Here is a 114,695-nt window from a genome sequence, read left to right as displayed (position 1 = left end):
ATCCAGCCGAGTCTTCCAGGGCCGGGTCAAGCCGGCGCAGCGTCGCGACAGCCGGCAGATAGACCAGTGGGGAGTACGACAGAACGGCGATCAGCAGTCCGCCGCTGAGCCCGCCGATCGAGGGGATGAGACTCACCCAGGCGTAGCTGCTGACGAATGCCGGAACAGCGAGAGGGGCAGCGAACAGAATCGCCCAGACACGTCGGCCAGGCAGATTCGTGCGTTCCACCAGCCAGGCCTCGCCGACGCCGAGCGCGACGCAGAGCGGAACACCGATGACGACAAGCAGAACCGTGTTCGCGAGCAGCTCGCCGACCTTCGGGCGAAAGATCAACGGGGCGAGCACATCCCACCCGGTCTGCAGCATTGTGACGACCACGAAACCGACCGGAACCAGCGTGACCACAGCGATCGCAACGGTCACGACAACGAGAAGTGCGGAGGGGCGGGAGCCAGCGCCCACACCCCTCCGCGTGTTCAGCACGGTCACCGAGGCGACCGATACTGAGCTGGGAGAACGATCATCGAGATGAGTCCATTAGATGAGGCCGGCCGCCGTCATCAGCGTGGTGACCTCTGTGCTGTTCAGCTTCGACGGGTCGATCACGGGTGCTTCGAGGGTGTCGAGCGCCGGCAAAGCCGGGTTGGCTGCGACGCCGCTGCCCACCGGGTACTCAAAGCTCGTGCCCGTCTGCAGGATGCCCTGGCCGGCCTTGCCGGTGATGAACTTGAGGAACGCCTGCCCTGCGGCCGCGTTCTTGCTCGTCTTGAGCACGCCACCGCCTGACACGCTGACAAATGCGCCCGGGTCTTCGTTCTTGAAGTAGTACAGCTTCGTGTTGTTGCTGTTCTCGCCGGTTCCTGCCTGGTCACCGAACCAGTAGTAGTGGTAGATGACGCCGGCCGCAACTTCACCGGCGTTGACCGCCTTCATCACGGTGCTGTTGCCCTTGTACTCCGAGAAATTGGCCTTCATGCCCGCGAGCCAGGTTTCGGTCGCGGCGGTGCCCTTCTGCTCGAGCAGTGCGGAGACGATGGCCTGAAAGTCGGCGCCACTTGGTGAGGCGGCCCACTTGCCCTTCCACTCCGACTTCTCGAGGTCGAGCAATGAGGCCGGCAGCTCGGCTTCGGGCAGCAGGCTCGGGTTGTAGACCAAGACGGTTGAGCGCGCGGCGATCCCGGTCCAGGTTCCGCTCGACGGCTTGTACGCGTTCGGCACCTGGGCCAGCGTGTCGGTGTCGACGAGGGCGAACAGCTTGGCGTTGTCCACGAGCGACATGGCCGGGGAGTTCTCGGTCAGAAAAACATCGGCGGGCGACGCAGCGCCCTCCTGAATGATCTGGTTGCCGAGCTCAGAATCTGAGCCGTTGCGAATGGTGACCGTGACGCCGCTTTCCTTCTCGAAGGCATCCGCCCAGGCCTGGGTGAGTTCCTCGTGCTGCGCGTTGTAGACGGTGATCGAGGTACCGGCGAGTGATTCCGGTGAAGCGGATGACTCGCCTGAGGGAGCTGCTGATGGCGATGAGCATCCGGTCAGGGCGAGTGTTGCAACGGCGACGGTGACAAGTGCGGGGCGAAGTAGGCGGTTCATTGGATCCCTTGGTGAGGTGCAGTGCGAAGGCAAGCCTACCCTTAGTCACTGCACCGATGCTTCCACGCCAGAGAAAACTCTCAGACAGCGCGGATGCGTGTCACTGCAGCTCCGTCGCTCGGAGTGTTGTGTGTTCCCGTGCAATCCGCCTAGTCCGATTTGCTGGGCTTGTCCGGCGTGCCGGCCGGAGGAGCCGGAGGCGCGACGGCCGCCGGCCCCAGGCTCACAAAGATCTCAATCGTCGCCCCGTGCGGCGCCGACCCTGACGGGTTGGATCCGGCGACCAGTCCGGCGGCAACGTCGGAGTTTCGCGGGGCACCCTCGACGACAGTGAAGCTGGCTCTCTCCAGGATGCTGCGAGCTTCAGCAGGAGACCTGCCGCTGACATCCGGGATGTCGGTTTCAATCACGCGGAACGCTGACGAATCAGGCTCTGCAAACGCGTCGCCGCCCCAGGTATTGTCAGCCACCGTCATGATGCGCGGCCAGATGCGGTGCCGGGCAGTGGCGGCTGCACCGCTCTCAAAGTCCAGGTTGCGGAGGTTGGTCTCGCCGACGACGTTGCCGACCCAGACCGCCGTCGCCGCCTTCGTGCTGGCGCCGATCATCCAGGTGTCCTTGGCGCCATCCGTCGTTCCGGTCTTGCCGATGTGCGGCACGCCGGTTCCGGTGTTGGAGGCGACAGCGGTTCCGCCGCCCGCAAAGGTCTGCTGCATGGCATAGGCCATGGCTGCGGCGACGTTAGCCGGCACCGACTGCGTGCATTCGGATTTCGGCGGTGCGATCTCGGCGCCGTTTCGGTCAACGATGCGATCAATCGCAATCGGCGAACAGGTCACCCCGTTGTTTGCAATGCCGCCGAAGGCGCTGGCCATCGTCAAGGGAGCCACCTCTTGGGAGCCCAGCACGTCGGACGGGTTCATCTCGAGCGGGTCGCCGTTCGCTCGATGTACACCGAAACGCTCAGCCAGCTGTTTGATCTTGCAGAGATCCAACTGATGCGCCATCGCCATGAAGCTCGAGTTCACCGACCACTTCGTCGCGTCGACGGCGTTGTTGGCGATTCGACCATCGTCATTGCGCGGATTGAAGGGCGCCCCACTCCAGCCCCCGATGCAACTGTCGGTGAACTGCGAAAATCCCTGTCTCCGGCCGTCGAAGCTCTCCCTCAGCGAGTGGCCGGCATTGACCCACTCCCCCAGCGTGAAGACCTTATAGGTGGAGCCGGGCTGAAAGCCGCTCGATCCGCCGTAATCGATGTCGGTGTTGTAGTTCATGGATGTCCAGCTCGGCCCGTTGGCTTCGAGCACTTCGGGGTCGTTGCTGAATGTCTTGTTCTGCGCCATCGCCAGGATGCGTCCGGTCGCGGGTTGCACGGTCACCGCCGTCGAACCCACGTCGAAACGGGGATCGACACTCGGAACGTTCTCGTTGACCGCTGCTTCCGAAGCGACTTGCAGCCCGAGATCCAACGTGGTGTAAATGTCGAGTCCACCGCGGCGCAGCCGCTCGACGCGCTCTTCCACCGTTGCGCCCAACGCGTCTCCATTGCGGATCGCCCAATAGACGTAGTCGCAGAAGTACCCGGAACCGCCGGCAGTCTTGCATCCGGAGGTCGGCGGCGTGATCACCGGGGCGACCGGCGCAGCCACCGCTGCCGTGTGCTGTTCAGGCGTGATCTTCTTGTAGCGCAGCATCTGATCGAGGATGTAGTCGCGACGGTCCAGGTTTCTCGCGTAGCCGTTGGCCGCCCCGTTCGTTTCGCTGTCAGGCTGGTCCAGACGAAAGTCCTCCGGATAGTTGACGATCGCAATCAGGCTCGCCGCCTGCTCCAGAGTGAGATCCTTCGCGCTGACCCCACCGAAGTAGTACTTGCTGGCCGCCTCGATGCCGTAGACCGTTCCGCCGAAGAAGGCGATATTGAGGTAGCCCGCCAAGATCTCATTCTTCGAGTACTTCTTCTCCAGCCCAATGGCCAGGCGCATCTCCTTGAGCTTGCGCGACGGCTCTTCAAGGGTGGCGGAGTCGATGGCCGCAGCTCGTTCCTCCTCCGTCGTGGCGCTCATCACCGCATTCTGCACCAACACGTTTTTCACGTATTGCTGGGTGAGCGACGAACCACCACCGCCGTTCTGCTTGAGCATGAGCTTGATCGTCGCCCGCGCGGTTCCCTGCATGTCGACGCCGCCATGACTGAAGAACCTCGGGTCCTCCCCCGCCACCGCCGCATCCTTCACAAACTGGGAGATGTTCTCCAGCGCCACCTCCTCGCGATTCTGCTCGTAGAAGGTGGCAAGTTTAATCAACGAACCGTCGGCTGCCGTCGCGTAGATGTTGGAGCCTTCGGCCAGCTCACCGATGTTGAGATAGTTCGGCAGATTCTCAAAAAGGCCAATTGTCTTGGTGGCCGCAATGCTCGAAACCGTCAGAGTCGGCGTCACCGCAACGGTGACCAAGAGGCCGGCAACAGCACTCATCCCAATCAATCCCAGAAACGCTCCGAACCCACCCGCGACGCTTCGTTTTCCATTCCCCATCGTGCGAGGCTACGGGGTCAAAGTCGTTTGCACACCCTACCTAGGGCTGATCTTTCCCGGTTGGGGGGCATCCCGGTGGTCGAGCCTGTCAGATCCCGCACGCCGACCTCGAACCCGGCCATCCCTCGCCCCCTCCCCAGCATCCGCTCAGGGTTTTGCATACCCCCCAGGGTATGGTGATCTCACACGCCGATCCCGACCAACAATCCTGAAAGAGAACCTGATGTGCCGTGCTGTGACCTGCAAGACCTGCAACAAGACCACCTGGGCGGGCTGCGGTCAGCACGTCGACGACGTGCTGCGCAACGTGAAGAAGTCCGACCGCTGCGCGGGCCACGAGAATGAGACCCCCGCCCGCGCCGGATTCCTCACCCGACTGTTCTCTGGCGCAAAATGACGCGCGAACTGATGCCCGAGCTCACGCCCGCGTTGACCACCGCGTCCGCCCAGAAGAAGATCGTCATCGTGGGCGGCGTCGCCGGCGGAATGTCCGCCGCGACACGGTTGCGCCGTCTCGACGAGGCGGCAGAGATCATCGTCTTCGAGCGGGGCGCGCACGTGTCGTTCGCGAACTGCGGTCTGCCGTACTACGTCGGCGGAGCGATCGAGAAGCGCGACAGCCTGCTGTTGCAGACGCCGCAGTCACTCTTCGAGCGGTTCCGTCTCGATGTGCGGGTGAAGCACGAAGTGATCGCCATCGATCGCGAGCACCGACGCGTCGTCGTTCGCGACCTGCTGACCGGCCAGACACACAGCGAGCACTACGACTCCCTGATTCTGGCCGGCGGAGCGCAGGCCCGTGAGGGTGTCGCCGGCGGCGAGATCCCGGTGCGCACGCTGCGCACGGTCGAAGACGTCGACTTCATCACCGCCGAGCTGACGGATGCGGGGCCCTCGGCACGCGCCGTCGTCATCGGCGGCGGTTTCATCGGCTTGGAGGCCGTCGAAAACCTGGTGCGTCGCGGGCTGAACGTCACGCTCGTGCATCGGGGTGCTCATCCGCTCTCCCCCCTCGACGCAGAGATGGCGAGCCCGGTTCTCGACGCGCTCACCCTGCACGGTGTCGACGTGCGTCTGGGAACCTCGGTGACGAACCTCACGTCGGACGGGGTGCAACTCAGCGACGGCAGCACCATTGAAGCGACGCTCGTGATCGAGGCGAGCGGCGTGACCCCCGATACCGGGCTGGCGGCCGACGCCGGTCTGACCATTGGGGCCGCGGGCGGCATCGCCGTCGACGCCTTCCAGCGCACGAACGATCCCTCTATCTATGCAGTCGGCGACGGTGTCGAGAAGATCGATGCCATCAGCAACACAGCAACCCTCGTGACCATGGCCGGTCTGGCCAACCGTCACGGACGCAGTGCCGCCGACGCGATCTGCGGGTTGGCCGAGCCGAGCACGCCGGCGCTCGGAACCGCGATCGTCGGTGTCTTCGATCTCACGATCGCGCTCGTCGGGTGGAATGAGCGGCGCCTGCGGGCCGCTGGCCGACCGCACCGCGTCGTGCACACGCATCCGCTCTCCCACGCCGGCTATTACCCGGGTGCCGAGCAGATGGCGCTGAAGCTGCTGATCGACAGCGAAACCGACCTCATTCTCGGGGCACAAATCGTCGGTCGTGACGGCGTCGACAAGCGTATCGACGTGATCGCCACCGGCATGGCGGGCGGCCTGACCGCCTCGGCGCTGTCTCGTCTGGAGCTCGCCTATGCTCCTCAGTTCGGTTCGGCGAAGGATGCCGTGAACCTCGCCGGCTATGTCGCCGACAATCTGCGCACGGGCGCGACCCGCAGCATTCAGTGGCACGAACTCGACGCAGCTCGGGCCAACGGTGCGATTCTTGTCGACGTGCGCTCGGCCGGCGAGTTCGACCGTGGCAGCATCCCCGGCGCGATCAACCTGCCGTTGGACGAGATCCGCGATCGAATGGGAGCATTGCCGGATGCCCCGCTCATCGTTCACTGCCAGGTCGGTCAGCGTGGACACACGGCGGCCCGCCTGCTTACTCAGCTGGGCGCCGACGTGCGCAACCTTGACGGCGGATTCAAGACCTGGGAGGCCGGATTGCTCTCGACCCGGCCTACCAACCTCATGAAGGAGAAGGAACATGACCGTGCAATCCAGTGATGCGATAGCTCAGCCAGCGCCCCGTATCGGCGCAGGAGCGATGGATGCCGAGCAGCAGCGCAAGGTGTTGAACCGACTCAAACGTGCCCAAGGTCAGCTGGCCGGTGTCATCGCCGCCGTTGACTCGGGCGCCGAGTGCCGCGATGTCGTGCTGCAACTCGCTGCCGTCTCGAAGGCCCTCGACCGGGCCGGATTCACGATCGTCTCCTCGGCGATGCGGCATTGCCTGGCGGCGCCAGTCGACGGGACTGCAGAATCCGCAGATCCCGCGGATTCCGCTGACGGCTCAACCCCGTTGACGGTCGACGAACTGGAGAAGCTCTTTCTCGCGCTCGCCTGACCCAGACGGGAAGCATCACAGGTCGAGAGATCTTCAGCCCTGGTCGGCTCCCGCCCGACGCGTCAGCACGTGACCAATGCGAGTATGTGACCAATGCGAGTACGTGATCGCCGCGGTCATCCTGCTCTTCACTGGGCTCTATCCCCGTCCCCTGTTCGATCTGGTGATCGGGCTCAACCGCTGGATCTTCCGGGTCGTCGCCTACATGGCCTTGATGACCGATGCGTATCCGCCGTTCCGGCTCGACCAGGGTCCGCGAACCCGACAATGCACCAGAAGTCGGGCCGCCCGCTCAGCCACCGCTCCACGCTCGGCCGCCGACCGCCGCGAGTTAACGCACAAGGCCCCCGATTTCTCGGGGGCCTTTCGTGTGAGTCTGGTTGGCTCCAGCTCATTTTCATTCGCGTGCGCGAGGGGGGACTTGAACCCCCACACCCTTACGGGCACTGGCACCTGAAGCCAGCGCGTCTGCCAATTCCGCCACTCGCGCGAACTTCAAAATGCTAGCACTTTCGCCTGCCTCTTCGCCATTCGAGAAGTCGCCCTGGTGTGTCGCCACTCACTCGCCGGGTCTGCTGCAGGCCATTTCGTGGCAGGTTCCGGCCGACGGATGCCGCCACGCGGGTCGAGTGCCGCCGCGCCCGTCGGCCCCAACGCGCGGCGCGGCGCCCGACCAGCGCTGCGCGAAACTCCCCCTATAGAGAGGAATGCGGCACCACCAGCACGTAGCGCGATCCCCGGCGGTCAGCATCGCGATGAGATACCCCCGTAGGATGACTTTCCGTGTGCTCGCCGCCCTACCGGCGAGTTAACACCCGAGACAAGTAACATGCTCATTAGCCAAACGGACCGGATCGGGAGACCTGTGGGCATACTGGATAACTTTGAAAAAGGCTTGGAGCGCGCCGTCAACGGCGCTTTCGCCAAGACCTTTAAGTCGGGCTTGCAGCCGGTGGAGATCACCTCAGCGCTGCGACGCGAGCTCGACACCAAAGCTGCGGTCGTTTCGCGCGACCGCATCCTCGCACCCAACCGCTTCACCGTACGCATGGCATCGGCCGACTTTCAACGGATGACCGGACTCGGTCCGGCACTGGTCGACGAACTGACGCAGTTGGTGCAGCAGCACGCCGCCTCCCAGCGCTATCAATTCGCCGGCGGCCTCTCCATCTCTCTGGCCGAAGACCGCACTCTCACCGAGGGAATGGTGCAGGTCGATTCCAGCACCGTGCAGGGCGGCGTCTCCTGGACCCCCGTGCTCGACATCAACGGCAAGCGTTATCCGTTGGTCAAATCCCGCACTGTGATCGGCCGCGGAAGCGACGCCGACATCACCGTCGACGATTCGGGCACCTCCCGCCGCCACGTCGAGATCCTCTGGGATGGCAGTCGCGCCCAGGTGCGCGACCTCGGCTCCACCAATGGCTCCCAGCTGAACGGCTCCCCCGTCAAGCAGGCAATCCTCGAACCCGAATCGACCGTCACGATCGGACGCACCAGCATCGTCTTCCGCGTGCTCGCACAGGCCTCATCCGTCGATCAGTTCTCCGATCGTCGTGTCGAGGACCCCACCGAACGCCACGACATGGGCGGATTCTGGGGGCCCGCCACATGAGTGTGAGCGAACTCACCCTTCTCGTCTTGCGCCTGGGCTTTCTGCTGCTGCTCTGGCTGTTCATCTTCGGCATCGTCTATGCGCTGCGCAGTGACCTGTTCGGTCGCCGGGTGCGCAAGATGAACCCGGATGCCGCCGCCGCTCCCGTGGCCTCCCCCGAACCGCTCTACTCGGCAGCTCCGGCGCCCTCTGCTCCGCTGCCCCCCTTCGTCGCCCCGACACCCGCCGGCGCCGCTCTCACCGAACCCGTTGGCGCCCATTCACCGCGTTCGGCTTCACCGAGCCCCGCGTCCTCCGGCCACTCGGTCAAAGCCACGACCCAGAACGCGAGCCGCCTCGTCATCACGTCAGGCCCGAAGGTCGGCACCGAGTTTCCGCTCACCGCCGAATCGATCACCATCGGCCGCTCCACTGACTCGAGCCTCGTGATTCGCGACGACTACACCTCGACCCACCATGCGCGCCTGATGCTGTGGAACGGGGAATGGATGATCCAGGACCTCGACTCCACCAACGGCACTTTCCTCTCCGGCGCCCGGGTCGTCGTTCCCACGCCCGTTCCGCTGAACGCTCCTGTCAAAATCGGCGCGACCACGTTCGAGCTTCGGCGGTAGGTGCATGGCGACAGTGAGTCAGAGTGCCGCCGTCTCTCATGTTGGCAAGGTTCGTTCCAACAACCAGGACTCCGGGTACGCCGGCCATTCCCTCTTCGTGGTTGCCGACGGCATGGGCGGTCACGCCGGGGGCGATGTCGCCTCGGCGATTGCCACGAAGCGTGTCATGCAGGCCGACATCGGGTACACGACGGCTCAGGATGCCGAGTTCGCGCTTCAGGCCGCGCTGATAGCCGCCAATTCACAGCTCGCCGAGACTGTTTTTGAGCACGCAGAGCTCACTGGCATGGGCACCACCGTCAGCGCCATGATCGTGCTGGAAGATCAGGTCGCGATTGCGCACATCGGCGACTCGCGCATCTACCTGCTGCGTGACGGTGAACTGAGTCAGATCACCGTCGACCACACCTTCGTTCAGCGCCTCGTCGACAGCGGTCGCATCACAGAGCAAGAAGCGATGGTGCACCCGCGCCGTTCGGTGCTGATGCGCGTGCTCGGCGATGTCGAAGCCTCACCAGAGGTCGACACCTCGATTCTCACCACCCTGGCCGGCGACCGGTGGCTGATCTGTTCCGATGGCTTGAGTGGCGTGGTCTCCCCTGCCGCGATCGCCAACGCCCTGCTCAGCGGCGCGAGCCCCCTGTCCGTCGCCACCCGGTTGGTCAAAGAGAGCCTGGATGCCGGCGCTCCCGACAACGTCACCATCGTCGTCGTCGACATCGGTGACGGCCCGCTGCGCGAGGCAGAGCCCGTTGTCGTCGGTTCGGCCGCCGCCCCCCTCGCCTTCGGCGAGGAACCCATCCGCAACCGTCCCCTCCGCTTGCCTGGCCTGCGCCTGCACCCGGTGCGTGAGTCCCACTTCGAGCCTGACTCGCAGGACTATCTGTCGGAGCTCATCGAAGAAGACGCCCGCCGTGCCCGCCGACGCCGCTTCACCTGGCTGACCGGCGTCATCCTGCTCGTTCTCGCGATTAGTGCCGCAGCGGTCCTGGGCTACCAGTGGACGCAGACTCGGTTCTTCATCGGTGTGGAAGGCAGCAACGTGGCGATCTTCCAAGGCGTGCAGCAAGACCTCGGCCCGATCAAGCTCTCCCACGTCTACGAAGAAACTGACCTTCCCGTGTCCAGCCTGCGCATGTATGACAGGCAACAGGTCGAGCAGACCATCAGCGCCCCCTCGTTGGAGGACGCGCAACTCATCGTCGAACGGCTTCACAATGCCAACATCCCCTAAGCAACCGATCGTCATGGAGTCGTCGCCGCGGGCGACGGCTCCGAAAACCGGCGCCATCAAACGCCTGCACCTGCCTCAGAAACTGCGCAATCTTGAGCTGTTCCTGCTGCTCATCGCCTGCGCGATCAACGCATCCACCATCGTGCTCGTTCAGCTCGGCGCCCTCGGCCACATCGACACCCAGCTGGTGTTGCTCGGCGCAGGTCTGTCGGTGCTGGTGCTGGCCCTGCACGTTGTCATGCGGTTCACGGCTCGAGATGCCGACCCCTTCATTTTGCCGATCGTCACGGTTCTGAATGGCCTCGGTATCGCGATGATTTACCGCATCGACATCGCGAACAGTGAAGAGGGCTGGGCAAGCGCCTCTGTACGCCAGATTGCCTGGAGCGCCCTCGCCATTCTCTGCGCGATTGCCGTGATGCTGGTGATCCGCAACCACCGGGTGTTGTTCCGGTACACCTACATCGCCGGGTTCGTCGCCGTGGTGCTCCTCCTGTTGCCCCTGATCCCCGGTCTCGGCCACGAGGTCAACGGAGCCCGCGTCTGGATCGGCATCGGCGACTTCGCCACCTTCCAGCCCGGTGAGATCGCCAAGATCGCGCTGGCCGTGTTCTTCGCCGGCTACCTGGTGCAGAACCGTGACAGCCTCGCCATGGTCGGCAAGCGGTTCCTCGGCCTGCAATTCCCGCGCCTGCGCGACCTCGGGCCCATCCTCGTCGTGTGGGCACTGTCGATGTCTGTCATCGTCTTTCAGCGTGACCTCGGCACCGCCTTGCTGTACTTCGGCCTGTTCCTGGTCATGTTGTACGTGGCCACCGGGCGCCTGAGTTGGGTCGTGCTCGGCCTCACCCTGTTCATTGGCGGCGCCCTCATCGCCAGCCAGACCCTCGACTACGTCAACGGCCGGTTCACCAATTGGCTCGACGCATTCAATCCAGAGGTCTACGCGGCAAACGGCGGCAGCTACCAGCTGGTGCAGGGCATCTTCGGCCTCGCCAACGGAGGCCTGATCGGCACTGGCCTCGGCCAGGGCCGCCCCGATATCACGCCCGTTCCGCAGAGCGACTACATCATCGCCAGTCTCGGCGAGGAACTCGGTTTGGCCGGAATCTTCGCAATTCTCGTGCTCTACATGCTCTTCGTTGCCCGCGGCTTTCGCATCGGCTTCGCCGGTCAAGACGATTTCGGCAAGCTGCTCGGCGTCGGTCTCGCCTTCGTCGTTGCCCTGCAGTGCTTCATCGTGATCGGTGGCGTCACCCGCGTCATCCCGCTGACCGGTCTCACGACACCCTTTCTCGCGGCTGGCGGCTCCTCGCTGGTCGCCAACTGGATCATCGCCGCACTGCTGCTGCGTCTCTCCGACACGGTACGTAATCAACCCAAGCTGGTGGTTTAGATGAATCGCGAACTCAAGAGAGTCAGCATCGTCGTGCTGCTGATGTTTCTCACCCTTCTCACCTCGACGACGATCATTCAGGCGGTGCAAGCCGACAACCTGGCAGCGGATGCTCGCAACACCCGCACCCTTCTGAACAGTTATTCGGTTGAACGGGGACCGATTCTCGTCGCCGGAGAGCCGATCGCGCAGTCGATGCCGGTTGACGACGATTTCAAGTTCCAGCGCACCTATAGCAACGGTCCGCTCTACGCACCTGTCACCGGTTTCTTCCCGGTGAACGGCGCACCGACCGGACTGGAAGCTGCGCTCAACCGTGAGTTGAGCGGCACCTCGAACTCGCAGTTCTTCGACCAGCTCAGCGCGATCGTCACCGGAGCGACGCCGAAGGGCGCCGCCGTCGAGACCACCATCGACCCGGTGGCTCAGCAGGCGGCCTGGGATGCCCTGGGCGACTACACCGGCGCGGTGATCGTGACAGAGCCGAAGACCGGCAAGGTACTGGCCATGGTCTCCAAGCCCAGCTTCGACCCGAACGAGTTGGCCGTTCACGACACGAAACTCGTCAACGAACGCTACGACGCACTGGTCAACGATCCGACAGATCCGCTGATCGACCGCACCATCAACGAGCTGAACCCACCCGGCTCGGTCTTCAAACTCGTTGTCGTCGCAGCGGCCCTGGAGTCAGGCAAGTTCACCCCCGACACCATGTTCCCGAACCCGGGTGAGTTCCAGCTTCCCGGCTCCAGCTCGATCGTCATCAACTCGGGCGGCGGCACCTGCGGCCCGGGCGACCAGGTCAGCATCGCCACCGCGTTGAAGCTGTCGTGCAACATCCCGATGGCGGAACTCGGCCTGCAGCTCGGCAACGACGCCATCCGCGAGATGGCCGAGAAGTTCGGCTTCAACACCGACTACGAGATTCCCCTCGACGTAACGCAGAGCGTGTACCCGCGCGGGCTCGACGATGCCCAGACCGCACTGTCGGCGTTCGGCCAGTACACGGTGCGGGCCACGCCACTTCAGATGGCCATGGTCTCGGCAACAATCGCCAACGGCGGGGAGCTTCTCGCACCCAATATGGTTGACGAAATTCTTGCCCCAGACCTGAGCACCCGTCAGAGTTTCGAGCCGAAGGTGGTGCGACAGGTGATCAGCCCAGAAAACGCCGCAACAATGACGCAGATGATGGTCAACGGCGTCAATGACGGCGCGGCAAGCAATGCAAGAATAGACGGGGTTGAAGTGGCGGGAAAGACCGGCACAGCAGAGAACGGTGACACCGATCCGTACACGCTGTGGTTTACCGGATTTGCCCCTGCAAACGACCCAAAGTATGCGATCACCGTTCTCGTTGAGAACGGTGGAGGGCTCGGCCAAACGGGGTACGGCAATCTTATTGCCGCGCCAATTGCACAGAAGGTACTAGAGGCGGTGCTGAATAAATGAGACCGACAACAGGGCTCACCTTCGGGGGGCGTTACGAGCTGGCGTCACGGATTGCCATCGGCGGCATGGGTGAAGTATGGAAGGCCACTGACCTCGTCATCGGCCGCTCAGTCGCCATCAAGATCCTGAAGGACGAATATCTCGGCGACCCCGGATTCCTCGAGCGCTTTCGCGCCGAGGCCCGCCATGCTGCCTTGGTCAACCACGAGGGCATCGCCAATGTCTTCGACTACGGAGAAGAAGACGGCAGCGCCTTCTTGGTGATGGAGCTCGTGCCCGGCGAGGCGCTCTCCACTGTGCTCGAGCGCGAACATGTGTTGCCCACCGACAAGGTGCTCGACATCGTCGCCCAGACCGCCGCCGCGCTCCACGCTGCCCACGCCGCAGGTCTCGTGCACCGCGATATCAAGCCCGGAAACCTCTTGATCACGCCGGATGGCCGCGTCAAGATCACCGACTTCGGCATCGCCCGCATCGCCGACCAGGTTCCGCTCACGGCAACCGGTCAGGTGATGGGCACCGTGCAGTACCTCTCGCCAGAGCAGGCGAGCGGCCGCCCGGCCTCACCGACGACCGACATTTACTCGCTCGGCATCGTCGCCTACGAATCTCTGGCCGGGCGTCGCCCGTTCACCGGCGAATCGCAGGTTGCCATTGCCATGGCCCAGATCAATGAGACGGCTCCCGACCTGCCCGTCACCGTGTCAGAGCCCGTTCGCAACCTGGTCTTCGCGTGCCTCGCGAAGGACCCAGCCGAACGTCCGGCCTCTGCCGCGCACCTGGCGCGCGCCGCAACGGCGCTTCGCCGTGGAGACGTCGCGGCCGCTGCGGCATCCGTGCCTGCAGTGCTCGGCGGAAACACTCCCACTGCCGCGACCATGCTGATGCCGGGCGTCGGAGGCAACGACGACGCGACGACGGTTCTTCCGCTCTCCATTCCGGGCACCCAGGAGTCGGCCGCAGCTGCGGCAGCGGCCGAAGAAGAAAAGAAGAAGAAGCGCAGCCCGTGGACCTGGCCGTTGATCGTGCTGATCGCTTTGCTGGTGCTGGTACTCGGCGGAATCGTCTTCGCTTTGACGACCCAGAACACCCCGCAGGCGCCGGCCACGACCTCGACTCCGGCCACACCGCCGAAAACACCATCACAGGCTCCGTCGCCGACGGCATCGACTCCGCCTCCTCCGACGACGGTTCAGGTGACACTGGCCGAGTTCTCCGGACTGACGAGCGCAGAGGCCCGCGCGAAACTTGAGGGCATGGATCTCGTCGCCAACATCCAGACCGGAAAAGCTGCAGAAAGCGAAGACCAGGTTGATCACGTCTACGACGTGAACCCGACCGGTCCTGTCGCGTTCAAGCAGACGATCACTGTCACGGTCTACGGCGCTGTCGCGACACCTGATACCCCGAGCTCAGGGCCGTCCGCGACGCCCAGTTCGGTCGCGAGCGGCGACAGCGTTGAGGTCTCCTGGCCGGCAGCAACCTGCCCGGCCGGTCAGACACTCTCCGGATATGAGGCACAGGTTGACGGAGGGGCGACGATCACGTCGGCGAACCCGACAGGGGCCGATGTCACGAACGTCACGATCGAGGCGGGAAGCACTGATTTCAACGTGAGCTACCGCTACTTCTGCGGCCCCGTTGCATCAGAATTCTCGCCGGCCACGACGGTCACGGTCACCGAGGATTCGGTACCGACGGCCGTCCCCACCCCTAAGAAGCCATAGGAGTAGGGCGCCCATGTCCACAGTTGCCACCGAGCGGGGAGTTGCGTCTTGATTGAGGAAGGCCGTCTTCTGGCGGGTCGATACCGGGTCGGCGCACTCATCGGTCGTGGCGGGATGTCCGATGTGCACATCGGCACCGACTCTCGTCTCGGGCGTGCCGTCGCGATCAAACTGCTCAAGCCCTCGCTCGCCGTCGACCCCGCATTCCGCACCCGGTTTCGGCAGGAGGCACAGGCTGCAGCACGCATGGCCCACCCGACGATCGTGCGGGTCTTCGATGCCGGCGAAGAGACCGTCACCGAGGAAAACGGCCACGAGACCCAGCTGCCGTTCATCATCATGGAGTTCGTCGACGGGCGACTGCTTAAAGACATCATCAGCGAAGGTCCGCTCGACAGCGCAGAGGCCGTGCGCATCATCGATGGTGTTCTGACTGCCCTCGAGTACTCCCACCGCGCCGGCGTCGTTCACCGCGACATCAAGCCTGGCAACATCATGATCACCCGCACCGGTCAGGTGAAGGTGATGGACTTCGGCATTGCCCGTGCCATCTCTGATTCGTCGACAACCGTCGCCCAAACCACCGCGATTCTCGGCACCGCCTCCTATTTCTCTCCTGAGCAAGCCAAAGGCGAGTCAGTCGACGCGCGCACCGACCTTTACTCCGCCGGCGTGGTGCTCTTCGAGATGCTCGCCGGCCGGCCGCCGTTTCGCGGCGATACCCCGGTGGCGGTGGCTTACCAGCACGTCAGTGAAACTCCGGTCAAGCCGAGCTCGATCAACCCCAAGGTGTCTCCGGCCCTCGACACCGTGGTCTTGCATGCCCTCGCCAAAGATCGATTCTCCCGGTACCAAAGTGCGGTGGAGTTTCGCAACGACGTCGAGACCGCCGGTTCCGGCCAGATTCCGGTTCACCGCCCGGTCGATGACTCGGCCGCCGGTTTGTTCGGCACACCGACCGGCGCTGTGTCGAGTTCCGAACTCGCTCTGAAGCAGCTGTCCGAGGATCAGACCATGGTGCGCACGCAGCGGCGTCCACCGGTGATCTGGATCTGGGCGGGAATCGTCAGCGTCATCGTCATCGTCATCGCCGTGATGTTCTGGGTGTTCAGCTTGTCACCGTCGACCGAGATCCCCGATAACTCCCGCAAGGTTCCGAGCCTGACCGGGCAGAGCTACGAAGAAGCGCAAAGCGCACTGCTCGACTTGGACCTGACCGCTCTGAAGACCGAAGAGTCGAGCGCAACGGTGCCCGCTGATCAGGTCATCCGCACCGACCCGCCGTCGGGCACCATTGTTGTGCCCCAGGAAGTCATCACCGTGTACGTTTCGACCGGGGCGGAGATGGCCGCGGTTCCGGATGTCAGCAATCAGCCCATTGACGCGGCACAGGCCGCAATCACCGCCGCCGGGTTCACCCCCGGATCGGTGACGAAAGAAGATTCCCCGACCGTCGCAGCTGACCTCGTGTTGCGCACCGATCCGGTCGCCGGTGAGCACGAAGTCGGGTCGACGATCAACTTCTTCGTCTCCAACGGCATGGTCACCCTGGGCGATCTGCGCGGCCAGTCTCTGAGCGCCGCGACAGATCTGTTGCTCGGCACCACACTGCAGTTGGTTCCGGTTCCTGAGCCTGACTACGACTGCTCGGAGAAACCAGGCTCTCCGGTTACCACGCAGTCGCTGCCGCCCGGCCAGGTGCCCCAGAAGTCTGAGGTCACGCTCACCTACTGCGCCGGCTAGCGTCGCCGAGCCCACCGAGCTTGACCGTTGCGGTCGAGATTCCCCGTTGCGCCGGTCAAACTCGACCGGAACGGTCAAGCTCGACGAGCAGTCGTTGGTCGAGGAGCGAGCGCCAGCGAGCGTCTCGAGACCTCGCGAGCCGATGTTCACACGCAACCCACGTTCAAGGATTGGCTTGCGGGATCTCGAGACGCGGCCTCCTTCGTCGGCTGCTCCTCGATCAACGACCTCAGCCGAGCCGCAACAGCGGGTTCAAGCCCTTCGCGGTCTCGCGCGCTTCGGGCAGGCCTGTCAGCGCCAGCCAGTTGCCGAGCATCAGATAGCCGCCCTCTGTCAGCACGGACTCGGGGTGAAACTGCACGCCGAGAATTGGTGCGGTGGCATGGCGCAAGCCCATGATCACTCCGCCCTGTGTGCGCGACGTGACCACGAGCTCGTCAGGAACCGTCGAATCGACGACGGCAAGCGAGTGATAGCGCGTGGCGGTGAAGGGCTGCGGCACCCCGTCGTAGAAGGGGCTGTCATCGTGGGTGATCAGCGACGTCTTGCCGTGCATGAGTTCATCGGCGTTGGTAACCGTTGCCCCGAACGCTTCGGCGATCGCCTGGTGGCCCAAGCACACGCCGAACAGCGGCAGGCCTGAGGCGTAGGCCGCCTTGACCGCGGCGATCGACATCCCGGCGTCTGCGGGCTTGCCCGGACCGGGAGACACGAGCACACCGTCGTACTCGGCGATGCGTACCGGCACCTCGGAATCCGGAAAGTCGTCGTTGCGCACAACATCGGTCTCGGCGCCCAGCTCCATCAGGTAGCCGTTGAGGGTATACACAAAGCTGTCGTAGTTGTCGATGACCAGGATGCGTGTCATGAGGCACCTACCGTCGCTTCCTGATTCGTCGTAATCGATTCCACCCACGGGAACACCCAGGTAGCCAGTGCAAAGAGTGCGGCACCGATCAAGATCAGCACGAACAGGATGCGCAGCCACACGGGTCCCGGGAGAATCCGCCAGATTGTTGCGTACACGTGGAGCCTCCTAGCCCTGAGCCTGCGCGGCGATGATCGGAGCAAGTTCGGCCGGCGGACCGGCGGTCAACGGCTGCCACGACTCGTAGACGCCGTAGGCGATGATGCGTTCGGCCGTTGAGAGCAGCGGGTTGCAACTTGTCATGGTGATGATCCGGTCGACCGGAGCCACCTCGGGGTGACCAGGAACGCCGGCGATCACCGTGGCCGCCGTCGGGGGAACGTATTCGAGGTCACGGAACCGGTACGTGAAGTAGCCGTCGGCGGTCTGCACGTAGATCGCGTCGCCAAGCTGGAGCTCGTTGATCAAGTGCATGCCGCCGCCGTTCGCGCTGCGATGCGCGGCAATCGCGAAGTTTCCGACCTCACCCGGCATCTGGGTGCCGGGGTAATGCCCGATGCCGGTGCGCGGGCTGTTCAGCACATTCGTTCCGACGCCTCCGGCGATCGTGCGGTGGTAGTCGGCGCCGAAACGCGGCACGTAGAGCACCGCGAACGCTTCAGTCTCTGCTGGCTGGGCCGCAACGACCGGTTCGCCGAAGTCGGCGGGCAGAGGAGTGGCCTCCTCAGGGGGCGGGGTGGCCTTCGTGGCCTGCTCGATCCACTCCCGACTGATGTCCGTCGACGCCTGCGTCTGCGAGTTGGCCATCATCATGTCGTTCCACCACAGCTGCCAACCGAGAAAGAGGAGCACGACGGCGCCGGCAGTGATGAGAAGCTCACCGAGCACACCAATCACCGTGACGGGGCGGCGTATTCGCTTCTTTCGACCTCGATGACGGGCGTCGGGTGAGCGCGGTTCTCCGCGAAACTCGGCGTCATCGGTCATGCTGACAATCCTAATCGGGGCCAGCCTGCGCTTTCGCCCCGAGCCTGCACCGAGTTCGGCCGGTCGATGACGGTAGAATCTCTCGCATGGCACGTACGAATCCCCGCACCAAGCCCGCACGCGACGAGGCAACCCGCTCCGGCGAGCAAGCACCGAACCCGGTGTGGTTCAAGCCGGTGATGTTCGGCTTCATGCTTCTCGGCCTGGTCTGGATCATCGTCTTCTACGTCAGCCAGGGCCAGTTGCCGATTCCGGCACTGGCCTCCTGGAACATCCTGGTCGGCTTCGGGATCGCCTTCATCGGCTTCCTGATGACAACGCGCTGGCGTTAATTCCCCGGTCACAGGCCTTCTGCCGGGAAGTTACAACGGTGTAATTATCCCCATGTGGAAACTCCTGTGGATAACTTACTTGGCCGGTTAGAGCGCGACCTCCTGCAGGAGCGCTCCCTCAGACGAGGAACTTGCTGAAGCTCAGCAGAATCATCACTGCGGCCAATGCGATGAGCAGCGCAATCTGCAGCGTCTGCTGGCTGCGCTTGCGCGTCTGCACGAAGATGAGCCCGAGCAGCGCGCCGCCGATCAGGCCACCGAGGTGCGCTTGCCAGGAGATTCCGAATCCAGGAATGAACCCGATCACCAGGTTGATGGCGACCAGCACGACCAGCTGAGTCATGTTGGCGCCGAGGCGCTGGTGAATGACGAGGAACGCACTGATCACGCCGAAGATCGCTCCGGATGCGCCGACCACGGCGACGTTCGGAGCCGCGAGAAACAGCACGCCGAGCGAACCAGCCAGCCCGCTCAGCAGGTAGACGACCAGAAAGCGCCAGCGGCCGAGCATCCGCTCAAGCAGCGAACCGAAGATCCACAGCGTGTACATGTTCAGCAAGATGTGGAACGGGAACCCGCCGGTGCTGTGCACGAAGACGCTGGTCAGCATGCGCCACGGCTCAAAGAACTGCGGGTACGAATAGGCGCCGGCATACAACAGGGCTTCGGTAACCCCCAAGGCTGGAATCAGCTGCAGGAGATAAACGAAGACCGACACCGCGATGATCGAATAGGTCACAACCGGGGTGCCGTCGCCGGTCATCCGGTTCAGCCGCGTCAACAGTGCCGGCTTCGTGCGCGGCGCAGTGGCGCGCTGTTCGCGCATGCACTCCGGGCAGATCACGCCGACGGCGGCTTGGGTCTGGCATTCGCCACAGATGGTGCGCCCGCAGCGTTGGCAGAGCACAAAACTCTGCCTGTCGGGGTGCCGATAGCAGTAATTTGCAGCCGCTTGCGGCATCCCCGACATGAAGAAGTGTGCCTAGACCTGCTCGACGGTGATGCTCTCGATGACAACGTCTTCGAGGGGGCGGTCACGGCCGTCGGTGGCAACGGTAGCGAGCTTGTCGACGATGGCGCGCGACGCCTCGTCTTCGACGGCGCCGAAGATCGAGTGCTTGCCCTGCAGCCAGGTCGTCGGAACAACGGTGATGAAGAACTGCGAGCCGTTGGTGCCACGGCCACCCTGGATGCCGGCGTTCGCCATGGCGAGCACGTACGGCTGGGTGAAGTCGAGGTCGGGGCTGATCTCGTCGTCGAACTGGTAGCCGGGGCCACCGATGCCCTGGCCCAGCGGGTCGCCGGCCTGGATCATGAAGTCTTTGATGATGCGGTGGAAGATAGTGCCGTCGTAGAGCGGCGTCTTCGAGGTCTCGCCCGTGCCCGGGTGCTTCCATTCGATCTCACCGGTGGCGAGGCCTACGAAGTTCTTCACAGTCTTCGGGGCGTGGTTTCCGTAGAGGTTGACCTTGATCGGTCCGAGTGACGTGTTGAGAGTGGCGACAGCAGTGTGCTTAGACATAGCGATAATTCTTGCACAGCACCTCTGAACGGAGTCGATCGCAGAATGCGGCCGTTACAGATGCACTGCAGATACTCAGAGTGCATCCAGCCGATTCAGTGGCAAGATGGTGTGTGTTCGCCCGATGACAACGATGGAGGGTCCAGATGAGCCTGTCACGCAAGCGCCGCAAGGAACTCACTCGCCTGCGCAAGAGCGCCGACGAACTGTGGAGCCACCAGCAAGAGGTGATGGACCACGCCAATGCCGTGGCCAGGGAGGCCGGCCGCCAGGCCGGTGTGCTCACCCGTGAAGAAGTCGTTCCTCGCGTTCGCGAAGGATACGAGCAGTACGTGCAGCCTGGCGTGCACGCCACCCAGCACATCGCCGGCGACGTTCGCCGCCGGGTCACGAACGACGTGATCCCCGGAATCGGCAACGTGATCGGCAATACCATCGGCGGTGTCATGTCGGTCGGCGACATCGCTCGGGATGCCCGGGTGCGCGCCGCGCTCGGACGTCTGAGCTTTCAGAAGCCCGTCGTGGTCGAGCAGAAAAAGGGTCCGGGTGCCGGCACGTATATTGCACTCGGGATCGGCATCGCGGCTGCTGTCGGCGTCGCGTACGCCGTCTGGCAGACTTTCCGGGCCGATGACGAGCTCTGGGTCGCCGATGATGAGTTTGAGGCGCTGAAGGGGAATGCTGAGGCGTAGAGCGCCTTTTCGTGCCTCATGAAAGGCCCACATCGAAAGATGTGGGCCTTTTTTGTGGGCATGGGGGCCTCATCGCAGCTCGACCGGCCGAGCTCGCTTCGCTCACCGGCCTCGATGTGACCGTTGGTCGAGGAGCGCCCGACGAAGGAGGACGCGTCTCGAGACCCCGTGAGCCGATTTCTGGGACGCGATGAGGGATCGGGGTGCCGGAACCACGAAACCGGCTGAGACGCCTTGTCAGAGCCTCCGAGCTCGCTTCGCTCGCCGGAGCCACGGGGGCTAGAGTCTCTCGCCGGTGGACGGGGAGCCCCTACGCTCGCTCCTTCGTCGCTCGCTCCGCGTTCGATTCGCAGTGCAAACTTAAATAAGAAAGACCCCCACCCCAAAAGCGGGGGTGGGGGTCTTTCTTATTTGTGGAGCCACGGGGAATCGAACCCCGGACCTCCTGCTTGCAAAGCAGGCGCTCTACCAATTGAGCTATGGCCCCGAATGATCACCCGGAAGTGACCATTTGTGGGGATACCAGGACTTGAACCTGGGACCTCTTCGTTATCAGCGAAGCGCTCTAACCGCCTGAGCTATATCCCCCAATCGGGCAGATTCGAGACTATCGGAATCTGCGCGATTATCCCAATCGAGCTAGTTGTTGGTGAATCCCACGAGCAATCCACCAGTGATCTTGACGCTCAGATTGTACAAAACGGCGAAAATCGCACCGAGTGCGGTGATCACAACGGTGTTCAGAATTGCGACGATGACGGCAAAACCCATCACGTTGCCAATCGACAAGAAGCTCTTCAGATCGGCCGAGCTGCCGGCGATATCTGTGTACAAGGCATTCGCCTTGTCGAACAGACCGGTCTGGTTCAACACAGTGAAGATCAAGAAGGTGGCGACGATTGTCACCACAGCCAGGCAGATTGCGACCAGGAATGACAACTTCACACTCGACCAGAAGTCGATGTAAACCAGCTTCAGGCGAACCTGCTTGGTTGGTTTCGAACGAGTCGACTTCTTGGCAAGTTTCTCTGCGACGCTACTCATCTACGGTCTCAACTTTCTCCGAATCGCCCTCGGCTGCCTCGTCAACTTCTTCGGGCACCAGATTACGTTCGGTGTTTTTTGCGATGGCGATGATCCTGTCAGTTTCCGCGAACTTCGCGAAGACCACGCCCATAGTGTCGCGGCCCTTGGCAGGCACTTCAGCGACGTCAGAGCGTACCACCTTGCCGCTGGCAAGAACCACTAGGACTTCGTCCTCTTCGTCGACAATCAGCGAGCCCACCAGGTCGCCACGGTCCTCGTTCAATTTGGCCACCTTGATGCCCAAACCACCGCGGTTCTGCAGGCGGTACTGGTCGGCTGCGGTGCGCTTGGCGTAGCCGCCCTCTGTCACCACGAAGACGAATCCGTCTTCAGAAACGACGGAGGCGTCGAGCAGATTGTCGTCGCCACGGAAGTGCATGCCGATGACACCAGACGTCGAACGTCCCATCGGCCGCAGTGCTTCATCTGACGCGGTGAACCGAATCGACATGCCCTTGCGAGAGACCAACAACAGGTCGGAATCCTGTTCGACCAGCAACGCCGAGACGAGCTCGTCACCCTCGCGCAGCTTGATCGCGATGATGCCGCCGGAACGGTTCGTGTCGTACTCGCTCAGCGCAGTCTTCTTGATCAGGCCTTCACGCGTGGCCAGCGTGAGGTACTGGGCCACTTCGTAGTCACGGATGTCGAGAATCTGTGCGATCTCTTCACCCGGCTGCAGCGCGAGCAGATTGGCGACGTGCTGACCCTTGGCATCGCGGCCGGCCTCCTGCACTTCGTACGCCTTGGCCCGGTAGACCCGGCCGGTGTTCGTGAAGAAGAGCAGCCAGTGGTGGGTGGTCGTCACGAAGAAGTGCTCGACCACGTCGTCGGCGCGCAGCTGCGCGCCCTTGACGCCCTTACCGCCACGGTGCTGGTTTCGGTAGTTGTCGCTGCGCGTGCGCTTGATGTAGCCGCCGCGCGTGACGGTGACCACCATTTCCTCTTCAGGAATGAGGTCTTCGATCGACATGTCGCCATCGAACCCGAACATGATCTCGGTGCGACGGTCATCGCCGAACTTGTCGGTGATCTCGGTGAGTTCTTCTCTGACGATCGTGCGCTGGCGCTCGGGACTCGCGAGGATCGCCTTGAATTCGGCGATCTGACGCTCGAGCTCTGCCGCCTGGTCGATGATCTTCTGACGCTCGAGAGCGGCCAGACGACGCAGCTGCATCGCGAGAATCGCATCGGCCTGCAGCTTGTCGACATCCAGCAGAGCCATCAGGCCCTCGCGGGCATCGTCGACCGTCGCGGATCGACGAATCAGGGCGATGACCTCGTCGAGGGCATCGAGTGCCTTGAGGTAACCGCGCAGGATGTGAGCATCCGCTTCAGCCTTGTTCAGTCGGAACTGGGTGCGCCGAACGATGACCTCGATCTGGTGCGTCACCCAGTGGCTGATGAACCCATCGAGGGGCAGCGTGCGCGGGATCCCATCGACGATGGCCAGCATGTTTGCGCCGAAGTTGTCCTGCAGCTGCGTGTGCTTGTAGAGATTGTTCAGCACGACCTTGGCCACCGCATCGCGCTTGAGCACGATGACGAGGCGCTGACCGGTGCGACCTGAGGTCTCATCACGGATGTCTGCGATGCCGGCGACCTTGCCATCCTTGACCAAATCGGCGATCTTGATCGCCAGGTTGTCAGGGTTGACCTGGTACGGCAGCTCGGTGATCACGAGGCAGGTGCGACCCTGCAGCTCTTCGATGCTGACCACGGCACGCATCGTGATGGAGCCACGGCCGGTGCGGTAGGCATCGTGGATGCCCTTGGTGCCGAGAATCTGGGCACCGGTCGGAAAGTCGGGGCCCTTGATGCGCAGCATCAGGGCTTCGAGAAGCTCCTCACGGTTCGCTTCGGGGTTCTCGAGGAACCACAGCGCTCCGGAGGCGACTTCACGCAAGTTGTGCGGCGGGATGTTGGTGGCCATACCGACGGCGATACCGACTGAACCGTTGACCAACAGGTTCGGGAAGCGCGCGGGCAGCACGGTCGGCTCGAGTGTGCGGCCGTCATAGTTGTCTTGAAAGTCGACGGTGTCTTCGTCGATGTCGCGCACCATCTCGAGGGCCAGCGGGGCCATCTTCGTTTCGGTGTATCGCGGGGCAGCGGCGCCGTCGTTTCCGGGAGAACCGAAGTTTCCCTGGCCGAGCGCGAGCGGGTAACGCAGGCTCCACGGCTGCACCAAGCGCACGAGGGCGTCATAGATCGAGGAGTCACCGTGCGGGTGGAACTGCCCCATCACGTCGCCGACGACACGGGCACACTTGGAGAAGGCCTTGTCTGGGCGGTAGCCGCCGTCGAACATGGCGTAGATCACGCGGCGGTGAACGGGCTTCAGACCGTCACGAACGTCGGGCAGGGCTCGTCCGACGATGACGCTCATGGCGTAGTCGAGGTAGGAGCGCTGCATTTCGAGCTGCAGATCGACCTGGTCGATCTTGCCGTGCTGCACGAGGTGAGCGGCGGCCGCGGCGTCGCTGGCAGCGGTTTCTGCCGCGTTTGTGGTGCCCGTTTCGCCCGAGTTTTCGGTGGGCGTCTCGTTAGATGTCAAGGAAGCGCACGTCCTTCGCGTTCTTTTGGATGAAGTTTCGGCGAGACTCTACGTCTTCGCCCATCAGGGTCGAGAAGATCTCGTCGGCTGCGGCAGCGTCGTCGAGTGTGACCTGCAGCAGGGTGCGGCTTTCGGGAGCCATCGTGGTTTCCCACAGCTCCTTGTAGTCCATCTCGCCGAGACCCTTGTAGCGCTGGATGCCGTTGTCTTTCGGGATGCGCTTGCCGGCGACAGCGCCATCGGCGAGCATCGCGTCGCGCTCCTTGTCGGAGTACACATACTGGTGCGCGGCATTCGACCACTTCAACCGGTACAGCGGGGGCTGAGCCAGATAGACGTAGCCGAGGTCGATCAGGGGGCGCATGTAGCGGAACAGCAACGTGAGCAGCAGCGTGGTGATGTGCTGGCCGTCGACGTCAGCATCGGCCATCAAAACGATCTTGTGGTACCGAACCTTTTCGGGGTTGAAGTCTTCCCCGATTCCGGCACCGAACGCGGTGATCATCGCCTGCACTTCGGCATTGCCGAGTGCACGGTCAAGACGCGCCTTCTCAACGTTCAGGATCTTGCCGCGCAACGGCAGAATCGCCTGAGTCTCGGGGTTGCGACCCTGCACGGCGGAACCGCCGGCCGAGTCACCCTCGACGATGAAGATTTCAGAGACCGACGGGTCTTTGCTCTGGCAGTCCTTGAGCTTGCCCGGCATCCCGCCACCCTCAAGCAGCCCCTTACGACGCGCAGTCTCGCGCGCCTTGCGGGCGGCCATGCGAGCGGTGGCAGCCTGGAGCGCCTTGCGGATGATCTCCTTGGCGGCGACCGGGTTGCGGCCGAACCAGTCGGCGAGCTGATCGCCGGCGACACGCTGAACGAACGCCTTCGCTTCGGTGTTGCCGAGCTTGGTCTTCGTCTGCCCCTCGAACTGCGGCTCGGCGAGTTTGATCGACACGACAGCTGTCAGACCTTCACGCACATCGTCACCAGAGAGGTTGTCATCCTTTTCTTTCAGGATGCCCTTTTCGCGGGCGTACTTATTCACCAGTGTGGTGAGCGCGGCACGGAAACCCTCTTCGTGGGTTCCGCCCTCATGGGTGTTGATGGTGTTGGCGTAGGTGTGAACGCTCTCCGTGTATGCAGTCGTCCACTGCATGGCGACCTCGAGTGCGATCTTGCGCTCGGTGTCTTCCATCTCGAACGAGATGATCTCTTCGTTGACGAGGTCTGACTTGCGGGCACGGTTGAGGTACTCGACGTAGTCGACGAGGCCCTGCTCGTACATGAACGAGTTGGTGAGCGGCTTTCCTTCGACATCGAGCTGGTCGATGCGCTCGTCGGTGAGCGTGAGGCGCAGTCCCTTGTTCAAGAACGCCATCTGCTGAAAACGCGCACGCAGCGTCTCGTAGTCAAAGTCGATGGTTTCAAACGTGTCGGCACTGGGCCAGAACGTGATCGTCGTGCCGGTCTCATCTGATTCTTCGCCCATTTCGAGCGGAGCGTTCGGTACACCGTGGGTAAAACTCTGGCGCCAGACGTGGCCCTGACGACGCACCTCGACCTCGAGACGGCTCGAGAGAGCGTTCACGACCGAGCTACCGACACCGTGAAGTCCACCGGAGACCGCATAGCCGCCGCCGCCGAACTTACCGCCGGCGTGAAGCACCGTGAGAACAACTTCGACCGTCGAACGGCCTTCTGACTTGTGAATGTCGACGGGGATGCCGCGGCCGTTGTCGGCCACGCGCACTGCGCCATCCGCTTGGATCCGGATGTCGATGGTGTCGCAATACCCGGCCAGCGCCTCATCGACAGAGTTGTCGACGATCTCGTAAACCAGGTGGTGGAGCCCGCGGGGACCGGTAGAACCGATGTACATTCCGGGTCGTTTGCGTACGGCTTCAAGTCCTTCGAGAACCTGAATTTCGTCTGCGCCGTATTCGTGTGCCGGCTCGGTCTGAGGTTCTACTGTCATCTGAAGATGGACTCCGCTCTGTCGCTCTGGCGACTCTTCAGTCTACCAAACCGGGCGAGTCCACCGGGCCGAATCGCTGATCTAACGCGTTTTGTTGGCGAGGTTGACCGAATTTGTTTAGCTACCCGTAGGTATCGCGCGGACCCCGCCCTGGAATTGATCTGGGACCCTTTTTCCAGGAAGGGGCGTTGGGTCCCTGAAAGCGGATCGACGCAATGCCGGCATCTGGGTATCTCGTCGCGATGTGAGTCATGATTTCAACCCGCATCAACCGCAGCTGAGTCGCCCACGCAGTCGACTCACAATGCACGGTCAGAATTCCCTCGTCGATTCCAGCGGGGCGTGAGTGCTTGGCCGTCTCTTCTCCGGCCAGCTCCGCCCACGACTCCAGCAACTCGGATTGAGCCAGCGAAGAGTTCCAGCCCAGTTGAATCGTCAGGGAATTGATCGTGTCGCCCAGACCCCGCGGGTCACGGCCGACGCCGAAGGGAACGCTCGACCCCGCTTGATCCTGCGGCCTCTTTCGACCTTTCGAGCGGCGGGCATACGGGTCGCCGAAGACGTCTTTGAACCGCGAATAGACGCGGGATGCCTCGCTCGGCTCAGCCATCGATGACCGTCCCCGCTTCGATGTGCACCGTGTGCGCGGCCAACGATTCCGGCACATCTTCGAGCACTGCCGCGGTGATCAACACCTGTTCGAACCCGGCAACAGCTTCGGCCAACCGACGACGACGTGACTGGTCGAGCTCGGCGAAAACGTCGTCGAGAATCAGCACGGGGTCGCCGCTGGCTGAATCCCGGCGCAACAGTTCGGCCGACGCGAGCTTCAACGCCAGTGCGAATGACCAGGATTCGCCGTGACTGGCGTACCCCTTCGCCGGCAGCGCATTGAGCATGAAAACCAGGTCGTCCCTGTGTGGGCCGGCCAAGGTCAATCCACGTTCGAGCTCTTTGCGGCGGAGGCCCTCCAACGCCGTCCGAAACACATCGGCGGTGCTTCCGGTGGTCGAGCCTGTCGAGACCCGAGAGTCACCAGCGTCAGCGTCATCATCCGTCGCACCCAAAATGCTCAGCGATGAGATCAATGCCGGCCCATGGTCTTCACCGGCGACCGCGTGATAGGCCGCTTTCAGCGGAGGGCCGAGCAACCGCACCAACTCGGCACGCTCATCGATGATCTCGGCGCCGAGCGCGACGAGGCGTTCGTCCCAGATATCGAGGGTATTCAGTTGCGTGCCCCGCGCTCCCGACGCGCGCGCCGACTTCAACAGGGTGTTTCGCTGCTTGAGAACACGGTCGTAGTCAGCCAAAACACCGGCAAGTCGCGGCGTGCGCAAGATCAAGAGCTGGTCGAGAAAACGGCGACGCACCGACGGATCGCCCCGCACGAGAGCGAGATCTTCCGGCGCGAACAGCACGCTCGAAAAGTAACGAGGGAGGTCACGCATCCGAATCACCGACCGGTTCACCTGGCCACGATTCTGCCCGGTGCGATTCAGCTGAACCTCGGCCAGAATCTCGCGGCCGTTGTACTCGAGCTTCGCGCGGATGATCGCGGCGTCGAGGCCTGCTCTGATCATCGCCTTGTCGTTGGACACCCGGTGCGAACCCAGCGTGCTCAAGTAGCCGAGGGCTTCAACAAGATTGGTTTTTCCCTGACCGTTGCGCCCGACAATGAGGTTCGAGCCCGGCGAGAATGGCACATCGGCTTGTTGGTAGTTGCGAAAGTCTGTCAGCGACAGGTGGGTGACACGCACTCCTGGTCAGTCTGCCTTTTTCACAGCGTGGCCACCGAACTGGTTGCGCAGGGCCGCGACGGCCTTCATCGCCGGAGAGTCTTCCTGGCGCGAGACGAAGCGGGCAAAAATCGAGGCACTGATCGTCGGAACCGGAACGGCGTTCGCGAGGGCTTCCTCGATCGTCCAGCGGCCTTCACCCGAATCCTCGACGAAACCTTCGATGTCTTCGAATTCCGGGTCTTCTTCGAGAGCACGAACGAGCAGCTCGAGCAACCAGGAGCGCACGACGGTGCCGCGCTGCCACGCCTTGAAGATTCCCGGAACATCGGTGACGAGATCGCTGCGCTTGTCGAGCAGCTCGTAGCCCTCGGCATAGGCCTGCATCAGTGCATATTCGATGCCGTTGTGCACCATTTTTGCGTAGTGGCCCGCGCCAATTTCGCCGGCGTGCACGAAGCCTTCGTCACGCGGACCCTCGGGACGCAGCGCATCGAATACCGGCATCGCCCGCTCGATCTGATCGGCTTTTCCGCCCACCATCAGGCCATAGCCATTGGCCAGTCCCCATACACCGCCCGAGACACCGGCATCAACAAAGTTGATGCCCTTTGTCTCGAGCAGCGCGCCATGCTTGAAGTCCTCGGTAAACCGAGAGTTGCCCCCATCGATGACGAGGTCGCCGGCTTCAAGCTTCTGCGAGAGATCTTCGATCACCGAGTCGGTAATCGCACCTGACGGAACCATCACCCAGACCAGGCGCGGAGCCGGCAGCGCCGCAATCAGATCGGCAGTCGTTGCCACATCGGTGAGGTCGGGATTCTGGTCGAAACCAGTGACCGTGATTCCGGCGTTCCGCAGACGCTCCCGCATGTTCGCGCCCATTTTTCCGAGACCAATGATTCCGATGTGCATGTGGAGATCCTTTCGGCTTGAAACTGGGCGGGAAACAGAGCGTGAGATTTCTAGCGCAACAGCAGGTTGGGCTGCAAAAGGTACTTGTAGCTGTCTGCTCCAGGCTCTTCACGCGATGTCTGGCTCGTGATCAGCACCGGGCCCGGCTTGTTCGGGTTCTCGGTCTTGGTGAACGAGATGCGCACATACTCGGAGTGCACAGCACCCAAACCATCGAGCAAGAACTGCGGCTTGAGTGAGACAACCGTGTCGGTTCCGGTCAGGATGGCGTCGATCGCTTCGGAGGCCTGGGCTTGTTCCGATCCGATGGCCTCGAGCGTCAGGCCTTCAGACGTGAAGGTGAACCGGAGGGCAGCCTCACGTTCCAGTACGAGCTGCACCCGCCGGGTGGCTTCGATCAGGTCGGCGGTGTTCATCACCGCGTAGTTGTCGACCGTCTCGGGGAACAACCGACGAACGGGCGGAAAATTGCCCTTGATCAGCAAAGAAGTGACCGTCTTCTTGTCGGCGGTGAAGGCGATGAGCTCACGGTCGTCGGTGTTCGTGATGGCGACCGAGATCGTTCCGCTGTGGCCGAATGTCTTGCCGACTTCTTGCAATGTGCGGGCAGGAACCAACGCAGTGATGGTTTCGGCGTTGCTGTTGCTGCCTGAATCCCAGTTAATCTCACGCACGGCGACTCGGTAGCGGTCGGTGGCGACAAGGCCGAGACTGTTTTCAGAAACCTCGAGCTGCACTCCGGTGATCACCGGAGTGACATCATCGCGAGATGCCGCGACGGCGACCTGGGCGATGGCTGCAGCGAACTCTTCGGCCGGAACCAAACCAGATTCGGTGTTCACCTGCGGGATGCTCGGGTATTCCTCGACGGGCATCGACAACAGGGTAAAGCTTGCTGAACCACACTTGACGGTGATTCGGGACTCGTCAGTGGAGAAACGCACCGGTGCATTCGGCATCCGACTGGCGATTTCGGCCAGGAGCCGGCCTGAAACGAGAACTCTGCCGGTCTCTTCAACATCGGCAGCAATCTCAGTCTGAGCTGAAACTTCGTAGTCGAATGACGACAAGATCAAGCCGTTTTCGGTCGCCTCAATCAGCACACCGCTCAGGATGGGCAGGGTCGTGCGTTGAGGGAGGAGCTTGACAGCGAAAGACACAGCTTCGCTGAAGACATCCCGATTGGCTTGAAATCTCACGAATTCACTCCTGTCGATGGGAGGCGGTTGATGCTGGCCTCAATGCTAGTCGTCTTCGAGTTCTGCCCGGCGACCCGGCCCGCTGGCCGGTCAAGGTTGTCGAATGACAGAAATCTTAAATTAATTGTTAATGGTCTTAACCGGTGTGGAAACTGTGGATAACTTGTCATTCGTCAATCAGCCATTGGGAACTACAACCATGTGACTTGTGGGGAGCCTGTGGGATTTTGTGTAACTCACTATCGATGTCGAATGACAAGAATTGTGAGTTTCCCCATGTCGCATCCGAGTTTCAACAGGTAGTGCCCAGTTGTTCATTAACTTTCCACAGAGTTATCCACAGGTGTGTAAAGAAAAAAATTTTCCTTAACCCGGGAGGTTTCTCTACTTGTAGCGGTGGTTCTGCTTGATCCGGTTGGTGAGTTCGGTCACCTGGTTGTAGATCGAGCGCCGTTCTTTCATCAGTTCACTGATCTTCTTGTTGGCGTACATCACCGTTGTGTGATCGCGGTTTCCGAAGAGCTGCCCAATTTTCGGCAGCGACAGGTTCGTCAGCTCTCTGCAGAGGTACATGGCGATCTGCCTGGCGGTCGCGACGGCCTGTGACCGAGACGACCCGTAGAGGTCGTCGACGGTCAGTTTGAAGTAATCGGCGGTGTTCGTGATGATGTCGACCGGCGCGATGACGTTGTCCTCATCGAGCGTGATGAGGTCCTTCAGCACGGTCTGCACGAGGTCCATGTCGACGACGGTGCGGTTGAGGCTGGCGAAGGCGGTTACCCGGATCAGGGTTCCCTCGAGCTCCCGGATATTCGAGGAGACCTTCGTGGCCATGTATTCCAGGATGTCGTGAGGCACCTGCAGCTTCTCGCTCTGCGCCTTCTTGCGCAGGATGGCGATGCGGGTTTCGAGGTCGGGAGCCTGGACATCCGTGATGAGGCCCCACTCGAACCGTGAACGCATACGGTCTTCGAAACCTGTCAGTGCCTTCGGCGGCAGGTCGCTGGTGATGACCACCTGCTTGTTGTGGTCGTGCAGGGTGTTGAAGGTGTGGAAGAACGCTTCCTGCGTCTCAGCCTTGCCCTGCAAGAACTGGATGTCGTCAATCATCAGGATGTCGATGTTGCGGTATCGAGACTGGAACAGCGAGCCTCGGTTATTGGCGATCGAGTTGATGAAGTCGTTGGTGAACTCTTCGGAACTGACGTACCGAACCCGGATTCCCGGGTACATGGTCATCGCGTAGTGGCCGATGGCGTGCAAGAGGTGAGTCTTGCCCAGCCCAGACGACCCGTAGATGAACAGTGGGTTGTACGCCTTGGCCGGAGCTTCGGCGACAGCGACGGCCGCAGCATGCGCAAACCGGTTCGATTGCCCGATGACGAAGTTGTCGAAACTGTACTTAGCGTTCAACCGGGTGTCGTGGGGACGTTCCTGCGGCGTGGTTTCAAAAACTGACTGCGGGGTGGCCGGCGTTTCGACGTCGGGAATCGGAATCTCTTCGTGAATCGGACGCAGGGATTCCTGCTCCAGCTCCGGGTTGACGACCACATAGAACGTAGAAACGGCGGTGGTTTCGTCAAGCTGCCCCATCGCAGCGAGAAGAGGAACACGCATCCGTTGATTGAGCATGCTTGCCGTGAATTCGTTGGGAACCTCCAGGTAGAAGGTTCCGGCGGCGATTCCCTTGGGCTCGACGAGGTTCAAGAAGCCGTACAACATCGGGGTGATGGTGTCGTCGGACTCCAAAGTGGTCAGGACTGCCTGCCACGTATCCGCGATCGGTTGTTCCCCGTCTGCCATGGTTCTCCACAATCTGTATTTTTTTCTGCCGCCCGTGAGCGCGGGTCGTGCCCGTTTTGCCGAATTTGGCCGCTCTGCTGAGGGTCAGTCAAAGTATTCACAAAGTTATCCACTGCCTGTGGGTAAATCCGGTACAACTCACAGGTTCCGTACAAAAACCTGTGGATAACTCGTGATCACGGTAGTCAATTCCGGGGTTCAGGATCAAGCTCACCTTAGTTTTCTCGGCGTGTCACTGCGAGGGTTGGCGCGATTATTGTGGAGAATTCCGCGTTTGGACCTACCGGGTTTGACCATTACTACGCAAGGCCGTAGTTTTAATCAGTTGACCTCAGCCCATGGGCTGCCCAATTTTCTTTCCCGGCCTGTGTTTGGCATGCGGAAATTCAAGACGTGGAGAACGAATTATGAGCAAGAGAACTTTCCAGCCGAACAACCGCCGCCGCGCCAAGGTGCACGGCTTCCGCCTGCGCATGCGTACCCGCGCCGGCCGTGCAATCCTCGGTGCTCGCCGTCGCAAGGGTCGCACCGAACTCTCCGCTTAAGCACTCCGGTGCTCGCGCAGACCAATCGGATCACGAGTGGGAGCGACTACAAAGCAGTCGTTCGCCGGGGTTCACGCGTTGTTGGTCCCCATTTGGTGACCTATCTCCGCACGAACTCTGACGCCACTCCCCCGCGGTTTGGCTTCATCGTCGCGAAGAATGTGGGTAATGCAGTGAATCGCAACCTCATTCGTCGGCGCTTGAAAGCGGCGAGCTACGAATTGTTGTCGACGGTGCGCCCGGGAACGGATGTCGTCATCCGGGCGCTGCCGTCGGCGAACGCGGCGACGTGGTCCGCATTGCGCACCGAACTTTCGGCGGCATTGCACAAGGGCAATTCTCGGTAAGTGGTGACGCACGAGAGATGAACAGAATCCTGTCGACGCTCTGGCTCCTCCCCCGCAATGCGGGAGTGGTGCTTCTTCGCGTCTACCGAGCTGTGATCTCTCCGCTTTACGGCGATGTCTGCCGGTACTACCCATCGTGTTCGGCCTACGCCTTGGGCGCAGTGCAGGAACACGGGCTGGTGGTCGGGTCGGCGTTGGCTGCTCGTCGGCTGGCCCGGTGCCATCCGTGGGCGGAAGGCGGAATCGATGACGTTCCGTTGAAACGCACGCGTCGCTATGAAGTGACGCGATTTGGTTTTGTCGTCGCACTAAGCCATGGAAAGGGCTGACCCGAAGTATGGACATCATTGGAACGATTCTCTGGCCGCTGAAGTGGGCGGTTGAGCTTCTCCTCGTTGCCTTCCATTGGCTGTTCGCCGCCATTGGCATGGACCCCGCTGCAGGTATCACCTGGGTGCTGTCCATCGTCGGCCTGGTCCTCGTTGTTCGTGCGGCCCTCATTCCCATCTTCGTTCGGCAGATCAGAAGCCAGCGCAAGATGCTCGAGGTTGCCCCGCAGCTGAAGAAGATCCAAGACAAGTACAAGGGTAAGAAAGACCAGTTCTCTCGCGAGGCCATGTCCCGAGAGACCATGGAGTTGTACAAGCGCACGGGAACCAACCCGCTGAGTTCGTGCCTCCCCCTGCTTTTGCAGATGCCGATCTTCTTCGCCCTGTTCTCGGTGTTGAACGATGCCCAGCACGGCAAGGGCGGCGTCGGGCCGTTGGACGTGGACCTGTCGGCCAGTTTCGCCAACGCCGAGCTCTTCGGGGCTCCGTTGAAGGATTCCTTCGCTTCGCAGTGGACGTTGATGACCGCCGGTCAGCCGTTCAACGCCGAGGTCATGTGGATCGCCGCCACGATGGTCATTCTGATGACCGCCTCGCAGTTCATCACCCAGCTGCAGATCGTCTCCAAGAACATGTCGCCGGAGACCAAGGCCAGCCCGATGTTCAAGCAGCAGCGCATCATGCTCTACTTGCTCCCGCTGGTCTTCGCCTTCTCCGGTGTCGCATTCCCGCTGGGCGTCATGTTCTACTGGCTCACCTCCAACATTTGGACGATGGCACAGCAGTTCTTGGTCATCCGCAACATGCCCACCCCGGGCAGTGAAGCAGCAAAGGCCCGCGAGGAACGTCTCGCTCGCAAGGGCAAACTCATCGCCAAAGACGGCGATGTGATCGTGGTCGAGGAGCCCAAGAAGCCGGCACAGCGTCAGCAGCCGGTGGGTAAGAATCGCGCGAAGAAGCAAACCGGGCCGAAAAAGTAGAAGGCGAAGATCACAGTGACTGACAACCTTGACCTGATTGACCCGGATGCCGCCGCTGTAGAAACGGCGCCGGCCCCCACCGATGCTGCCGACGCGACGAGCAGTGAAGCGCCCACACTCGACCAGCTCGAGCGTGAGGGCGACATTGCCGCCGACTACATCGAAGAGTTTCTCGACATCTGCGACCTCGACGGTGACATCGACATCGATGCCCGCAATGGACGCGCTTACCTGTCGGTGAATGCCACAGAGGCTGCCAACCTGCGTCTGCTCTCCAAGCCGGAGACCGTCACCGCGCTGCAGGAGCTCACGCGCCTCGCCGTGCAGAACAAGACTGGGTCGTTCTCTCGCCTGATCCTCGACATCGGCGGTTCGCGCGATGCACGTGAGGCCGAGCTGCAGGGTCTCGTCACCCGGGCGATCGAGCGCATCGAAGAAGGCGCTTCAGAGGCTGACCTGCCCGCGATGTCGTCCTACGATCGCAAGCTGGTTCACGACATTGTCTCAGCGCGTGGCTACGTTTCCGAGTCGCAGGGCGAAGGCCGCGACCGTCACACCGTCATCACCGCTTCATAGTTTCACGTGAAACGATGACCGATCTTCTTGAGGCTGAACCCGCCGCTGCCGCCGAGCTTTTCGGCGAGCAGTTGCCGGTGGCGCGCGCGTTCACCCAGAATCTCGCCGATCAGGGCGAGGAACTCGGTCTGATCGGACCCCTGGAACTCCCCCGGCTCTGGAGCCGACACATCCTGAACTGTGCGATTGTGGCGCCGCTGCTTCGCCCCGGCCTGGTTGGCGACGTCGGATCGGGTGCTGGTTTGCCCGGCCTTGTTCTGGCGATTGCACGCCCCGATGTATCGTTCGTGTTGATCGAGCCGATGGAACGCCGGTGCGCCTGGCTGAACGATCAAGTTGCGGCTCTCGGCCTCACCAACGTGAAGGTTAATCGCGCCCGTGCCGAAGACGTGCGTTTGACGCAGCCATTCGACCAGGTGACGGCTCGCGCTGTGAGTGCATTTCGCACGCTGATTCCGCTGACCGCTCCGCTGCTTCGCCCGGGTGGTGAGCTCGTGTTGATGAAGGGTGCCGGTGCGCAGGGCGAAGTTGATGCGGCAGCCAAGGCGATTCGCAAGTATCGGTTGACCGACGTCGAGGTGATTACTCTCGGCGAGGGTGTGCTGCAGGACGTCACGCGAGTCATTAGGGCTACAGTAGATTAGTCCCCGGATTCCTCCGCCTGCCCCGGCTGGAGTGCCATCCGAATGCTTTTTCGGGTGGCCAATCGACCGTCACAACGCAAAGGTTTCACGTGAAACATCCTGGTGAAGACCAGCACAGCAGCAACAGCGCTTCGGTATTTGATGGGGCCACTCCCCTGGCTCGTGAGATTGCCGACCTGACGCGTCGCCGCCAGGCCATCGCATCCGAACGGCTGCCCAAGCCCGAAAAGACGCGGGTGATGACGATCTCGAACCAGAAGGGCGGCGTGGGTAAGACGACGACGGCCGTCAACATCGCAGCCGCACTTGCCCGTCAGGGCGCCCGTGTGCTCGTCATCGACCTGGACCCGCAGGGCAACGCCTCCACTGCGTTGGGTGTTGACCACCGCGCCGATACGGCGAGTGTCTATGACGTCATCGTCAACGACCTTCCACTCGGTGATGCGGTGCAGAAGAGCCCAGAGTTCGGTGCGCTCTACTGCGTGCCGGCCACGATCCACCTCGCCGGCGCCGAGATTGAGCTTGTCTCTCTCGTTGCCAGGGAGCAGCGCCTCCGTCGCGCACTCGACCTCTATATGCAGGGGCTCGAAGAGCCGTTCGACTACGTTTTCATTGATTGCCCGCCGTCACTGGGCCTGCTCACGATCAACGCGTTCGTAGCTGCCCGCGAGGTACTTATCCCGATTCAGTGCGAGTACTACGCGCTTGAAGGGCTGAGCCAACTGCTCAAGAACATCGAGCTCATCGAGAAGCATTTGAACCCTGACCTGTCGGTCTCGACGATTCTGCTCACGATGTACGACAGCCGCACCAATTTGGCGAACCAGGTGGCGCAGGATGTGCGCGATCACTTCCCGAAACAGGTTCTCAAGACCCTGATTCCGCGTTCTGTGCGCGTTTCTGAGGCGCCGAGCTATGGTCAGAGCGTCATCAGCTACGATTTGAACTCAGCAGGGTCGCTCTCCTACCTCGAAGCAGCGGCAGAAATCGCCCATCGGGGCGCACCACAGACAGGATCACAGCGCTAATGGCGAAACGGACTGGCCTCGGCCGTGGAATCGGCGCACTGATCCCGATGCAAGATGAGACCAAACCGGCCCGTCCGGTCGATGTCTTCTTTCCGCAATCAGGCCCGGCGGATGCCCCGCGCACGAAGAAGCGTGAGGTCGAGTACCCCGACGAATTGTTGGCCGTGCCCGGTGCGCGCCTGGCTCACCTGAATCCCGCCGACATCATCCCGAACGCGCAGCAGCCGCGCACCGTGTTCAACGAGGCTGACCTCGCTGAACTGGTGCACAGCATCCGTGAAATCGGCGTGCTGCAGCCGATCGTCGTGCGCCCGCACCCCGATCGGGTCGGAAAGTACGAACTTGTCATGGGTGAGCGTCGTTTGCGCGCTACCCGCGAGGTCGGACTCGACAGCATTCCCGCGGTCGTACGCGACACCGCCGATGTCGACATGCTGCGCGACGCTCTGCTTGAGAACCTGCACCGCGCTCAGCTCAACCCACTGGAAGAGGCGTCGGCCTACCAACAGCTTCTCTCGGACTTTGGAATCACCCAAGACCAGCTTGCTTCGAAAATTGGCCGGTCACGGCCGCAAATCACCAATACGCTGCGCCTGCTGAAGCTCCCGGAATCAGTGCAGCTGCGCGTTGCCGCCGGTGTACTGAGTGCGGGTCACGCCCGCGCGATCCTCTCGGTTTCGGACCGTGAGGGCATGCTCAAGCTGGCCGACAAGATCGTGAATGAAGACCTCTCGGTGCGTGCGGCCGAGGCCGCTGCCGCGATGTCGACTCCGCAGGAGCCGGTCGCGCCGAAGCCGACGCCCGGTGGGCGTCAGGGGCAGCTCAACGAGATCGCAGACCGTCTCGGAGACCGACTCGACACTCGGGTGAAGATCAAATTGAGTGCTCGTAAGGGCCAGGTGACCGTCGATTTCGCCACAATCGGTGACCTGAATCGTATCCTGGGCATTCTGGGCGAGCCGGGTTTCGGCTCCAACTAGCCACTCCCCCGCACACACACACACACACTTCGGGCGCATGTTTCACGTGAAACATGCGCCCCTTTTTGTTTGCCGGTTCGGATAGATCGTTTGATCGAGCCGGTTGGGATCTGCGTTGGGTGAGCCTGCTCCCTGCCCCCGTTGCTGACTCGGCTAGCGCCCCCGTCACTGTCGACGGGGTCGACCTTCGGACCCCCTCGTTCGATCGAGTTGACCTCCACCGTGTCGACCTCCACCGTGTCGACCTCCACCGTGTCGACCTCCACCGTGTCGACCTCCACTGTGTCGACCTCCACCGTGTCGACCTCCACTGTGTCGACCTCCACTGTTTCGACCTCGCCGAGTTTGACGTCTTCGATCGCCACTCCCCACTTGCCGGTCGTTTTCGAGCGGATGATCTAGTTCGGTGGCTATGTCGGCCGACTCGATTTCGCAATTGCCTCCGTGAAGTTGAAATCGAAGTCGCGCTTTTCCCCGTTGCGCTGATGGGTCGGGCGGATATTCTCAATTTCGCTTCACCAGGACGGATTCTGCCGAGATTTCGGCCTCCCGTGATCGCGACAGATGTCAAAACTGATTTTTGGAACGGTTCTGACCGTATTGCCTGATCAGGCGAGGTTTCTCACGAACTGAGCAGTGTTTCACGTGAAACATTGCGCGATCCGTCTGGCATGCGTTTGGTCATGTGGGGAATCGGTCCGCGCGTGAAATTTGTGTCATTGCCCACACAAAAGAGCCATCGTGTGATGGTCAGTGCGAACCAATGAAGGATACGTACTCTATGGACACAAACACACGATGGCTCCTCATGAGAGTGCCTCCATCTGGTGGATCTGGCAACCCCTCGATGGTTTAGGTGGGGTGGGCGTCTGAAGCCGGTGGTGGCTCTAGGCGAGTTGGTGGCGCTACTTTTTTGACGGTTGCCGACGCGCCCGGTTCGGCGCATGACATTGACGCGGGAGTCGGTGGGCTCTGGTCTACGTGCGAAGTGTCCGGTCTCGTCGGTTGTGTTTCGACAACCAACCGCACCCGGCGGTTCCGTGCGTGCGCTCAAATTGTCGCGTCTTGGACCACGCGGGCGACGATTCGGGCGCACGCACGGAGGGTGGGCCGGTGGTCGATCCTGTCGCGAGCCTGGCGCAGAACTTGGTCATTTCGTTGGCCGAGGAGCACGCGACGGAGACGGACGCGTCTATGAGGTATATGACCTTTTCGTTGATCGAGGAGCGCGCGAGCTTGCGAGCACGCGTCTCGAGATCTCGCGAGCCAATCCTTGAACTCGGGTTGCGTTCAAACGTCGGCTCACGGGGTCTCGACCCGATCGCGGGCGGCCTCCTCGACCAACGAAATGGTCAAATTCGTCCACCACAATGCCGCACAGCGGCCCCGAAGCTCGAGATCTCGCGAGCCGACCCTTGAACTTGGGTTGCGTGTGAACATCGGCTCGCCCGCGGCCGTCCCGACCCTTCTCTGGGTGATGTCAAGTCGCGTGGGCGTCGAGTTTCCTAAAAAGTTGACCGTGCGATGTAGCCGGTTGAGGCAGCGAACCTCTGTCAGACAGACCGCATCCGCTTCTCGGGTCCGGTGCCGCAACGCGGGTCCGGTGCCGCCACGCGGGTCGGCGCCAATGCGCGCAGCGGCGCCCAACGCGCGCAATTTGCAGTCCGCCCATCAGCGTCCCTGCGTACATGCGCCACGCGGGCCGAATGCCGCCACGCGGGTCCGACGCCGAGCCCGATTGCACCACGCGGGTCGGACGCCGGGCCCGATTGCACCACGCGGGTTGAAAACCTCCACGCCTAGTGAGCTCATCGGGCGTCACGGTTTTCGACCGGCGCAACGGCGTTCCGGTGGTCGACAAGAACGGTCAGAGACCTCGGGAGTCACCTTCCACTTGTGCATGTGCACCAGCCTGCCAGCTGTCAACCAGACCAGCTAGCGATCGATACAGAGACCCCGTCGCCAATCCGTCCGGAGGCACCGTGCGTGCGCTCATATTGTCGCGTCACGGACCACGCGGGCGACGATTCGGGCGCACGCTCGGAGGGTAGCGGGTGGTAAAGCCTGTCGCGACCGCTCGAGCCTGGCACTGAACCTGGCCATCTCGTTGACCGAGGAGCGCGCGGCGAAGGGAGCGCGCGTCTATTGGGTCGATGGGCCATTTCGTTGATCGAGGAGCAGCCGACGCAGGAGGCCGCGTCTCGAGATCTCGCGAGCCGATCCTTGAACTCGGGTTGCTTGTGAACATCGGCTCGCGAGGTCTCGAGACGCTCGCTGGCGCTCGCTCCTCGACCACCGAAATGGTGATGTTCGTCCACCAAGCCAATCCCTCAGCCTGGGGTGCGTGTGAGGATTGGCCGGAGTGGGTCTCGACCCGATCGCGGGCGGCCTCCTCGATCAGCGAGAGGGCATATCCCCTCCCCCGATGGCGAAGCGGCTCAGGGCCTCGACAGGATCGACCAACGAGCGGATCCGAGCGACCCGAGCGACACGAGCGACACGAGCGAGACATCCGGAAACAATGAAGGCACATGTTTCACGTGAAACATGTGCCTTCATTGAGGTGCGAGCGCGAGGCTAATTGCCCGCGATTGCCGCCCGTGCCAGTGCCACATAGACCTCGCCGAGCGACCGGCCGGAGGCCTCAATCGACTGAGGAACCAAAGAGGTTTCAGTCAAGCCGGGAAGAACGTTCGCCTCCAGGAACCAGGCGGTTCCCTCGGCGTCGACGATGAGGTCGACCCGCGAGATGTGGCGCAAACCGAGCAGCGAGTGAATCGCCACGGCAGTCTCACTGACCAGCGCGGCAGTCGCCTCGCTGATGCGAGCGGGAGTGTAGAACAGGGTCTCCCCCGCGTTGTAGCGAGCCTCGAAGCTGTAGACACCGCTGCGCGGAACGATCTCCACCGCGGGAAGAGCCGTTGGGCCATCTCCCGTGTCGATGACCGTGACGGCCAACTCGACGCCGCTGATCTTCGCTTCGACGAGCGCGGCATCCGCATAGGTGTACGCATTGACCATCGCGCGAGGCAATGCGCCTGCGTCGTCGACAATCGTGACGCCCTGCGCCGACCCACCGACAGCCGGCTTCACGACGAGCGGCGTGCCCAGTGCGCCGAGGAGGTGGTCGAGAACACTGCCGGCGCCGAGGTCACGGAAGGTCTCGGTCGAGAGTGCGATCCCGTGCGGAGTCGCAAAGCCCGCACGGCGCACGAGCTCCTTCGCCGTCGGCTTGGACCAGGCGAGACCGGCCGCAGCACCGCGCGAGCCGACGGTGGGAATGCCGGTGGTTCCGAGGAGTGACAACAGCGCGCCGTCCTCCCCTGTGGCCCCGTGCAGGGCCGGCCAGATGACGTCGGGGCGGTTCGCTTCGAGCCCCGCCAGCAGACCGGCGTCTGGATCGAGTACGCGCACGGTGTGGCCGAGGTGGGTCAGGGCATCCGCGACGCGACGACCGGACCGCAGTGAGACATCGCGCTCGTGGGAGATGCCGCCGGCGAGAACAACAATGTCGAGGACGGCTTTGTCGGAAACAGCGCTGTCGAGTGACGCGCTGTCGAGAGGGGTGGAGTCAGTCATGATCAGGGTTCCCTTGCTCTGTTCTGGGCAGATTCTGTCTGGGCAGATTCGCGAATTAGGAGATGTTGGGCGGCGGGGCGCTGAACCGGCGGTTGTCCCGCGCGGCATCCAAAGAGCCGGTGCCGGCAAAGGTGTCCAGCAGATCGAGCTCGCCACGGATCACGGTGGCCAGGCGACGGATGCCGACACGGATGTTCGCAGGCGTGGGATAACAGAACGAGAGACGCATGTTCTGGTGACCGTCGCCATCCGCGAAGAAGGCGGTGCCGGGCGTGTACGCGACAAGCTCCTTGACCGCGCGCGGCAGCATCGCTTTCGAGTCGAGGCGCTCGGGCAGAGTCACCCAGACGTAGAACCCGCCGTTGGGGTTCGTCCAGCTCAGCTCGGGCAGGTACTCCTCGAGTGACGAGATCATGGCATTCTTGCGCTCGTGATAGACGCCGCGGAAGGTGTTGATCTGACCCTTCCAATCGGCGGTCTTGAGGTACTCCGAGATGACCAGCTGGCTGAACGAACTCGGCGACAGCACCGCCGCCTCGTTGGCCAGCACGAGCTTCTCGCGGATGGCGTGGGGTGCGAGCGCCCAGCCGACCCGGAATCCGGGCGCGAGGGTCTTGGAGAACGTGCCGAGATAGACCACGCCGTCCTGTTCGATCGAACGCATCGCATCCGGTGCCGGGCGATCGAAATAGAGCAGACCGTATGGATTGTCCTCGAGCACGAGGATGTCGTTCTCTTTGGCGATCTGCAGAATCTCGACGCGACGCTCCCAGCTCAGCGTGACGCCGGCGGGGTTGTGAAAGCTCGGAATTGTGTAGAGAAACTTGATGGTCTTGCCTGCGGCCTTGACCCGCTTGATGTGCTCGCGCAGGGCTTCGGGGATGAGCCCGTTCTCGTCCATCGGCACGTGTTCGACCTCGGCCTGGTACGACTTGAAGATCACCATCGCTGTGACGTAGCTGGGGCCCTCAGAAAGCACCACGTCACCCGGGTCCAGGAAAAGCTTGCTGACGAGCTCCAGGGCGTGCTGAGAGCCTGTGGTGACCACCACGTCGTCGGCGTTGGCGCTGATTCCCTCCAGCGCCATGACCTCGAGGATCTGTTCGCGCAGTTCGGGAACGCCCTGGCCGGATCCGTACTGCAGTGCGACGGCTCCCTGCTCGCGCATGACGCGATCCATGGCGCCGATCACCAGCTCCTGCGGGAGGGCTGCCACGAATGGCATTCCCCCGGCGAGTGAGACGACCTCTGGCCGGGATGCCACGGCGAAGAGAGCGCGCACCTCGGAGGCGCGCAGGCCCCCGGCTCGCTCGGCGTAGTGGGAGTACCACGGGTCGAGGTTGTTACCGGCCTGGAGGGAGCCTTGTTCTGTCACGTCACTTCCGTTCTGGTGAGGGTTCAATCGTATGGTGTGATCTCGGCAGGCGCCGTCACGGCACGTGCCGCGCAGCAGCCCTATGCCCTGTGGTGCGTATGCCCTGTGGTGCGTCAGCTCCGTGGTGCATCAGCTCCGCGGAGCATCCGTCATGCAGATACAAAAAACCCCGCCCGGCGTGAGCCGGGCGGGGTCGTTGAATCGACGGCGACGGCTACGCGAGGTAGGCGGCCAGGTCGGCTTCGAGGGCAGGCTTCGGCTTGGCGCCGATAACGGTCTTGACGACCTCGCCCTTCTGGAACACCTTCATCGCCGGGATGGAGGTGATCTGGTACTTCGCGGCCAGCGCCGGGTTGTCGTCGACGTTGAGCTTGACGATGTCGAGCTTGTCGGAGTGCTCCAGGGCGATCTGGTCGAGGATCGGGCTGACAGCGCGGCAGGGGCCACACCACTCGGCCCAGAAGTCGACAAGAACTGTCTTCTCGTTGTTGATGACTTCCTGTTCGAAAGTCGCGTCGGTGACGGCGCGTGCGCTCATGTGGGGCTCCTTAGTTGGTTACGGTTGCGAGTTCGGATTCGCTGGCGCGAGCCAGCAGGTCTTCGGGGAGTGACGCGAGGTAGTGCTCCGCGTCGAGTGCGGCGACAGTTCCGGATGCTGCGGCGGTGACGGCCTGACGGTAGGTCGGGTCGATCACGTCGCCGGCTGCAAAAACACCGGTCTGGCTGGTCTTGGACGACCGTCCGGCCACGGCGATCGTGCCTTCACCGGTCAGGTCCAGCTGGCCGTGCACGAGGTGCGTGCGCGGGTCATTGCCGATCGCCACGAAGAGACCGCCGACCGGGAGTGCACTTTCGACGCCGGTGACGGTGTCGCGCAGAACCAGGCCGTCGACGGCATCCGCACCGGTGATACCGGCAACTTCCGAGTTCCAGATGAACTCGATCTTGTCGTTGGCGAATGCACGCTCCTGCATGATCTTGGAGGCGCGCAGGGTGTCCTTGCGGTGGATGACGTACACCTTGCTGGCGAAACGCGTGAGGAAGGTTGCCTCTTCCATCGCCGAGTCTCCCCCGCCGACAACGGCAATGACCTTCTCCTTGAAGAAGAAGCCGTCGCAGGTGGCACACCAGGAGACGCCGTGACCCGAGAGTCGCTCTTCGTCGGGCAGGCCGAGCTTGCGGTAGGCGGAGCCGGTGGCGAAGATCACGGCGAGGGCTTCGTGCTTCTCGCCGGAACCGAGCGTGATGCTCTTGATCGGGCCGGTCAGGTCGAGCTCGGTGACGTCGTCGTAGACGACCTCGGTGCCGAAACGCTCGGCCTGCTCCTGCATTTTCATCATGAGCTCTGGGCCCTGGATGCCCTCGGCAAAGCCGGGAAAGTTCTCGACGTCTGTCGTGTTCATCAGTTCGCCGCCGGCCTCAACCGAGCTGGCGATGAGAAGCGGTTTCAAATTGGCACGAGCAGCATAGATCGCGGCGGTGTATCCGGCTGGGCCGGAGCCGATGATGATGATCTGGCGCACGCGCACACTCCTTGGGTTTTCGGGGACGAGGCCAGCGGAATCTGCCTCGTTGACCGGTACAACACATCCTAATCGGATGCTATTCCGACCCTCTGGTTCCTCCTTCGAGGTACACAGGAGGTTCGGAGCCGCCGCAGCGCGGGTTTGGTCAGCGCTTCAAGCGCGCGAGAACTGGCTCGAGGAATACCCGAAGCTCCTGGGTGCGCATGAGCAGCAGAATCCCGAAGTACGACGCAGACATGACTAGCCCGATCACGATCATCGAAATGATCGCCGAAGCGATCCCCGACACGGCGAAGCCGCCCTCCTGCGTTCCACCGAGCAGAACCAGAAGCAGCACACCCAGGATGACCGGGATGATCACCGCGACGAGATACTTCGTCAGACTGCGCACGATGCGGCGGCCGTCGATGCCGCCGATCTTGCGTCGCAACAAGTACGCGGCGAGGAATGTCTGCAGGATTCCGGAGACGGTCACGACCAGGGCAATTCCCGCAGCGATCCACTCCTTCGGCAGGAACGAGCAACCGACCACACCGATGACCACGAGCACGACCTGAAACAGGGTGAAGTAGAACGGGGTGCGCGTGTCGCTCAAGGCATAGAAGGTGCGCTGAAGCACGAACAACACGCAGAAGGCGATCAGGCCCAGTATGTAGGCGATGATCACGTTTCCGATGCCCTGCGCCTGCTCGAAGCTCGCCGACACGAAGATCGCCCCGAACGGGTAAGCGCACACGGCGATCACCGCGGTGGCCAGCACGATGATCAGAGACGTGCCGCGAATCGCCGACGACGCGTCTTCCTTCACCAGGGAGACCTTATCGAGTGAGGCATGCTCGCTCATTCGGGTGAAATACGCCGTCGCAACTGAAACCGTGATCACCGAATGCGGCAGCATGAAAATGAGCCAGGCGGTGGCCAACACGGCGGCCGACGCGTCGCTGCCGGAGGCATCCGTCGCCACCCGCGTCTCGATGATTCCGGCGATTGTCGTCAGCAGGATCATGCCGAATGTCCAGGACGCCATTTTGCCCGAGGCGGCGAGACCGACTCCCCGCCAGCGGAAGTCCGGGCGGTAGCGCAGGCCGATCCGGTTCCAGAAGTAGAACAGGGAGACGGCCTGGACGATGACGCCGAGGGTCGCGCTTCCGGCCAGCACCGCGATCATCAGCGGGGTGATCGAGGATGCGCTCCGTGTGCCGATGGGGTCGGTGCCGAACATCAACATGAACGCGATGATGCCGGCGATGGCGATGACGTTGTTCAACACCGGAACCCAAGTGATCGGGCCGAATGACTTGCGGGCATTCAGCACCTCCCCCAGCACCGTGTAGAGCCCATAGAAGAACATTTGGGGAATGCACCAGTAGGCGAAGGAGACGGCCAGCGCGAGTTGCTGCTCGTTGAATCCCGGCGCCACCAGCTCGGTGAGGAACGGGGCAAGGATCGTCGCAAGGATGGTCGCAGCGCCGATGATGACGAGGGCGACCGTCACAAGTTTGTTGATGTAGCGAGTACCGCCGTCGTCGTGCAGAGCCGACCTGACGATCTGGGGCACGAGTACCGCAGTCAAGACACCGCCGGCGACGATCACGTAGACGGTGTTCGGCAGCTGGTTTGCCACGGTGAAGGCGTCAGCGACGCTGAGCACACCGATCGCCCTGGCCAGCACGATGACCTTTACGAAACCCAGCACACGGGAGACGATCGTGCCGGAAGCGAGCAGTGCGCTCGCCCGGCCAATTCCGGCGTTACTCACGCGTGTCATCCCCTGGCTCCGTAACTGTCTTGGGTGGTTCGACCTCGCCGGTGTCGCCGGCGCCCGCAGCATCTTCTGTCGCGTCACTATCCGTCGCGACACCATCCGTCGCCGTCCCATCCGTCTCGGCGGCCGGCGCGGTGCGCGCCTTGCGGCGGCGCGCGATGTTGCGCCAGACCCCGAAGCCGAAGAACAGCACGACGAGCAGGGCGAAGATGGCGGTTCCGAGACTCTCCCAATCGGCGCGCACGTTGATGGCGATCATGCCGGGTTCGCCGATGGGAGCCCCCGTCGGCGAGAACAACGTCACACGCAGCGTCACCTCGCCGTTACCGACGGCGGCCGAAACGGGAACTTTCACTGCTCGAGCCGAGTTCGCTTCGATCGTCGTCTCTTCGTCGCTGCCGACAACGAGACGCCCGTTTGACGGAACGACATTGACGCGCACGGTGACGGCCTGGTCGAGTGCGTTTGTGAGGGTCACAGGAATGTCGACCTTGCTGCCGACGACGTTGATCGGGCCCTTCGTCGTCACGACGACGGAGTCCAGAATCTTCAGCGATGACGCGAGACTCGCATTGACTGCGCTCAGCCAGGCTTCCGGCTGCGTCTCCCAGTCGACAGACAACAGAGTGAGCACCTCGAGGCGTTGTGTGCCGGTGACTTCAAGCGGTGACGTCAGAGCGGTCGAAAACGCAGTGAGCTCGGCCTCGCGGGTCAGGAGGACCGCCGAATTGTCAACGCGACTGTCGGGTTCAGACTGCGAGGCGAAGGCGACGCCGGCCGTCGGCGCCGCGGAGCGGGCCGCCTGCAGCGTGCCGGGCTTCTGCCACGGGGCCGACTCCAACGCTTCCAGCGTCTGGCTGAGAAACGGCATGGGTTCGGTCGTTGCTCGGTTGAAGGTGGTCAGCAGGGTGCGCGCCGCCGTCGGCTGCTCTGCGGCGACAACGGCGAGTAGAGCGGATGCCTCGGCCATCGCCCCCCGCCAGGCATCGAAGCTCACAGCGGAGGCTGCGCTGCGAAGTGCACTCTGCAGGGCGTCATCAGTGGTCAGCCCGACGGTGTGCTCGAGATCGAGTACGGAATTGGGGACAACACTCTGATCTGAGTTTGTGACGTTCGCGCCAGACAGGATCGTTGAGCCCAGGCCGCTCGCGGCGAAAACCTCGAGGTCTGCGGAACTGACCACGCCAGCGCTCGGCCAGCCGACATCCGTCATCGTGTAGTCGAAATCGAGCAGCTCAGCGGTCGTGGGCGGGATTACCGCGCCAGATGACGGGGTCGGCGTCGGTGACGCGGACGACGGCTCGACGGTTGAGGGGGGAGTCAGCGGTGTGGTCGACTCGTCGCCGGTCGCCGGCGGAGTGGTGAAGAGGGAAGGGTCAATGTCTTGCTCGAACGACAGCGGCTCCAGGAGCGCCGGGGCGCCCGCCTGCGCCTGCAGAGCAATGTCGGCGTCTGCATAGCTGAGCGGAAAAGAGTCGTTGGTGGCCTGGGTGAGTCGGTCGAGCCAATCGACCGCGTCGGCAGGGGCCGAGTTGCCCAGGATGCGGATCGACGCGAGGATCATCGGGTCGATCGCGAGCGTGATCGGGCGATTCTCGACGGCCGCAAGTTCACGACTGAGCTGGCCGCTGGGGCCGGTCAGACTCGCCAAGGTGTCAGCTGAAATCAAGCCGGACGCGTCGGCGGAATCGGCCGGAACCGTCAGCGGAAAGACGGTCGCCAGGGTGATCGGGGTGATCGGCTCCCCCGAATACCAGATGATGGTGCTCCGACCGTCGGCGATAGCATCCGCATCCGTTGTGACGGTGGCCGCGATCCCGCGGGCTCCCCACGCATTGCCTGTGGTGAGCCCAACGTTGGCCGCCGGGATGGTGAGGTCGACGCTCGTGCTGTGCCCGGGCTGAAGCTCAGCAGTCAGCGGATGGCTCAGCAGCAGATCACCGGGGGTTCCGGTGGTCGATTCGGGATGCAACCAGTCGTCAATGGCCGTGCGGCTGGTGAGCGCGCGCTCGGCGAGATACACATTGATCGTGCTGACGGGGATCGTGTCGGCCGTGTGGTTGGACACGGTGGCGGTGACTCGCAGGTCCTCGCCCGGGTGAAGCACGACGGATGCCGTGGGAGAAAGTTGCACGTTCACCGAGTCATCCGCTGTCTCAGTCTTCACCGACGTCGCGGCCTGAGCGCGGTGCGCAGTCGTCTGCCCGGCAGATGACAGTGCGGCGGACGACGGAGCGGCAGCCTGTGCAGACGACGGAATCAGCACAGCGGATGCGGCGGTCACGATGCCGACCAGCACGACGGCAAACGCAGTGCGCGTTCGCACAAATCGCGTGACTGAAGAAGTGGGGAGCACAGGCCGACGCTCGGGAATTGACTCGGCCACCATGTAGGGGATTCTACGGCGTTGATGCCGGGAGAACCCTGCGCTGGAGAGTCGGAGGGTGCATCTGCAACTACTATTGGGGGCATGCAGAGCGTCGCGGCAGCCCTCGCGCGACTGGGCGACCTGGCTGCCTCCCCCACGGTGTCCCGACTGGCGAACGCATTTGCGGCAGCCGGTCACGAGCTCGCTCTCGTCGGAGGTCCGGTGCGCGACGCCTTTCTGGGGCGCGAGATCAACGATCTCGATTTCACCACCGACGCGACGCCCGACCAGATCCTGGCGATCGTCAAGCCCATTGCCGAGGGGCACTGGGACATCGGGCGTGCGTTCGGCACAATCGGCGCGAAAATCTCCGGCGAGACCGTTGAAATCACCACCTACCGAGCCGACAGCTACGACGGTGAGACCCGCAAGCCCGATGTCGTGTTCGGGTCGAGCATCGAAGACGACCTCATGCGCCGCGACTTCACCGTCAACGCGATGGCCTTGCGCCTCCCCCAACTGACCCTTGTCGACCCGGCCGGCGGCATTGACGACCTCATGGCCCAGACGCTGCGTACTCCGGCGGCCCCTGAGATCTCGTTCGGTGACGATCCCCTGCGCATGATGCGGGCCGTGCGTTTTGTGGCCGCTCTCGGTTTCACGCTGGAACTCGATACCGCTGCCGCTCTCGAGGAGATGTCGGATCGCATCCAGAACATCTCGGCGGAGCGCGTCTGCGAAGAGCTGTCGAAGCTGTTGCGCTCGAATACGCCGCGCGCCGGTCTTGAACTGCTGGTCGACTCGGGCCTGGCCGCGATTGTGCTGCCGGAGCTGCCGGCGCTGCGCCTCGAGATCGACGAGCACCACCATCACAAAGACGTTTACCAGCACACCCTCACCGTTCTCGATCAGGCGATTGAGTATGAGGTCGCGCGTCAAAACCTCGAGAGCCCCGATCTGATCGTGCGGCTGGCTGCGCTGTTTCACGACATCGGAAAGCCGGCGACGCGTCGGCTGGAGCCGGGCGGAGTGGTGAGCTTCTACCACCACGATGTGGTCGGTGCGAAGCTGGCCAAGAAGCGGCTGCGTGCGCTGCGGTTCGACAATGACACCATCAATGCGGTGGCATTGCTGATCGAGTTGCACCTGCGTTTCTTCGGCTACACCGAGGGGGCGTGGACCGATTCGGCCGTGCGTCGCTACGTCCGGGATGCCGGTGACCAGCTTGAGCGGTTACACATTCTGACCCGTGCCGACGTGACGACCCGCAACCGCCGCAAGGCCGATCGCCTGGGTTTCGCTTACGACGACCTGGAGCACCGCATCTCGGTGCTCGCCGAGCAGGAGGAGATGGCCGCGGTGCGGCCCGATCTCGACGGCGAGGCAATCATGCGCATTCTCGACATCCGCCCGGGACGTGAGGTGGGCGAGGCCTACCGCTACCTGCTCGAGCAGCGCCTGGACGACGGCCCCCTCGGCGAAGAAGAGGCGACCCGCCGGTTGCAGGCGTGGTGGGCTGGGCGTGAGGTCTAACGCGCCCCCGCGCCTGACACCACCTGACCGGGTTACAACCTGCTGGCGTGGCTGGCATCATTCGTGTCGGAGCTGACTCCACGAGCTCATCCCGCCGAGTTTGACACTTGCGGTCGACTTTCCCCGGCACACCAGGGTGCCTCGACCGCAACGGTCAAACTCGGCGAGGGATGCCCGTTCATGTGACCCTTCCCTCGCGCCGTCCTTCACAGGATGGCGGTGTGGAAGTTATGCACGCGGGTCGCGGTGGGCCTGTGTGCGGCAGAGCGGCTGCCGCATCATCGAGTGATGATCAACCTCCAACCGCCATATCCCACCCTCGTGCTCGCCCGTGATCTCGACCTTGTGGGGAACGACGGGCGTGCGCTGCGTCGAGGTCGGGTCGCCGGCGAGCAGGCTCGGCTCCTGCGCGGGGTCTATGTTTCTGCCGAGGTGTGGAACGCCGCAGATGACGACGCCCGCTATCTCCTGCGCATCACAGCAGCGGTGCTCACTCGAAAATCCTCTGCAGTGGTGTCGCATCTCTCGGCGGCCAGAATCTGGGGTCTCCCGATCTTCGGTCGGTGGCCCCGCGACGTGCACTTGACTGCGCTGGGTGGCCGCACGCGGGAGTCGAAGAACGGCATCCGCTGGCATCATGAGGTGTTGCGCGCGGGCGATGTCGTCGAGATCGACGGGATGCTCGTGACAAGTCGCTTGCGTACCATGGTCGACCTGGCCCGAACGACCTCTTTCGCATCAGCCGTGGCCAGCCTCGACGCCGGGCTGCGCCAGAAGTTCACGTCGAAAAACGGGATGCCCGATTCCGATATCTCGAAGGACGAGCTCGGCGACGCGATTCGTCGGCTCGGCTCGCGGCGCGGATGCCGTCCGGCGAAGGTCGCGGGCGACTTTGCCGATGGCGACTCGGACTCGGCGGGTGAATCGGTCAGCCGCGCACACATCTTTCTCAGTGGGATGCCTGCACCTGAGCTGCAAGTGGTTTACCCGCGTGCGGACGGTGGGAAGGACATCGTCGACTTCACCTGGGACAAGAAGCATCACCTGCGCAACCTCCCCTTGCTCGGCGAGTTCGACGGAAAGGTCAAGTACACCCGAGATCAGTATCTGCAGGGGCGCACCATGGACGAGGTGGTGTGGGAGGAGAAGGTGAGGCAAGACCGCCTGTGCACGCCGGGCCGTTTGATGGTGCGCTGGCTCTGGGGTGACGCAGCCAGTCCGGCGCGGTTGCGAGCGAAACTCCTGGAGGCCGGACTCCGGCCCGAGCGATGAGCCAGCACTCCCCAGCCGTCGAGCTTGACACTTCCGGTCGAGTTTCCCTGGCGCAACAGAGTGGTTTGACCGCAACGGTCAAACTCGGCGACAGAGATCAACTGGAGGCGCAGGCGGAGGCACGAAACGCAGGCACGAAACGCAGCGACGAAACGCAGGCACGGCGTGCGCGCGCAGGCACCAGATCAGGGGCGTGGAGGGCGCTCGGCCAACCGGTAGTTTCCCAGGCTCAAATCGGGTACGCTTGGCAGGTTGTCTGTGTGCCGGATTCCCGGCCTCCACGTTCAACACATGCACAACCCTCCTGTTGCAGAAAGTCTGCAGCCGTTTTAGTCCGAAGGAGGTGGGTTAGTCATGCATCAGTACGAGTTGATGGTTATCCTCGATCCCGAGATCGATGAGCGCACCGTAGCTCCCAGCCTTGACAAGTTCCTGAACGTTGTTCGCAACGCCGGTGGAACCATTGACAAGGTTGACGTTTGGGGTCGCCGCCGTCTCGCATACGAGATCAACAAGAAGACCGAAGGCATCTACGCCGTCGTTGACTTCACCGCAAGCTCCGACGCGACGGTCGAACTCGACCGCCAGCTGTCACTGTCCGAAGCCGTTATGCGCACCAAGGTTCTCCGCGCAGAAGAAGGCATCGCTCAGGTAGTCGAGGCCAAGAAGCTCGCTGACGAGAAGGCCGCCCGCAAGGCTGCCAACCCGAAGGCTGCTCCGGTCAAGACCGACGTGAAGCCCGACGCCAAGGTTGCCGCTCCGGCCGCCAAGGTCGCCGCTGCCGCTAAGCCTGCTGCCGCTGCAGCCGAAGCCCAGGCCCCGGCCGAAGCTACGGAAGCCGTTGCTGAGGTTGCCGCCGACAAGGCAAGCGACAAGTAGCTCATGGCCGGCGAGACCGTAATCACCGTGGTGGGCAACCTGACCGGCGACCCCGAACTGCGTTACACGCAGAACGGGCTGGCGGTTGCCAACTTCACCATCGCATCCACTCCGCGCAATTTCGATCGCGCAGCTAACGAGTGGAAAGATGGCGACGCATTGTTCCTGCGCGCGAGCGTTTGGCGTGAATTCGCCGAACACGTCGCAGGTTCATTGACCAAGGGTTCCCGTGTCATCGCTACCGGGCGTCTCAAGCAGCGTTCGTATGAGACGAAGGAAGGTGAGAAGCGCACCAGCATGGAGCTCGAGATCGATGAGATCGGCCCCAGCCTGCGCTACGCCACCGCTTCGCTCACGCGCGCGCAGTCCTCAGGCCGTGGCGGCGCACCCGCCGGCGGCGGAGGAAACGAAGAACCTTGGGCACCCAGTGCTCCTGCTGCTGCGGCTCCTGTCGCATCCGGTGGAGACGTCTGGAACAGCCCGGGCAACTTCAGCGACGAGACCCCCTTCTAGGCCGAGCCTCACGGCTACTGCCTGAAACGCACACTTAAGAAAGCAAAGGAAATCATGGCTGGAAAGAGCAGCGGCGACCGCCGCAAGCCACTCCGCGGAGCCAAGGGTGGCAAGAACGCCGCCCCCGCGAAGTCCATTCGCGTTGGCGTCATCGACTACAAAGATGTCGCAACCCTCCGCAAGTTCATCTCAGAGCGTGGAAAGATCCGCGCCCGCCGCATCACCGGCGTGTCCGTCCAGGAGCAGCGCCTCATCGCGCGCGCCGTCAAGAACGCCCGCGAAATGGCCTTGCTGCCCTACGCCGGCTCAGGCCGGTAAGGAGCCCTCACATGTCGAAACTCATTCTGACGCACGAGGTTTCCGGCCTCGGTGCACCTGGCGACGTCGTTGACGTCAAGAACGGCTACGCCCGCAACTTCCTGGTTCCCCAGGGCTTTGCTGTGACGTGGACCCGTGGTGGCGAAAAGCAGATCGAACAGATCAAGGCCGCTCGCGCGGCTCGCGAACACGCCACTCTCGAAGAGGCGCAGGCTCTCAAGGCTGCCCTCGAAGCCAACAAGGTCAAGCTGGTCGTCAAGACCGGCACCGGCGGACGCCTCTTCGGCTCCGTCAAGACCTCCGACGTTGCTGACGCTGTGGCCGCTGCCGGCCTGGGCGCCATCGACAAGCGCAAGATCGAGCTCAGCCCGATCAAGCTGACCGGCGAGCACACGGCGACTGTTCGCCTGCGCGACGAGCTCAGCGCCACGATCACCCTTCTGGTGGTCGCTGCCAAGTAAGGCAGAGCTTTTCTGTAGCGGCGGATCCCTCACGGGGTTCGCCGCTACACCCCGTTAAGGGCTCAAATTCGCACGTCGTCGCGCGCACTATCCCCGACTTTGTCCACCCCTTTGTGCACAGGTGGGAGTGAAATTCATCAACCTTCAAGGTGTACTTGAAGCAGCTTTCTCCACACAGCTGTGGAATGTTTAAATACCTGCTCAGGCTACATTTCTATTGCAAAGAAATTAAGTTATCCACATGTCAGTGCACAGGTAGTGCACATGCCAGGCGGCGTTTCGCCCAGATTCTCCACAGAGTTATCCACAGGGGTGTTTGGAGGGGTGGAAAGTCCTCCTTAGGGTGGGGCATACGCCGGTACCCGAGGCGTGCGCGCGCGTCAGACCGTAACTGTCAGTGGCTGCGGCTAGACAAGAAACACAAAAGAAAGTTGAGGCGCGACGTGTCACTCGCTCACCTAGGTTTATCCGAGCAGGCAAGCGACCGACGCGCGACAGAGACGCGGCACGAACGCGTTCCCCCGCACGACTTGCTCGCCGAGCAGAGCGCTCTCGGCGGCATGATGCTCAGCAAGGATGCCGTCGCCGACGTCGTTGAGACCGTGCGCGGAACCGATTTCTACATTCCCAAGCACGAGATCATCTTCGACGCGATCCTCTCGCTTTACTCTCACGGCGAACCGACCGATGTCATTGCGGTCACCGACGAGCTCACCAAGATCGGCGAGCTCTCGCGGGCCGGTGGCGCCGAGTACCTGCACACCCTGACCAGCCTGGTGCCGACGGCCGCCAATGCCGGCTTCTACTCCTCGATCGTCGCCGAACGTGCCCTGCTGCGCCGCCTCGTCGAAGCCGGCACGCGCGTCGTGCAGATGGCGTACGCCGGTGAAGGCGAAGTGCTCGACATCGTCAACACCGCGCAGGCCGAGATCTATTCGGTGACCGCGAACAGCGAGACCGAAGACTATGTTCCACTGTCCGAAGCCGTGGGCGTGGCCATCGATGAGATTGAGGCCGCGAAGCTCAAAGACGGTGGAATGTCGGGAGTCCCGACCGGATTCGCCGAACTCGACGAGCTCACCAACGGGTTCCACCCCGGTCAGCTCATCATCGTCGCCGCCCGGCCCGCCCTCGGAAAGTCGACCTTGGCCCTCGACTTCTGTCGCGCAGCATCGATCAAGAGTGACAAGCCCAGCGTCTTCTTCTCGCTCGAAATGGGTCGCAGCGAGATCGCCATGCGTCTGCTCGCCGCCGAGGCGTCAGTGCCGCTGCAGAGCATGCGCAAGGGAACCGTCGAGGCGCGCGACTGGACGACGATCGCCCAGACTCGCGGCCGCATCAACGACGCCCCGTTCTACATTGACGACAGCCCGAACATGACCCTGGTCGAGATCCGCGCGAAGTGCCGACGCCTCAAGCAGCGGGTCGGCCTTGAGCTTGTCGTGATCGACTACCTGCAGCTGATGACCTCTGGCAAGCGCGTCGAGTCTCGCCAGCAAGAAGTCAGCGAGTTCTCGCGTGCACTCAAGCTGCTGGCCAAGGAGCTCCAGGTTCCGGTCATCGCGCTGTCGCAGCTGAACCGTGGACCCGAGCAGCGCGCCGACAAGATGCCCGCGATCTCCGACCTTCGTGAATCAGGTTCGCTGGAGCAGGACGCCGACATGGTCATCCTGCTGCACCGTGAGAGCGCCTACGAAAAAGACAACCCGCGTGCCGGCGAGGCCGACCTCATCGTCGCCAAGCACCGTAACGGCCCGACCCGTACGGTGACCGTGGCATTCCACGGCCACTACTCGCGTTTCGCCGACATGGTGGCTGGCGCGTAGCTGAGAACTGACTCTGGCCCACGTCACGTGTCCCTGCATGTTCGGAGCGACTGTGCGGCATCTGGGCCACCGGAAAACTACCGCTCGCCGCCTGTGTAAAGCGGATGCAGGCCGAGATGACCGCCGAATCGAGCCGTCCGCGTTCAGCTAGCCCAGGGCAGCGCGGCGCGTGGTGTGCCTGGTTGGCACTGCTGACCAGGGGTCTTCAGGCCATGGATGCTTCGGGTAGCGGCCACGCATCTGCGCGCGCACCTGTGAGTACGGTCCTGCCCAGAATGATGCGAGGTCATCGGTCACGGCAAGTGGGTGCCCGGCGGGGGAAAGCAAGTGGAACAACACCGGCACTCGTCCTGCGACGAGACGCGGAGTCTCTGCCCACCCGAAGCATTCCTGTAGTTTCACGGCTACAACGGGGCGGGCGGCGGAATCATCGACAGGTGGGTAGCTGAGTCGCACATGCGAGCCGCTGGGCACCTCGAGGCGCTCCGGAACCAGCGCGTCGAAGTCGACCGCGGCGGGCCACGGCAGGATGCGCCGGAGAGCCGGGGCCAGATCGATGCGCGCGGCCGGCGTGCCGCCGGCGAGGTCTGACAGCTCGGGGCCGAGCCAGGAATCGAGGGTGCTGAGCAGGGCGGCGTCTGAGACATCCGGCCAGGGGGAACCGAGCTCGCGATGCAGCACGGCGAGCCGACGCCGCAGGGCGTCGGCGGCCTCTGACCAGACGAAAACCCCGAGTCCTTGTTCTGTGACCGCGCGTCGGACGGCATCGCGTCCCCCATCATCCGCTTGAACTCGTAGCGGGACTGACGCGCGAATGATCGCACCGAGTCGACGTTCACGGCGCGCAACGACACGCCCGTTCACGAACTCCGCCTCGACCCTGTCGGTGCAGAGATGGGACGCGACCTGCTCTGCCTGGTCCTCAGAGATGATGGCGGCAGAGCGGATGATGGCTCCTGTTCCTGCGGCCGCTCGCCCCTGGGCCCTGGTGACGTCCGCGACCGCCAACCATTCGGCGTTCGCGAGCGGACCGGTGATCCCTGCGCGGGTGCCGGAGGCGAGAAGAAAGGTGGCGCCGTGCGGTGAACGATCAACGCGGCGGGCGATCCACTCTGGGAATGCGAGCGCGATGACAAGTCCGGTCTGGTCAGCGCTGCCTCGCGCTGGGCCGGTCGCCCCGCTGAACCGCTCGAGACGCCGGACCTCCTGCTCCCATCGGCGGGCATCCGGGCTGCGTCCATTGCGCAGTAGGGTGAGCGCGGCCTGGGCATCGCCGTCCGCGACGCGGAGATCACCGCTGAGCAGCGCGACGACCTCGGCCGCTGTGCGCCCGCCGACCAGGGCACTCCCGGTGCGCAGCGCGCGGGCGAGGCGAGGGTCAGCCGGGATACGAGCGAGCTGTCGCCCTTCGTCGGTGGCGCGGCCATCGGCATCGATCGCGCCGAGACCCTGCAGCACGGCGATGGCAGTGTTCAGGCTGCCTGCGGGAAGCGGATCTACCAGCCGCAGGCCCGCGCCACCGGGTGCTCCCCAGCAGGCGAGGAGCAGGGCTGCGTCGGTGAGATCTGCCGCCTGGATCTCAGGGGCAGCGTGCGACGGTGCGGTGGCGAAGGTTCGCTCGTCAACGCATCGGACCACGATGCCTGGCCCCTGCCGGGTGGCGCGCCCCGAGCGCTGGATGGCGGATGCCTTGGGCGTTGGGCCGGTGACGAGACCGCTCATGCCGCGTGCTGCATCCCGCTGCGGAGCGCGAGACAGGCAGGTATCGACGACCAGGCGCACACCGGGGACGGTCAGAGAAGATTCGGCAAGTGACGTCGTCACGATGATCCGTGCAGGAGCGTCTGCGCTGCGCCCGCTGATGACCGCATCCTGCTCTGCGGCGGGGATCTGGCCGTGCAGTTCGCGCACGTCGAACTCTGCGGCGAGGCCACGGATGCGTCCGGCGATCTCCGAGACCTCACGCGCACCCGGCGCGAAGACGAGAGAATCGGCGTTCGGATTGGTACGCACGAGGGTGCGGTGAGCGGCAACCGCGGTGCTCGCGACGTGGTCCAGGAAGGCCCAGGTCACCCCGCGTTCATCCAGCCGAGGGGTGGCAGACGGTGCCCAGCGCACCTCAAGCGGATGCGCGGGCACCGTCTGGGTCACGATCGGGGAGGGCGCCGCAGCTGTTCCCAGTACTGTCGCGAATCGGCCGGCGTCGAGTGTCGCGGACATCGCGATGAGGACGAGGTCGTCGCGGAGCTCGCGGACCTCACCGAGCAGCCCGATCAGTAGATCCGTCTCCAAAGCACGCTCGTGCACTTCGTCGATGATGACGGCGCCGACGCCCTCGAGACCTGGGTCGTCGAGCAGGCGGCGCAGCAGCACGCCGGCGGTGACGAACTCGATCCGGGTCGACGAGCTCACGTGGCGTTCGCCCCTGACGGTGAATCCAACGCGGGAGCCGATGGGTGATCCGTCCAACTGCGCGAGTCGTCTGGCAGCAGCGCGGGCGGCGACCCGGCGGGGTTGCGTGACGATCACCCGACCCGGAACACGATCTGCGACGAGCGGCGGGACAAGCGTGGTCTTGCCCGTGCCCGGCGGCGCGCTGACGACGACGGACGGGCTCCGATCGAGCGCAGCACTCAGGTCATCGATCGCCGACGCAAACGCGAGCCCGCGACCGATCCGGGGCGGGTCGAACGGCGTACTGGTCACTCCCCCAGTCTCTCGCGTTCAGACGGTGTGCGTTCACCCGGAAGACCTCGGTCCAGGCTGAGCCGGTGCGACTTCTCAGGCAGGTGATCGAGGGCCAGCCTGCTGCGGCAATCACGATTCCGACGGAACTGGTCAGACGAGGCTTTGCGTAACAGCTGAGTGGGTGGCGCTCAAGAAAATCCCACACGGTGAGAGAGCGGACCGCTACGCTACGAACACCAGTGCGCGACGCCGCGCCGGCCTCAGACTCTGCGAGTCGCCGACGGCGCTGTGCAGAGCGGGAGGCGCCCATGAAGGTCGGCATTGAACGAGAGAGACGCGCGGGTGAACGCCGCGTCGCGGCCACTGCTGAGACGGTGGCCCAACTGGTGGCCCTCGGGCTCCAGATCGAGATCGAGGCCGGCGCTGGCACCGAGTCGGGCATCGCCGACGTCGCCTATGCGGATGCCGGTGCGCGCGTCGTTCCGCAGCTGCAGCTGAGTGAGCTGGACGTCTACCTCCACGTACGGCCGCTCACTCCGGAGGTGGCCGCCACGCTGGCTCCCGGCTCGATCAGCATCGGACTGGGCTCCCCCGCCACCGAGCTGCCGACCGTCGCCGCTCTGGCGGACGCCCAGGTCACCGCATTCGCGCTCGAACTCGTGCCACGCATCTCCCGCGCCCAGTCGATGGATGCATTGAGCTCGCAGGCTCTCGTTGCCGGCTACCGCACGGTGATCGAGGCCGCCACCCGCTATCCCCGGTTCTTTCCGCTCTATATGACCGCCGCCGGCACCATTCCGCCGGCGCGCGTGCTCGTCCTCGGCGCCGGCGTGGCCGGACTGCAGGCGATCGGCACGGCCAAACGCCTCGGCGCCCGCGTGTTCGCCAACGATGTGCGGCCGGCCTCCGCCGATGAGGTGCGGTCGCTGGGAGGCACCTTCATCGACCTCGATCTGGATGCCGCGGCGGCCGAGGGTACCGGCGGGTATGCCCGCGCGCTGAGCGAAGACCGCGCGGTGCGCCAACGTGAGCTGCTTGCCCCGCACGTGGCGGCATCCGATGTGCTGATCACCACGGCGGCCATTCCCGGCCGGGCCGCCCCGCTGCTCGTGACACGCGAGATGATCGCCGGGATGCGCGCCGGTTCGGTCGTGATCGACCTGGCCGCGGAATCGGGCGGCAACGTCGAAGGCGTCGTGTCCGGGCAGGATCTGTTGGTGCCCACCGCGGCGGGCGACGGCCACGTCACGCTCGTCGGTCTGAAGGATGCGGCCTCGACGATGCCGAGCGACGCCTCGCGCCTCTACGCCAAGAATGTGGCAAACCTGTTGGCCCTGATGACGGTCGACGGCCAGGTCGCCCCCGACTTCGACGACGAGGTGATCGCCGGCGCCTGCCTGACCCGCGCGGGCGCGGTACTGCACGAACCCACCGCCGTGGCCCTGGGCAGGCCGCCGGAGCGAGCACAGCTCCCGGAAGGAGACATCTGATGGATCCGATCACCCTGCTCACCGTCGTGGTGCTGTCCGTCTTCGTCGGCTTCGAGGTTGTCTCGAAGGTCACGAGCATCCTGCACACCCCACTGATGTCGGGCGCCAACGCGATTCACGGCATCATTCTGATCGGCGCAATCATCGTGGCCGGCCAGGCCGACGACCCGTGGGTGCTCGGCATCGGCCTGCTGGCCGTGGTGCTCGCGACGGCCAACCTGGTCGGCGGCTTCGTCGTCACCGACCGGATGCTTCAGATGTTCCGTGGTCGGGGCAGCGCGGCTGCTGCAGCGAAGGAGAGCACGAAGTGAGCCTGCTCTCCCCCGAATGGACGGCACTGCTCTACCTGGTGTCTGCGGTCTGCTTCATCCTCGCCCTCAAGGGGCTCAGCTCCCCCAAATCCGCCCGCCGCGGCAACCTGATCGGGGCCGGCGGTGCGCTGCTCGCCGTCGTGACGGTGTTCCTCTCGGCGAAGCTCGACAACATTCCCTACATCCTCATTGCCATCGCCGTCGGAACCGCGATCGCGGCGCCGATTGCCCGTCGCGTGCAGATGACCCAGATGCCGCAGCTCGTCGCGCTGTTCAACGGCGTCGGCGGTGGCGCAGCGGCCCTCGTCGCGGTGCTGGAACTCAGCCACAACGCCGACCCCTGGGTGCGCCTCGCCATCGTGTTCACGATGCTCGTCGGGGCTGTCTCGTTCGGCGGCTCCGCGGTGACGGTGGCGAAGCTGCAGGAGCTGATCAGTACCCGCCCGCTGGTGTTCCCCGGGATGCGCTGGGTCAGCATCCTGGTTGTCGTTGCCGCGTTCACGGCCGGCGGTTTCGTGATCGCCACCGGGTCGATCGGGTGGGCTGCAGTCCTCCTCATCCTGGGCTTGGTCGCCGGCCTGCTGCTGGTGCTTCCGGTCGGCGGTGCCGACGTGCCCATCGTCATCTCCCTGCTCAACGCCTTCACCGGGCTGGCCGTTGCGGCGTCGGGGGTCGTGCTCAGCAATGTGTTGCTCGTGGTCGCCGGCACCCTCGTCGGCGCCAGTGGAACCATCCTGACCCGCGCGATGGCCTCGGCCATGGGGCGCGGGGTGAGCGGCATCATGTTCGGTGCGTTCCGGGGCGGATCGACCGCCGGTTCGACAGTGCAGAGCGAGCGACCGGTGCGCTCGATGGGGCCAGACGATGTCGCAGTGCTGCTCGGCTACGCGCAGCGCGTCGTGATCGTGCCGGGTTACGGCCTCGCCGTCGCTCAGGGCCAGCACGCCATCGCCGAGCTGGCCACAGCGCTCGAAGCACGCGGCACCGAGGTGGTGTTCGCGATTCACCCGGTCGCCGGCCGGATGCCCGGTCACATGAACGTGCTGCTGGCCGAGGCGAACGTGCCATACGAATCGCTCAAGGAGATGGCCGAAGTCAATCCGGAGTTCAAGAACACGGATGTCGCCCTCGTCGTCGGTGCAAACGATGTCGTGAATCCGGCGGCCAAGTCCTCCCCCGGTTCCCCCATTTTCGGAATGCCGATCCTCGAGGTGGGCGACGCCGGCCAGGTCGTCTTCTTGAAACGGTCGATGCGCCCCGGATTCGCCGGAATCGAAAACGAGTTGCTCTACGACCCGAAGACGTCGCTGCTCTTCGGTGATGCCAAAGACTCCCTGACGAAAGTGCTGAGCGCGGTCAAGGCCCTCTGAGCCGTCCCTGCAAAACTGTGCACGGCTCGGGGCTGCCCGCGGAGCACTGCCATCTCGGTGCGCGCGTAGACTGAGGGGGTTAGAACCCGCAAGTGAAAGAGGTCCCCGCGTGGTGAACGCCCCGGCTGCAACCGCTGCTGAACGACGATACTGGACTGTTCCGATTGGCCGCGCTGTTCTCGCGCTGATCCCCGCAGCAGTCATCACGTTCAACTCAGACCACTCGCCCGAACTTGGACTCGTCGTCTTCGGCGCCTTCGCCGTGTTGAGCGGGCTCTTCGTAGGCGCCGTGAGCTGGCGCACCCTGGGTGATCCGCGGGCGCGCACCTTGTTTCTCGTGCAGGGCCTTGTCGGAGTCGTGCTCGGTGCACTTGCCCTCGTCTTTCACGACGGCGGCCTCGGCTTCTATCTCTACCTGGTCAGTGTCTGGGCCGCAGTCACGGGCTTTCTCGAGCTCTACAGCGGCACGCGGGCACGCGGCAAGTCGGCATCCGCCAAAGACTGGATGTCGATTGGCGCGCTGACCGCGATCCTCGCGCTGGTCTTTCTCATTCTTCCGCCGCATGCCGTCGTGTCGGTCGGCTTGATGGGCGCTTACTTCGTGATTCTAGGTGTCTACCTCGTCATCGGTGGGTTGTCCCTCAAATGGGCGACGAACCCAGCCGCAGCCACCCCCGCAGCTAAAGATTCGGACATCTCGTGACCTCGAACCCTCCCCAGAAGCCCAGCCGGTCTGATCGGTTGAAGCCCGTCGAACTCGTCGGATTGTCCGGCGTGATGGCGCTGTTCGTGGGGCTCACCATTTTGCTGACGACGCGGGAGCTGCTGCTCTCGGTGATCGCGCTCGGCATTACGTTCATCGTCGTGCTCGTCGTCATCGCCATGTTCGCGCTGAACATCAAGCCAGACGAGGCTGAGCGCAACGACCTCGACGAGCAGGACAAGAAGCACTAGGCGGACACTCGGTTCTTCGCCACTCCCGTTGGTCGAGGAGCGAGCGAGCGTAGCGAGCCCGTGTCTCGAGACCGCGCAAGCCGACGTTCATACGCGACCCAAGATCTGAAGGTCGGCTCGCGAGATCTCGAGACGCGGCCTCCTGCGTCGGCTGCTCCTCGATCAACGAGTTGGCCACGACCACGAAGGGCCCGGCCACCGAATCGGTGGCCGGGCCTGTTGGCGTTGCGGGCGGTCGTGTGCGCAGCGATGTCCACGAATCCCTCACCCATTCGACGGAGATTTCTTCACAATCGTGCGAAATCTGCCCTGTGCGGGCCGATTTCGGAGAAATCTCCGTCGAATGGGCGGGTGCTAGTCGAGGCGATCGACCAGCGAGTCAGCCAGACCGACATAGCCGGCCGGCGTGAGAGTGAGCAGGCGGGCCTTCGCCTCGTCGCCGATCTCCAGAGCCGAGACGAAGGCAACCAGGTCAGCCTGACCGATGCGCTTGCCGCGGGTGAGCTCCTTGAGCAGGGCGTACGGGTCTTCGATCGAGGAGCGTCCGGCGGTGACCTCCGCGCGAATCACGGTCTGGATCGCCTCGCCGAGGATCTCCCAATTCGAGTCGAGATCTGCCGCGAGCAGGGTGCGGTCGACGTCGATCTCGCCGAGCCCGCGCAGAATGTTGTCGAGTGCGAGCAGCGAGTGGCCGAAACCGACACCGATGTTGCGCTGTGTCGTCGAGTCGGTCAGGTCGCGCTGCAGGCGCGAGGTGACGAGGGTCGCCGCGAGCGAGTCAAGGATCGCGCTGGAGAGCTCGAGGTTGGCCTCAGCGTTTTCGAACCGGATCGGGTTGATCTTGTGCGGCATGGTCGACGAGCCGGTGGCGCCGGCCTGCGGAATCTGGCGGAAGTAGCCCATCGAGATGTAGGTCCAGATATCGGTGGCCAGGTTGTGCAGCACCCGGTTGGCGTGAGACACCCGCGTGTAGAGCTCGGCCTGCCAGTCGTGCGACTCGATCTGAGTGGTGAGTGGGTTCCAGTCGAGGCCGAGGCTCTCGACGAACTCACGCGAGATCGTGGGCCAGTCGGCTGAGGGCTCAGCGGCAACGTGGGCCGCGAAGGTGCCGGTCGCGCCGCTGAACTTGCCGAGGTAGTCGTTGCCTTCGATCTGCTTCTGGATGCGCTCCAGGCGGTAAACGAAGACGGCGAGCTCTTTGCCCAGGGTCGTCGGTGTCGCGGGCTGACCGTGCGTGCGTGCCAGCATCGCATCCGCCCGGAATTCCTCGGCGCGGGCGCGGAGTTTGTCGATCACAAGCTGAAGCTTCGGCAGCCAGACCTCGCGCACTGCGGCGCTGACGGTGAGGGCGTATGACAGGTTGTTGATGTCTTCGCTGGTGGCGGCGAAGTGGGTCAGCTCGGCGATGTGGTCGAGGCCCAGGGTGCCGAGGCGTCGGCGCACGAGGTATTCGACAGCCTTGACGTCGTGGCGGGTGGTCGCCTCAAGCTCGGCGAGTTCGTCGATCTCGGCCTGACCGAAGTCGGTGACCAGCTGGCGCAGCGCGGCCTTCTGGGCATCCGTCAGCGCGGCGGAGCCGAACAGACCGCGGTCGGTGAGCGCGATCAGCCATTCGACCTCAACCTGCACGCGAGCCCGGTTGAGACCCGCCTCGGAGAGGTACTCGCCCAGATTGGTGACGGCGGCGCGGTAACGGCCATCGAGTGGGCTGAGGACCTGGGGGGGTAGTTGACTCATCGGACTCCCTGTCTGATTGCGGGTGCGAGCTGTGTGAAGAGCGCGTGGTTTGCTCTCTCAATCATGCCTAATACCGCGTCAAACAACGCATCGTCGGAATAGTACGGGTCTGGCACATCGCGCAGGGTCGCCTGATCTCGGTCGAAACTGAGCAGCAGACGCACCTTGGTGCGGTCGTACTCGGTCGGCGCCCAGTTGCGCATCACGCGCTCCTGAGCGTGGTCGAGCACCACGACGAGATCGAGGTCGGCGAACCAGGAGGCGTCGAACTGGCGGGCGCGATGATGGCTGCCGTCGTAACCGCGTTTGGCCAGCGCCGAGATCGTGCGTTTGTCGGCTTGCTCCCCCACATGCCAGTCCTCTGTTCCGGCGGAGCTCGTGGCGATCAGCCGACCCAGCCCCGACCGAGTCGCCAAGTCCCGCAGCATCACCTCGGCCATCGGGGAGCGGCAGATGTTTCCGGTGCAGACGAAAATGATTCGAAAAGGCGTCGCTTCGTCAGGACTGAGCGCCGCAGAATTCATGCCTTCATTCTGGTGCACGCGCATGTCATCCACACGTGAACATCCAGATGAGTATTCACCGATCTGCTGGCACGGGGGGTTCGCTGCCGACACGGGTGCCACACTCGCCACATCTGAAACAGGGAGGCCGGGTGGATGCTGATGAGCTCGCGCTCTTCACGGGCGTCACGGATGCCGAACGGCTCGCGTCACTCCGCGAACAACTGTGGCTGTTGGCTCGTGTGCGCGAGGACGTTCAGGTGCACGGACAGATCCTCCGAACGCTCGTAACCGACAACCCCGGTTACCAGTGGCGCTCCGCCGCGGAACGCGGCTATGCCGCGCAGGTGGCGGAGCTCGGCAGCGACCTCGAGCTCGCCGGGCGTGACCTTGAAGCGGCCTGCGACGCCGCGCGCGAAGAGCTCGCGCGATCGAACAGAGTCGAGTAGGTGGGCCGGGAGATGGCCGGGGAGGATGGCGGTTGGGGCCCTGAGGGGAGTGCGGGTGCACGCCTCACCGTTTCGGGTGGAGGGTCGACCCTCGTCGGCACTGACACGCTCCTCGCCCAGGAGGCGGCGATGCGGATGCTGCACGCGGCGGCACTGGACTGGCAGGCGACGCTGGTGCGCATTCGCAGTCTCAACTCCGTGCCGGCCCCGGCGTGGTCGCCCCGCGACCCCGGCCTCGGCGTGCTGGCCGCAACCATCGCGATCGACTCGGTCGAGGCGCAGAGTCGTCGGCTGGCCGACACGTTGAACACCGCCTCAGACGGTTACGCGCGCGCCGAACGGCAAGCCGAGGAGGCGGCGCGGGTCACCGGCGCGAGTCTCGGCTGGATGATGGGCAGGTTTCCGCAGCTCGTTGCCCTCGCCGCGCTGTCGGCATTGCCGGCGCTGACAACGGGGGTCGTGATCTGGTTGCTCAGGCAGGCACTCACTCAGAGCGCGAGGCCGGGCGGTGGGGTGTGGCGGCGTCCACCGGTCACCCCACTGCTAACCAGCGTAGACAGTTTCAACCGGGATCCGGCGGCGCTCCGCTCGGCCGGCGCGGGGAGTGCGGCCCGGCGATCACGCCCTGGAGACGCCCCCGCCGGGACCGCAACGACCCAGAGGGCCGAACGCGACGAGGGTTCGCTCGTGGATCCGCGCCTTCTCACCAGCCCGCTCGCCGCTGCTCTCGTGCGGGTAGCCGTGTCGTCGCTCGACGATATGGCCGTCGGAGCGTTCGGCCTCCCTCTGCCGCTGGCACGGGCGCTCGGCGACGACGGGGCCGGGGTGCTCGGCGTCACGACCTCGGCGGCTGGGCTGCTGGCGATCGCCCGCCCGGGCGGGCTCTTGCGCGAGACGCCCGTGACGGTGGCTCCGGTGGGCCCGGTGGGCCCGGTGAACCTGGCCAACGCTTCTGCTCTGGCCAACGCTTCTGCTCTGGCCAACGCTTCTACTCGGGGAGTGCCGTCGATTTCCGGCGATCGCGCGGCGCAGCAGGGTGCGGTGCGAGCACCCGATGTGGTGTCTGCATCACCGCCGGCCGGCCTCGCCGACCTGGCTGTGCGCATCCCCACCCTGAGCGAGGATGGCGGCCAGGTGCGCGTCGAACGATACGGAGACGACAGTGCTGCGGCCTGGGTCGTCTACATCGGTGGGACGGTCGACTGGAGCCCGGTCGCTGCAACCGAACCGTGGGACCTCACCTCAAATATTGCGGCGGTGGCCGAGGAGGAGGCCGGGTCGTATCGCGCTGTCGTGCACGCAATGCGGGAGGCCGGAATCCAACCGGGCGAGCCGGTGATCGAGGTCGGCCACTCCCAGGGCGGATTGATCGCGGCGCAGGTGGCGGCATCCGGTGAATTCACCAGCGTCGCCACGGTGACTTTTGGCGCGCCGAGCGGAGGCGTGCCCATCCCCTCCGGCGTCGACACTGTGGCCGTCGAGCACACCGATGACATCGTGCCGGGCATGGGTGGCGCGTCTGACGAGGCAGCGGCACGCCTGCTCGTGCGCAGAGAGGTCTATGCGTCAGATCCGATCCCTGGCGACGTTGCCCTCCCGGCGCACAGCATGGCCAACTACCTCGAGACGGCTCGTCTGATCGATTCGTCGCCGGAGCCGCGGCTGCGCGCCTTTCGAGCGCAGCTGGCGAGCGTGGTCGGCGGCTCCGACGGAGTCGCCGGATTCTGGCGGGGCACCCGTTCGTCGGGCGACTAGCGTCGTTCCGTGGAAAAGCGCTGCTCAGGCTGCCGTGGGGTCGCTCGAACGCGCCTCGTGCCGCCAGGCGCTCGGCGTCATGCCGTGCGCGCGCCGGAACGCGCGCGTGAACGTGGTCGCGTCGCTGAATCCCGACTCGAACGCGACCTGCTCGACCGTGCGGTTTGACGTGCCCCGCAGCAGCCGCTCGGCGATCGCGAGGCGCTCGGTTCGCAACACCGTGGAGGGCGACAAGCCCCGCACCTCGAACACCTGGTAGAGCCGGCGACGCGAGATGTAGTGCAGACGGGCCACCGCATCCATGTCGAACCCCGGCACGGTCGCGTTCGTACGCAGGTACTCGAGCACCGCGTGGCGCAGACCGTGCGACGTGCGCGGCACACCACTGCCCTCGCCGAACGAGGAGCGGATCATGACGGCCGCGAGGTCGCGTACGGTGTCGCCGACCTCGGCTGACTCGCCGTCAGGCAACAGGTCGACATAGGAGAACAACGTGCGCGCGGCGGGCGAGAGCCAACCGTTCGGCAGTGTCAGCCTGTGCATCGTGCTCTCGAGCATCTCCTTGGGGAGGCCGAGCGACTCGCGCGAGACCTGCACGATCAACTGCTGCTGGCCGGTCGGCGAGTAGTCGAGGTGGTACGGGCGGTCGGTGGCATAGATCGAGACAGCGCCCGGCCGTACGGCAACCGAGGTGCCGCTCGCGATCACGCGGCCGCTCGCTGAGCGCTGTAGCGACAGGTGCAGGTCGTCGCGGTGCGAGCGACCCGCGAGGCTCTCGGTGCGGTCGGCGCTCGTGCCGCTCGTGGTGACCAGCGAGACGGAGACCGCAGAGTCGAGGCTGGCGTGCGCCATCTGCCCCTTGAACTGGGGCTCGAAACCGACGCAGCGCAGGGGCACGAAGCAACCGCTGACGATGGTCTCCCACTCGTCGGCACTCTCCACGTCGAGAACCTGCAACTCTACCTCCTCGTGCTCTGCATTCTAGCGGGGGCCCTGTCAGGCCACGGCTGCTCGGTGAGGCCGTGCACAAAACGCCGATCAGCGTGACGCCCGGACGCCTGCCGTGCACAAAACGCCTGCGCCGGTGCACAGAGAGCCGTGAAAACGACCGGCCCGCTCACGCAGTCTGTAACCAACACGCCTACGAAAGAGAATGATGACGTTCTTCACCCAAGTGCATTGGAACGGCCGCGGCTACCTCGACGGCTGGGCCCACCTCGACCAGACCACAACCGTGACCTCACCGTCGACCGGTGAGCAGCTCGCCGAAATCGGCATCGGCAGCCCGGCAGACATGACTGCGGCCATTGAGCGAGCGGATGCCGCCCAACGCGATTGGGGATCGCTGCGGGCCGAGGAGCGCGCGGCCGTCATGCGCCGCGCAGCCGTGCTGTTCGAGCAGCACCGCGACGTGCTCAGCACCTGGCTGACGACGGAGGCCGGCTCCTCGCAAGGCAAGGCTGCCTTCGAATCGGGCCTCGTGGCCGACGAGTGCAATCTCGCCGCCGGTACTGCGCTCATGCCCTACGGCGAGCTGCTCACGTCGTCGCAGCCGCGTCTGAGTCTCGCGCGCCGCCGCCCCGTCGGCGTCGTTGGGGTCATCTCGCCCTTCAACTTCCCGGCCATTCTCTCGGCGCGCTCGGTGATCCCCGCGCTTGCGCTCGGCAATGCCGTGGTGCTCAAGCCTGACACTCGCACCGCGATCTCAGGAGGCCTCTTCCTGGCGGCGATCCTCGAGGAGGCAGGGCTGCCCACGGGTGTGTTCGCGGTGATCCCCGGAGGCATCGACGCCGCGACGGTGCTGATCGACCACCCCGCGGTGCCCGTAATCTCCTTCACCGGTTCGACGCAGGCTGGACGCGCGATCGGCGAGCGCGCCGGCCGCAATCTCAAGCGCGCGCACCTCGAGCTCGGCGGCAACAACGCGATGATCGTGCTGCCCGATGTCAATGTCGAGGCCGCGGCTTCTGCTGGCGCCTGGGGCTCTTTCCTGCACCAGGGCCAGATCTGCATGGCCACCGGCCGTCACCTCGTGCACACCGACATCTACGATGAGTACGCCGAGCGGCTGGCCGGCAAGGCCAAGGCGCTGAAGGCTGCCGACCCGTCGACCGGCGCACCGCTCGGCCCCATCATCGACGCCGGTCAGCGCGACCGCATCCACGAGCTGGTTACCGCCACCACGCAGGCGGGCGCCACGCTCCTCGCCGGCGGCGAGTACACCGACCTCTTCTACCAGCCGACCGTGCTCGGCGACGTGCAAACGCACCACCCTGCGTTCGCGCAGGAGGTATTCGGGCCGGTCGCGCCGCTGATGCGCTTCGAGGAGCTCGACGAGGCGATCGACCTCGTGAACGCAAGCGAGTACGGCCTGTCGGTCGCGCTGCTCGCCGGCGACGCGCTCAAGGCGTACGAGCTGGCCGACCGCATCGACACCGGAATCCTGCACATCAATGACCAGACGGTCGACGATGAGTCCCAGGCTCCGTTCGGCGGCACCGGTGCTTCCGGCACCGGCGCCCGCTTCGGCGGTCATGCGGCCAACATCGAGGCATTCACTCACTCGCAGTGGGTGACGATGCAGTCGCGCATCCGGCCGTACCCGTTCTGATCCACGCACCCAAGCCACCACTGATGAAAGGACGTGCAAGGATGCACACCCCCACCCCCACCCGCATGCGTGCCGCAGCGATCGTTGCAGCCGGCGCCCTGCTGCTCACCGCGTGCTCGAGCGCGGGCGCACCCGCCGAGACATCCGCCGCCTCGGAGGGAACGAGTGAAGCCGTCGAGGCCGCGAATGCCTTCCTCGCCCCCTGGACGGGCGGCGCGAAGGCCGGTCTCCTGATCGACGAGCCGCTCTCGCAGCCGATCGCCGAAGGCACGCGCGTCGTCTACCTCGACGTGGGCACGCCGGTCAGCGCCGTCATGTGGGAGAACCTGCAGGCGCCGGCCGAACTGCTCGGGCTCAAACTTGAGCGGGTGCAGACGGGCCGCGACGCCCAGAGCATCAACACCGCAATGAACACTGTCGTGGAGCTCGCGCCCGACGGCGTTATCAACATCACGCTCGACCCGGTCTTCTTCGAGTCGCAGATCAAGCAGCTAGATGCCGCTGGCATCCCGATCGCGAGCGGCTCGGTCATGAACACGACCGAGTTCGGCCTGCCAGAGGCCTTCAACGGCCCCGACTGGATGAAACTCAACGGCGAGGCCCTCGGCGCGGCAGCCGTCGCCCGATCCGGAGGCGCGACTGAGCTCGTGTTCTACAACGTGCCAGAGTTCCCCTTCTCGGAGTACGAGCTCGCGGGTGCGCAGGAGCGCATCGCCGCGCTCTCCCCCGAGGCCACCGTGCGCATCGTCGACATCCCGATCGCCGAGCTGGGCTCGACCGCAGCCGACCGGATCGTCAGCGATCTGCAGGCGAACCCCGACACCGGCTACTTCATGGCCTCGGTCGACGAGGTGCAGATCGGTCTGCCGCAGAAGCTGGAGCTCGCTGGCATCGATGTCGACGGCATCGCCATGTGGACGGCACCGCCGAACTACGAGCAGATCAGCACTGGCCAGCAGGACGCAACACTCGGCGTCGACCTCAGCCTGATGATGTGGACGGTGCTCGACCAGCTGCTGCGCGAGATCAACGGCCAGGAGTACACCTGGCCCGACGTCGAGACGCGTGCCGCGGCCCTCACACAGATCATCGACAGCGAGAACGTGCCGGCTGACCCGGTCGCCGGGTACCGCGCGATCGAGGGCTACCAGGAGCAGTTCGCTGAGAACTGGCTCGTCAACTGATCGATTGATCGACTGATCACCGGTCGGGGAGGCGCTTGGCGCCTCCCCGACTCCCCACTTGCGCATCAAAGGAGACCCGTGCTCGAGGATCGAACGCAGCCGCTGCTGCGAGTCTCTGCCCTGCTGAAGACATTTCCCGGACTCACCGCGCTTGACCATCTCGACCTCGAGGTGCGCTCCGGTGAGATCCTCGCGCTCGTCGGCCACAACGGCTCGGGCAAGTCGACGCTGATGAAGATCCTCGCTGGTGTCTACACCGCCGACGGCGGCGCGTTCGAGACCGCGCCAGGCACCGAGCTGCACTTCATCCACCAGGATCTCGCGCTCATCGAGCAGCTGTCGGCGGCCGAGAACCTCGCGCTCCGCAGCGACGAGGGTGCCGCCGGGCTCTCGCCCTACCGCGAGCGCCGCATTCGCGAGCATGCGCGTGAGCTCATCACCCGCTTCGGGCCCGAGTTCGACGTGACCTGCCCGCTGCATCAGCTTTCGCCCGCCCAGCGCGCCGTCGTCGCCATCAGCCGCGCCATGGACGGCTGGACGCACTCCCGCAACGTATTGTTTCTCGACGAGCCGACGGAGTCGCTGCACCGCAGCGAGGTCGAGGTGCTCTTCCAAGCGGTGCGTCGTCTTGCTGCCGAGGGCGCTGGCATCGTCTTCGTCTCGCACCGGCTCGACGAGGTATGGTCGCTCGCTGACCGCGTCGTGGGCCTGCGCGATGGCCAGAAGGTGATCGATCAGCCGGTCGTCGAGATGCTCGAGACGCAGCTGATAGAGATCGTCACCGGCGCCCCGCATGAGGATGCCGGAGCCGATGGGACGCCCGCGAGCGCCGCTGGCGACCGCGCGCTGCACGTGCGGGGCCTCAGCGGCGGATCGGTGACGAACTTTGATCTCGACCTGCACGCCGGTGAGATCGTCGGTATCGCAGGCACGCTCGGCTCCGGTCGCGAGGCGGTGCCCGCGCTGCTCTACGGCTCGATGGAGGCTGACGCCGAGGTGTTCGAGGCAGGCGAGACGCCACTGCGGCGCCGCACCCCGGCCACGAGCCTGCGCCACGGCATCACCTTCGTGCCCGCCGACCGCGGCCGGCTCGCGGTCGTGCGCGACTTCACCGCGCGCGAGAATCTCACGCTGCCGCATCTGGCCGCCACGACACGGGCTTTCGCGCCAATCGACTCGCGCGCCGAGCGCGCCGAGGCGGCGGGGGCGTTCGCCGAGTACGAGGTACGACCCGCCCGCACCGAGCAGCGCATCGCCCTGTTCAGCGGCGGTAACCAGCAGAAGATCGTCATCGCCCGCTCAATGCATCGCAGGCCACGCGTGCTGCTGCTCGACGAGCCTACGCAGGGCGTCGATGTCGGCGCCAAGTCGGCGATCTACACTGCGGTGCGCCGCGGCGCTGCAGCCGGCACTGCGGTGATCGTCAGCTCCTCCGACGCGAAGGAGCTCGCGACCCTCTGCGACCGTGTGCTCGTCATGCGCGACGGCGAGGTCGGCGCCGAGCTGACCGGCAGCCAGCTCACAGAGCGCGCGATCGTCGCCGAGGCCTACGGCCTGCCGTGATCGCGGCTCGCCTCACCACTTCCCACTGACCCATTGACCCGAAGGAGCTGACGTGTCCACCACGAAGGCCGACATCACCCGAGCGCTGTCGTTTCGCAACATCAGCGCTCTCTACATCTTGGCGATCATCGTCATCGTCTTCTCGCTCTGGATTCCTGAGAAGTTCTTGCAGCCGGGGGTCTGGCGCTCACTGCTCGACGCCGAAGCGCTCACCGGCATTGCGGCGCTCGCCGCGCTCGTGCCGTTGATCGCAGGGGCCCTGAACCTCGCGATCGGCGCGCAGGTTGGATTCTGCGCGATCCTCTCGGCCTTCCTGTTGAGCAAGCTGCAGTTGCCGATCGCGTTGCAGCTGCCGGCCGTGATCGTGGTCGGCGGCCTCATCGGCCTCATCACGGGCCTCGTGATCACCAAGCTCAAGGTCGAACCGATCATCGCCACCCTCGGCATGAGCTCGATCCTGCTCGCGGGAATGGCGTGGGTCTCGGGCAGCCAGCAGATCCTGGGCCTCGACCCCGCCTACCGCGAGATCGCGGCAGCCCAGGTCGCTGGCATCACCATGCCCGTGTGGGTGCTGCTGGTCACCGCCATCGGCGCCTGGTACGTGCTGGAGCGCACGCCCGTTGGCCGCAGGCTCTACGCCGTCGGTTTCAACCCCGAGTCGGCCCGCCTCGCCGGCATCGACGTGAAGCGCCTGCAGATCGCGAGCCTCGTTGCAGGTGGCGCGCTTGCGGCGCTCGCGGGCGCACTGCTGACGAGTCGCCTCAACGCCGGCGACCCGACCGTCGGCCCGAGCTTCCTGCTGCCTGCGCTCACGGCGGTGTTCCTCGGCGCGACGCAGTTCAAGGGTGGCCGCTTCAACGTCGCAGGCACGATCGTGGCCATGTACGTGCTGGCGGTCGGCATCAAGGGCCTGCAGCTGGTGGGTTCACCGACCTGGGTGAACGGTCTCTTCTACGGGGCCGCGCTGATCCTGGCCGTCGGTCTGTCGCAATGGGACAAGACTTCGAAGCGCGCGGCCTCGGTCGGGCGTGTGATCGACGGGCTGAAGCGCAAGCAGAAGGCGACGGCCGAAGCGCCGCTGGAGGAGTCCGCGTCAACCGGGCAGTGAGCGACCGCCCACCCGCCTCCGGGACCCGTTCGCGCCAGTCAGACCTATTGGGCGGTGCCACGCCCGAGCTGGCAGAGGCCCTTAGTTGTCCCGCGACTTCGCGGGCCGCACCAGGAGGCCGAGCAGCCAGCTGATGATGCCGAGCACGAGCGCCCCGAGCACACCCCACCAGAAGCCTTCGATGACCAGTCCAAAGCCGAACAGGCTTGAAATCCAGGCGGCGAGCAGCAGAAGCAGGCCGTTGATGACGAAGGAGATCAGGCCGAGCGTGAGGATGTAGAGCGGGATTGCGACGATGCGCACCACCGTGCCGATGATGGTGTTCACGAATCCGAAGATCAGCGCGACCAGCAAGTAGGTGAGGATCGTTGGGATGGTTTCAGGCGCGTAGGGCACCACGTGAACGCCCGCAACGATCAGGGTCGTGAACCACAGGGCGAGAGCGTTGAGAATCAGCTTGATCAGGAATCTGGCCATGTAACAACTATGGCATCCCTGATGTGGGCGCGCTCAGGAAAACTGTCGGAACGGATGCTGGCCTCTCGCAGCGCCGACACATGCAATTCCTCGAATATGTCGCGGCGTAGACTCGCGGAGTGAGCCTTTCTGACCAGCAAACTGTTCGACTGCGCCCTGAAATCGTCGCCCTTCCCGCCTATCGACAGGGCCGAACCGCCGACGCCGCAGCGTTCAAACTCTCATCGAACGAGAACCCGTTCGACCCGCTCCCCGGCGTGATCGAGGCGGTGCAGGCCGAGACGGCGTTCAACCGCTACCCGGATGCCACCGCCCTCGCCCTGCGCGAGAAGCTCGCCGAGCGCTTCGGGCTCAAGGCCGATGAGGTGCACATCGGTTCTGGATCTGTCGCGCTCCTGGCTCAGCTGATCCTCGCGGCAGCCGGCCCCGGCGACGAGGTCATCTATTCCTGGCGCTCGTTCGAGGCGTACCCGTCGCTGGTCACGGTGTCCGGCGCGACGAGTGTGCAGGTGCCGAATCGCGCCGATCACGGGCACGATCTGCCCGAGATGGCCGCGGCGATCACCGACCGCACCCGCGTCGTGATCGTCTGCACGCCGAACAACCCCACCGGCAGCATTGTCACCCGCGACGAGTTCGACGCGTTCATGGCCGTCGTTCCCCGTGATCTCCTGGTCATTCTCGATGAGGCATATATCGAATTTGTGACGGATGCCGACGCCGTCACCGGGCCGACGTTGCTCGCGCGCTACCCCAACCTCGTGGTGCTGCGCACCTTCTCCAAGGCCTACGGGCTGGCCGGCCTCCGCGTCGGCTATGCCCTCGGCCCCGTGCCGATTCTCGATGCCGCACGGGCCACTGCGATTCCGCTTTCGGTCACCGCTCAGGCCGCGACGGCCGCCATCGCCTCCCTCGAGCGCAGCAACGAGCTCATGGAGCGGGTGCGGTCGATCAGCGCGCGCCGAGACGCGCTCTGGCAGGATCTCATCGACCAGGGCTGGGACATCCCGAAGCCTCACGGCAATTTTATCTGGCTGCCGACCGGAGAGGTGACCGCCGAGGTCGCCGAACGGCTGGGAGCAGCGGGACTCATTGTGCGACCCTTCCACCCGGAGGGCATTCGCATTTCAATCGGCGAGGAGCAAGCCATGCACGATCTTCGACGCATCTCACAAGAGATTGCCGAGGCCGTACCCGCGGCGACTGCTGCCCGGCGACTCAGTTCCGCGACGGACGCGCCGACCCGGCGACTCAGTTCCGCGACGGACGCGCCGGCCCTACGAGTCGATGACTCGACGGCTACGTCGGCCCGGCGACTAAGTTCCGCGACGGACGCGCCAGCCCTACGAGTCGATGACTCGACGGCTACGTCGGCCCGGCGACTAAGTTAGTACGGTGGCAGCCCTTATGAATAACGCCTCCGTGCCCGCGCAAGACCTGCCCACGGTGCAGCTTCTCACCCCCGAAGGGGTGTTCGCTCCCACCGAGTCCGCGCAGGAATACCTGCCGTTTCTCGACCGTCTGGGTGAAGACGACTATCGCCGTTTCTACCGCGACATGGCGGTTGTGCGCCGTTTCGACACCGAGGCGGCCAATCTGCAGCGGCAGGGTCAGCTTGCCCTCTGGGTGCCGAGTCACGGTCAGGAAGCCGCGCAGGTCGGCTCCGCCTATGCGACGCGCGCCCAGGACCACATCTTTCCGTCGTACCGCGAGCACGTTGTCGGAATGATCCGCGGCCTCGACCCCGTCGACATCCTGCGCATGCTGCGCGGTGTCACCCTCGGCGGTTGGACCCCGGAGGAACACGGCAACTTCCACCTCTATACGCTGGTGCTCGCCTCGCAGACCCTGCACGCCACCGGGTATGCCATGGGCATGCAGCTCGACGGCTCGACGGCCACCGGCAATCCGGACACCGACGCGGCGGTCATCGTCTACTACGGTGACGGGGCCTCCTCGCAGGGCGACGCCAACGAGGCGCTCGTCTTCGCGGCCAGCTACCAAACCCCCCAGGTCTTCTTCATGCAGAACAACCACTGGGCCATCTCGGTGCCGGTCGAGCGCCAGTCGCGCTCCCCGCTGTATCTGCGCGGCACCGGCTTCGGCATTCCCAGCGTTCAGGTCGACGGCAACGACGTGCTCGCGAGCTTCGCGGTCACGGCCAAGGCAATGGATGACGCGCGTGCGGGCCGCGGACCGGCCCTGATCGAGGCGCTCACGTATCGCATCGGTGCCCACACCACCGCCGACGACCCCACCAAGTACCGCACCGCTGACGAACTCGCCAGCTGGGTGGCGCGCGACCCGATCGCCCGATTCCGCACTTACCTCGAAGGCCGCGGCGCCGGAAGCGACTTCTTCGCCGCGATCGACGAGGAAGCAGCGGACTACGCAGCGGATGTCCGCCGCCGTGCCCTCGAGATCACGGGCCCTGACCGCTCGGTGATCTTCGACAACGTCTACGCCGAACCGCACCCGCTGATCGACGAGCAGAAGGCCTGGCTCGACCGCTACGAGGCATCCTTCGAAGGAGGCGACGCGTGAGCGAAACGACCGCTGCAGTGCCGAGCATTGTGACCACCAACCCGGACTCCGTGACCGATACGGCTCCGGGTGCCGCAGCATCCGTCACCCTCACCATGACGAAGGCCCTGAACACCGGGCTGCGCCAGGCGCTGCTCGACGACCCCAAGGTCTTGCTGATGGGCGAGGACATCGGTCCGCTCGGCGGCGTCTTTCGGGTGACCGAGGGTCTGCACGCCGAATTCGGCGACAAGCGCGTGCTCGACACCCCGTTGGCCGAATCGGGCATCATCGGTACCGCGATCGGCCTGGCCATGCGCGGCTTCCGCCCGGTCTGTGAGATTCAGTTCGACGGCTTCGTCTTTCCGGGCTTCGACCAGATCACCAGCCAGCTGGCCCGCATGCGCAACCGCCACGAGGGCGAACTGACCATGCCCATCGTCATCCGCATTCCTTACGGCGGCCACATCGGCTCGATCGAACACCACCAGGAAAGCCCGGAGGCGTACTTCGCGCACACGCCGGGTTTGCGTGTCGTGAGCCCGTCGAACCCGCACGACGCCTACTGGATGATGCGTGAGGCGATCGCCTCGAACGACCCGGTCATATTCTTCGAACCGAAGAGCCGCTACTGGCCGAAGGGCGAAGTCAGCTTCGCCGAACCCGGTGCGCCGCTTCACGCCAGCCGCGTCGTGCGTGCCGGAACCGACGTCACCGTCATCGGCCACGGTGCCATGGTCAGCGTGCTGCTGCAGGCGGCCGACATCGCTGCCGCCGAAGGGATCAGCCTCGAGGTGATCGACCTGCGCAGCCTGTCTCCCATCGACTACGCACCGATCCTGGCCTCGGTTGAGAAGACCGGTCGCGCCGTCGTCGCCCAGGAGGCCGCCGGCTTCGTCAGCGTCGGCTCCGAGATCGCCGCCACAATCGCCGAACGGGCGTACTACCGGCTCGAAGCGCCGGTGCTGCGTGTCTCCGGTTTCGACACCCCGTTTCCGCCGGCTGCGGTGGAGACCCACTTCTTGCCGAGCCCCGACCGCATTCTCGAGGCCGTCGATCGTGCACTCGCCTATTGAGCTTGAGCGCGTCCGCGTCACGCGAGTGTCGCCGATGATGCCGAGTGTCCCCGGTACACCGGCGACACTCGGCACGAACGGCGATTCTCAGCCTCTCACCCGTCAGATCCAGAACCTCAAGAAAGGCACACCATGAGCGTGTCGAAATTCACTCTGCCGGACGTCGGCGAAGGTCTGACCGAGGCCGAGATCGTGGAATGGAAGGTCGCCCCCGGCGACACCATCACCATCAACCAGGTGCTCGTCGAGATCGAGACCGCGAAGTCGCTCGTCGAGCTGCCGTCGCCCTACGTCGGCGTGGTCGGCGAAATTCTGGTGCCGGCCGGCACCACGGTCGACGTCGGAACCCTGATCATCACGATCCTGTCGGATTCCGACAGCGACACCAGAACGGATGCCCCGGCGCCGGCCGACGCGTCCGCGCCGACCGCTCCCCCCGTTTCGGCACCCTCCGCCTCGGCCTCGGCCTCCGCCTCGGCCTCCGCCTCGGCCTCCGCCGAGCAGCGCGAGCTGGCGCAGGCCGCCGTTGACACCTCCGACACGATCTCCGGAGAGTCTGAGGCCACAGCGCCACAGGTGCTCGTCGGGCGTGGAAGCTCGGCGACCATGCCGACCCGTCGCATCCGTCACAACGCTGCAACGGTCGCGCACGAATCGATGTCACCGCCGGCCGTTGCTGCGGCCCCTGCCGTCGCGGTTGCGCCGGCGCCGCCGGCCCGCCCGGTGATGTCGGCTGCCGGTGTGCTCGCCAAGCCGCCGATCCGCAAGCTCGCCAAAGATCTCGGCGTCGACCTCAGCCTTGTCACTCCGACCGGCCCGATCGGTGATGTGACGCGCGAGGACGTGCTGCGGGAGGCGACTCAGGTGAGCGTGTTCCGCAACATCCAGACGCCCGAGTGGCCAATCGATCGTGAAGAGCGCATCCCGGTGAAGGGTGTGCGCAAGGCGATCGCCCAGGCCATGGTCACCAGTGCGTTCACCGCCCCGCACGTCAGCCTCTTCGTCGACGTGGATGCCACGCGCACGATGGAATTCGTCAAGCGCCTGAAGACGTCGACTGACTTTGCCGGCGTCAAGGTGTCGCCGCTGCTGATCATGGCCAAGGCGATGATCTGGGCGGTGCGCCGCAACCCCACGGTGAACTCAACATTCACCGACGAAGAGATCATCGTGCGCCACTACGTCAACCTCGGCATCGCCGCGGCGACGCCGCGCGGGCTGATCGTGCCGAACATCAAAGAAGCGCAGGACATGAGCCTGCTGCAGCTGGCCGGCGCGCTTGAACAGCTCACCATCACCGCGCGCGACGGTAAGACCTCGCCGGCGCAGATGGCCAACGGAACCATCACCATCACCAACATCGGCGTGTTCGGCATGGACACCGGAACCCCCATCTTGAACTCGGGTGAAGCCGGAATCGTGGCGCTCGGCACCATCAAGCAGAAGCCGTGGGTCGTCGACGGCGAGGTGCGTGCGCGTTTCGTGACCACAATCGGCGCCAGTTTCGATCATCGGGTCGTCGATGGGGATGTCGCCAGCCGCTTCCTCGCGGATGTCGCGAGCATCATCGAGGAGCCGGCGCTGCTGCTCGACTGACCCGGGTCGGTATTCTCCGCCGAGTTTGACACTTGCGGTCGAGTTTCCCTGGCACACCGGGGTGCTTCGACCGGAATGGTCAAGCTCGGCGAGGGAGCCGCGAGGTGTGACCGCGAGGTGTGACCGCGAGACATGACCGTAGGTACGTCGGCAAGAATCCTTATCGCTTTTGACAATCATTATCAATAGCCGTAGTTTTACAGAGTGCTCATCAAGAAACTCGCTATCCCCGCCCTCGTCGTCGCAGCTGCGTTGACCCTGGCCGGATGCGCCGGTGTCGGGTCAACAGCGAGCACCGATGCGGGCGGCAACAGCGCCGGCTCGGCCGGTGGCACGCTGAAGGTCGTGGCCACGACGACCCAGGTCGCCGACTTCACCCGCAACATCCTCGGCGACACGGCCGGTGTCGAGCTGACCCAGCTGATCAAGCCCAACCAGAGCGCCCATAGCTTCGACCCGTCTGTGGCCGATCTGGCCGCCCTCGGTCAGGCCGACGTGCTTGTCATCAACGGCGTCGGCCTCGAAGAATGGCTCGACGACGCCATCTCCGCGTCCGGCTTTCACGGCGTCACCATCGATTCCGATGAGGGAATCGAGATCGGCGAGGATGCCGCCGGAAACGACACCGCGCACAGCGACGAGGCCGCAGAAGCGACGCACGACGACGCGACGCACAACGACGCAACGCATGACGACGCATCCGCCGACAGTGACCACGACGAGACCCACGATCACTCCGGCGGCAACCCGCACATTTGGACCGCGGTCGCCAACGCCGAGAAGATGGTCGGCAGCATCGCCGCCGGCCTCGCTCAGGCGGATGCCGCTCACTCCGACGAGTTCGAGGCGAACGCCGCGGAATACACCGCGCAGCTCACCACTCTCGATACCTGGATTCACGCCAACATCGACGCGGTACCGGCCGCGGAACGGCTGCTCGTGAGCAACCACGACGCCTTCGGCTACTTCACCGCCGCCTACGGCATCACCTACGTCGGGTCGGTTATGCCAAGCTTCGACGACAACGCCGAACCGAGCGCGGCCGCCATCGACAAGCTTGTCGCCCTGATCAAGAAGACCGGTGTGAAAGCCGTGTTCTCCGAGGCGTCGATCAACCCGAAAGCCGCAGACACGATCGCCAGCGAGGCGCAGGTGGCCGTGTACTCCGGCGACGATGCCCTCTACGGAGACTCGCTCGGCCCGGCCGGCAGCGACGGCGCCACCTACATCACAAGCCAGCTGCACAATGTGCGACTCATCCTCGAATCCTGGGGCGTCACTCCGACTGCCGTGCCCGCCGAACTGGGATAGTTGACCCCGTGAACGAGACTCCCGAGCGCCTGACTCCCGAGCGCCTGAATCCCGAGCGTGTGACTCCCGAACGTGTGACTCCCGAACGCGGCACACGCGGCACGACGGCCGCCGCCGACACGGTTCTCTCGGTGTCCGACGCCTCCTTCGCCTACGATCAGGCGCCCGCGCTTGAAGGCATCGACTTCACCATCCGTGCCGGTGAAGCCGTGGCCCTGATCGGGCCGAACGGCTCCGGAAAATCAACCCTGCTCAAGGGCATCCTCGGCCTGATCACCCGCACGCAGGGCAGCGTCAGTGTTCTCGGCGCCTCCCCCGCTCCCGTCGGCGCGATCGGCTACGTGCCGCAGGCCGGCGAGCTCGACCCCGAATTTCCGATCACACTTGCCCAGGTCGTGATGATGGGTCGCTACCGTTCGCTCGGCTGGGTGCGTCTGCCCGGCAAGCGCGACCGGGTGGCCGTGGCCGAGGCACTGGATGCCGTCGGCCTGGCGCACCGCGCCCACACCCGCTTCGGTGAACTCTCCGGTGGGCAGCAGCAGCGTGGACTGCTCGCGCGAGCCATCGCATCCGCCCCCACCCTGCTGCTGCTCGATGAGCCGTTCAACGGCCTCGATCAGAAGAACCGTGACGCGTTGATCGCAACGGTCGAGCGGCTGAAGTCCAGCGGCGTTGCCGTGCTCGTTTCAACTCACGACCTTGACCTGGCCCGCGCCGTCTGCGAGTCGGTGCTGTTGCTCAACGGCACTCAGGTGGCGTTCGGGCCCCGCGACGACGTGCTCACCCTGGCCAATGTGCAACAGGCGTTCAAAGAGGTCGGGGTCGAAATCGACGAGCACACCATCGTCGTTCCCGACCACGAGGGCTGCTAGGTGCTGCTCGCGACCACCGCGCTCACCGGCAACTCGCTCGCGATCCCCCTCTTCGACGCGTTCAGCTACCCGTTCATGGCGCGCGCCCTCATTGTCTTGCTGGTGCTCAGCGTTGTCGCCGGTGTCGTCGGAGTGCTCGTCAACCTGCGCGGGCTCGAGTTCATCAGCGACGGCCTCACCCACGCGGTCTTTCCGGGCATCGCCATCGGCTTCGTCTGGGCCGGACGAGGAGGCCTGTTTGTCGGGGCGATGATCGCCGCTGTTCTTGCGGCAGTCGTGTTGACTCTGTTGGTGCGCAAGGCGGTCTCCTCGGATGCCGCCATCGCGATCGTGCTGACCGCCATGTTCAGTGTCGGCGTCATCGTCGTCTCCCAAAATTCCGACTACGCCGGCCAGCTGGAGGCTCTGCTCTTCGGGCGGCTACTCACCGTGACGCCGACCGAGGTCGTGCAAACCATCGTGATCGCGCTGATTGCCTTGTTATTGGTCGGACTGACCCTCAAAGAGCAGGTCTTTCGCGCCTTCGATCAGGCCGGCAGCCGGGCCAGCGGCTACCGCCCGCTCCTACTCGACCTCGTGCTCAACGTGGCCATCGCGCTCGTCGTGGTCGCCGCATCCAGCGCCGTCGGAAACCTGCTCGTGCTCGCGGTGCTCATCGTTCCCGGCGCCGTCGCCCGGTTGATCACCGTGCGGATGTGGTGGCTGTTTCCGATCGCAGCCCTCTTCGCGGCCCTCGCCAGCTGGGTCGGCCTGACACTGGGCTTCGAAGCCTCGGTCCAAGCCGGCATCGACCTGCCGAGCGGCGCCACCGTCGTGCTCGTACTCGTCGCCGGATACGCGGTCGCCCTCCTGGCCAGGCTGAGCATCGACCGGATGCGTCGCCGCAGCGCGACGCGAGGCGGCCTCCCTGGCGCCCTCACCGTCGGTGATTCCGTGGAGATTATTGCCAGCGCCGGCAGCCGTGCCGCCCACGACGGAAGAACCCACTGATGGGCTACTTCGAGCTGGCACTGCTCGCCGCGATCCTGATCGGCGCTCTCAGCGGCCTGGTCGGCGCCCTCGTCGTGTTGCGCCAGCGCACTTTCTTCGCCCAGGCGCTGACCCACGCCACCTTTCCCGGCGCGGTCGCCGCGGCGATGCTCGGCATCAGCATCCCGCTCGGCGCCGCCGTCGCCAGCGTGATCATCGTCGGCATCATGACCCTGATCGGCAAGACCAACCGACAGGGCTCACAGGTCGCCTCCGGCATCGTGCTCACCGCCGGATTCGCCCTCGGCGTGCTGTTGCAGACGCTGAACCCCTCGCTGGCGGTGCACGTCGACTCGTTCTTGATCGGCTCGATTCTGACCGTGACGACCGGGGACATCCTGCTCGTCGGCGGGGTTCTCGTGGTTGCCGTCGCCGTGATCGTCTTCTTCGGCAAAGAGATTCTCTTCTCGACGTTTGACCGCACCGGCTTTCGCGCCGCCGGCTACAAGGAATGGCCGATCGAGTTGCTCTGCCTGGCTCTGATCACCGCAACGGTGGTCACCGCGATGCCCGCGGTCGGCGCGATCCTGGCGATCGCCCTGATCGCGGCGCCCGCGGCGGCGGCTCGACTGCTTGTGCGCGGCCCGATCCGAATCTTTCTGCTCGCTCCCGTGCTCGGCGCTGCCTCCGGAGTCATCGGCGTGCTGCTCTCCCGCACCCTCGATGTGGCGGCAGGGCCCGCGATTTCGCTCGTCGCTGCCGGGATCTTCCTGGTAGCGGTAGGGGTCCGCTCGCTGGGGCGGATACGGTTGAGGGCATGAAGCGAAACACCTGGCAGCGTGAGGCCGTGCGCGAAGCACTCGACCACACCGAGGGATTCGTCAGTGCCCAGGGCCTGCACTCGACGCTTCACGCCACCGGCTCCCCGATCGGCTTGGCGACGGTCTACCGCGCCCTCGCCGACCTCGCCGCCGCGGGCGACGCCGACTCCCTGCAGTCCCCGGAGGGCGAGAGCCTTTACCGCGCGTGCAGCACCAACGACCACCACCACCACCTGATCTGCCGCAACTGCGGGTTGACGGTCGAGATCGAAGCGGATGCCGTCGAAACCTGGGCGAAGAACGTCGCGGCTCAGAACGGTTTCACCCAGGCCGCGCACGTCGTTGACGTGTTCGGCCTCTGCGCGGCGTGCACTCTCGCATCCGCCGCCGCCGCTGAACCCGCGCCGACCCCCGCTTCCTAACCTGCGTCGCTCGCCGCATTCGGGCTCCGCATTTTGGCTCTGCATTCTGGCTCTTCAGACTTCTCAGCTCTTCAGGGCCCGAAGATCGTCAGCGCCCGAATCGGGTCACGCGGGTCGGGCGCCGCTGCGCGGGTCGGCGCCAACCGGCGTAGCGGCAGCCAACCCGCGCAGCGGCGGTTCCTGAACTGACAGCGTGCGTTAGCCGGCCAGGCTCACTTTGCCAGTTGCGACTGCGGCGACGGCTCCCCCATCGACCAGGAGGTCGGTGCCGGTGATGAATGAAGCCGCGTCCGAGAGGAGGAACGTCGCGGCAGCGGCGATGTCGTCTGGAGTGCCGAGCCGACCGGTTCCCGATCCGTCGACCATTGCCCGCATGCCTGCTCCCGAAGGGCTGGCCAGTTCTTGTCGACCCATCTTCGTGGAGATCACGCCGGGGCTGATCGAGTTGATCCGCGCGCCCTTCGCGCCCCAGGCGGCGCTGGCGGCCTGCACCTGAATCTGGTTGGCCTGCTTCGAGAACGCATAGGCAATGCCCGAAGTCGGAAAGTTCGAGGCGGCGGCGAACGGAGCGCTGAGCAGCTCGGCGGCGGCGACCTGTGCAATCTGACCCCGGGTTGCGGAGTCGAGAGCGGGCATGAGGTGCCCTGACATGCTGGAGATGACGACGCCGGCGGCTCCCGGAGCAACGACGCGGGCGAATTCCTCGAGCATCAGGGCGACACCGAGAAGGTCGACGCGCAGGATTGCTTCGACCGGGGCCTGTGCGGGCGAGAGCCCGGCGGTGTGCACGACCTGCAGCACGGGACCCAGAGCTGCAGCGGCGTCGGCCAGTGCGCGCACCGAGTCGCGCGACGAGACGTCGACGGCCTGCGTGTGGATCTGGTGGCCCTCGTCGCGCAGAGTCTCGGCGACAGCGTCGAGCGCGGTCTCGTTGAAGTCGGCGAGCAGTACCGTGCGCCCGGCTCCAATCCGTCGCGTGATGGCGATTCCCATTCCGCCGGTTCCGATGACTACCAATACGCCGTTGTCCATGTCGACATCCGCTCTTCAGTTTATCGAGACTATCTGTCTCGCAATGAATGCTAGTCCTACTACAGTGGTCCCGTGCCCAGCGGAAGAAAACGGAGCGAGTCATCTCGCCAGGCGATTCTTGAGGCAACCCGGTCGCTCCTGCTCGAGGTGGGCTACGAACGCCTGACGATCGACCAGATCGCCGCACGCGCGGGAGTGGGCAAGCAGACCATCTACCGGTGGTGGGCGTCCAAGGGAGAAGTGGTGGCGGATGCTGCCCTCGACGACGGCGTGACGCCACATCCGGTCGCGCTACCCGACACCGGCGCGATCCGTGCCGATCTCCAGACCTGGTTGCGACAGTGGGTGACCGATATCACGACGCCGGAGGGAACCGGCCTCATCCTGGCCCTCACCGCCGCGGGGTCTGACAATAAGACGCTCGCTGATCGCCTCTACACACAGTTCTCCGCGCCCCACGAGGATCGCATTCGGGATCGATTGCGTCGCGCGCAGTCGGAGGGTCAGCTCCGCGCCGATGCCGACCTCGAGTCGATCGCCTCGACCCTCGTCGGAGCTCTCCTTTATCGGGTGCTCGGCCGCAACCGGCCGCCGACCACCCAGGATGCCGACCACCTGGTCGAACTCGTGCTGCGCGGCGCTGAAGCGTAACGAGAGTCGACTCGACGATTCGGGCCACGCGGGTCGGGTGCCGCTGCGCTAGTGGGCGCCGAACCGCGCAGCGGCAGCCGACCCGCGCAGCGCCCAACTCCGCGTCGCGCCTACCCGTTGAAGGTGGCGGGGTGCGGCCCGGTGCGGCCGTCGCGCTCGAGTCCGTCGATCGCCGTGAGATCGGCATCCGTCAGCTCGAACGAGAAGAGGTCAAGGTTCTCGCGGATGCGCGAGGCGGTGACCGACTTCGGAATGACCACGCGGCTCTGCTGCAGGTGCCAGCGCAGCACGACCTGTGCAGGGGTGCGGAACACGCGCTCGGCGATCGTCGCGATGACGGGGTCGGCCAACACCGCGCCCTGAGCCAGCGGGCTCCAGGCTTCGGTGATGATGCCGTGCGCCGCGTTGAACTCCTGCACCTCGCGCTGCTGGAGGGCCGGGTGCAATTCGACCTGGTTCACCGCGGGAACGGTGCCGCCGAGATCGAGGATGCGCTGCAGCTGATCGGGAAGAAAGTTCGAGACACCGATGGCCCGCACCCGGCCCTCGGCGTAGAGCGTCTCCAGCGCCCGCCAGGTGTCGAGGTAGCGATCGTTCTCCGGTGCCGGCCAGTGAATGAGAAACAGATCGACGGAGTCGAGACCGAGCTTCGCCAGGCTCGCGTCGAATCCGGTCAGGGCGCTGTCGTAGCCCTGATCGCTGTTCCACAGCTTGGTGGTCACGAAGAGCTCTGAGCGAGAGACTCCGGATGCGGCAATGGCGCGACCGACTCCCGCCTCATTGCCGTAGATGGCTGCGGTGTCGATGCTGCGGTAGCCGGCGGCGATGGCTTGGCTGACGGCGGTGGTGGTCTCGGCGTCTGGCACCTGGAAGACGCCGAATCCGAGCTGCGGAATCTCGACACCATTGTTCAGGGTGAGGGTGGGGATAGACATTCTGCTCCTTGCGTGTGGTGAGGGTGGAAACGAAAAGTGAGGGACATGAGGGCGTGTTGGTTGGGCGTCCGGGCGCCGACGTTGGTCGGCCGGAGCCGGTCGGCCGGAGCTAGTCGGCGAGCACTGGCACGGGCGCCGTGCCGGACACGGGCTGCGGCGACGCGGCCTTCGCCTTGGCCTGTGCCCAAACCATCGCCCCGCCCAGCAGCACGACGGCCGCGGCGGTGACTCCGGCCCCGGCCCAGATCGGCGAGGTGTAGCCGAGTCCGGCCGCGATGGTGAGCCCGCCGAGCCAGGCACCGAGGGCGTTGCCCAAGTTGAACGCTGCGATGTTCGCCCCCGATGCGAGCGTCGGCGCATCCTGAGCCTGTCGCATCACCCGCATCTGCAAACCGGGCACCGTACCGAAGCCGAATGACCCCATCAGCACGAGCGCAATGACGGTCATGACCGGGTTCTGGGCGGTGAGCGCGAAGGCCACCAGGATGACGGCGAGGCCGCTGAGCAGCACAATCAACGTCGCGTCAAGCGAGCGGTCGGCCGCCTTGCCGCCGACGATGTTGCCGACGACGAGACCGATCCCGAAGAGAATCAGCAACCACGGCACGGCGCCGGCGGAGAAGCCCGTCACCTCGGTGAGCGTGAAGGCGATGTAGGTGAACGCGCCGAACATGCCGCCATAGCCGAGCACGGTCACACTCAGCGAGAGCCAGACCTGGGGCGATCTGAAGACCCGCAACTCGCTGCGGAGGCTGCGCCTGCCGGCTGCCGCAGCAATCGGGCGGGGAATGAAGACGAGCAGACCGATCAGCGCAACGACGCCGATGAGGGTGATCGCGAAGAACGTCGACCGCCAGCCGGCCGCCTGGCCGAGCAAGGTGCCGAATGGCACGCCGAGCACGTTGGCCGCGGTGAGGCCGGTGAACATGATGGCGATTGCGCCGGCCTTCTTGTTCTCGGCGACCAGACCGGCCGCGACGACCGAGCCGATGCCGAAGAACGAGCCGTGGCAGAGGGCGGCGATGATGCGGCCGAGCAGCATGATCTCGTAGGTCGGTGCCAGCGCCGAGATCAGGTTTCCGATGATGAAGAGCACCATCAGCCAGACCAGCACGTTCTTGCGGTTGAACCGGTTGACGGCGGCGGTGAGTAGCAAAGCGCCGACGACGACGCTCAAGGCGTAGCCGGTGATCAACCAGCCGGCGGCGGTGGGGTCCACGGCAAAATCAGCGGCGACCTCGGGGAGCAAGCCCATGATGATGAATTCGGTGAGACCGATCCCGAACCCGCCGATGGCGAGGGCGATGAGACCTAGTGGCATGTGAAAAACCTCATGAGTTCTATTCAGAAACGCAAAGACCGCGTACGCTGTTAGTTGCAGGCGCGTGGTTAATAGTTGCACACGCGTTCTAAATGCGCAAGCAACGATATGCATGAACTCTGTATGCGTGGACTCTGGAGGTTGGTCATGGGGATCGAAGACACCGCTGTTGAAGTGCGGGCTCAGGGCTGGCGCACGCTGGCCGCCTTGCACGCGGCCATCGAGACCGATCTCGAACGCGCGCTGCAGCGCGAGGCCGACCTGTCCGTTGTCGAATACACCGTTCTCGACGCCCTCGGCCGCCAAGACGGCTGGCACATGCGGATGCAGCAACTCGCGCGAGCGACGGCGCTGTCGAGCAGTGCGACGACGCGCCTGGTGAACCGCCTCGAAGATCGGGGACTGCTCACACGCATCCTCTGCCTCGACGACCGTCGCGGAATCTACACGGAACTGACGGCACTCGGCCACGAGCTCGTTGAAAAAGTGCGGCCGATTCACGACGCCGCCCTCGAGCAATCCCTGGACGCGGCCCAGCGGGTTCCCGAGTTGGCTCCCCTGGTCGACGCCCTGCACCGCACGAGTGAGCCGCAGCCGGCCTAGCCCTCGCTTTCGCGCGCGGTCGGTGGCAAGGTCGACTCAAACGGCCTGTGCGCGACGCGCCCGAACGATTCGGCACGACTCGGCACGACCCTGCTGCGAAGGGATCCGCGCATGACTCCTCCAGATTCGACAGGTTCGACGGGTTCGACGGGCGCGACAGCCGCGGCGGGCTCGACGGGCGCAGCTCAGGCGTTCCACCGCCCGCCCGGGGCCGCGGTCTCCCGGAGGCACAGCATCGCCGACACCGGGATGGAGGCCGAGGCCGCCTATCAACTCGTGCACGACGAGACGATGCTCGATGGCAATGCGCGCCTCAACCTGGCGACCTTCGTCAGCACGTGGATGGACGACTACGCCGACAAGATCTATGCCGAGTCATATGACAAGAACATGATCGACAAGGATGAGTACCCGCAGACCGCGGCCATCGAAGAAAACTGCTGGCACATCATCGCTGGCCTCTGGAACTGCCCAGACGTTGCGAACACGATCGGCACCTCGACGATCGGCTCCTCGGAGGCCTGCATGCTCGGTGGCCTCGCTCTCAAGCGCCGGTGGCAGCTGGCCCGGCATCACGTCGGCAAACCGACGGGCCGGCCAAACCTGATCATGAGCAGTGCCGTGCAGGTGGTTTGGGAGAAATTCTGCAACTACTGGGATGTCGAGGCGCGCTACGTGCCGATCAGCGCGGAGCATCCGGTGCTCGACGGTCACGACCTCGCCCGCTACGTCGACGAGAACACCATCGGTGTCGTTGCGATCATGGGACAGACGTACACGGGAACCTACGAACCGGTGCAGCAGATCGCCGCCGCCCTCGACGCGATCCAGGCGAAGACCGGCTACGACGTACCGATCCACGTCGACGGGGCATCCGGAGCCATGATCGCGCCGTTCTTGCAGCCCGACCTGGTCTGGGACTTCCGGCTCGAGCGGGTGCACTCGATCAGCACCTCGGGGCACAAATACGGCCTGGTCTACCCGGGGGTCGGCTGGGTGGTCTGGCGCACGGCAGACTGCCTGCCCGCAGATCTCATCTTCGACGTCAGCTATCTGGGCGGCAGCATGCCGACGCTGGCCCTCAACTTCTCGCGCCCCGGCGCCCAGGTGCTGCTGCAGTACTACCTCTTCCTGCATCTCGGGCGCGAGGGCTACCGGGCTATTCAGCAGGCGTCACAGGATGTCGCCCTCTATCTGTCGGCAGGAATCGGGGCCCTCGACGCCTTCGAGTTGTGCAGTGACGGCTCAGACATCCCGGTGTTCGCCTGGCGGCAGACCGAGGGGCATACCGACAAGTGGAATCTCTACCATCTGTCTGACCGGCTGCGCATGAAGGGCTGGCAGATTCCCGCCTACCCGATGCCGGCCGACCTCGAGGAGCTGACCGTGCAGCGGATTGTGGTGCGGAATGGCCTCAGCATGGACATCGCCGAGGATCTGCTCGCCGACATCGTCGAAGAAACCGCCTATCTCGATGCACTTGAAACGCCCATGCCGGTCGAGGGGCCGACGGCCGGATTCCACCACTAGCCACTCCCCCGCACCACCCCCCCCCCATTCGACGGAGATCTATCGCAATTTCGGCCAGATTTGGCCGGAAACAGTCTCATCGGGAAAAATCTCCGTCGAATGGGAGCGATGGTCACACATTTCGCAGGTGCTCGCGGGTCGAAGCCAGTTTGCACGACACGCCCGGAGCGCGTAATGTTGACCCCTGCTGCGCATATCTGTGCGTGCATTGCGGACGACGCATCCTCTCCTTTTCGAAGCATTGCTTTCACAGCCCTGCTTTTCAAGGTGAGTGGAGAGCTGTTCGCCGACAAGAGATCTTGGGAAGGGCATTCGCCCTTCGGTATTGGAGGAGAACCATGGCAGCAACTTGCCAGGTGACCGGAGCCATTCCCGGCTTTGGACACAACATTTCGCACTCGCACCGACGCACCAAGCGTCGTTTCGACCCGAACATTCAGAAGAAGAAGTACTTTGTTCCGTCGCTTCGTCGCAGCGTAACGCTGCAGCTGTCGGCTAAGGGAATCAAGGTTATTGATGCTCGTGGCATCGAGTCGGTCGTTAAGGACCTGCTCGCACGTGGGGAGAAAATCTAATGGCTAAGGCTCAGGACGTACGTCCGATCATCAAGCTGCGTTCGACGGCCGGCACGGGTTACACCTACGTGACCAAGAAGAACCGTCGCAACAACCCCGACCGCCTCGTGCTCAAGAAGTACGATCCCGTAGTGCGCAAGCACGTTGACTTCCGTGAGGAGCGCTAAACATGGCGAAGAAGAGCAAAATTGCCAAGAACGAACAGCGCAAGGTGATCGTCGCACGTTGGGCCACCAAGCGTCTCGAGCTGAAGAAGGCTCTCGTGGACCCGAGCGGAACCGACGAGTCCCGCGAAGCTGCCCGTAAGGGCCTGCAGAAGCTCCCCCGCGACGCTTCGCCGGTGCGCCTGCGCAACCGCGACGCGGTTGACGGTCGTCCTCGCGGACACCTCAGCAAGTTCGGCATCTCGCGCGTGCGTTTCCGCGACATGGCTCACAAGGGTGAACTGCCGGGCATCACGAAGTCCAGCTGGTAACTCGCGCCTGACGTTCGCTCTGCGAACCCAGTTGCATCCGAAAAGGGATGCCGACACTGTCGGCGTCCCTTTTCGCGTTAACGCCTCTCCTCGCTCGGATTGACAGCAGTTTGAGGGCGGTTTGACCCCGCTTTGTCAGCCGGGAGCGTAATTGTCGCGAAACGCCGGGCGAAATGATCAAAAAACGCCGGAAATACGCGGAACTTGCCTGAAATCTGCTAGATTCAACGCGGTCGAACCGACCAACGGAGTCGCTCTTACGGAGCGTCGACCGCCTCACGAAATAGCTGTTTATACAGACGAAGGTCCGAGGAGGACACTCAATGGCTGACAAGTCGCTGAACAAGACCGAGCTCGTTGCCAAGGTTGCCGCTGACTCCGGACAGAGCCAGGCTGCAGTTGACAGCGTTCTGAACGCATTCTTCGCAACCCTCGCCGACACCGTTGCAAACGACGGCAAGGTCACGATCCCGGGCTGGCTCGGAGTTGAGCGCACGGCGACCGCCGCTCGCACCGGTCGCAACCCGCAGACCGGCGAAGAGATCGCGATCGCCGCTGGCCACCGCGTCAAGCTCACCGCCGGCAGCAAGCTCAAGGCTGCAGCAAAGTAGTCTCCAACTACTCAGACAGCGGGCGTCGACTTCGGTCGGCGCCTTCTGCCGTTTAACGGATGCGCCGTTTAACGGATGCGCCGTTCAACGGATGCGCCGTCGGCGCCGGCCGTGCCAGCCGGACACTGTTCACCCGGCACTCACCCACTGCTCGAGCGGGCGTTCGCCCAGTGGCGGGCGGTTAGGCTTGGTTAGTGCTCCGCTACGTTCGCATCATCGGTCCGGCCGTCCTCGTGTTGGCCGCCGTGTTGGCGACCCTGGCCGGATTGTCGTTCGGCGGTGGGGCCGCAGCCCAGCTACTCGCCGACCCTGGACCCGTTGTGCGGTGGGGCCTTCCGATCGCCAAGGTGCTGGTGAATATCGGGGCGGCCGGCATGATCGGCGCCCTCGTGCTGACCTGTTTCGCGCTCAGTCCGAAGCAACGCGAGTTCAACACCGCGCTCGACTTCGCCGCGGCAGCCGCGGCCTTCTTCACCGTCGCCGCAGCGGTGACCGGTTTCTTCACGATGCTGCAGGTCACCAACGTGCCGCTCAGTTTCGATGACCGGTTCAGCGCGACGGCCGGTCAGTTCTTCACTCAGATCGCGATGGGGCAGTCCTGGCTGATCACCACCCTGATCGGTGCGGCGATCACCGTGCTCTGCTTCGCCGTGCGCAACCAGACGGCGCTTGTTTTCGTGACGGCGTTCTCGGTTGTCGCCCTCATCCCGATGGCGCAGCAGGGGCACTCAGCCGAGGCCTCTGGCCACAACGCCGCCGTCACTGCCCTCGGCCTGCACATCATTTTCGCCGCGATCTGGCTCGGCGGGCTGCTCACCATCATCGTTCTGCGCAAGCAATGGAGCGACAAACGGTTGATCACGATTCTCGGGCGCTATTCGAGCGTGGCGCTGGTCTGTTTCATCGTCGTGGCGGCATCCGGCTACATCAGCGCTGAGCTGCGCATCGGTACATTCGACAAACTGCTCACGCCGTACGGCATTCTCGTGCTGACGAAGGTCGCCGTGCTGATCGTTCTCGGCTGCTTCGGCGTCGTGCAGCGTCGGTTCTTCATTGACCGGATGCAGCGCGCCCAGCAGGCCGTCGCCCCCTGGTTCTGGTGGCTGGTCGTGGCCGAGCTCGGCTTCATGGGCATCGCCTCCGGTGTGGCCGCCGCGCTGGCGAAGACCGCGACGCCCGTCGTGCAGGTGGCGACCACCGAGATCCCCACCTCGACACCCGCCCAGATCCTCACCGGCAACCTGCTGCCGCCGCCGCTCACCTTTGAGCGCTACTTCACCGAATGGAACATTGACCTGCTCTGGGTGTTGTTCTGTGCGTTCGGCATCTTCTTCTATCTCGCCGGTGTGTGGCGATTGCACAAACGCGGCGACAAATGGCCGGTCTTCCGAACCATTTCCTGGGTGCTCGGCATGATCACGCTGTTCTACATCACCAACGGCGGCGTCAACGTCTACCAGCAGTACCTCTTCTCGACCCACATGCTCTCGCACATGGCATTGACCATGATGGTGCCCGTGCTGCTCGTTCCGGGCGCTCCGGTCACGCTGGCCGCCCGCGCCATCGCCAAACGCAAGGACGGCAGCCGGGGCCCCCGCGAGTGGATTCTGCTCGCCGTGCACTCGAAGCCGGCCGGCATCCTCGCCAACCCGTTCGTTGCCGCCTTGCTCTTCGTCGGCTCGCTCTGGGTCTTCTACTACACGCCGATCTTCAGCTGGGCGACCACCGACCACCTCGGGCACGAGTGGATGATCGTGCACTTCTTGATCACCGGCTACCTGTTCGTGCAGTCGCTGATCGGTATCGACCCGGTGCCCTACCGGCTGCCGTATGCGTTCCGGCTGCTGCTGCTTCTCGGCACGATGGCCTTCCACGCGTTCTTCGGCCTGGCCATCATGACCGGCACCGGTCTGATGCTCGCCGATTGGTATGGCGCGATGGGCTGGGGAAACGACGCACTCGCCGATCAACAGATGGGTGGCGGCATCGCCTGGAGTGTGGGGGAGATCCCGACCATCGCTCTGGCGATCGCCGTGGCCATCCAGTGGAGTCGCAGCGATGAGAAAGAGACCAAGCGTCTCGACCGCAACGCCGACCGCACGGGTGAGGCCGAGCTGAACGAGTACAACGCGCGCCTGGCCCGCCTGGCTGCGCACGATCGCTAGGCAGCAGGCGACGATGGGGCCGGGTGACACGGTGACGATTCGCCCGTATGAGCCCACGAGAAGCGCCATCCGGTCGTGCGCGGGGTGCAGCTGACGAACTATGCGATGCGACGGGTGCTCATCGCGCGCCGGTTGGCGGCTGGCGTGATCTAGTGGAGCTGGATCGCGATCGAACCGTCGCCACGGATGGCCACGGTCAGCCCGATCGCAAATGGCACGTCTTCGTCGCGCGTCGTCATCTCGCCGTCGAAGAGCGATTGCACGTCGACCACGATGTGGGCCTGGCCGGTGGTGTCCGGCATCTCGAAGGCGCTCTCGCCCGCCGACAAGGTCACGGCGGGGTAGTCGGCGATCGACCAGGCCGGGAGGCCCTTGATTCGGTCGTCGATGACGACGCCGAACGGGCAATCAGAGGGCTGTAGCACCTGCTGAGTCGCACAGGCATCGAGGAAGGTGTCGACCTCCTTCTGCACCTGCAACACGAAATTCTTCGTCGGTTCGGTGTCGACGGTGACCTCGGTCACCCCTGACGAGGTGACCGGAACATTCTGCTCCGGCGAGGTGAGCAGCACGGATTCGTGGGCGATCGTGTAGAGGTTGGGGGCGAACGCCAGGTACGAGGCTTGGTTGGAAAACGCGCGCGGTGCCGCGGGGTCGGCCTGGGTGCGGGTGTCGAGGGAGAGCCCGTTGACCGTGAAGATCGACTGGTGCTTGACGTCAACCTGCAGAACGCCGATCGGACTGGTCTCGAAACGCCAACTGGTGAACGGTCCGGCGAAGGTGCCGGTGCGCTTCACGCTGAATGACATGTTCGACGGAACGTCTCCGAGTGTGAAGCTGTACGAGACGGTATGGATGCCGGGCGCCGTTTCGGTGTCGCCAACGAGCTGGATATTCTCGAGCTCGCCGAGCACCGAGTCGCGGAGCAGGGTCTTCGGCAGATCGGTTGGCAAACCGGCCGCCGCGAATTGTTCATTCGTCGGGGTCACCCCGGGAAGCGAGAGTGCGCCGGTCGTGTCGTGCCGGGCCAGCGCGTTCAAGTATTGACGCACGAATCCGCCGGCGCTGTACACGTCGCGGTTGAGCGAACCGATGGCCGCCCCGAGAGCGACGAGGAGGAGCGCGGAAATGCCGACGACGGCGACAATGGCGCGCATCCGCCTGCCCCGCTGGTCACCGCCCCCTGTGCTCATCAGTTCATCTTATTCTGCGGCGGCTGCGCAGAAGCTGACTGCACCGAGCCGACCGCATTGCCGCGACTGCACCGAGCCGATGGGGATAACAGCGGCAATGGTACGGCTCTGCCGGTTACAGTGGAATGTCCCTCTCGCGTCCATCGAAAGTTCCCCGTGACCCCGATTTCACTCTCCGCCGAACAGGCCGAGGTTTTCGCCGCGATTGAGGGCACCAAACAGAACCTTTTCATCACCGGCCGAGCCGGAACCGGAAAATCGACGCTGCTGAATCACCTGTCCTGGAACACCAGCAAACAGATTGTGATCGCGGCGCCCACGGGCGTTGCAGCGCTGAACGTCGGCGGCCAGACCATCCACTCGCTGTTCCGTCTTCCCATCGGTGTGATCGCCGACCACGTCATCGACCAGCCCGACTCGGTGCGCAAGATCCTCAACACCATCGACACTCTCGTCATCGACGAAGTATCGATGGTCAACGCCGATTTGATGGATGCGATCGACCGCAGCCTGCGTCAGGCCAGGCAGCGTCCCCACGATACGTTCGGCGGGGTACAGATCGTGCTGTTCGGTGACCCGTACCAGTTGGCCCCTGTGCCGGGTGACTCCGACGAGCGCGCTTACTTCGCCGACACCTATCGTTCGCTCTGGTTCTTCGACGCCAAGGTGTGGCGCGACGCCGACCTGCGCATTTTCGAGCTGACCGAGATTCACCGCCAGCACGACGCCGACTTCAAACACATGCTCAACGCCGTGCGCCACGGTCAGGTCACGGCCGAAATCGCCGGGGCGTTGAACGCGGCCGGCGCCCGCACCCCGCCGAGCGAGGGCGTGATCACCCTGGCCACGCGCAACGACGCGGTCAACCGCATCAACGCCGAGGCGCTCAAGCGACTGTCGGGGCGTGCCCTGACCGCCAAAGCCGAGGTGACCGGTGATTTCGGCGGACGCACATTCCCCGCCGATGAGACTCTCGAGCTCAAGGTCGGTGCGCAGGTGATGTTTCTGCGCAACGACGCCGGCCACGAGGGTGGGCCGCGGTGGGTGAACGGCAGCATCGGCACCGTGACGAAGATCGACTCCACGGTGTTCGTCGACATCGATGGCGAGACCCACGAGGTTGAACCGGCCATCTGGGAGAAGTTCAAGTACAGCTACGACCCGACAACGAAGAAGCTGAGCAAGGATGTCGTGGCCGAGTTCACCCAGTTTCCGTTGCGGCTGGCGTGGGCGGTCACCATTCACAAGTCGCAGGGCGCGACCTATGAGCGGGCGATCGTCGACTTGGGGGCGCGGGTGTTCAGCCCCGGACAGACCTACGTCGCGCTCAGCCGCCTGACCAGCCTCGACGGCCTCTACCTGAGTCGCCCGCTTCGCCCATCGGACATCATCGTTGATCCGAACGTGCGGCGGTTCATGCAGATTCCCGCACAAGACTAGTTCGCTCGGGGGAACTGCCCCCTGAAGTTGTGGCGCATTCGAGGGTCATGATCATTCGATCGGATGACGTGCTCACACATCCGCGCCGATAGAATTTGCTCAAGACAAGTCAGAGATGTGCGCGGGGGTGCCATGAATTACCGAGTGAGCGATCGACGGGCCATCGGCCTACTCGCTGTGGTGATCAGTGCCACCCTGCTGCTCTCCGGCTGCACTCTCGCGGCCGACGCGAAGACGTCGGAGCGCGCAGAGGCGACGACACCCTTCTCTTCTGAGATCACCGGCCAACTCGAGGCGGCGCTCACCGGCGCGATGACGCAGGCCGGCGCATCCGGTGCAATCGTCGGAGTCTGGGCGCCGTGGGCCGGTGCCTGGACTGCAGCGCCCGGAACAACGACGTTGACCGGGCACGAGAAGCTGTCGACTGACATGCGGTTTCGCATCGGCACCAACACCACCGCGATGACCTGCACCGTGCTGCTGAAACTTGTCGAAGAGAAGCGAGTCGCTCTCTCCGACCCGGTCTCGAAATACCTCGAGCGGGTGCCGGGGATTGACGACATCACGCTGGGTCAGCTCTGTCAGAACACTTCGGGCCTGGCCGACTACACCGGTCAATTGGGCGCTCAGTTCGTGAACAACCCCACCCGCGACTGGCCGCCTCTTGAGGTGGCGTCGGCCGGTATGGCGGCCGCGCGCACAGCGAAGCCGGGCGGCGGATTCACCCCGTCGAACACCGGAATCGTGCTGTTGGGCATGGCGCTCGAAGTGGCGACGCACCAGGACTGGGACACGCTCTTTCAGAAGTACATTTTTGAACCGTTGAACCTGACGTCGACCAGTTTTCCTGGCCCCAATGAACTCAGCATCCCGGGCTCCCACCCGCACGGCTACGCCGCGAGCCTGGGTCAGGGCGGCCAGCTGGTCTGCGAATCAGTACTCGACGAGACCCAACTGTCGAACTCGATGGCCGGAGTCGCCGGCGGCGTGGTGTCAACGGTGTCCGACCTGAAGGTCTGGGCGCAGGCGCTGGCTGAGGGGCAGCTCCTGTCGAAGAAAACGACGGATGCCCAGTGGGCGACGATCCCAGCCGGCGCGAACACGGTCTCCTGGAACACATACGGGCTGGGGGCATCCCAGCTGGGCCCGTTGCGGGGGAGCGACGGAAGCATCCCCGGATTTCTGTCGGCCACGTATGCCGATCCGGTCAGCGGCTTAACCATCGTCGTGATGCTCAACAACTCAACGGCCGGTGCCTCGTTCGCGAAGAATCTTGCCCTGCAACTCGCCTCGATTGCGGCTGCGGCTCCCGCGGTCGGATCAGCCACCGCGCCGACGATCACCCTGCCGTGGTCAGAGGCCGACACAGTGCAGGCGCTGGCATCAACCCCCGCGTGCCCGCCCGTCGAGGCGGCTCCGGCCGGTTGATGTATTGGTCGAACGTGGCGGGAGTTCGACGCTCGATGGCGTTTTCTGCCGGGCCATGCGCATCCGCTCGCCCCTAGGCTGGGCGCATGACGCTGATCCCCGATACGAAAGACTGGACGTGGGTGCTCGAGCGCCCCTGCCCCGAGTGTGGCTATGACGGGCGTGCGGTTCAATTCGCCGACATTCCTGCACTCGTCGGTGCGAACGCTGCCGAGTGGCAGCGCGTACTTGAGCGACCCGACGTGCGCGAGCGGCCGAACTCGACGACCTGGTCGGCGCTCGAATACGCGGCCCATGTGCGCGATGTGTTTAGCGTCTTCACCGCGCGCCTCGAGCTCATGCTCGCGCAGGACAACCCTGATTTTGCGAACTGGGACCAGGATGCGACGGCGCTCGCCGAGCGGTATGACGAGCAGGATCCGCAGGTGGTTGCGACCGAGCTCGCCGACGCGGCTCAGCATGCCGCCGAATCTTTCGCGTTAGTGCCGGAGGCGGAACTCGGGCGCACCGGGCGCCGGAGCGATGGCGCCGTGTTCACCGTCTCGTCGCTCGGGCGCTACTTCGTGCACGACCCAGTGCATCACCTGCACGATGTCGGAGGGCGCTGAGGCCAAAGCGCTAACGCGCCGAATTCGCGCTGCGCGGGTCGAGCGCCGCCGCGCGCGTTGGCGCCGGTCAGCGCAGCGGCGCTCGACCCGCGCGGCTCCGATTCCGTGGGTCGAGCCTGCCGGCGCGAGCTCAGACGTCGGCTCGCTGGATTTCGACAGGCTCGATCAACGGTGGTGGCTCGAACCGGGGTGGGTTTAGTACCAGTTCATCGACTGCGAGTGACCCCACGCGGAGCAGGGCGTGCCGTAGGAACTCTTGATGTAGCTGAGCCCCCAGGAGATCTGCGTCGCAGCGTTGGTCTCCCAGTCGCTGCCTGCCGTGGCCATCTTGCTGCCGGGAAGAGCCTGCGGGATGCCGGTGGCGCCGCCGTCGGCGTTGTACGCGGTGTACGACCAACCCGACTCCTTCTGCCAGAGCTGGTTGAGGCAGCTGAACTGCGACTCATCCCAGCCATACTGCGATGCAGCCATGTCGCGTGCGACGGCGCGGGCGCCATCCGGAGTTCCGGCGGCGGCCAGGGCAGCAGCCTGTGCAGCAGCCTGTGCGGCGGCTTCAGCGGCGGCTGCGGCGGCCTGTTCAGCCGCAACACGGTCGGCTTCGGCGGTGGCGGCCTGAGTTTGAGTCGCTTCTGACGACGTCTGCTTGGCCAGGGCGAGCACGGTCGGCGTGTCGAGAGAGTCGTAGTTCGACAGTGAGGCGACCGAGGAGGCCAGCGGGGTGGCGTCGACCTTGTTCTGCGCGGAGGCGAGCACCTGATTCGCGTGGCCGAGCGTCGTATCCGCCTGGAAGACGGTCTGCGCGCGCACGAGCTTGGCGTCGTACTGCTTCTGCTGCTCCTTGAGTGAGCTCGCAGTTGCGGCGGCATTCGCCTGGGATGACGCATTCGCCGAGAGGGCGACAGCGCTGGTGCCGGCCACGAGGCCGACAGCCACGATCGAGGTCGCAATCAGCACCTTCGCGCGGCGCGGGCGACGAAGGGTGGGGCCGGGGCGGATGCCGGTGAGGCGGGTAAACAGGGTGGGGCGGGTGGAATCGGGGGGAGTGATCTGCATAACTTCCAGCTGGCGTGATGGTCGGGAATCGCAAGTCCGACCGGCCAATAATCGATGTGACGCGGTCTCATCTAGCCGCGCAGGCGAAGTTGCAAGTATGCACAGGCAGTCTGGACGATTCCTCACGTTTCACTGTGCGAAGCATGCGCACGCATAAATGTGGGGGAGTCTGACCGTGTCGGGTGAAGCTACTTTCCGCCATTCAGTGGCATGGTCAACGCCTGCAGCACGAGGGGGAGCGTGCGCATTGCGTAGGGAGAGGTGGCCACGCTGGGGGTGGGGTCTTTCGACAGAATCGATTCCTGCATGGCCGATTCGCAGAGTTCGATGATGATGCGGGTCGCGTCGACGGAATCCATCGAAAATTTCAGCCCGACACGGGCCAGAGCCTCGTCGAGCCTGGCGGCCAGTCGCACGCGAAAGTCGCGTTCACAGGCCAGGTAGCGGGGCGCCTGCTCGGTGTCGCGCATGGCGTTCAGACGAAACTCCGACTGCATTAACGTCTGGTGCCCGCCGTCGCCTGAGTCGGGTGACACCATGGCAGGTTCTCGCAGTCTGTGAGAAAGTGGCGGCGGAAAGGAAATCTCCATGACGGCGATCCTGGTCACCGGCGGCACCGGCACTCTCGGTGTGCCGACGGTTGCCGCACTGCGCGCGGCTGGCCAGTGGGTGCGGGTGCTCAGCCGCCGCACCGGCCCCGGCCTGACGACGGGTGACCTGCTGGCCAACGTCGGCCTGCGTGAAGCGCTCGACGGAGCGCACACCGTCGTTCACCTCGCCACGGCCGGCAACAAAACGGATGTCGACGCCGCGAGAAATCTCTTCGCCGCGGCCCGGCAGGCCAAGATTTCACATCTCGTGCTGATCTCCATCGTGGGTGTCGACCAGATTCCGCTGCCCTACTATCGCGACAAGGTGACGATCGAGCGACTGCTCCTGGATTCAGGACTGCCGCACACGATTCTGCGCTCGTCCCAGTTCCATCCGCTCCTCGACCGAATCTTCTCGGTGCAACATCGCATGAGTGTTGTGCTCGCCCCGACGTTTCGGGTGCAGCCGATCGACACGGCGGAGGTGGCCGCTCGTCTGACCGAACTGACGCTCGGGCCGCCATCCGGACGCGTCGCCGACGTGGCCGGACCTGAGCAGCGCCGCGGCACCGAATTCGCCCGCCTGTGGGCACGTGCCGGAGGGCTCAACCGACCTGTCGTGCCGCTCCTGCTTCCCGGCCGCACCTTTGGTCGTTTTGCCGCAGGCCACGCCCTCGTCGATGGCCCGCCCTATGGTCGAATCACGTTTGCCCAGTACCTGGCGAACCGGCCGCCGCGCGAGTTCTGACCGGGCGGATTCCGCGGTGTCCTGAGCGCGAGACCCTGAACAGGGTTGAGAGAAGGCCACGAGAGCGGCTCGCCAACGCCGAAGCGTCAGCGAGCCGCGAGCTCCCGGGTAGTGTGGTCGACCCGCAGGTCAGCTCATCGCACGCGCTTTGAGGGCTGCGTACTCGTCAGGGGTGATGGTGCCGTTGTCGAGCAGCGCCTTGGCCTTGGCGATCTCATCCGCCGAGCTCGAGCTGGCCACCTCGCGAATGTAGCTGTTGGTCGCGGATTGGGCCTCCCGAGCGCGTTGTTCTGCGCGCTCATTCATGCCAGGAGCGCGGGCGATCACATAGACGAGCACAGTGAGGAACGGAAGGAAGATCAAGAAAATGATCCACAGTGCCTTCCACCATCCGTTCAGCTTGTGGTCGCGGAACAGGTCGGTGATGACCGCGAAAATAGCCATCAGGTAGGCGATGAACGCGAAGCTCCAGAAGAAAATCCAAATAATGTTCCAGAAGCTGTCCCAGAAGCTCATAGTGAGTCCTTTCACATATTTATCCCCAACGGATGGATTCAGAGTGTCGTGCGCCGAAAAGGGCCGCCTCATCCATGACGGGTGAGTTAGGTGGCCGCGACCGGCGGTATCGGCACGATTGCCACGGAAGCTTCTCACCCGTTTGTGGTGAGACGGGGGTTGACGCGACACGTTGACTGGCTACTATCAGGAATGAATAGGTGGGGCTATTTCATCGTTTCACCGTCGCGGGAGTTCTCTGAGGAGGAACAGTGCCCAAGACTCGGCCATACAGGGTGAACGAGTCGATTGTGCTTGCTGTTCCACGCCCCCCGCACCTCGTGCAGGCTCGACCTCGGCTGACGCTGACATCGAACCGTTCCGTCGTTACCGAGGTCTGGGCATCGGCGGGTGCCGGAAAGACCACCCTGCTCTCGCTCTGGGCTCAGGACGTGCTGGCCAGCGGCGAAACTGTGGCGTGGGTGGGCCTCACGCCCGGTGACGGACCACGTCCTTCGCTGTCCAGCCTGGTGAGGGAGTCGGTGCGGCGCGGCGCACTGCACACACTCGACGAGGGCAAGCCAGATGCGGGCAGCGCGAGTGCCGTGACCGAGCTCAACGCTCACGCTGATACCGGGGCCATCGATATCGTGTCCCACGCCGGTGAACCGCTGACGCTGATCTTCGATGACCTGCACCAGATCAAGAGCCACACTGACAGCGCCTGGCTGCTCAGCCTCATCCAGGAGAAGCAGCCGTCAGTGCGCATCATTCTGGCCGGCCGATATCCACCCTCGACGCTCGCCAAACGCAGTCTGATGCCTGACTCCGTTGAGTATCGGTCGCGCGACCTCGCGTTCACCAGGGAAGAGGCGCGGGAGTTCTTCACCGTGCGCAGCGGAGCACTCGACGAGGTCGAACTTGACGCCGCGTGCACGCGCACGGGCGGCTGGGCCGCGGCCTTGGCACTGCTGGCCGGTTGGATGCGTGGGGCCGAGTCACCGCAGCGACTTCCCCGCAATTTCAGCGGCGACCACCGCGCAATCGCCGACTACCTGGTGAGCGAAGTGCTCGACCAGCTCTCAGCAGGTGACCGAGAGTTTCTCCTGACGACCTCGGTCGTTGATTCAGTCACTCTGCCGTTCGCAGTGTTTCTGACCGGGCATGACGATGCCGGAGACATCCTGGACCAGCTCGAAAACCATACGTCGTTGGTCAGCCATCGAGACGACGGCGAAAGCGTCTACACCTACCACCCCACACTTCTCAGTTACTTGCGTGCCGAGCTTCGCCGACGAGACTTCGGTGGTTTCACGCGCAGTGTGTCGGCCGCATCACAGTGGTATCGCCGCCACGGCCGCGCCGACTTGGCGCTCGAACTCTGCCTCCGATCCGATCACACCGGCGACCTGCTTGAGGCCCTCAACGACGCCGGGGTGCCGCTGGTGTTCGACGGCCAAGCCGAACTTGTCGTGCGCGCCTTGGGTGCGCTGGATCGCGCGCGTCTCCACTCCACGACGACGCATGTGCTGAACGCGTTGGTGTCTGCGCCCTACTTTCCCGATCAGGTGCGAGTCGATCACCATCTCGCTGCCGCTGCTCCCACTATTGAGACAGCACCCATCGCCGTGCGGCTGATTTTCGCGACTCTGGCGGTGTTGCGCGCACAAACGCCAGACGTGGCGACGGCAAAGCAAGCGTTGGAGCGGGTCGAAGCCGATGTTCCGAGCGACGAGGATGCCGAGGGCGTGGCAGGAGGCCTCGCCTACGACGCGGTGCTGTTCTCGCGCCTCGCCCGCGCCGTGTGCTTCGAAGCGGACGCTGACTTCGAGGGGGCGCTCGGTGTCTTACACGACGCGGTAGAAAGCTCACGGTTCTCCTCGCACCCCTGGCTTCACCTGATCCTGCTCGAAGCCGCATCGACGGTTGCCGCGCGACAGGGGAGATGGCCGGAAAGTTCTTCGCTTCACGAGGAAATGGCCACACTGTCGAGCGCAGAGGGGCAGCCGACGAACCTTGTCGAGGCCCACGTGCAGTTCGCTGTGTCGGCACGGGAGTTCGAGCGTCTCGACTCCGATCATCTGGAAGCCCAGCTTGATGATCTCATCGCCGCGCTTCCGTTCGACCTGGCCCCCGGGGTGATGATTCCGGCCCGCGCACTCCGTTTTCTTCACCAGCTCGACGCCCACGAGCATCCGCGCACCACCATTGACGATCTCGACCGCTTGCTCAGAGCACACGCACATTCGCACCCCAATACCCTGGCCCTCTGTTCTTTTCGCTACGTCGCAGCCATGCTTCACCTTCACGACCGGCACCAGGCAAAGCTTGCCGTTGATCTCGTCACTGACGAGTTGGGCGACGCATCGTTGGAGTCGGCGCTCGCTGTCGCCCAGTACAACTCGTCGGCAGGTCGGCAATCGAAAGTCGAGGGAACTCTTGAAGAGGCGCTCGGCTCCTCCCGCCAGATTTGGAACGGCACAACACCCGTGTACGGCTGGATTCTTCTGGCCGACTGGGCTGAACTCTCCGGCCGCACAACGCGAGCCGACTCCCTCATCGTGAAGGCTCTGGAGATCGCCGAGTTGATGCAGACCCGCCGGCCGTTTGTCGCAGAGGAGCAGCGAGGAGTGCGCCTCTTGGAGGCCCGCGTCGGCAGGCTCGGCTCGCATGACGACTTCGCCAGGTCGATCACCGATGCCGCGGCACTTCTCGCCCCGCCGAGCCAGCCGCGCTCGCCGGATGCCGCCTACTTCACTCCCAAGGAACGCGAAATCCTGCGGGAGCTCCCACGCCATCAAAGCGTGAGCGAGATCGCGGCGAAGCAACAGCTCAGCCCGAACACAATCAAGACGCATATGCGGTCGATCTACCAGAAGCTCGGGGTGAGTGGCAGAGCCGACGCGGTCGAGCAGGCGGAGGCACACGGCCTGCTCTAGTACAGCTCTCGCGGGCCGCGGTGCACGTTCGTGTGGATGATGGCGCTTCCGGTGCGAAACTCGCCCGGATCAGGCGAGGTTTTGTTGTGCGCGGCGGCGCACAGTTGCAAGCAACAACCTCAGTCACTGGAGACAGATGTCCACCCGATACGAGATTCGAATCGCATGTGCGCTCTCTGAGACCATTCGCACTGCGTTCTCCGAGCTGCGTGCCGTCGAGTTGTCGCCCACGAGCACGCTGCTGACCGGGGACATCCGCGACCAATCAGAACTTCACGGCCTTCTCGCCCGCATCGCCGATCTCGGCATCGACATCACCGAAGTTCGCACTCAACCGTGAATCTCGACAGCCTGTGGACCAGCTGCGCGGGTCGGATGCCGTCGCGCGCGTCGGCCCCGGCTAGCGCAGCGGCAGCCGACCCGCTTGGCAGGCTTCACCCGCATCGGGCGAAGAGCAAACCGCCCCGTTAGTTCACGCTTGCCTCATCCCACCGCGCAGCGTGAGCACCGCGCAGCTTCAACATCTGAATCGAGGTCCACCTCCCATGACCGAATACGCCTACGGCCCCGTCGAGATCCTGCTCCTCGGATTCGACGGCAACCAACCGAGGGCCGCCCTGCGGGAAGCCCTCGCCGACCTCGTTGTTGAGGGCAGCATCCGATTGCTCGATCTGTTGCTGGTCAGTGTCGATGAGACGGGTGGGATCAGCTCGGCCGAGCTCGAAGACGGTGCCGATGGATATGGGCTGGGCGGTTTAGTGCTCGCCGCCTCTGGCGTGGCCGCCGACGAGGACATCCTCGAGATGGCCGCCCACCTCGCCCCTGGCACCTCGGCGGCACTCGCGGTGATTGAGCACACCTGGGCCAGGCAGCTGGCGTCTGCGCTCGCCGAATCGGGCGGCTATGTCATCCATACCGACCGGATTCCGGCTCCCGTGGTCAACGCGGCGCTCGCAGAACTCGCCGACTAACACTCACCCGCTCAGCACCCATCACCCCGTAGAAGGAGCCGTCATGCCACTCTTCAGACGATTCGGACGCCCTGGCTTGCTCGGTCTGGCCGCCGGAACCGCGGTCGTTGCCGGAACTGCCACCGCCGTGCGCGGCGGAATGATGCGCCACCAGCAACAGCAGGCCACCCAGCAAGACGAGGCCGCTCAGTACGAGGCGCAGCAGCAACAGGCGCAGTACGCACAGCAGCAGTACGCGCAGCAGCAGGCCCAGTATGCGCAGGCAGCGCCGCCGCAGGCCGCAGCGCCGGCCGACCCGATGATCGCTCAGCTGCAGCAGCTCGGCACCCTCCATGCGCAGGGCGTGCTCTCCGACGAGGAATTCACGGCGGCGAAGGCGAAGTTGCTCGGTTGAGGCCGGCATCCGTCGCCGAGCTTGACCGTTCCGGTCGAGTTTGAGCGGCACAACGGGGGACCTCGACCGGAAGCGTCAACCTCGGCGAGACCCGGTCACCGAATCTGGACCGGTAGTCGAGCCTGTCCTCACACAATCACCGAATGCGCTCGATCACCGAGCGCCGGCTAGAAGCTGTCGAAGCCCTTGCCGATCATCACCACGCCGATGACAAGCAGCAGCACGCTCATCACCGTCGCGTTGTTGTGCACCAACCAGGTGCGCAGCTTCTCGAGAGGACTGGCCATCTTGTCGGCGGCGATCAGATAGGCGATCACCGGCACAGCGACAGTGCAACCGGCCAACACGGTGAAGATGAGGATGACGCCGATCTTCTCCCCGACGCTCAGGCTCGCGGCGCCGATCGAGACTCCGGCGGCGATCCCCATCAGCAGGTTCTTGGGGTTCACAGCGGCGAGCAGAAAACCAAGCCCGAACCCCTTTCCGGCCGTCATGCTGTCGATCGCCTGCATCCACTTCGGCAGGGCCGGCTCCTCGTCACCGTGCGGGCGACTGCGCCACTGCTTGACCGCGAGCAGCAGCAGAAGCACCGCCAGAATGAGCTGGATGGTGCCCTTGATCGGCTGCGAGGCGTCGGCGTTGCTCTCGGGGATCACCGATGACAGCAGGGTGAACACCGATACCGCCACGATGATGCCGAGCAGCCAGCCGACGAGGAACCCGACGCTCGTTTTCCGCGCCTTCGGGGAGAGCAGCATCAGAATCGCCGCGATAATCGGGATCGGGCTGATCGCAATTCCGAGGGCGAGCGGGAGTATCGATCCGATGACGGCGAGCATCATTCCTCCTGAGGTTGGCGCTGCGGTTGGCGCTGAGGGTCAGCGAAGGCGGCAATGGCGGCACGATTTGTGCCGAAACTGGTGGTTCCCTCGATCAGGTCGAAGTGCGCGAGCCGATCACGAATCTCAGGCCGCATTCGGCTGTAATGCACCTGAATTGACTTTTCCTTGAGCCAGGTCAGCAACTCGCCGAAGCCCTCCGCACCCGTGACGTCGATGTCGGTGACGGCCTCAAGATCGAAGACCAGGTGGCTGACGCTCCCCGCACCGGCCCGCGTGACGGCCTTTCGTGCGGCATCCTCAAGCACCCCGACGTTGGCGAAGAAGATGGGGGCGGCGAAGCGCAGCACGATGACGCCCGGTGCCGTCATGGTCACGGTCGGCTCCAGGGGGAGCAGCGAGCTGTCTGGAGAGTCATTGGCGCTCAGGATGTCGACGGCCGGGTTCGCCGCCCGGCGGGCGAGGTTGATCAGTGAGAGCACGAATGCGATCACGATCCCGGCGATCGGTCCGAGCAGCAACGCCCCGAGAAAACACGCGGCACCGACGAGAAACTCGAACTTCTCGAGCTTCCACAGCGAGCGAAACTCCGAGATTCCCAGCAGCGGGATCACGGCGACAGCAACGATGGCCCCGATTGCAGGTGACGGGACGTTTTCAAGGAGTGAGGTGCCGAAGAGCATCAGAAGCAGTGTTCCCACGCCGACGATAACCGAGGGGAGTTGAGTGCGGGACCCGGCCTGGTCCATCGCGGCCGTGCGTGAGGTCGACGAGCCGATCGCGAAACCGCCAGAGACGCCCGCGGCGAAGTTCGACACCCCGAACGCCATCAGATCGCGATTCGGGCTGGTCGGGTAGCCCCGTTTCTCGCCATAGCTGCGCGACACCAACAGTCCCTCACCCATCGTGACAAGGGTCAGCGCAATCGCCGATGGGATCAGCTGCAACCACAATGTCCAGCTGATCACTGGCCAGGTGAAGCTGGGCGCGCCAGCGTCGACGTGCCCGAGCACCGCCACGCCGGCATCCTTCAAATCGGCGGTGACCACGAGAATCGTCGCGCCGATCAACACGATCAGCGCCCACGGGACAGCACTCGCGAACCGGCGACCGAGCACGAGCACGAGTACGGCGGCCACCGACATGGCGAGTGAGGTCAGGTTGGTGGTGCCGAGTCCAGAGATCAGTCCGCTCACCTTGTCGACGAACTCGCCACCGCTGTCGATCTTCACGCCTAGCATCTTGGCGATCTGGCTGACCAGGATGTCGAGGGCGAGGCCGCCGACGAAGCCGATCAGGATCGGCTTCGAGAGAAAGTTGGCCAGAAAGCCGAGTCTTAACACGGAGGTGAGCGCGAACATGATGCCGCACAAGATGGCCTGGGCGAAGGCGAGAGTCAGATAGTCGGCGCTCCCGGCGAGGGCAAGGCCGCCAAGAGAGGATGCCACGAGGGCTGCCGCCGCGGCATCCGGTGATGCCACCAATTGCCGGGACGACACGACAAACGCATAGACGATGGCCGGCACGATGAGGGCGTAGAGGCCGGCAGTTGGGGGGGAGTCCGGCGATCTGTGCGTAGCCGATGTTGAGGGGAACCGCGATGGCGAGGAGGGTCACGCCGGCGAGAGCTTCGGTGCCTGAGTTCTTCAGGGTCAAGCCCGGGAGCGGTCGATAGGCCATGTCCCCTCCTCAGCCGGCCGCATCACGCGGTGACATCTCAGTTTTACGGGAGCGAGCCAAACGGCTCGCCACCCGATCCGGGTGAGGTGAGTGCTGGTCGAAGCAGAGAAAGTTGCAGAAGGGCGAGTCACGGGCTGCGGCGGGTCACAGGCTGCACTGCGAGATGAATGGAGAAACGATCACCATGCAATCCCTGGGTTCGTGGCGCGACGGTGAAACACGCAGCGCGATCGTCGACTTTGTCGAGCGGGTGACCGGCAACGGCCCCGACGCGGTTGCGCAGCGGGAACGCGTTGCGGTGTTCGACAACGACGGAACGCTGTGGACCGAGAAGCCGATGCCCACCCAGCTTCACTACATCCCCCTGCAGTGGGCGGCTGCGGCTGCAGCCGACCCGGCTCTGGCGCCGGAACAGCCGTATCTGTCCGCGGTCACGAGGGACTTTGCCTGGCTCGGGGCGGCCTTGAACAACCACTACGCCGGCGATGACACCGACGTGAAGGTGATGATCGGGGCCATCCCGCGGTCGACGGCGAATCTGAGTGTTCGCGAGTATGCCGCATCCATTGCCGACTTCTATCGCACCGCCAAGCACCTCACTCTCGGTCAGTCCTACCAACAGGCGGTGCTTCAGCCGATGCTCGAGCTGCTGCGCTACCTGGAGGCGAACGGTACCGTTTTCGCCGGCGCTACCGGAGCACCCGGCGCCGCTGTGACCACACCCGCCGACGGCGCCGGCGCCGCCTCCGGAGCCTGAGATGACGCATCCGCCCGACACCGCGAGACCGTCAGGCACACGGGTGCGTCGTGCCTGGCTCGTCCCCACGCTTGTCGGGTACAAGCCCGCCTGGATCGGCCGCGACGCGCTCGCCGGGTTGAGTGCAGGAGCCGTCGTGATTCCGCAGGCGATGGCCTACTCGACGATTGCGAATCTGCCCGTGCAGATCGGCCTCTACACCTGCATGGTGCCGATGCTGGTCTACGCGCTGATCGGTGGTTCGGCGGCCATGAGTGTGTCGACGACGTCGACCATTGCGACGCTCACGGCGACGACGCTGGTGACGGCGGGTGTCGCGGCCGGATCGCAGGATGCCCTCAACGATCTGGTCACCCTCACCGTGATTGTCGGGATCATCCTGGTGGTCGCGCGCGTGTTGAAGCTCGGCTCGCTCGTCGAGAACATCTCCGAAGCGACGATGATCGGCATCAAGGTGGGGGTCGGGGCGACTGTCGCGGTCGGCCAGCTGCCGAAATTGCTCGGCGTCGAAACCAATTTCAGCGGTCACGGTTTCATCAGGTCGATCGTTGCCACAATCGAGGCGATTCCCAACGCGAACCTGGCCACCGTCGTGCTGTCGGCGTCGAGCATCGCCGTGCTGCTGCTGATGTCGCGCTTCACCCCGCGGTTGCCCGGCCCCTTGATCGTTGTCGTGGCCGGCATCCTGCTTGCCGCATTCACCGGGATCGTCTCTATCGGCGTTGGGCTGATTCCCCCGGTTCCGAGCGGGTTGCCGACGCCCGTCATTCCGACGTTCCAGGACACCGGCGCCATGATCCCGGGGGCGCTGGCCATTGCAGTGATGGCATTCCTCGAGTCAGCGTCGGTCGCGCGGGGCATCCGTCAAGCGGGCGACCCGCAAGTCGACAGCGACCGGGAGCTGCTGGCCACCGGCGCGGCCAACTTCATCGGTGCGTTCTTTCAGAGCATGCCGGCGGCCGGCGGGTTTTCGCAGAGCGCGGTCAACCAGAAGGCAGGGGCCCGGTCGCAGCTGGCGACCATGGTCACGGTGGTGCTTGCGGTGGCCGTTGCCCTCTTTCTCGGCCCAGTGCTCCGACTTCTGCCACAGGCCACGCTGGCCTCCATCGTGTTTGTGGCGGTGATCGGGCTGATCGACGTGAAGAGTCTGAGGCGACTGGCGCGGCTCAGCCCGGTCGAGTTCTGGATCGCACTCGTCACCGCTGTCGTCGGTCTGACCGTCGGGTTGCTCCCCGCCGTCGCCGTCGGGGTGGTGCTCACGCTGGTGATGGTGCTGCACGAGTTGAATCGGCCGCGAGTGGATGTGCTCAGCTCGCAACCGGGAAAACTCGCGTTGAAGCTGGACTCGCCGCTCTACACGGCGAATGTGCTCTCAACGATCCGGGCGCTGCAGGGCGAGATCGACACGGCGGGGCGGCCGGCCCGTGTCGTTCTCGATGTGTCGGTGCTCCGCATCCTGACCGTGATGGTCATCGACTCCTTCACTGATTTCGACCGCGAAATGGCGGGGCTCGGGGTGGAGCTGCACTTCGCCGGGCTGCCCGACGCCGCTCTCGAGCGCGCACGCAAGACCGCCTGGTGGCAGGCCGTGGAGGAATCGCATCGGGCGCACGCGAGCGTCGAGGAGGCGCTCTCCGAGGAGTAGCTGAGCTCGGTCTCGCCCGACGGCCGTGGTGGGTCGCGCGGGTCGGGTGCCGTCGCGCGGGTTGGCCCCAGCTAGCGCTGCGGCACCCGACTAGCGCGTCGTCACGCGAACACTGTTCGGTGGCAACTAACGCAGGTCGCGACTCAGGCGCAGTCCGAACGGATGCGGGCCGAGGAAGTACCAGACGAGCGCTCCGATGAACGGGGCGGCGATCACTCCGATCACCCAGACCAGCTTCTCGACGTCGACCAGGTCGGGCGAGCGCATGATCTGCATCAGCGCGTAGACGATTGCGCCGAGATAGGCAGCGGCAACGACCGCTACGAGAAGAAAAACGAACAGTGCTGCGACGTCCATCGGGAGGCCTCCTTGGGTACTTCACGTTAGGGGGAGCGACTGCGTTGCGTCAATCATTGGCGTTTTCGGCGGCCGTGCCGCGGTTCCGTGGGCTGCGGCGCGCGTGATCCCGCCTGGCGTGCGGAAGCTCCCACGCGATGGGATTCTCCGCGCCAGAGTTCGCGAGCTCCGGCGAGCTAGTAGGTGAGCAACCCGTTCTCGTAGGCGTAGATGACGATCTGCACCCGGCTCTGCAACGTCAATTTGCTCAGGATGGCGCGAACATGCGACTTCACCGTCGCCTCGCTGACAAACGCGGCGGTGGCGATCTCCGCATTGCTGAGTCCGCGTGCGGTCAGCAAGAAGATCTCCCGCTCGCGCGGGCTGAGCGCTTCGATGGCCAGTTCCAGTGGGCGGTCTGAGCTGCCCGGCGCTGCCGCGAACTCCCGCACGAGGTCGAAGGTGGCCTTCGGGGCCAGCACCGCCTTGCCGGAGTTCACTGTCCTGATCGCGGCAAGAATGAACTCCGGGGTCGCATCCTTGGTGATGAAACCGCTCGCGCCCGTGCGAATCGCCCGGTAGACCGCCTCATCACGCTGAAACGTGGTCAGGATGATGACGCGCGGCTGCGTGTCGTCGGCCGCCTTCGTTTCGGCCCGCATGTCGAGGTTCGGCTTCTCCTCGGCCTGCTGTCGAGCGGTCACCGCCGCGACGATGCGGGATGTCGCTTCGATGCCGTCGAGAATGGGCATGCGGATGTCCATCAGCACGATGTCGGGGTTGGTGCGTGCGACGACCTCGACGCCGCTGTGCCCGTCGGCGGCGGTGCCGACCACCTCGAGGTCGGCCTGCGATTCGAGCAGCATCTGCATGCCCGAGACGAACAACGCCTGATCGTCGACGATGACCACGCGGATGCGGGGCGCGGGAGCCTTCACGCTGTCAACTCCGGCAGGGGACTGCGAGGTTCGAGCGCATCCGAACCGGTCGGCAAGAAGACCGTCACCAAGAAGTCGGAATCCGGGCCCTCTGACGCGCCGGCCGTCAGCCAGCCGCCGGCCAGGCGCGCGCGATCCTTCATTCCACGGATGCCGTGGCCAGAGACCGGCTGCTCCGTCGCGATGAGGGCGGGTCGGCGCTCGGCGTCGCATCGCGAACTGACGGTGAGCGCGAGACCCGGCCCGCGCCAGTCGAACGAGATTCGTGTCGGGGAGGTGCGCCCCGAGTGTCGGAGCGCGTTCGTCAGGCACTCCTGCACGATGCGGAACAGGGCCAGTTGCTGTGCCGGCGTCATCGGCTTGGCTGGGCCGAAATGCTGGACCTCGACGGCGAGACCGGCGGCTGAGACCCGCGCGACCAAGGAATCGAGGTCTGACAGGTTGGGCTGAGGTTCATCACCGGGTTCTTCACGGAGCCCCTCGATAAACGTGCGCACGTCGATGAGAGACGACCGGGCGGCATCCGAAATGGCCTCGAGGGCAACCCGGGTGGCCTCCGGCTTCGCGGCGCTGATGAACCGGGCACCATCGGCCTGAGCGATCACGACAGAGAGTGAATGCGCGAGAACGTCGTGCACCTCACGGGCGATTCTGTCTCGTTCTTTCACGATCGTGAGTTCGGTTTCGGCCCGGCCGAGGTCGGCCGAGGTCTGGCTGAGCAGGATGCGGCTGCGTTGCTGCACGACGTACAGCCGCACGGCATAGCCGGCAGCCCAAGCCCCCGCGTAGAGGAAGAAGGCGACGATCGCCGCGACGAAGTAGGTTCCAATGATCTGCCTGCTGTTGTTTCCTTGGCCAGTCCACGAGGTCCAGCCCCAGGGGCTCACCCAGCTGGGAACCACCATCAAGAAGGCGATGACTGCGGCAATCGGAACACCGAGGGTCAACGCGACCACTGGGAGTCGGCCGTTGCCGTTTCGGGCGACGAGAAAGTTCACGATCATGATGCCGAAGTAGACCGGCCAGGTCGTGGATTCCGGCGGCGGCAAAACCGTGGCGAGCTGCAGCACCAGCAGGAGTCCCACGAGGCAGAGGGAGACGAGCGGCCAGATTCGCCCGACGGCGATCGCTATCGCAACGAGCACCATCATCGTCAGGCCGAGCGGGCCCTGGATGCGACCGGCTTCGGCGATGATCCACAGCGTCAAGAAGACGGCGGCGATCGCCGGTTCGAGCAGCGCGCGCAGTGCGGTCAGGAGGGAGGGCATGGCCCCACGATATGGGCAGCGGGCGGTCGGCGTGGGCCGGTGTGTCGAAAATCCTCCGAACTGATGACCGACACTGCACCGCATCCGCTACCAGCGCGTGCGCCCAAATCGTCGCCTCGCGACGCCGGGACGCGACGATTTGAGCGCACGCGTGGGTCGGCGAGGCGAGGGCGCGGCCAAAAAGGCGCGGTCTACAAGCCGCCGGCGACGCGAATCACGGTTCCGGTGGCGTAGCCGGCGTCGTCGGAGAGGAGCCAGGCCACGGCGCCGGCGATCTCTTCCGGCTGACCGGCGCGGCCCAGCGGCACCGTCTCGGCCACCCGGGCCGGCCGCTGGGGGTCTTGGTGAAAGTCGGTCCAGATGGTGCCGGGCGCCACCGCATTCACTCGGATACCAAGTGCAGCCACCTCCTTCGCCAGACCAACGGTGAGCGCGTCGACCCCCGCCTTTGCCGCCGCGTAGTGCACGTAGGAACCGGCCGATCCCAGGGTGGCCGCCGCGGAGGAGATGTTGACGATGGCCCCGCCGCCCGTCGGCGTCATGGCCCGGATCGCATACTTGGCACAGGCCAGCACACCGACCAGATTCACGTCGAGGTCACGGCGGATCGCCGCCAGGTCGTTGTCGGCCAGCGTGCCGACGGCGCACACCGAACCGGCATTGTTCACCAGGCCGGTGACGATGCCAAGTTCGGCGGCCCGCTCAAACAGAGCGATGACCGAGCTCTCATCCGTCGTGTCGACCGCCACGGTCAGCGCGCGGCGCCCCGCAGCACGGATGTCGGAGGCGACGCGATCGGCCGCCGCCGCGTCATTCCGGTAGCCGACCACCACGTCGTGCCCCTCGGCCGCCAATCGGCGACAGATCGCCGCGCCGATTCCGCGACCGCCTCCGGTGACGACCGTCAGTTTCGGTGGCCGGGATTCAGCCGCGAGGGTCGGCTGGGCGGTCTTCGGCTGGGTGGCGGTCATCGCTTGACCGCCTGCAAGGTGTAACTGAGCGGCATCCGCCATGGTTCGCGGTCGAGGCGCCATTCGCCGTCTTCGCCACAGACCATCTGGCCGGGGAGCGCCTCCCACGGCACGCTCTGATGCTCGACCAAGCCGGTGATCTCCATCCCGTGGCGGAGCAGGGCCGTCACGATCTCGCCCATGCCGTGGTTCCACTCGTGAGTCGTTGTCGCGGTGACGCGCTGGTCAGTGTCGACGTAGGTGGTGTCGTCGTCGAAGACCAGCGGCTCGTCGCGTTCGAAGTACGGGTAGACGATGTGCAGACTGTCGCTGATGTCTTCATCGGTGGCCCAGAGCACCGGATGCCCCTCCCGAATGAAGAGGCGTCCGCCCGGTTTCAACAGCGCGGCAACGGTCTCGGCCCAGCGTTCGATGCTCGGCAGCCAGCAGAGCGCCCCGATGCCGGTATAGACCAGGTCGAAGGACTCCGCGGTGAGCACGCCAGTCACTTGGTAGACATCGGCCTCGACGAAGTCGACATCGTTGTTGCGGCGCTCGCCGCGAGCTGGCGTGCTTCAACCAAGGCGGCCGGCGAGAAGTCGAGACCGGTCATCCGGGCGCCGAGCCGGGAGAGCGACACGGTGTCGGTGCCGATGTGGCACTGCAGATGCACGCCGCGGAGCCCACGGATGTCGCCGAGCAGCGGCAGATCGAAGCGCACCACCGACGAGAGAAAGTTCGGGTCTGCCGTGAAAGCACCCACGGAATAGTCGGCAGAGGCCGCGTGCAGGGGTGCCCGGTCGTTCCAGTTGGCTTTGTTGACGGCAAGGTAATTGCTCACGAGGCTTCGACATCCTGATCTGCCCGAGTGTCGAGCCTTGCAGGCTATCAAAGCAGTGAGTTCAGGGCCAGTGCAGGTGGGCTCAGGGGGAAGGAGATGGCGCGGCCGGCTGCTCCAACGTGGCCGCAAACGTCGCCGGAAAGTTGTCGAGCCAGGCCCAGTGTTGGGTGGGCCAGCTGACGACGAACGCGCGTCCGACGACGGCGTCGAGGGGCACGAAGCCGGTCGGGGCATCCGACTTCAGAAAGTGGTACGCCGAGTCCGCCGAGTTGAACCGGTTGTCACCCATCACCCACAGATTGTCGGAGGGAACCGTGACGCTGAACGGGGACTTCGTCGCCGCGGAGTCCTCATCGGGCAGCTGAATGTATGGCTCATCGAGGGGAACGCCGTTGACACTCAGCTGCCCGGTCGCCGTGCAGCAGACGACCGTGTCGCCCGGAAGCCCGATGACCCGCTTGATGAGGTGGTTGTCACTGTCGGATGCACTCAGGCCGACGAAGGTCAGCGCGCCGTCGAGCATCCCGGCGAGGCCGGCCGCTGGTGGCGCAGGCGGAGCGAGCCATCCGCCGGGATCCCGAAAGACCACCACGTCGCCGTGCTCGATCGGCATCACGGAGGGAACGAGCTCGTTCACGAGGATGCGGTCGTTGACCTGAAGGGTGTTCTCCATCGATTCCGACGGGATGAAGAATGCCCGAATCAGAAACGCTTTCACGAGCGCAGAGACAAGAATCGCGACGAGCACGATGACGATGAGGTCGCGCACGAACCGGAAGGTGCTGGAGCGCGGTTTTCTCGGTCTGACGCTTCGTGGCCCAGGCTGCGGTGAAGTCTCGGCGAACGTCATGGCCTGATCCTACGAGCTGATGGGCGCCGGAGGGCGGACGTGTCGCACCCAATCTCGATCAGCCGACCGCACGCGCACGCCTAGCCAGCGGCATCCGTTCGGCATACTCTCCGACCAGTTGACGTCACCCTACAGAGCTGAGGATCGAAATGAGC

General features: G+C 64.5%; 108 protein-coding genes, 3 tRNA genes and 3 pseudogenes (2 of these 114 only partly in view). 68 read left to right on the top strand and 46 right to left on the bottom strand.

Translation table 11 applies throughout. The features are described 5' to 3' along the window. From ABD791_RS10925 to ABD791_RS10915, 3 genes are all read right to left on the bottom strand, one after another. Positions 1–463, bottom strand: partial view of an ABC transporter permease gene (locus tag ABD791_RS10925; RefSeq protein ID WP_345066161.1) — the start only. 1,061 nt of this gene lie to the left of the window's left edge; only the first 463 of its 1,524 coding nucleotides appear in the window; it begins with the start codon at positions 461–463; its stop codon lies beyond the left edge, outside the window. Positions 464–538: 75 nt separating this feature from the next. Beyond that, a complete protein-coding gene (locus tag ABD791_RS10920) occupies positions 539–1,591 on the bottom strand; it encodes an iron ABC transporter substrate-binding protein (protein WP_345066159.1) in 1,053 nt (350 codons plus the stop codon). Between the two features lie 149 nt (positions 1,592–1,740). Then, on the bottom strand, positions 1,741–4,128 hold the full coding sequence (locus tag ABD791_RS10915) for a penicillin-binding protein (protein ID WP_345066156.1): 2,388 nt from the start codon (positions 4,126–4,128) through the stop codon (positions 1,741–1,743). A 223-nt stretch (positions 4,129–4,351) separates the two neighbouring features. Here ABD791_RS10915 and ABD791_RS10910 point away from each other — a divergent pair, with 223 nt between their 5' ends. The 4 genes and pseudogenes from ABD791_RS10910 to ABD791_RS21255 all read left to right on the top strand — a co-directional run. After that, entirely contained in the window at positions 4,352–4,525 is a 174-nt protein-coding gene (locus ABD791_RS10910; protein ID WP_345066153.1) for a hypothetical protein, read from the top strand. An 11-nt stretch (positions 4,526–4,536) separates the two neighbouring features. Further along, complete coding sequence (locus ABD791_RS10905) at positions 4,537–6,258, top strand: FAD-dependent oxidoreductase (RefSeq protein WP_345066150.1); 1,722 nt, start codon at positions 4,537–4,539, stop codon at positions 6,256–6,258. A gap of 40 nt (positions 6,259–6,298) precedes the next feature. After that, the gene (locus tag ABD791_RS10900; RefSeq protein ID WP_345066195.1) at positions 6,299–6,598 is read left to right on the top strand and encodes a metal-sensitive transcriptional regulator; all 300 of its coding nucleotides are present in this window, start codon (positions 6,299–6,301) and stop codon (positions 6,596–6,598) included. A 76-nt stretch (positions 6,599–6,674) separates the two neighbouring features. Beyond that, positions 6,675–6,776 (top strand): annotated as a pseudogene (locus ABD791_RS21255) (hypothetical protein); the annotation flags it as partial. A 228-nt stretch (positions 6,777–7,004) separates the two neighbouring features. Here ABD791_RS21255 and ABD791_RS10890 read toward each other — a convergent pair. Next, positions 7,005–7,088: transfer RNA gene (locus ABD791_RS10890), tRNA-Leu, on the bottom strand. Positions 7,089–7,463: 375 nt separating this feature from the next. On the opposite strand from ABD791_RS10890, the gene ABD791_RS10885 reads away from it, so the two are divergent. Genes ABD791_RS10885 through pknB form a run of 7 tightly spaced genes read left to right on the top strand, consistent with a single transcriptional unit; the run spans position 7,464 to position 16,379 of the window. Continuing rightward, complete coding sequence (locus ABD791_RS10885; RefSeq protein WP_345066147.1) at positions 7,464–8,213, top strand: FHA domain-containing protein; 750 nt, start codon at positions 7,464–7,466, stop codon at positions 8,211–8,213. Positions 8,214–8,215: 2 nt separating this feature from the next. Next, positions 8,216–8,827: an FHA domain-containing protein FhaB/FipA gene (locus ABD791_RS10880; protein WP_345066192.1), complete on the top strand. Its 612-nt coding sequence runs from the start codon at positions 8,216–8,218 to the stop codon at positions 8,825–8,827. Positions 8,828–8,831: 4 nt separating this feature from the next. Continuing rightward, positions 8,832–10,061 (top strand): PP2C family protein-serine/threonine phosphatase, encoded by a 1,230-nt coding sequence (locus ABD791_RS10875; protein WP_345066144.1) that lies wholly within the window; start codon positions 8,832–8,834, stop codon positions 10,059–10,061. A 13-nt stretch (positions 10,062–10,074) separates the two neighbouring features. Then, positions 10,075–11,457: an FtsW/RodA/SpoVE family cell cycle protein gene (locus tag ABD791_RS10870; RefSeq protein WP_345066189.1), complete on the top strand. Its 1,383-nt coding sequence runs from the start codon at positions 10,075–10,077 to the stop codon at positions 11,455–11,457. Continuing rightward, positions 11,458–12,909, top strand: a complete 1,452-nt coding sequence (locus ABD791_RS10865) for a peptidoglycan D,D-transpeptidase FtsI family protein (RefSeq protein WP_345066141.1) — start codon at positions 11,458–11,460, stop codon at positions 12,907–12,909. Beyond that, a complete protein-coding gene (locus tag ABD791_RS10860) occupies positions 12,906–14,636 on the top strand; it encodes a serine/threonine-protein kinase (RefSeq protein ID WP_345066137.1) in 1,731 nt (576 codons plus the stop codon). The genes ABD791_RS10865 and ABD791_RS10860 overlap by 4 nt, the downstream gene beginning before the upstream one ends. A 48-nt stretch (positions 14,637–14,684) precedes the next feature. Next, a complete protein-coding gene (gene pknB, locus ABD791_RS10855) occupies positions 14,685–16,379 on the top strand; it encodes a Stk1 family PASTA domain-containing Ser/Thr kinase (RefSeq protein ID WP_345066134.1) in 1,695 nt (564 codons plus the stop codon). A 229-nt stretch (positions 16,380–16,608) separates the two neighbouring features. Here pknB and ABD791_RS10850 read toward each other — a convergent pair whose 3' ends face one another. The 3 genes from ABD791_RS10850 to ABD791_RS10840 are packed head-to-tail and all read right to left on the bottom strand — an operon-like array spanning position 16,609 to position 18,234. Next, positions 16,609–17,247 (bottom strand): anthranilate synthase component II, encoded by a 639-nt coding sequence (locus ABD791_RS10850; protein ID WP_345066131.1) that lies wholly within the window; start codon positions 17,245–17,247, stop codon positions 16,609–16,611. Beyond that, positions 17,244–17,405 carry a hypothetical protein gene (locus ABD791_RS10845; protein ID WP_345066128.1) on the bottom strand — a complete coding sequence of 54 codons (162 nt, stop codon included), beginning with the start codon at positions 17,403–17,405 and terminating at the stop codon, positions 17,244–17,246. Before ABD791_RS10845 ends, ABD791_RS10850 begins: the two co-directional genes overlap by 4 nt. 10 nt (positions 17,406–17,415) lie before the next feature. Continuing rightward, positions 17,416–18,234 carry a class E sortase gene (locus tag ABD791_RS10840; protein ID WP_345066126.1) on the bottom strand — a complete coding sequence of 273 codons (819 nt, stop codon included), beginning with the start codon at positions 18,232–18,234 and terminating at the stop codon, positions 17,416–17,418. Positions 18,235–18,320: 86 nt separating this feature from the next. On the opposite strand from ABD791_RS10840, the gene ABD791_RS10835 reads away from it, so the two are divergent. Then, positions 18,321–18,566: a cell division protein CrgA gene (locus ABD791_RS10835; protein ID WP_345066124.1), complete on the top strand. Its 246-nt coding sequence runs from the start codon at positions 18,321–18,323 to the stop codon at positions 18,564–18,566. A 118-nt stretch (positions 18,567–18,684) separates the two neighbouring features. Here the strand turns inward: ABD791_RS10835 and ABD791_RS10830 are convergent, their stop codons facing one another. Further along, on the bottom strand, positions 18,685–19,392 hold the full coding sequence (locus tag ABD791_RS10830) for a rhomboid family intramembrane serine protease (protein WP_345066121.1): 708 nt from the start codon (positions 19,390–19,392) through the stop codon (positions 18,685–18,687). A 156-nt stretch (positions 19,393–19,548) separates the two neighbouring features. Then, a complete protein-coding gene (locus ABD791_RS10825) occupies positions 19,549–20,088 on the bottom strand; it encodes a peptidylprolyl isomerase (protein WP_345066118.1) in 540 nt (179 codons plus the stop codon). Positions 20,089–20,234: 146 nt separating this feature from the next. On the opposite strand from ABD791_RS10825, the gene ABD791_RS10820 reads away from it, so the two are divergent. Further along, positions 20,235–20,780 carry a hypothetical protein gene (locus ABD791_RS10820; protein ID WP_345066115.1) on the top strand — a complete coding sequence of 182 codons (546 nt, stop codon included), beginning with the start codon at positions 20,235–20,237 and terminating at the stop codon, positions 20,778–20,780. A 414-nt stretch (positions 20,781–21,194) separates the two neighbouring features. On the opposite strand, the gene ABD791_RS10815 is transcribed toward ABD791_RS10820, so the two are convergent. The 10 genes from ABD791_RS10815 to dnaA form a co-directional block, all read right to left on the bottom strand. After that, positions 21,195–21,267: transfer RNA gene (locus ABD791_RS10815), tRNA-Ala, on the bottom strand. A 27-nt stretch (positions 21,268–21,294) separates the two neighbouring features. Then, positions 21,295–21,368 (bottom strand) — tRNA-Ile (locus ABD791_RS10810). A gap of 51 nt (positions 21,369–21,419) precedes the next feature. Beyond that, positions 21,420–21,824 (bottom strand): DUF3566 domain-containing protein, encoded by a 405-nt coding sequence (locus ABD791_RS10805; protein WP_345066112.1) that lies wholly within the window; start codon positions 21,822–21,824, stop codon positions 21,420–21,422. Then, on the bottom strand, positions 21,817–24,324 hold the full coding sequence (gene gyrA, locus ABD791_RS10800; protein WP_345066186.1) for a DNA gyrase subunit A: 2,508 nt from the start codon (positions 24,322–24,324) through the stop codon (positions 21,817–21,819). Before gyrA ends, ABD791_RS10805 begins: the two co-directional genes overlap by 8 nt. An 88-nt stretch (positions 24,325–24,412) precedes the next feature. After that, entirely contained in the window at positions 24,413–26,389 is a 1,977-nt protein-coding gene (gyrB, locus tag ABD791_RS10795; RefSeq protein ID WP_345066109.1) for a DNA topoisomerase (ATP-hydrolyzing) subunit B, read from the bottom strand. Between the two features lie 121 nt (positions 26,390–26,510). Continuing rightward, entirely contained in the window at positions 26,511–26,999 is a 489-nt protein-coding gene (locus ABD791_RS10790; RefSeq protein ID WP_345066106.1) for a DciA family protein, read from the bottom strand. Further along, positions 26,992–28,149 (bottom strand): DNA replication/repair protein RecF, encoded by a 1,158-nt coding sequence (gene recF / locus ABD791_RS10785; protein WP_345066103.1) that lies wholly within the window; start codon positions 28,147–28,149, stop codon positions 26,992–26,994. The genes ABD791_RS10790 and recF overlap by 8 nt, the downstream gene beginning before the upstream one ends. 6 nt (positions 28,150–28,155) lie before the next feature. Next, a complete protein-coding gene (gene gnd, locus ABD791_RS10780; RefSeq protein ID WP_345066100.1) occupies positions 28,156–29,043 on the bottom strand; it encodes a phosphogluconate dehydrogenase (NAD(+)-dependent, decarboxylating) in 888 nt (295 codons plus the stop codon). Between the two features lie 50 nt (positions 29,044–29,093). Continuing rightward, positions 29,094–30,242 carry a DNA polymerase III subunit beta gene (gene dnaN, locus ABD791_RS10775; protein ID WP_345066097.1) on the bottom strand — a complete coding sequence of 383 codons (1,149 nt, stop codon included), beginning with the start codon at positions 30,240–30,242 and terminating at the stop codon, positions 29,094–29,096. A gap of 384 nt (positions 30,243–30,626) precedes the next feature. Further along, positions 30,627–32,045, bottom strand: coding sequence for a chromosomal replication initiator protein DnaA (dnaA, locus tag ABD791_RS10770; RefSeq protein WP_345066094.1), 1,419 nt, complete (start codon positions 32,043–32,045; stop codon positions 30,627–30,629). A 407-nt stretch (positions 32,046–32,452) separates the two neighbouring features. Between dnaA and rpmH the strand changes: the two genes are divergently transcribed. From rpmH to ABD791_RS21250, 9 genes are all read left to right on the top strand, one after another. Further along, positions 32,453–32,590 (top strand): 50S ribosomal protein L34, encoded by a 138-nt coding sequence (gene rpmH / locus ABD791_RS10765; RefSeq protein ID WP_010204566.1) that lies wholly within the window; start codon positions 32,453–32,455, stop codon positions 32,588–32,590. Positions 32,591–32,598: 8 nt separating this feature from the next. Continuing rightward, on the top strand, positions 32,599–32,937 hold the full coding sequence (gene rnpA / locus ABD791_RS10760) for a ribonuclease P protein component (protein ID WP_345066090.1): 339 nt from the start codon (positions 32,599–32,601) through the stop codon (positions 32,935–32,937). A gap of 17 nt (positions 32,938–32,954) precedes the next feature. After that, complete coding sequence (gene yidD / locus ABD791_RS10755) at positions 32,955–33,266, top strand: membrane protein insertion efficiency factor YidD (protein WP_345066087.1); 312 nt, start codon at positions 32,955–32,957, stop codon at positions 33,264–33,266. An 8-nt stretch (positions 33,267–33,274) separates the two neighbouring features. After that, positions 33,275–34,246 (top strand): membrane protein insertase YidC, encoded by a 972-nt coding sequence (yidC, locus tag ABD791_RS10750; protein ID WP_345066084.1) that lies wholly within the window; start codon positions 33,275–33,277, stop codon positions 34,244–34,246. A gap of 15 nt (positions 34,247–34,261) precedes the next feature. After that, entirely contained in the window at positions 34,262–34,822 is a 561-nt protein-coding gene (locus tag ABD791_RS10745; RefSeq protein WP_345066081.1) for a Jag family protein, read from the top strand. 14 nt (positions 34,823–34,836) lie between these two features. Next, positions 34,837–35,466 (top strand): 16S rRNA (guanine(527)-N(7))-methyltransferase RsmG, encoded by a 630-nt coding sequence (gene rsmG, locus ABD791_RS10740; RefSeq protein WP_345066079.1) that lies wholly within the window; start codon positions 34,837–34,839, stop codon positions 35,464–35,466. Between the two features lie 89 nt (positions 35,467–35,555). Further along, on the top strand, positions 35,556–36,494 hold the full coding sequence (locus ABD791_RS10735; protein WP_345066076.1) for a ParA family protein: 939 nt from the start codon (positions 35,556–35,558) through the stop codon (positions 36,492–36,494). Beyond that, positions 36,494–37,474 (top strand): ParB/RepB/Spo0J family partition protein, encoded by a 981-nt coding sequence (locus tag ABD791_RS10730; RefSeq protein ID WP_345066072.1) that lies wholly within the window; start codon positions 36,494–36,496, stop codon positions 37,472–37,474. The genes ABD791_RS10735 and ABD791_RS10730 overlap by 1 nt, the downstream gene beginning before the upstream one ends. 53 nt (positions 37,475–37,527) lie before the next feature. Beyond that, a complete protein-coding gene (locus ABD791_RS21250) occupies positions 37,528–38,082 on the top strand; it encodes a pentapeptide repeat-containing protein (protein ID WP_425562246.1) in 555 nt (184 codons plus the stop codon). 1,969 nt (positions 38,083–40,051) lie between these two features. Here ABD791_RS21250 and ABD791_RS10720 read toward each other — a convergent pair. The 6 genes from ABD791_RS10720 to ABD791_RS10695 form a co-directional block, all read right to left on the bottom strand. Beyond that, positions 40,052–41,053, bottom strand: a complete 1,002-nt coding sequence (locus tag ABD791_RS10720) for a D-alanine--D-alanine ligase family protein (RefSeq protein WP_345066066.1) — start codon at positions 41,051–41,053, stop codon at positions 40,052–40,054. 55 nt (positions 41,054–41,108) lie between these two features. Continuing rightward, entirely contained in the window at positions 41,109–42,428 is a 1,320-nt protein-coding gene (locus ABD791_RS10715; protein ID WP_345066063.1) for an aminotransferase-like domain-containing protein, read from the bottom strand. Positions 42,429–42,642: 214 nt separating this feature from the next. Beyond that, complete coding sequence (gene trxA / locus ABD791_RS10710) at positions 42,643–42,966, bottom strand: thioredoxin (RefSeq protein WP_345066060.1); 324 nt, start codon at positions 42,964–42,966, stop codon at positions 42,643–42,645. A 10-nt stretch (positions 42,967–42,976) separates the two neighbouring features. After that, positions 42,977–43,951 carry a thioredoxin-disulfide reductase gene (gene trxB / locus ABD791_RS10705; protein ID WP_345066057.1) on the bottom strand — a complete coding sequence of 325 codons (975 nt, stop codon included), beginning with the start codon at positions 43,949–43,951 and terminating at the stop codon, positions 42,977–42,979. A 148-nt stretch (positions 43,952–44,099) separates the two neighbouring features. After that, entirely contained in the window at positions 44,100–45,722 is a 1,623-nt protein-coding gene (gene murJ, locus ABD791_RS10700) for a murein biosynthesis integral membrane protein MurJ (protein ID WP_345066054.1), read from the bottom strand. Beyond that, positions 45,706–48,108: a DUF6049 family protein gene (locus tag ABD791_RS10695; RefSeq protein WP_345066050.1), complete on the bottom strand. Its 2,403-nt coding sequence runs from the start codon at positions 48,106–48,108 to the stop codon at positions 45,706–45,708. The genes murJ and ABD791_RS10695 overlap by 17 nt, the downstream gene beginning before the upstream one ends. An 81-nt stretch (positions 48,109–48,189) precedes the next feature. Here ABD791_RS10695 and ABD791_RS10690 point away from each other — a divergent pair, with 81 nt between their 5' ends. From ABD791_RS10690 to dnaB, 7 genes and pseudogenes are all read left to right on the top strand, one after another. Continuing rightward, the gene (locus tag ABD791_RS10690; protein WP_345066047.1) at positions 48,190–49,620 is read left to right on the top strand and encodes a CCA tRNA nucleotidyltransferase; all 1,431 of its coding nucleotides are present in this window, start codon (positions 48,190–48,192) and stop codon (positions 49,618–49,620) included. Between the two features lie 288 nt (positions 49,621–49,908). Further along, entirely contained in the window at positions 49,909–50,892 is a 984-nt protein-coding gene (locus tag ABD791_RS10685; RefSeq protein WP_345066043.1) for a type IV toxin-antitoxin system AbiEi family antitoxin domain-containing protein, read from the top strand. A 354-nt stretch (positions 50,893–51,246) separates the two neighbouring features. Continuing rightward, a pseudogene (rpsF, locus tag ABD791_RS10680) lies at positions 51,247–51,609 on the top strand (30S ribosomal protein S6); the annotation flags it as partial. A gap of 165 nt (positions 51,610–51,774) precedes the next feature. After that, complete coding sequence (locus tag ABD791_RS10675; protein WP_345066040.1) at positions 51,775–52,284, top strand: single-stranded DNA-binding protein; 510 nt, start codon at positions 51,775–51,777, stop codon at positions 52,282–52,284. 54 nt (positions 52,285–52,338) lie between these two features. Then, on the top strand, positions 52,339–52,602 hold the full coding sequence (rpsR, locus tag ABD791_RS10670) for a 30S ribosomal protein S18 (protein ID WP_012039648.1): 264 nt from the start codon (positions 52,339–52,341) through the stop codon (positions 52,600–52,602). An 11-nt stretch (positions 52,603–52,613) separates the two neighbouring features. After that, positions 52,614–53,063: a 50S ribosomal protein L9 gene (gene rplI, locus ABD791_RS10665; protein ID WP_345066036.1), complete on the top strand. Its 450-nt coding sequence runs from the start codon at positions 52,614–52,616 to the stop codon at positions 53,061–53,063. A gap of 443 nt (positions 53,064–53,506) precedes the next feature. Continuing rightward, positions 53,507–54,889: a replicative DNA helicase gene (gene dnaB / locus ABD791_RS10660; protein ID WP_345066033.1), complete on the top strand. Its 1,383-nt coding sequence runs from the start codon at positions 53,507–53,509 to the stop codon at positions 54,887–54,889. Between the two features lie 147 nt (positions 54,890–55,036). On the opposite strand, the gene hrpB is transcribed toward dnaB, so the two are convergent. Further along, complete coding sequence (gene hrpB, locus ABD791_RS10655; RefSeq protein ID WP_345066030.1) at positions 55,037–57,595, bottom strand: ATP-dependent helicase HrpB; 2,559 nt, start codon at positions 57,593–57,595, stop codon at positions 55,037–55,039. 290 nt (positions 57,596–57,885) lie between these two features. Between hrpB and ABD791_RS10650 the strand changes: the two genes are divergently transcribed. The 5 genes from ABD791_RS10650 (at position 57,886) to ABD791_RS10630 (ending at position 61,702) form a co-directional block, all read left to right on the top strand. After that, positions 57,886–59,067: a Re/Si-specific NAD(P)(+) transhydrogenase subunit alpha gene (locus ABD791_RS10650; RefSeq protein ID WP_345066028.1), complete on the top strand. Its 1,182-nt coding sequence runs from the start codon at positions 57,886–57,888 to the stop codon at positions 59,065–59,067. Further along, the gene (locus tag ABD791_RS10645; protein ID WP_345066025.1) at positions 59,067–59,378 is read left to right on the top strand and encodes an NAD(P) transhydrogenase subunit alpha part 2; all 312 of its coding nucleotides are present in this window, start codon (positions 59,067–59,069) and stop codon (positions 59,376–59,378) included. Before ABD791_RS10650 ends, ABD791_RS10645 begins: the two co-directional genes overlap by 1 nt. Next, positions 59,375–60,748, top strand: a complete 1,374-nt coding sequence (locus tag ABD791_RS10640; protein WP_345066022.1) for an NAD(P)(+) transhydrogenase (Re/Si-specific) subunit beta — start codon at positions 59,375–59,377, stop codon at positions 60,746–60,748. Before ABD791_RS10645 ends, ABD791_RS10640 begins: the two co-directional genes overlap by 4 nt. A 109-nt stretch (positions 60,749–60,857) precedes the next feature. Continuing rightward, positions 60,858–61,451 carry an HdeD family acid-resistance protein gene (locus ABD791_RS10635; protein ID WP_345066019.1) on the top strand — a complete coding sequence of 198 codons (594 nt, stop codon included), beginning with the start codon at positions 60,858–60,860 and terminating at the stop codon, positions 61,449–61,451. Continuing rightward, positions 61,448–61,702: a hypothetical protein gene (locus tag ABD791_RS10630; RefSeq protein ID WP_345066017.1), complete on the top strand. Its 255-nt coding sequence runs from the start codon at positions 61,448–61,450 to the stop codon at positions 61,700–61,702. The genes ABD791_RS10635 and ABD791_RS10630 overlap by 4 nt, the downstream gene beginning before the upstream one ends. Positions 61,703–62,056: 354 nt before the next feature. Here ABD791_RS10630 and purB read toward each other — a convergent pair whose 3' ends face one another. Both purB and ABD791_RS10620 read right to left on the bottom strand, forming a co-directional pair. Beyond that, on the bottom strand, positions 62,057–63,439 hold the full coding sequence (gene purB, locus ABD791_RS10625) for an adenylosuccinate lyase (protein ID WP_345066014.1): 1,383 nt from the start codon (positions 63,437–63,439) through the stop codon (positions 62,057–62,059). After that, positions 63,436–63,963, bottom strand: coding sequence for a low molecular weight protein-tyrosine-phosphatase (locus ABD791_RS10620; RefSeq protein WP_345066011.1), 528 nt, complete (start codon positions 63,961–63,963; stop codon positions 63,436–63,438). The genes purB and ABD791_RS10620 overlap by 4 nt, the downstream gene beginning before the upstream one ends. A gap of 131 nt (positions 63,964–64,094) precedes the next feature. Here ABD791_RS10620 and ABD791_RS10615 point away from each other — a divergent pair, with 131 nt between their 5' ends. Both ABD791_RS10615 and ABD791_RS10610 read left to right on the top strand, forming a co-directional pair. Further along, the gene (locus tag ABD791_RS10615; RefSeq protein ID WP_345066009.1) at positions 64,095–64,391 is read left to right on the top strand and encodes a hypothetical protein; all 297 of its coding nucleotides are present in this window, start codon (positions 64,095–64,097) and stop codon (positions 64,389–64,391) included. A gap of 12 nt (positions 64,392–64,403) precedes the next feature. After that, positions 64,404–66,146, top strand: coding sequence for a hypothetical protein (locus ABD791_RS10610; RefSeq protein ID WP_345066006.1), 1,743 nt, complete (start codon positions 64,404–64,406; stop codon positions 66,144–66,146). A 24-nt stretch (positions 66,147–66,170) separates the two neighbouring features. Here ABD791_RS10610 and ABD791_RS10605 read toward each other — a convergent pair whose 3' ends face one another. Beyond that, a complete protein-coding gene (locus ABD791_RS10605; protein ID WP_345066004.1) occupies positions 66,171–67,103 on the bottom strand; it encodes an AraC family transcriptional regulator in 933 nt (310 codons plus the stop codon). A gap of 199 nt (positions 67,104–67,302) precedes the next feature. Between ABD791_RS10605 and ABD791_RS10600 the strand changes: the two genes are divergently transcribed. From ABD791_RS10600 to ABD791_RS10585, 4 genes are all read left to right on the top strand, one after another. Continuing rightward, positions 67,303–68,757, top strand: a complete 1,455-nt coding sequence (locus ABD791_RS10600) for an aldehyde dehydrogenase family protein (protein WP_345066001.1) — start codon at positions 67,303–67,305, stop codon at positions 68,755–68,757. A gap of 41 nt (positions 68,758–68,798) precedes the next feature. Beyond that, complete coding sequence (locus ABD791_RS10595; RefSeq protein ID WP_345065998.1) at positions 68,799–69,941, top strand: sugar ABC transporter substrate-binding protein; 1,143 nt, start codon at positions 68,799–68,801, stop codon at positions 69,939–69,941. Positions 69,942–70,019: 78 nt separating this feature from the next. Continuing rightward, complete coding sequence (locus ABD791_RS10590; protein WP_345065995.1) at positions 70,020–71,504, top strand: sugar ABC transporter ATP-binding protein; 1,485 nt, start codon at positions 70,020–70,022, stop codon at positions 71,502–71,504. A gap of 52 nt (positions 71,505–71,556) precedes the next feature. Further along, positions 71,557–72,612, top strand: a complete 1,056-nt coding sequence (locus ABD791_RS10585; RefSeq protein WP_345065992.1) for an ABC transporter permease — start codon at positions 71,557–71,559, stop codon at positions 72,610–72,612. An 81-nt stretch (positions 72,613–72,693) separates the two neighbouring features. On the opposite strand, the gene ABD791_RS10580 is transcribed toward ABD791_RS10585, so the two are convergent. Next, on the bottom strand, positions 72,694–73,089 hold the full coding sequence (locus ABD791_RS10580; protein ID WP_345065989.1) for a phage holin family protein: 396 nt from the start codon (positions 73,087–73,089) through the stop codon (positions 72,694–72,696). Positions 73,090–73,208: 119 nt separating this feature from the next. On the opposite strand from ABD791_RS10580, the pseudogene ABD791_RS10575 reads away from it, so the two are divergent. From ABD791_RS10575 to ABD791_RS10535, 9 genes and pseudogenes are all read left to right on the top strand, one after another. Next, positions 73,209–74,306: pseudogene (locus tag ABD791_RS10575) on the top strand (histidinol-phosphate transaminase); the annotation flags it as partial. A 190-nt stretch (positions 74,307–74,496) separates the two neighbouring features. Beyond that, positions 74,497–75,633 carry a thiamine pyrophosphate-dependent dehydrogenase E1 component subunit alpha gene (locus tag ABD791_RS10570; RefSeq protein ID WP_345065983.1) on the top strand — a complete coding sequence of 379 codons (1,137 nt, stop codon included), beginning with the start codon at positions 74,497–74,499 and terminating at the stop codon, positions 75,631–75,633. A 95-nt stretch (positions 75,634–75,728) separates the two neighbouring features. Beyond that, a complete protein-coding gene (locus ABD791_RS10565) occupies positions 75,729–76,688 on the top strand; it encodes an alpha-ketoacid dehydrogenase subunit beta (protein WP_345066183.1) in 960 nt (319 codons plus the stop codon). 132 nt (positions 76,689–76,820) lie between these two features. Next, entirely contained in the window at positions 76,821–78,284 is a 1,464-nt protein-coding gene (locus tag ABD791_RS10560) for a dihydrolipoamide acetyltransferase family protein (RefSeq protein WP_345065980.1), read from the top strand. Between the two features lie 204 nt (positions 78,285–78,488). Beyond that, the gene (locus ABD791_RS10555) at positions 78,489–79,595 is read left to right on the top strand and encodes a metal ABC transporter substrate-binding protein (RefSeq protein ID WP_345065977.1); all 1,107 of its coding nucleotides are present in this window, start codon (positions 78,489–78,491) and stop codon (positions 79,593–79,595) included. 8 nt (positions 79,596–79,603) lie between these two features. Continuing rightward, positions 79,604–80,467, top strand: a complete 864-nt coding sequence (locus ABD791_RS10550; protein ID WP_345065974.1) for a metal ABC transporter ATP-binding protein — start codon at positions 79,604–79,606, stop codon at positions 80,465–80,467. Continuing rightward, positions 80,468–81,457 carry a metal ABC transporter permease gene (locus ABD791_RS10545; protein WP_345065972.1) on the top strand — a complete coding sequence of 330 codons (990 nt, stop codon included), beginning with the start codon at positions 80,468–80,470 and terminating at the stop codon, positions 81,455–81,457. Next, positions 81,457–82,257: a metal ABC transporter permease gene (locus tag ABD791_RS10540; RefSeq protein ID WP_345065969.1), complete on the top strand. Its 801-nt coding sequence runs from the start codon at positions 81,457–81,459 to the stop codon at positions 82,255–82,257. Before ABD791_RS10545 ends, ABD791_RS10540 begins: the two co-directional genes overlap by 1 nt. Further along, complete coding sequence (locus tag ABD791_RS10535; protein WP_345065966.1) at positions 82,254–82,679, top strand: Fur family transcriptional regulator; 426 nt, start codon at positions 82,254–82,256, stop codon at positions 82,677–82,679. Before ABD791_RS10540 ends, ABD791_RS10535 begins: the two co-directional genes overlap by 4 nt. A 198-nt stretch (positions 82,680–82,877) precedes the next feature. Here ABD791_RS10535 and ABD791_RS10530 read toward each other — a convergent pair whose 3' ends face one another. After that, positions 82,878–83,711 carry an SDR family oxidoreductase gene (locus tag ABD791_RS10530; protein WP_345065963.1) on the bottom strand — a complete coding sequence of 278 codons (834 nt, stop codon included), beginning with the start codon at positions 83,709–83,711 and terminating at the stop codon, positions 82,878–82,880. A 72-nt stretch (positions 83,712–83,783) separates the two neighbouring features. Here ABD791_RS10530 and ABD791_RS10525 point away from each other — a divergent pair, with 72 nt between their 5' ends. Further along, entirely contained in the window at positions 83,784–84,362 is a 579-nt protein-coding gene (locus ABD791_RS10525; RefSeq protein ID WP_345065960.1) for a TetR/AcrR family transcriptional regulator, read from the top strand. A gap of 110 nt (positions 84,363–84,472) precedes the next feature. On the opposite strand, the gene ABD791_RS10520 is transcribed toward ABD791_RS10525, so the two are convergent. Together ABD791_RS10520 and ABD791_RS10515 are read right to left on the bottom strand one after the other, a co-directional pair. Beyond that, complete coding sequence (locus ABD791_RS10520; RefSeq protein ID WP_345065957.1) at positions 84,473–85,297, bottom strand: aldo/keto reductase; 825 nt, start codon at positions 85,295–85,297, stop codon at positions 84,473–84,475. Positions 85,298–85,406: 109 nt separating this feature from the next. Next, positions 85,407–86,618, bottom strand: a complete 1,212-nt coding sequence (locus tag ABD791_RS10515; protein ID WP_345065953.1) for an MFS transporter — start codon at positions 86,616–86,618, stop codon at positions 85,407–85,409. Positions 86,619–86,765: 147 nt separating this feature from the next. Between ABD791_RS10515 and ABD791_RS10510 the strand changes: the two genes are divergently transcribed. The 7 genes from ABD791_RS10510 to ABD791_RS10480 all read left to right on the top strand — a co-directional run bounded on the left by ABD791_RS10510 (position 86,766) and on the right by ABD791_RS10480 (position 92,577). Further along, entirely contained in the window at positions 86,766–87,221 is a 456-nt protein-coding gene (locus ABD791_RS10510) for a MarR family winged helix-turn-helix transcriptional regulator (protein ID WP_345065950.1), read from the top strand. 111 nt (positions 87,222–87,332) lie between these two features. After that, positions 87,333–88,751: a glutamate decarboxylase gene (gene gad / locus ABD791_RS10505; protein WP_345065947.1), complete on the top strand. Its 1,419-nt coding sequence runs from the start codon at positions 87,333–87,335 to the stop codon at positions 88,749–88,751. A 338-nt stretch (positions 88,752–89,089) separates the two neighbouring features. Then, positions 89,090–89,326, top strand: coding sequence for a 50S ribosomal protein L28 (rpmB, locus tag ABD791_RS10500; RefSeq protein ID WP_345065944.1), 237 nt, complete (start codon positions 89,090–89,092; stop codon positions 89,324–89,326). Beyond that, positions 89,326–89,493, top strand: coding sequence for a 50S ribosomal protein L33 (gene rpmG, locus ABD791_RS10495; protein WP_066598602.1), 168 nt, complete (start codon positions 89,326–89,328; stop codon positions 89,491–89,493). The genes rpmB and rpmG overlap by 1 nt, the downstream gene beginning before the upstream one ends. 2 nt (positions 89,494–89,495) lie before the next feature. Then, positions 89,496–89,801, top strand: coding sequence for a 30S ribosomal protein S14 (gene rpsN / locus ABD791_RS10490; protein ID WP_345065930.1), 306 nt, complete (start codon positions 89,496–89,498; stop codon positions 89,799–89,801). Positions 89,802–90,124: 323 nt separating this feature from the next. Continuing rightward, positions 90,125–90,412 carry an HU family DNA-binding protein gene (locus ABD791_RS10485; protein ID WP_104099750.1) on the top strand — a complete coding sequence of 96 codons (288 nt, stop codon included), beginning with the start codon at positions 90,125–90,127 and terminating at the stop codon, positions 90,410–90,412. 194 nt (positions 90,413–90,606) lie between these two features. Continuing rightward, positions 90,607–92,577: a bifunctional copper resistance protein CopD/cytochrome c oxidase assembly protein gene (locus tag ABD791_RS10480; RefSeq protein ID WP_345065912.1), complete on the top strand. Its 1,971-nt coding sequence runs from the start codon at positions 90,607–90,609 to the stop codon at positions 92,575–92,577. Positions 92,578–92,726: 149 nt separating this feature from the next. On the opposite strand, the gene ABD791_RS10475 is transcribed toward ABD791_RS10480, so the two are convergent. Continuing rightward, on the bottom strand, positions 92,727–93,770 hold the full coding sequence (locus ABD791_RS10475; RefSeq protein WP_345065910.1) for a hypothetical protein: 1,044 nt from the start codon (positions 93,768–93,770) through the stop codon (positions 92,727–92,729). Positions 93,771–93,926: 156 nt separating this feature from the next. Between ABD791_RS10475 and ABD791_RS10470 the strand changes: the two genes are divergently transcribed. The 3 genes from ABD791_RS10470 to ABD791_RS10460 all read left to right on the top strand — a co-directional run bounded on the left by ABD791_RS10470 (position 93,927) and on the right by ABD791_RS10460 (position 97,246). Continuing rightward, complete coding sequence (locus ABD791_RS10470) at positions 93,927–95,210, top strand: ATP-dependent DNA helicase (RefSeq protein WP_345065908.1); 1,284 nt, start codon at positions 93,927–93,929, stop codon at positions 95,208–95,210. Positions 95,211–95,354: 144 nt separating this feature from the next. Then, complete coding sequence (locus tag ABD791_RS10465; protein WP_345065907.1) at positions 95,355–96,638, top strand: serine hydrolase domain-containing protein; 1,284 nt, start codon at positions 95,355–95,357, stop codon at positions 96,636–96,638. A gap of 86 nt (positions 96,639–96,724) precedes the next feature. After that, complete coding sequence (locus ABD791_RS10460; RefSeq protein WP_345065905.1) at positions 96,725–97,246, top strand: DinB family protein; 522 nt, start codon at positions 96,725–96,727, stop codon at positions 97,244–97,246. Positions 97,247–97,441: 195 nt separating this feature from the next. Here the strand turns inward: ABD791_RS10460 and ABD791_RS10455 are convergent, their stop codons facing one another. Both ABD791_RS10455 and ABD791_RS10450 read right to left on the bottom strand, forming a co-directional pair. Continuing rightward, complete coding sequence (locus ABD791_RS10455) at positions 97,442–98,299, bottom strand: aggregation-promoting factor C-terminal-like domain-containing protein (protein WP_345065903.1); 858 nt, start codon at positions 98,297–98,299, stop codon at positions 97,442–97,444. A gap of 188 nt (positions 98,300–98,487) precedes the next feature. Next, positions 98,488–98,838, bottom strand: a complete 351-nt coding sequence (locus ABD791_RS10450) for a hypothetical protein (RefSeq protein ID WP_345065901.1) — start codon at positions 98,836–98,838, stop codon at positions 98,488–98,490. Between the two features lie 49 nt (positions 98,839–98,887). Here ABD791_RS10450 and ABD791_RS10445 point away from each other — a divergent pair, with 49 nt between their 5' ends. After that, positions 98,888–99,637: an SDR family oxidoreductase gene (locus tag ABD791_RS10445; RefSeq protein ID WP_345065899.1), complete on the top strand. Its 750-nt coding sequence runs from the start codon at positions 98,888–98,890 to the stop codon at positions 99,635–99,637. Positions 99,638–99,766: 129 nt separating this feature from the next. Here ABD791_RS10445 and ABD791_RS10440 read toward each other — a convergent pair whose 3' ends face one another. Further along, positions 99,767–100,153, bottom strand: a complete 387-nt coding sequence (locus tag ABD791_RS10440) for an SHOCT domain-containing protein (protein WP_345065898.1) — start codon at positions 100,151–100,153, stop codon at positions 99,767–99,769. Positions 100,154–100,404: 251 nt separating this feature from the next. On the opposite strand from ABD791_RS10440, the gene ABD791_RS10435 reads away from it, so the two are divergent. The 4 genes from ABD791_RS10435 to ABD791_RS10420 all read left to right on the top strand — a co-directional run bounded on the left by ABD791_RS10435 (position 100,405) and on the right by ABD791_RS10420 (position 104,436). Continuing rightward, the gene (locus ABD791_RS10435) at positions 100,405–103,071 is read left to right on the top strand and encodes a winged helix-turn-helix domain-containing protein (protein ID WP_345065897.1); all 2,667 of its coding nucleotides are present in this window, start codon (positions 100,405–100,407) and stop codon (positions 103,069–103,071) included. Between the two features lie 136 nt (positions 103,072–103,207). Beyond that, positions 103,208–103,411: a hypothetical protein gene (locus ABD791_RS10430; protein ID WP_345065896.1), complete on the top strand. Its 204-nt coding sequence runs from the start codon at positions 103,208–103,210 to the stop codon at positions 103,409–103,411. A gap of 205 nt (positions 103,412–103,616) precedes the next feature. Continuing rightward, a complete protein-coding gene (locus ABD791_RS10425) occupies positions 103,617–104,042 on the top strand; it encodes a DUF6325 family protein (protein ID WP_345065894.1) in 426 nt (141 codons plus the stop codon). A 43-nt stretch (positions 104,043–104,085) separates the two neighbouring features. Further along, positions 104,086–104,436 (top strand): SHOCT domain-containing protein, encoded by a 351-nt coding sequence (locus tag ABD791_RS10420; RefSeq protein WP_345065892.1) that lies wholly within the window; start codon positions 104,086–104,088, stop codon positions 104,434–104,436. 167 nt (positions 104,437–104,603) lie between these two features. On the opposite strand, the gene ABD791_RS10415 is transcribed toward ABD791_RS10420, so the two are convergent. Next, positions 104,604–105,278, bottom strand: coding sequence for a GAP family protein (locus ABD791_RS10415; RefSeq protein ID WP_345065890.1), 675 nt, complete (start codon positions 105,276–105,278; stop codon positions 104,604–104,606). After that, positions 105,275–106,801: a SulP family inorganic anion transporter gene (locus ABD791_RS10410; protein ID WP_345065889.1), complete on the bottom strand. Its 1,527-nt coding sequence runs from the start codon at positions 106,799–106,801 to the stop codon at positions 105,275–105,277. The genes ABD791_RS10415 and ABD791_RS10410 overlap by 4 nt, the downstream gene beginning before the upstream one ends. A gap of 317 nt (positions 106,802–107,118) precedes the next feature. On the opposite strand from ABD791_RS10410, the gene ABD791_RS10405 reads away from it, so the two are divergent. Together ABD791_RS10405 and ABD791_RS10400 are read left to right on the top strand one after the other, a co-directional pair. Continuing rightward, complete coding sequence (locus tag ABD791_RS10405) at positions 107,119–107,712, top strand: hypothetical protein (RefSeq protein WP_345065887.1); 594 nt, start codon at positions 107,119–107,121, stop codon at positions 107,710–107,712. A 1-nt stretch (position 107,713) separates the two neighbouring features. Next, positions 107,714–109,357 carry a SulP family inorganic anion transporter gene (locus ABD791_RS10400; RefSeq protein ID WP_345065885.1) on the top strand — a complete coding sequence of 548 codons (1,644 nt, stop codon included), beginning with the start codon at positions 107,714–107,716 and terminating at the stop codon, positions 109,355–109,357. Between the two features lie 126 nt (positions 109,358–109,483). On the opposite strand, the gene ABD791_RS10395 is transcribed toward ABD791_RS10400, so the two are convergent. From ABD791_RS10395 to lepB, 7 genes are all read right to left on the bottom strand, one after another. Beyond that, the gene (locus tag ABD791_RS10395) at positions 109,484–109,714 is read right to left on the bottom strand and encodes a PLDc N-terminal domain-containing protein (RefSeq protein ID WP_345065883.1); all 231 of its coding nucleotides are present in this window, start codon (positions 109,712–109,714) and stop codon (positions 109,484–109,486) included. A 176-nt stretch (positions 109,715–109,890) separates the two neighbouring features. Then, the gene (locus ABD791_RS10390; RefSeq protein ID WP_425562247.1) at positions 109,891–110,565 is read right to left on the bottom strand and encodes a LuxR C-terminal-related transcriptional regulator; all 675 of its coding nucleotides are present in this window, start codon (positions 110,563–110,565) and stop codon (positions 109,891–109,893) included. A gap of 62 nt (positions 110,566–110,627) precedes the next feature. Further along, positions 110,628–111,899, bottom strand: a complete 1,272-nt coding sequence (locus tag ABD791_RS10385; RefSeq protein ID WP_345065879.1) for a sensor histidine kinase — start codon at positions 111,897–111,899, stop codon at positions 110,628–110,630. A 191-nt stretch (positions 111,900–112,090) separates the two neighbouring features. Further along, positions 112,091–112,870 carry an SDR family NAD(P)-dependent oxidoreductase gene (locus ABD791_RS10380; protein ID WP_345065877.1) on the bottom strand — a complete coding sequence of 260 codons (780 nt, stop codon included), beginning with the start codon at positions 112,868–112,870 and terminating at the stop codon, positions 112,091–112,093. After that, a complete protein-coding gene (locus tag ABD791_RS10375) occupies positions 112,867–113,349 on the bottom strand; it encodes a class I SAM-dependent methyltransferase (RefSeq protein WP_345065876.1) in 483 nt (160 codons plus the stop codon). Before ABD791_RS10375 ends, ABD791_RS10380 begins: the two co-directional genes overlap by 4 nt. Before the next feature lie 5 nt (positions 113,350–113,354). Then, entirely contained in the window at positions 113,355–113,690 is a 336-nt protein-coding gene (locus ABD791_RS10370; protein WP_345065874.1) for a class I SAM-dependent methyltransferase, read from the bottom strand. Positions 113,691–113,772: 82 nt separating this feature from the next. Then, a complete protein-coding gene (lepB, locus tag ABD791_RS10365) occupies positions 113,773–114,540 on the bottom strand; it encodes a signal peptidase I (protein WP_345065871.1) in 768 nt (255 codons plus the stop codon). 149 nt (positions 114,541–114,689) lie between these two features. On the opposite strand from lepB, the gene ABD791_RS10360 reads away from it, so the two are divergent. Next, positions 114,690–114,695, top strand: partial view of an alpha/beta hydrolase gene (locus ABD791_RS10360; RefSeq protein ID WP_345065868.1) — the beginning only. The gene runs 864 nt beyond the window's last position; 6 of the gene's 870 nt are visible here — the first part of the coding sequence; it begins with the start codon at positions 114,690–114,692; its stop codon lies beyond the right edge, outside the window.

Origin of the sequence: Glaciibacter kafniensis, from assembly GCF_039538945.1 — a bacterium.
Taxonomy (GTDB): Bacteria; Actinomycetota; Actinomycetes; order Actinomycetales; family Microbacteriaceae; genus Cryobacterium; species Cryobacterium kafniensis.
Note: the sequence above shows the minus strand (reverse complement) of the source record. Positions and strands in the feature narration are given on the sequence as shown.

Excerpts from the sequence above, each read along its gene's own strand:
- ABD791_RS10600 (WP_345066001.1), top strand. The coding sequence starts at position 67,303 with ATGACGTTCTTCACCCAAGTGCATTGGAACGGCCGCGGCTACCTCGAC.
- ABD791_RS10535 (WP_345065966.1), top strand. The coding sequence starts at position 82,254 with ATGAAGCGAAACACCTGGCAGCGTGAGGCCGTGCGCGAAGCACTCGAC.
- ABD791_RS10530 (WP_345065963.1), bottom strand. The coding sequence starts at position 83,711 with ATGGACAACGGCGTATTGGTAGTCATCGGAACCGGCGGAATGGGAATC.
- ABD791_RS10570 (WP_345065983.1), top strand. The coding sequence starts at position 74,497 with ATGAATAACGCCTCCGTGCCCGCGCAAGACCTGCCCACGGTGCAGCTT.
- ABD791_RS21250 (WP_425562246.1), top strand. The coding sequence starts at position 37,528 with ATGCGCCCCTTTTTGTTTGCCGGTTCGGATAGATCGTTTGATCGAGCC.
- ABD791_RS10520 (WP_345065957.1), bottom strand. The coding sequence starts at position 85,297 with ATGTCTATCCCCACCCTCACCCTGAACAATGGTGTCGAGATTCCGCAG.
- ABD791_RS10690 (WP_345066047.1), top strand. The coding sequence starts at position 48,190 with ATGCAGAGCGTCGCGGCAGCCCTCGCGCGACTGGGCGACCTGGCTGCC.
- ABD791_RS10595 (WP_345065998.1), top strand. The coding sequence starts at position 68,799 with ATGCACACCCCCACCCCCACCCGCATGCGTGCCGCAGCGATCGTTGCA.
- ABD791_RS10515 (WP_345065953.1), bottom strand. The coding sequence starts at position 86,618 with ATGCCACTAGGTCTCATCGCCCTCGCCATCGGCGGGTTCGGGATCGGT.
- ABD791_RS10730 (WP_345066072.1), top strand. The coding sequence starts at position 36,494 with ATGGCGAAACGGACTGGCCTCGGCCGTGGAATCGGCGCACTGATCCCG.
- ABD791_RS10685 (WP_345066043.1), top strand. The coding sequence starts at position 49,909 with ATGATCAACCTCCAACCGCCATATCCCACCCTCGTGCTCGCCCGTGAT.
- rsmG (WP_345066079.1), top strand. The coding sequence starts at position 34,837 with ATGACCGATCTTCTTGAGGCTGAACCCGCCGCTGCCGCCGAGCTTTTC.
- ABD791_RS10485 (WP_104099750.1), top strand. The coding sequence starts at position 90,125 with ATGGCTGACAAGTCGCTGAACAAGACCGAGCTCGTTGCCAAGGTTGCC.
- ABD791_RS10390 (WP_425562247.1), bottom strand. The coding sequence starts at position 110,565 with ATGCAGATGCTGCTCGAATCGCAGGCCGACCTCGAGGTGGTCGGCACC.
- yidD (WP_345066087.1), top strand. The coding sequence starts at position 32,955 with ATGAACAGAATCCTGTCGACGCTCTGGCTCCTCCCCCGCAATGCGGGA.
- ABD791_RS10460 (WP_345065905.1), top strand. The coding sequence starts at position 96,725 with ATGACGCTGATCCCCGATACGAAAGACTGGACGTGGGTGCTCGAGCGC.
- ABD791_RS10850 (WP_345066131.1), bottom strand. The coding sequence starts at position 17,247 with ATGACACGCATCCTGGTCATCGACAACTACGACAGCTTTGTGTATACC.
- ABD791_RS10400 (WP_345065885.1), top strand. The coding sequence starts at position 107,714 with ATGACGCATCCGCCCGACACCGCGAGACCGTCAGGCACACGGGTGCGT.
- ABD791_RS10905 (WP_345066150.1), top strand. The coding sequence starts at position 4,537 with ATGCCCGAGCTCACGCCCGCGTTGACCACCGCGTCCGCCCAGAAGAAG.
- ABD791_RS10425 (WP_345065894.1), top strand. The coding sequence starts at position 103,617 with ATGACCGAATACGCCTACGGCCCCGTCGAGATCCTGCTCCTCGGATTC.
- ABD791_RS10405 (WP_345065887.1), top strand. The coding sequence starts at position 107,119 with ATGAATGGAGAAACGATCACCATGCAATCCCTGGGTTCGTGGCGCGAC.
- murJ (WP_345066054.1), bottom strand. The coding sequence starts at position 45,722 with ATGACACGCGTGAGTAACGCCGGAATTGGCCGGGCGAGCGCACTGCTC.
- ABD791_RS10395 (WP_345065883.1), bottom strand. The coding sequence starts at position 109,714 with ATGGACGTCGCAGCACTGTTCGTTTTTCTTCTCGTAGCGGTCGTTGCC.
- ABD791_RS10420 (WP_345065892.1), top strand. The coding sequence starts at position 104,086 with ATGCCACTCTTCAGACGATTCGGACGCCCTGGCTTGCTCGGTCTGGCC.
- ABD791_RS10565 (WP_345066183.1), top strand. The coding sequence starts at position 75,729 with ATGACGAAGGCCCTGAACACCGGGCTGCGCCAGGCGCTGCTCGACGAC.
- ABD791_RS10805 (WP_345066112.1), bottom strand. The coding sequence starts at position 21,824 with ATGAGTAGCGTCGCAGAGAAACTTGCCAAGAAGTCGACTCGTTCGAAA.
- ABD791_RS10720 (WP_345066066.1), bottom strand. The coding sequence starts at position 41,053 with ATGACTGACTCCACCCCTCTCGACAGCGCGTCACTCGACAGCGCTGTT.
- ABD791_RS10860 (WP_345066137.1), top strand. The coding sequence starts at position 12,906 with ATGAGACCGACAACAGGGCTCACCTTCGGGGGGCGTTACGAGCTGGCG.
- ABD791_RS10645 (WP_345066025.1), top strand. The coding sequence starts at position 59,067 with ATGGATCCGATCACCCTGCTCACCGTCGTGGTGCTGTCCGTCTTCGTC.
- trxA (WP_345066060.1), bottom strand. The coding sequence starts at position 42,966 with ATGAGCGCACGCGCCGTCACCGACGCGACTTTCGAACAGGAAGTCATC.
- ABD791_RS10900 (WP_345066195.1), top strand. The coding sequence starts at position 6,299 with ATGGATGCCGAGCAGCAGCGCAAGGTGTTGAACCGACTCAAACGTGCC.
- ABD791_RS10475 (WP_345065910.1), bottom strand. The coding sequence starts at position 93,770 with ATGAGCACAGGGGGCGGTGACCAGCGGGGCAGGCGGATGCGCGCCATT.
- ABD791_RS10870 (WP_345066189.1), top strand. The coding sequence starts at position 10,075 with ATGGAGTCGTCGCCGCGGGCGACGGCTCCGAAAACCGGCGCCATCAAA.
- ABD791_RS10825 (WP_345066118.1), bottom strand. The coding sequence starts at position 20,088 with ATGTCTAAGCACACTGCTGTCGCCACTCTCAACACGTCACTCGGACCG.
- rpsN (WP_345065930.1), top strand. The coding sequence starts at position 89,496 with ATGGCGAAGAAGAGCAAAATTGCCAAGAACGAACAGCGCAAGGTGATC.
- ABD791_RS10840 (WP_345066126.1), bottom strand. The coding sequence starts at position 18,234 with ATGACCGATGACGCCGAGTTTCGCGGAGAACCGCGCTCACCCGACGCC.
- dnaA (WP_345066094.1), bottom strand. The coding sequence starts at position 32,045 with ATGGCAGACGGGGAACAACCGATCGCGGATACGTGGCAGGCAGTCCTG.
- ABD791_RS10560 (WP_345065980.1), top strand. The coding sequence starts at position 76,821 with ATGAGCGTGTCGAAATTCACTCTGCCGGACGTCGGCGAAGGTCTGACC.
- ABD791_RS10440 (WP_345065898.1), bottom strand. The coding sequence starts at position 100,153 with ATGAGCTTCTGGGACAGCTTCTGGAACATTATTTGGATTTTCTTCTGG.
- ABD791_RS10910 (WP_345066153.1), top strand. The coding sequence starts at position 4,352 with ATGTGCCGTGCTGTGACCTGCAAGACCTGCAACAAGACCACCTGGGCG.
- ABD791_RS10695 (WP_345066050.1), bottom strand. The coding sequence starts at position 48,108 with ATGGTGGCCGAGTCAATTCCCGAGCGTCGGCCTGTGCTCCCCACTTCT.
- ABD791_RS10450 (WP_345065901.1), bottom strand. The coding sequence starts at position 98,838 with ATGGTGTCACCCGACTCAGGCGACGGCGGGCACCAGACGTTAATGCAG.
- ABD791_RS10430 (WP_345065896.1), top strand. The coding sequence starts at position 103,208 with ATGTCCACCCGATACGAGATTCGAATCGCATGTGCGCTCTCTGAGACC.
- ABD791_RS10830 (WP_345066121.1), bottom strand. The coding sequence starts at position 19,392 with ATGCGCGAACAGCGCGCCACTGCGCCGCGCACGAAGCCGGCACTGTTG.
- ABD791_RS10875 (WP_345066144.1), top strand. The coding sequence starts at position 8,832 with ATGGCGACAGTGAGTCAGAGTGCCGCCGTCTCTCATGTTGGCAAGGTT.
- rpmG (WP_066598602.1), top strand. The coding sequence starts at position 89,326 with ATGGCTAAGGCTCAGGACGTACGTCCGATCATCAAGCTGCGTTCGACG.
- ABD791_RS10580 (WP_345065989.1), bottom strand. The coding sequence starts at position 73,089 with ATGGCCAGATTCCTGATCAAGCTGATTCTCAACGCTCTCGCCCTGTGG.
- ABD791_RS10445 (WP_345065899.1), top strand. The coding sequence starts at position 98,888 with ATGACGGCGATCCTGGTCACCGGCGGCACCGGCACTCTCGGTGTGCCG.
- lepB (WP_345065871.1), bottom strand. The coding sequence starts at position 114,540 with ATGACGTTCGCCGAGACTTCACCGCAGCCTGGGCCACGAAGCGTCAGA.
- ABD791_RS10510 (WP_345065950.1), top strand. The coding sequence starts at position 86,766 with ATGGGGATCGAAGACACCGCTGTTGAAGTGCGGGCTCAGGGCTGGCGC.
- gad (WP_345065947.1), top strand. The coding sequence starts at position 87,333 with ATGACTCCTCCAGATTCGACAGGTTCGACGGGTTCGACGGGCGCGACA.
- gnd (WP_345066100.1), bottom strand. The coding sequence starts at position 29,043 with ATGCACATCGGAATCATTGGTCTCGGAAAAATGGGCGCGAACATGCGG.
- ABD791_RS10820 (WP_345066115.1), top strand. The coding sequence starts at position 20,235 with ATGAGCCTGTCACGCAAGCGCCGCAAGGAACTCACTCGCCTGCGCAAG.
- rplI (WP_345066036.1), top strand. The coding sequence starts at position 52,614 with ATGTCGAAACTCATTCTGACGCACGAGGTTTCCGGCCTCGGTGCACCT.
- ABD791_RS10380 (WP_345065877.1), bottom strand. The coding sequence starts at position 112,870 with ATGACCGCCACCCAGCCGAAGACCGCCCAGCCGACCCTCGCGGCTGAA.
- rpmH (WP_010204566.1), top strand. The coding sequence starts at position 32,453 with ATGAGCAAGAGAACTTTCCAGCCGAACAACCGCCGCCGCGCCAAGGTG.
- rpsR (WP_012039648.1), top strand. The coding sequence starts at position 52,339 with ATGGCTGGAAAGAGCAGCGGCGACCGCCGCAAGCCACTCCGCGGAGCC.
- ABD791_RS10455 (WP_345065903.1), bottom strand. The coding sequence starts at position 98,299 with ATGCAGATCACTCCCCCCGATTCCACCCGCCCCACCCTGTTTACCCGC.
- ABD791_RS10610 (WP_345066006.1), top strand. The coding sequence starts at position 64,404 with ATGGCCGGGGAGGATGGCGGTTGGGGCCCTGAGGGGAGTGCGGGTGCA.
- ABD791_RS10865 (WP_345066141.1), top strand. The coding sequence starts at position 11,458 with ATGAATCGCGAACTCAAGAGAGTCAGCATCGTCGTGCTGCTGATGTTT.
- ABD791_RS10385 (WP_345065879.1), bottom strand. The coding sequence starts at position 111,899 with ATGCCCTCCCTCCTGACCGCACTGCGCGCGCTGCTCGAACCGGCGATC.
- gyrB (WP_345066109.1), bottom strand. The coding sequence starts at position 26,389 with ATGACAGTAGAACCTCAGACCGAGCCGGCACACGAATACGGCGCAGAC.
- ABD791_RS10650 (WP_345066028.1), top strand. The coding sequence starts at position 57,886 with ATGAAGGTCGGCATTGAACGAGAGAGACGCGCGGGTGAACGCCGCGTC.
- rpmB (WP_345065944.1), top strand. The coding sequence starts at position 89,090 with ATGGCAGCAACTTGCCAGGTGACCGGAGCCATTCCCGGCTTTGGACAC.
- ABD791_RS10835 (WP_345066124.1), top strand. The coding sequence starts at position 18,321 with ATGGCACGTACGAATCCCCGCACCAAGCCCGCACGCGACGAGGCAACC.
- ABD791_RS10915 (WP_345066156.1), bottom strand. The coding sequence starts at position 4,128 with ATGGGGAATGGAAAACGAAGCGTCGCGGGTGGGTTCGGAGCGTTTCTG.
- ABD791_RS10540 (WP_345065969.1), top strand. The coding sequence starts at position 81,457 with ATGGGCTACTTCGAGCTGGCACTGCTCGCCGCGATCCTGATCGGCGCT.
- ABD791_RS10790 (WP_345066106.1), bottom strand. The coding sequence starts at position 26,999 with ATGGCTGAGCCGAGCGAGGCATCCCGCGTCTATTCGCGGTTCAAAGAC.
- ABD791_RS10920 (WP_345066159.1), bottom strand. The coding sequence starts at position 1,591 with ATGAACCGCCTACTTCGCCCCGCACTTGTCACCGTCGCCGTTGCAACA.
- yidC (WP_345066084.1), top strand. The coding sequence starts at position 33,275 with ATGGACATCATTGGAACGATTCTCTGGCCGCTGAAGTGGGCGGTTGAG.
- ABD791_RS10415 (WP_345065890.1), bottom strand. The coding sequence starts at position 105,278 with ATGATGCTCGCCGTCATCGGATCGATACTCCCGCTCGCCCTCGGAATT.
- purB (WP_345066014.1), bottom strand. The coding sequence starts at position 63,439 with ATGAGTCAACTACCCCCCCAGGTCCTCAGCCCACTCGATGGCCGTTAC.
- ABD791_RS10675 (WP_345066040.1), top strand. The coding sequence starts at position 51,775 with ATGGCCGGCGAGACCGTAATCACCGTGGTGGGCAACCTGACCGGCGAC.
- ABD791_RS10620 (WP_345066011.1), bottom strand. The coding sequence starts at position 63,963 with ATGAATTCTGCGGCGCTCAGTCCTGACGAAGCGACGCCTTTTCGAATC.